The organism is Streptomyces sp. NPDC048383 (assembly GCF_040651775.1).
In the GTDB taxonomy this organism is placed as follows: domain Bacteria; phylum Actinomycetota; class Actinomycetes; order Streptomycetales; family Streptomycetaceae; genus Streptomyces.
This window is the reverse complement of record NZ_JBEZKS010000001.1, coordinates 462,637-577,240: the sequence shown is the minus strand read 5'-3', so window position 1 is coordinate 577,240 and position 114,604 is coordinate 462,637. Positions and strand designations below refer to the sequence as shown.

The window sequence follows — 114,604 nt, the reverse complement described above, 5'->3', positions numbered from 1 at the left end:
GTTCCAGGCTTGCAGTGCCTTGTACTGGTCGAAGTAGAAGTAGAAGTCGGGGTAGCGGCCGAAGGTGCGCAGTTCCCGGTGGATGAGGTGGCCCAGGAGCGGGCCGAGCTGGGTGGCGAGGGCCTCGAACTCCCAGCGGGTGTGGTGCCAGGCTTCGGGGATCTCGCCGGGGGTGAAGAGCCTTGCGGCCACGAGGTGGCTGATGCGCTCGACGAGGTACGTGGCGGCGTGCTCGGGGTCGATGGCGGGATCGACACGGCGGAGGAGCGTAGCCAGCTCGTCGGGCCGGGGGCGGAACTTCGCGAGGTCGAACTTGCCGGACAGGGCCGGGAAGGAGGCGAACAGCAGCTCCTTGTAGAGCCAGTTGTTCAGCTCCCCGAGTTCCGCCAGGCGGCGGGTGTGGCGTGAGGTGGAGTGGAGCATCAGGTACTCCGACACTGCTTCGAAGTAGAGGTAGCCGAGGATCGGCAGGCGGGGGATCGTCTCGTCGAGCTGCCGGAGGAAGGCTTCCGGGGCGATGGCTGTGCCCTGGTAGGCCACGGCGGCCGCGGTGGCGAGGAAGGTGGCCGAGTTCTTGACCCGGGCCACGACGGTCTCGCGGAGCTGGTGCCGCTCGTTCTTGCTGAGCAGGTACTCGAGGTGGCTGTAGATCTGTAGATGGATGAGGCCCAGCCTGAGGTAGTCGATGCCAGCCAGCCCCCGGTACGACTCCGGAGGCGTGTCGATCTCGATGATCAGTGGGGTGGGCCTGCGGTCGGTGATGCCGAGCTTGGCCAGGAAGGCCGGTGCCTCCCTGGTCAGGACGTACGAGGCCAGGTTGTGCATGCGGAAGCCCTGCTCGGTGGGTGTGAGCGGCGCGCAGTAGATGCTTCCGACGAGGCAGCCGCCGGAGGGGTAGAGCATGCCCTCCTGGTTGATCTCCTCCAGTGCGTGGGTGACGTGGAGGAGGTGCAGCTTGCCCTCGCCGCTCAGGGTGTCGAACAGGGCGTTGCGGCGCAGCAGGTGGCCGTTCGGGGTGCCCTCCGCGAGGCGCTGGTCCCATGCGGCGGACTGGGCTGCGAGCGGGTCGACGGGGTCGGCAGGGCTGGGGACGAGGCCGCTGCCGTAGAAGGCGTGGGCATCGGCCCATAGGTGGTAGGCGTCGAGGAAGTCCACGGTCACACCAGCCCTGCCTGGGCCAGCGCGAAGCGGACGGCCTCCGGGCTGCTGGCCCCTGCCAGGTGGGCCTTCTCGGAGGTGAGGACCAGGTCGAAGGCCAGGCCGCGGTACCGGTCGAAGGCCGGCTCGCGGACTTGCCGGGCGTCCGGCCACCAGGGTGCCTTCGGTAGCCGGTATCGGTCGAGGGCGTCGGCGGCCTTCAGGATGTCCGCCGCCGACTCGGCCTTCGCGTGGTCGTGCCAGTCATCGGCGGTGAAGGCGTCGTACGGGACGTCGTGCAGGCGGACGGCGGTCGCCGCCTGCACGATCCGGCGGGGGCTGGCCGTGAGGCCGAAGTGCCCCCAGACGGTGTCCGCGTTGGCGGCGAGCCAGATGGCCGCTCGGGCGCCGTGCCCCTGATCGTCCTTGTCGTGACGGCGCTGGCAGTCGTGGACGGCCGCGGCCACGACCGCCGTGGCCGTGTCGGCGTCGTCGAGCCCATGGGCCTCGGCGAGTACGGCGGCCAGCGCTGCCGTGCGCATGCTGTGGCGAACACCGTGGATCGAGGTGTACAGGCGTGGTGTCGCCATCCAAGCGGCCGGCGACGCGGACTGTTCGATCAGGGTCCGCGCGGCCGGCGCCAAGGCCGGCGGCGCCGACGGGGTGAAGTCGGGCCGGTTCTCCTCGATCCACTCGACGGTGGCCCGGTCCATGTACTGGTGGAGCGGCAGCTGCCGACGGGCAGCCTGGTCGATCAGGGTTGCGGTTGCTGGGGTCGTGCTCATCTGTGCCCACCCCCTTGGTGGTCTCCGCGGTGACGTGCTCCTACCTGAGGGGCGCGGCCTGCTGCTCGCGCTCCTTGCGCTCCTGCTCGGCGGCCTCGAACGCGGCGGTGAAGTTGGCCAGCTCCTGCTCGGACATCAGAGTGACGCCCAGGCTCGCGGCCACATCCGTGATCTTGGCCTGTGCCTCGTCTCGTGCTGCGTCCGAGGCGCCGTCGTCGAGCAGCAGCTCGAACTCGGCGTGGTAGCCCCACGCCTCGCTCCACTTGACCGCGATCTCGATACCGTCGAGGCGGAAGTTGTGACGGAAGTTGAATGCCTGGTGCATGGCCGTCTCGAAGCCGAGGGCGTTGAACATGTGGACCGCAGCGGGCACATCGGCGGGGGAGATCTCGAACTCGGTCTCCGCGAAGGCGGCGCCCTGCCCGATCTTGCTGCCCTTGAGGGTGATCTTGGCGGTGCCGGCAGCCGTGTTGTCGGTGACCTTCAGCAGTTGGTCGGGCAGTACGTAGAAGTAGATGTGCTTGTCGTCGTTGCCCAGGTCCTCGCCGTCTGCCTTCAGGCGGACGACCAGCTGGTCGTGGGCTTCCTTGGTGAAGCGGGCTCGCATCTCGATCTCGACGGGCACGGGGTGCTGCCTCCTCGTTTCAGGCATGGCGAAGCCGTTCGGAGCGGGCCGCAGGGGGCCTGTCCGTTGGGTCGCGTGTCGTGGAGTTGATGGTCAGGAGCGGGGGGATGCGGCCGGGCCGGCCGCATCCCCCGTCGTGCAACTGAGCTGTTAGCCCAGGTCGCCGAAGCGGTCCCGGACGACGCCCGAGTGCAGGTAGGTCGGCAGCTGGACGCCACCCACAGACGTGCGGCTGGTGGCGACCTGCTCCTCCGTCTCGCTGGGGAAGCCCTCCAGAAGGCGCAGGCACTGCTCGACCCATTCACGTGACTTGGGCCAGTCGCCCAGGTCGCGGTATCGCACCGCCAAGGCGTACGAGGTCTCGGTGGCTGCCCACCGGTCGGTCACCAGCTCGCGCTGGAAGATCGACTCCAGTTCGTCGGCGGACGCCAGGCGGGTCTGGTTGGTCATGGTGCCCTCTCAGATCAGACGGTCGTGCCCCAGTGGTGAACAACGCACCGGCGTCGCCGCAGTGACGCCGTAACCCGCTGCTAATAGGTGTAGATCTCGGCGAGCGTCTTGTAGTCCTGCAGTTCGTCCTTGTCGAACCACAGCTCCACTTCCTGCTTGGCCTCCTCCGCGTTGCCGGAGGCGTGCACGAGGTTCGCGACCGCCTTGCCTGTGGCGGTGCTGGCCGCCGAGCTGTAGTGCGAGAAGTCGCCGCGTACGGTGCCGGCCGGGGCCTGGTTCGGGTACGTGCTGCCGACGATCTTGCGAACGGTGGCGACGGCGTCATAGCCCTCCAGCACCAGTGCGATGACCGGTCCCTGCTGCATGAACGTGGCGAGGACGTTGTAGACCTCGGACCCCAGCCTCTCTTCAAGGTCGAAGTAGTGGCGGCGGGTGAATTCCTCGTCCATCCACTTCATCTTGGTTCCGATGATCTTCAGTGCGGCATCCTCGAACCGCGTGATGATCCTCCCTGCCAGGCCACGCGCCAGCGCATCGGGCTTGAGCAGGACGAGCGTGCGCTCGACGGTGTGTGCCTGATCCTCGGGCATTGGCTCCCTTTCGCCTTGCTAGCAACCGGAGATGACGGACAATCAGCCGTCACTTGCCGAGATTACCGGCGGTGGCGGAGTGGCCAGGACGAGTGGGAGCGGCACCCAGCTGAAAGGCGCGCAAACGGTGTTGCCAGCGTGCCGGCTGAGGGTCCGTATCGAGCCAACTTCCTCGTCCCTGTTACCCGCAGTGGGTGCGCATCTAGAATCTCCTCGTGTTCGTCCGGCGTGAGTGCGCCTCTCAAATGGCCTTGGTGCTAAGAGGATCACCGCAGGATCCCTGACTGGTGACTCCGATTCTTCCGGGACCTGACCGGCGAGACCATGAAGCGCCAGTGCAGTGGGAGTGCATCTTCGGCGCGCAGCTTCCTGCACCGACAGCAGCGACGACGAAGGGGCGGCTCGTGGACGTAATCGAGCGCTGGAGCGGGCGGTACGCGTGCCTGCTGCAGGCCGCACTACGCCTTACCAACGAGCAGTTCGCCGCCCAGCTCGGCATCGCCGTCAGGACCGTCGCTACCTGGCACTCCGACGCAGCCGTCGTGCCGCGCAAGGAGATGCAGCAGCTCCTCGACTCCGCCCACGAGCAGGCTGCGTCGACGGCACGGCAGCGGTTCGCTCTCCTGGTCGCGGGCGAGCGAGCCCCGGCGGCCTCCTCGCCGGCAGGGGCCCAGGCCCTTCGGGTCGCCATCGCCGTGGTGATCCGGGACAACCAGGTCCTGCTTGTCTGCCGACGGGCCGACGACGCCTCTGGCATCACCTGGCAGTTCCCGGCCGGTGTGATCAAGCCCGGCGGTAAGGCGGAGACCACCACGGTGCGGGAAACCCTGGACGAGACCGGGGTCCATTGCGCTGTCCGCCAGCACCTGGGGAGCCGCCTCCACCCGGTGACCGGAGTGCTGTGCGACTACTTCCTGTGCGAGTACCTGGCTGGCGAGGCCACGAACACCGACGCTGTCGAGAACGTGGACGTCATGTGGGTTCCGAAAAACTCGCTGACCCGGTTCATCCCCGTCGATACGATCTTCCCACCCATCTTGGCCGTCCTGGAGGAGCAGACGTGACGCAGCAGAACGCTGAGGAGCGACCGGGCATCGCCGCAGCCATCGTGGTGCACGAAGGCCGCGTGCTCATGGTCCGGCGTCGGGTCAGCGAGGGTCAGCTCTCCTGGCAGTTCCCTGCTGGTGAGGTCGAGTCCGGCGAATCCCGCGAGGACGCCGCCGTACGCGAAACCCAGGAGGAGACCGGCCTGACCGTGAAGGCGATGAAGCTGCTCGGCGAGCGGATCCACCCCGCCACCGGCCGGTTGATGTCCTACACCGCCTGCGAGGTGATCGGCGGCCACGCACACGTCGCGGACACCGACGAGCTGGCCGAACTCGCTTGGGTTGCCCACGCCGAGATTCCTCACTATGTCCCGTACGGCCTGTTCGAGCCGGTGCAGGAACACTTGGACGCCTCCCTTCATCGCTGACGCCGACCATCCGGTGCCGAGATCCGTACCGCAGGAGCGGACGCGCCGACGGAGCAACATGCTCGGGCTGCACTGAGCAGAGCGGACGGCGGCGGGGAGAGCCTCCCACCCGCTGTCCAAGGTCCCTGCATGGGCCTTGCCCCTGTGCTCAGTCGTGCGAGAGGAACCTGTCGGCTCCCGCAGCGACGATGACGCCCAAACGGTCGTACTCCATGAGGTCTTCGTCGGTCATGAGGGCGGCGAGGGTTCCGTGGTGCTTGACGGCGTACTTGAGTAGGAGCTCTGCCAATGTGGTCGCAGCTTCCTCTGCCTCGGCTTGGGCTTCGGGGTTGTCGACGTGGACGCCTGCGGCCTGGAGTTCTTCGACCGTGGCGTTACGAACGATTGCCTGTTCCTCCTCGGTGAAGAAGCGCCCGTCGAGGCGGCGGAACACGAGGGAATCCGCTGGACGCTTGAAATCTGTGTCGAACAGCAGGGCCATGACGTGAGGGCGAGGGGTTGCTGCGGGCATGGAGGCGCTCCCTAAGGAAGGGGGTGGGTAGGTGTATCCATGGTCTGGAGAATCCCCGGTTTGGCTGACCGGGGATCGTCGGCTATATCTGTCGGCCCTGTCGGGCGCGCACGAGCGGCTTTGCATGTGCGCTTCGTCCCGGCTATCGCCGCTGGTAGCGGTGCCCCACGCCGGCTGATCGGCTGTCCTGCAAGGAGAGCCCCGGCTGGCGGAGGGTGGAGAACGGGGCTCCGAGTGGGGAGCTTGGAGCTCAGCGTCGGGGACGGTTCGGCGGGGTCGCGGGCAGGGTGGGCGGCTGCGTGCCGTGTCCCGGGTGGTCGGTCCACGATGCCGTCGTGCGTCGGCGGGCGGCTTCGGCGCGGGGGTTGGGGCTGGGGTTGCGGCTGGTGTGCTGAAGGCGGGTGATCAGGACGCGGGCGGGTTGGCGGGCTGTGCCCAGTTCGCGCTGGGCTGCGGCCTCCTTCAGGAGGTGGTGGGGTTGGTGGCCGCAGGCCTCCGCGTCGGCCAGGAGGGCGGCGAGGGCGGGCCAGCTGGGGTCGGTGAGGATGCGGTCGGCCTGGTCGGGGACGGCGGCGCGTACGTCTCGGGCGAGGGTCCGGCGGGCCTCCTCCCTCGGCTGACGCTGTTCGAGTACGACGAGCGTCGGTGTGAGGGCTTGCTCGGCGGCTGCCTGCAGGTGGTGGAGGGCTTGGCGGGCGGCGTCGGCCTGGTGGGCGTGACCCTTGGCCTCATGCCAGCGGCCGGCGATGATCCCGGCCCACAGGAGGGCTGCGATGAGTGCGGCGAGGGCGCTGCCGTCGGGGCCGGTGGCGGTGTGGACGATGTCGCGGGCCGCGTTGCGGATGGCGTGGGCGGCGCGGCCTTCCGCCCGGATCTGTGAGCGCTGGGCGCGTGCGAACGCCTTCGATGCGGCCTGGAGTTCGGCGCGGAGGTGGGTGGGGGCCTTCTGGGAGGTGGCTTCGAGGAGTTCGCCGAGGGCGGTGATGTGTGCCTGAGCGTGGGTGTCGTCGGCGAGGTCGGTGCGGAAGGTGTCGAGGGCTTCGGTGGCCTGGTGCCAGGGGGTGGCGGGCTGGTTGCGGCGGGCGGTGGGGTGTTCCTCGGGCTGGGCGGCTTCGAGGCGGTCCCGGAGTTTGGGGAGGGTGAGGTCGGGGGCGATCTTCCCGCCGGGGTGGAAGGTCTGTTCGCCGTCCTTGTTGAGGTCGCCGGGGCGGCCTGCGGCGTAGCCGAGGAGGTCTCCAGATGGGCCGCGCCGGGCCTTGACCGCGATGCCGTCGGCTTCGAGGTAGGCGAGGAGTTCCTCGGCAGTGCGGGCGTGAGGGATGGCGGAGCGGATGCGGTCCTGGAGCCATTCGCGGCTGGTCTGTTCCCAGCCGAGGCGCTGGGCCTTGTGCATCTCGGCCTGAGTGGGGGCGCGGGTCCCGGTGCGGTCGCCCTTCTTCAGGCGGCGCAGGCCGTAGTCCTTCTCGATCTGTCGGCATGCGTCGCCGACGCGTATGCCGCTGTCGTGGAGCTTGGGTCGGCGGCCGTCCTCGCGGACGGTGGTGGCGAGGATGTGGATGTGGTCGTCGGCGTGGCGTACGGCGATCCAGCGGCAGCCCAGGTCGTCGCCCTCGGGGGCGATACCGGCCGCGGCGACGATGCGCTGGGCGATCTCGCCCCACTCGGCGTCGGAGAGGTGGCGGTCCTCGGGGGCTGCGCGGACGGGGCAGTGCCAGACGTGGTCGGTGATCTTCTTGCCGAACTCGCTGTTTCGGAGGCTTACGGGTTCGTCGAGGTAGCGGGCGAGCTGGGTGAGGGTGGCGTTCTCGTCGCGGCCGGGGTCGGGCATGGCGAGCATGGCGAAGCCGGCCACGATGTGCGGGTCGGTGTGCTCGTCGTGGCGGCCGGGGCCGTAGAGGTAGGCGAGCAGTCCGCGGGTGTTGGCGCCGGAGGGCTTGATGGCGGCGATCACGGCTGTCGGACCTCCTGCGGGTTGGCGGGCTCGCGCAGGGCCTCGGCGATCAGGACGAGCAGGTCGTGGAGCTCGTCGAGGCACTGGCGTATGTCGGGCGGGGTGAGATCGCTGTTCAGGGCGCGGGCGATCTGGTTGACGTTGACGCCGATGCGGTTGCACTGGCGCAGGACCTGAGCGCGGAAGACGTGCGTGCGGCGCCGATCCTCGGACAGGGGCAGGTTGGTGGTGAACCGCCCGTTAATGAAGGCGAGGACGATGTCGGCGGCGAAGCCGGATTCGCCCTTGTAGCCGTGCTCGGCGGCGGCCTCCTGGAGGCGGGGGCGTTCGTCGTCTGTGAAGCGCAGCGGGCCGACGCGGTCACCGCGCTTGTTGCCGGTGAAGCGGCGGATCGTGGGCTGGACGCTCTTCACCGTTGGCTCGCCGGCGGCGGGCTCGGCGCTGCGTTCGGCGTGGAGGATGTCGCGCTGGACGGCGTGGAGCGTGTCCTGGTCGGGGCCGCCCTCGGTCCCGACCTCACGGTCCGGCGCCCCCTGGCGCTGGGCCGTCTCCGCCACCCCCGGGGCGGAGACCCCCGAAGACCGGCCTTGAGTCGGACTCGGGGTACTACTGGCTCCGCCAGGAGCCGTCATCCCGAACGCACGCCGCCAACGGTCGGTCGGCCTAGGAGACTTCGAGGGTGCCGAGGGTGTGGAGTCGGGGTCGTTCGGGTCGAGCGTCACAGGGTGCTTCTCCGATGCGGGGGTGGGGTGGCGGTGTGGCAACGGGCGTTGGCGTTGAGACGAGTTGTGGCGCGCGGTCAACGAAGAGATGACCGGAAGGCCCGCCGTCGCCGGAATGCCGCAGATGGCTGGCACGGTGCAGGGGACCGCGGAGCGCGGCTTGCGGACTGGGGACCGGGCCAACGGTTAGGGGACCGGCGGTCTGCGGTGATCGATGGGGACCGTAGCCATCAGGCAGCCACGGTCCCCATCGGGCCTTACCGGCGTTGGCCTGCGGTGAATACCGGTCAGTGTCCGGTCGGGGTTTCGGTGAGGGCTTGCCTGCGGCGCTTCACATCCGCCTGCTTCACCTTCCCCAGGCGCTCGTTGCTGATGGAGTGCCCTTCGCCCTCGATGGCCTTGCGCATCTCTTTCAGCGTCGGTTCTCCTTCCAGCTTCTCCACGATCGCGAGGAAGTCGTCCAGGTCACCGGTTGTCGGTCGACCGACCTTCCGGGAGGGGGCCGCCGGCGCGGCGGCTTTGCGGGGACCGTCGTCCAGTTCCGGCTCCGATGCGGTCTCGGTGCCGTTGTCACCTGGATCCTCTGGCTCGTCGCATGTGGGTTCGGGCTGGCGGCTGGAGGCAAGCCCGTCATCGTGCCTGAACTGGGCGGACGCCGCCGTGGGGTGGTGGCGGTCCTCCGAGCGGCGTGGGGTGGCGGGTTCGGCTACGTGCTGGTGGATCTGCCGCATCAGGGCGCCGAAAGCCAGGAGGGCTGCGGCAGGGGGCACGGCGGCGATCACGTAGTCCAGGAGCGGGACCTGGGTGGTGCCGCGTGTGCCGTGGACGCCGGCCACGTTGAGGGCGATGGATCCGAGGGAGCCGATGGCGGTCAGGGCGATGGCCCACCAGTCGGTCGCTCGGCGCAGGCTGGCGCGGAGCATCAGGAGCTCCCCGGAGACGATGAACGCGTCGAGGGTGGCGGGCCATGCCCACTGGCGTTGGGGGGCATGGCCCAGGCCATGACGTCCGGCGACCTCGGCCAGGTGGGCGTAGGAGAGCCAGAACGCTGCTGCGGTCAGCGCGACGATCACGCATCCGGCGGCGGCCAGGACGTACCGCTCGGCGGCCGGGCTCGTCATGGGGGTGGATGTGGTCAAGCGGTGTGCTCCAAGGCTGAGGTGTGGCCACCGGGCTGGGGGATGGCTGGGGAGGGTGTGCACTCGTCCCACTCGTCCTGCCGCAGGTCAGGGCAGGTACGAGTGGGCTGCTGATGTCGAGTCGACTCGTTGCACCTGCCCGACACGGCACGCGGGGCGGCTGGTGAGACGAGTGGGGTACGAGTCGGGACGGGTGCCTACTCGCGGCTCCCGGAGGAGTCCCTTTGCGGGCGGCTTCGCGCCTGGGGCGGCGTGTTTGGCCAGGTCAGCAGCCTGGTGATGTCGAGTCGACTCGTTGCGGGTCCTTCACTGGTCCCCGCGCTGACCTGCGCGGGGACGAGTGGGACGAGACGGGGAGGGTCAGGCGCCGGGCTCAGCCGGGGCCTGGGCGGCTGCCGGTTCGGGCGGGCAGTACCGGGTCCAGGCGTCGGTGAACTGGACGCGGGTAAAGCCCTTGGCCTGGTTGCCGTCAGGGAAGCGGCGGTTGCCTGAGCTGATGCCGTAGTCCCGGAGCAGGATCTGCAGGCCTCGCGGGGTGAGTCCGCTGGGGCTGTGCTCGGCCCAGGGCGCCTCCGGGTCCTTGTTGAGGATGTCCAGCAGGCGGCTGGTCCGCAGCACCGGCGGGTCACCTTCGCCGGTGAAGGCCTGGCGGATGTCGGTGAGGATGCGGACCTTCAGGCCGCCGTCCTCGTCGCGCCCGGACTCGTAGTCCGTCATGGCCGTGCACGCGGTGCGGGCCATCAGGGGCCAGCGTCCGCCCGCGAGGTCGGCGACGCTGATCAGGGGCTCCCAGGTGTCAGCGGCGCGGTCCTCGACCGGCAGCTTCGGCTCCAGGGCGATGGCCTCCTCCCGGACACTGTCCATCCAGGCCGCCAGGCGTTCACGGAGCTCCTGCACGCGGAGGTCATCGCGTCCGTAGCGCCAGAAACTGATCCTCTCGCCGCTGTTACGGCGGCGCATGCGGATGACGACCGACCGGTCCATGATCGTGTCGGGCAGGTCGCCGATGCCTGCGAGTGCGGCCATGGCGAAGGTGGGGAACTTGACCACCTCGTGGTTGGGCCCGGACACGCGCAGGGTCGGCCGGTTGCGCTGGTGGCCCGCGTTGAGGAGGCCGCGCATCTCCTCGTTCTTCTCGGCGACCTTGGCCGAGCCGAAGATGGTGTCGACCTCGTCCACCAGGAGGGTCGGCGGGTTGGCCTCGCCGATCGACCGGAAGATCGCCGCCGCGCTGGCGCTGATGGTGATCAGCGGCTCGTGGACGGACTCGTGCAGGACCTCCAGGAGCCGAGACTTCCCGCACCGCTTGCCGGGTCCGGTGACGGCCAGACGCGGGGCGTGCTGCCATATCGTCTGCAGATGCGTTGCCGCCGCCCACAGCGTCGTGGCGGTCAGCGCCTCCTCGCTGGGCATCACGACATAGCGGCGGATCGTGGCCCGTAGCTCGTCCAGGATCTTCTCCCCTTCCGAGGCCGGAGCCTGCGTCGGGGCGGAAGGCGGCTCCTCGGCGTGGGTTCGGGTGGCCGCGCCGGGGTCCTGGCCTTCCGCGTCGCGCAGGTGGGCGCCCGGCTGGCCGGGGATCGCGGTCACCGGCCAGTCCGTCTTGGCAGGTGCGGCGGGGGGCGTGGGTGACGTAGGTTTCAAGAGGCAGCTCCTTCTCTTGTGGCCGCGTGCGTGCAGGCCACTCGGGTCGACCGTGTGATCGCGTGTGTGGGTATTGCTGGGGCCTCCGACGTTGGCGCGTCGGGGGCTCACCCATTTCCCAGGGGCACTTGGCCGCGCCGGGGGAACACGAACAGTACGTACGACCCCCGGCACAGTCCAGCGCTTCTGTGTCAGTTCAGCGCAGAACGCTCTGATACCTCCCCTCGCCCTCAAGCGGCCAGACCCAGCAGGTTCAGCAGGTCCGCCGTCACCACGCGGTACCCGTTGCCCAACCGGAGCACCTTGCACGGGTACTGGTCGCGCTTCGCCAGCTCATAGCCCTTGCTCCGCCCGATCCCCAGAGCACGGTTGCCCGTCTCCAGGTCAATGGATACCGGAAGGGCCAACAACTGATCCCGGCTCATCGCTTTCGACCCGGTTCCAGTCGGGTTATCGCGCACGCGGCGCTCCTCTCGTCACAGCCCACGGCGAACACGTCATCGCATCCGGCTCCAGGCGTATGACTTCAATGATGAAAAAGCTAATGTGTCTTCATGACACAACGCCGTTTCGATGATGAAGACGAGGACGCCTTCCCGGAATGGGTCGACCGGGTCAAGCAAAACGTCGCCGGCGAGGTCCGGCGACGAAGGAAGGAGATGCGCTGGAGCGCACAGCGACTGGCCGACCGCTGCGAAGAGCTCGGTCACCCCATCCCGCGCAACGTGATCGCCAACCTGGAATCAGGCCGCAGGGCCAACCTGCCCTTGGTCGACGTCATGATCCTGGCCGCCGCCCTGTACACATCCCCGATCTGCCTGATCTTCCCGGTCGGCTACGTCGAGGAGACCCAGGAACTTCCCTTCCACGAGCTCATCCCGACTTGGGAGGCCATGCGGAAGTTCACCGCCGAGGAGCCCGGCCGCGACGCCCTCGACTCCGGACTGATCCCCGACTTCAACCGGCACGCCAGCCTGGTCCGCACCGTCGAGGCCGCCCTGAACGAGGTGGAGCGGGCTGAGTTCGCGGTGAAGACGGCGACCACACCCACCCAGCGCGAGGAAGCCGAACGCCGGAAGGACGACTACGCCAAGCGTGCCGACCAAGCCAAGTGGAGCCTCCTTGGTCTCCGCGAGGACATCCGCGAAGAGGGCGCCACCCCGCCAGGGCTGCCACCAACACTCACCGACATCGACCCACCCGACACCGACGACGAGGACGAGGACGACATTTGAAGGGCTCCACCTACCGCCGCTGTTCCTGCCGCGACCCCAAGACCGGCAAGGAACTCGGCACTTCCTGCCCCAAGCGCAACAGCAGGAACCACTGCACCTACTCCATACGCCAGGAGCTGCCGCCCCACGATGACGACAGCCGAAGGTCCTTCGCCCGTGGCGGGTACAGCAGCCTCAAGGCAGCCCAGGCCGACCTCGACCACGTACGAGCCCTCCTGGGGCTTGTAGACGCCGACGACCCCGAAGGCATACAGCTGGTCGCCGAGATGCTCGCCGAAGTCAGCGGCGAGAAGCTGCCTCTGCCGGACATCGAGGAGACCCGGCGGCGACTCAAGGCCGGCCAAGACCTCGTCGGCAGCCTGACCGTCGCTGAGTGGCTGGACCGGTGGCTGGCGGGCAAGCGGATCCGGAAGTCGGGCATCAGCCGCTACGAGACCGACATCCGCGTGCACCTCAAGCCGCACATCGGGCACCGGCGCCTTGACCGACTGCGGGTCAGCCACCTGAGCGAGATGTTCACGGCCATCGCCGACGGCAACGCCGAGGTCCTGGAGCAGAACGCCCAGCGGCGGGCTGCCGTGGATGAGTTGGCGACCATCCCATGGAAGGGGGCCGAGAACCGTGCTCGCCGGAAGGCGCTGAAGGCGGCTCTCGACGCGATGCCGGCCTTCCGACGGGTGACCGGCCCTGCCACGCGCCAGCACGTGAAGGCCACGCTCCGCGCGTCCCTGAACGACGCGATCGGGCAGCAGATCATCACGTTCAACCCGGCGGCCCACGTCGAGATCGATCCGGTGCGCAAGCCGAAGGCGCTGGTGTGGACGGACGAGCGGGTCGCCAAGTGGGAGCAGACCGGCGAGAAGCCCTTTCCGGTGATGGTCTGGACGCCGGAACAGACCGGCGCCTTCCTCGACTTCGTCGCCGGCGACCGGCTGTACGCCATGTGGCACCTGATCGCGTTCCGCGGCCTGCGGCGGGGTGAGGCGTGCGGACAGCCGTGGTCGGAGACCAATCTCGACCGGCACTCCCTCACCGTGACTGGGCAGCTCGTCCAGGACGGCTGGGAGGTCGAGGCGTCCGAGCCGAAGACGGATAGCGGCTTCCGCGTCGTCGCGCTCGACGATGACACCGTCGGGGTCCTGGAGTGGCACCGCAAGCAGCAGGAAGCCGACCGTGCGGAGTGGGGGTCGGCCTGGGTGAACACCGGGCTCGTCTTCACCCAGGAGGACGGCTCCTGGCTGCACCCAGGGAAGGTGACCGATCTCTTCGAGCGGCTGGTGGCCGCCTCCGGGCTGCCGCCGATCCGGTTGCACGATCTTCGACACGGGGCGGCAACGCTCATGCTGGCGGCCGACATCGACATCAAGATCGTGTCGGACACCCTCGGGCACAGTGACACCCGGATCACGCGCGACATCTACCAGAGCGTGCTTCCCCATGTCGGCAAGAGCGCCGCCGAGGCCACAGCCAAGCTGGTCCCCCTCCAGCGCAAGGCCGAGCAGGAAGAGCAGGCCCGCAAGGCCGCCAAGAAGGCCAAGCAAGCCGCGAAGTCGAAGGGCAAGGGGAAGAAGAAGGGCAAGGCCGAGAAGACCGCTAAGAAGGGCTGACGGCCCCTCCGCTCACGCATCGCTCACGCACGGGGTTTCGGGCCCCAGGCGAAGCACGCGCCAGCTGACCTCGGAAAAAGCAAAACCCCCAGGTCACGGCGAGTGAGTCCTGGGGGTTCTACAGAGCCGCCTTCGGGATTCGAACCCGAGACCTACGCATTACGAGTGCGTTGCTCTGGCCAGCTGAGCTAAGGCGGCACCGCTGGGAAGACAAGAATTTCCCTGGCGGGAGGCTCTCATCAGCAGCGGCGCCAAGTCTACAGGGTTAAACGGGGTGCCCCGAACCGGGTCCGTCGGGGCGCGGATTCGGTGGGGTCGGGCCCGGTCAGCAGCGCTTTCCGTCCTTCGGCGCGACGCCCTGGAGGAGGTACTGGTTGATGGCGGTGTCGATGCAGTCGCTGCCGCGTCCGTACGCCGTGTGGCCGTCGCCGTCGTACGTCAGGAGGGTGCCGGAGTCGAGCTGGCCGGCCAGGGCCTGGGCCCACTTGTACGGGGTCGCCGGGTCCCGCGTGGTGCCGACCACCACGATCGGCGCCGCGCCCTTCGCGGGCAGCGCCTTCGCCTCGCCCGTGGCCTTCACCGGCCAGTACCCACAGTTCAGCGAGGCCCAGGCCAACCCCGCGCCGAACACCGGTGAGGCCTTCGCGAAGGACGGCAGCGCGGCGTCGACGGCGTCCGGGCCGGTGAAGGCGGGCGGCTGGTCGAGGCAGTTCACGGCGGCGTTCGCGAACATCAGGTTCGCGTACTTCCCGTCCGCCCCGCGCTCGTAGTAGCTGTCGGCCAGGGCCAGCAGCCCCGCGCCGTCGCCGTCCATGGCGTTGGTGAGGGCTTCGCGCAGCTGCGGCCAGGCGCTCTCGTCGTACAGCGCCGCGATCACGCCCGTCGTCGCGAGCGACTCGCCCAGCGGGCGGGAGGCATCACCGGACGGGACCGGCTGCGCGTCGAGCTTGCGGAAGAACTCCTTCAGGCGCTGCGCGACGGCGTCCGGATCGCCCTGACCCAGCGGGCAGTCGGACTGCTTCGCGCAGTCCGTGGCGAAGGACCGGAAGGCGGTCTCGAAGCCCGCCGTCTGGTCCCGGTTGAGGTCGATCGCCGGCCGGGAGGGGTCCATCGCGCCGTCCAGCACCAGCCGCCCGACGCGGTCCGGGAAGAGGTCGGCGTACGTCGCGCCGAGGAAGGTGCCGTACGAGGCCCCGACGTAGTTGAGCTTCTCGTCGCCCAGCACCTCGCGGAGCATGTCCATGTCCCGGGCGGCGTCGACGGTGGAGACGTGCGGCAGGATCCGCTGCGAGCGGGTCTGGCAGCCCGCGGCGAACTCCTTGAACGCGGCCACCAGCCGGGCCCGCTCCGCCTTGTCGTCCGGCGTCTGGTCCACCTGGGTGAACTTGTCCATCTGCGGTCCGGTCAGGCACTCGACGGGGTTGCTGCGATCCACCCCGCGCGGGTCGAAGGACACCATGTCGTACTGGGCGCGCACGGCCGCCGGGTAGCCGATGCCCGCGTACGCCTGGAGGTAGCCGATGCCGGAGCCGCCCGGCCCGCCCGGGTTGACCAGGAGCGAGCCGAGCTTCTTGCCGGGGCCGGTGGCGGTGCGGCGGGCGACCGCGAGGTCGATGTCCTGGCCGGCGCCCGGGTTCCCGTAGTCCAGCGGCGCCTTCATCGTGGAGCACTGGAAGCCGGGGACACCGCACGCGCGCCAGCTCAGCTTCTGCTCGTAGTACGGACGCAGCCCGGCCGGGACCGCGGACGAACCCGCCGAGGCGGCCACCCCCGAACCGCCGGACGTGCACCCGGAGAGCAGCAGCCCGGCGGCCGCGATCACGGTCCCGGTGGTACGCAGCAGGCGACTGGTGTCCATGCCAGGAGCCTACGGCTCGGGCCCGCCCGCCGTCGGGTGGAAGCGGTCCGGGCAGCGGACGGCCGAGCCGGAAAAGCCCGTCGCCCGCCCGAAAAGCCCGTCGCCCGCCCGGCAGAGCCCGTCACCCGCCCGGAGCGGCCCGTCCCGCGCGGCCCGCACCGGACCGCTCGTACGGGTGAACCACCGAGGCGGGCCCGGGCCCGGACCGGTGCCACCCGTAGGCCTCGTCAGCCCGCGCGCAGCGCCATCGTCATGGCCTCGACGGCGAGCAGCGGCGCCACGTTCCGGTCGAGGGCGGTCCGGCAGGCGATGATCGCCTCGATCCGCCGCAACGTGCGCTCGGGACCCGAGGCGCGGGCGATCCGGTCGAGGTCCGGCCGTATCTCCTCGTTCGCGATGGCGAGGCCGGATCCGAGTTGGAGGGCCAGCACGTCCCGGTAGAAGCCGGTCAGGTCGGTCAGCGCCAGGTCGAGGCTGTCGCGCTGGGTACGGGTGCGGCGGCGCTTCTGGCGGTCCTCGAGTTCCTTCATCACGCCCGCGGTGCCGCGCGGCATCCGGCTGCCCGCTCCGGCGCCGGCGCCGAGCGCCGCCCTCAGTTCCTCGGTCTCCTTGCCGTCGACCTCCTCCGCGACCTGCTTGGCGTCCTCCGCGGCCGCGTCGACGAGTTCCTGCGCGGCCTTGAGGCAGCCGCCCACGTCGTCCACGCGCAGCGGGAGCCGCAGGACGGCGGTGCGCCGGCTCCGGGCCGCCTCGTCGGTGGCGAGCCGCCGGGCCCGCCCGATGTGCCCCTGGGTGGCTCGGGAGGCCGCCGCAGCGGCCGCGGGCTCGACCCCGTCGCGCCGCACCAGGAGATCGGCGACCGCCTCCACGGACGGGGTACGCAGGGTCAGGTGCCGGCAGCGGGACCGGATGGTGGGCAGCACGTCCTCCAGGGAAGGCGCGCACAGCAGCCACACCGTCCGCGGAGCGGGTTCCTCCACGGCCTTCAGGAGCACGTTCCCGGCGCCTTCGGTGAGCCGGTCGGCGTCTTCGAGGACGATGACCTGCCAACGCCCGACGGCCGGGGAGAGCTGGGCCCGACGGACGAGGCTGCGGGTCTCCTTGACGCCGATGGACAGCAGGTCGGTACGGACGATCTCCACGTCGGCGTGCGTACCGATCACGGTGGTGTGGCAGCCGTCGCAGAACCCGCAGCCGGGTTCACCGCCGAGGGCGCGGTCGGGGCTGACGCACTGGAGTGCGGCCGCGAAGGCGCGGGCCGCCGTGGCCCGCCCGGAGCCGGGCGGTCCGGTGAACAGCCAGGCGTGCGTCATCTTGGACGTGGCGGGTACGGGGGTGCCGGCCGCGGTGGCGGTGACCAGGGTGTCGGCGTCCCGGGCGGCGGCGGCCAGCTGCGCCTGCACGCGGTCCTGTCCCACGAGGTCGTCCCATACGGGCATCCCGCCCACCACCCTTCCCACTCCGTGTCGATCCGGGGTCGTGCGACCCCGTTGGCCGTGCGGCCCGCCCGCTGTGCGAACCGGCCGCCGCCCGAAGTCCGGGCGGCCGTCGGCGGCCACGCGCGTGCCGTTCCCATTGTGGCGCCCGCCACCGACAATCCCGGCCGCTCCGCGATCCGCTCGCCGCCGTCAGCGTCCGTGGCGCCGCACCGCGTCAGCGCCTGCGCCGACGCACCGCGTCAGCGCCTGCGCCGCGGGCGGCGCCCCTCGTCCTCGTCGTCATCGTCGCGGCGCGAGCCCAGCAGTTCGTCCGCCAGGGTCGGCAGGTCGTCCATCGGGGTCGCCTCCGCCCAGTCGGAGGGCTCGCGGCGCGGCCGGCCGTCCTCCCCGAGGACGGGGAGCTCGCGGGTCACGTCGTTCCCGGCGTCACGGAAGATGCCGGGCGGAACCCGCTCCGTCGGGTTCTCCTCCGACCGGCGGGCCGTCGGCCGCGACGCGGAGCCGCTCCGACCGCCGGACCCGGTGGCCGGCGCGGCCGGCGCGGTCCGCCGACCAGCGGCCCCGGACGGACCCGTGGCCCCGGAATCACCCGGACCCGCCGCCCCGTCGGGTCGTACGGCGGGCAGCACCGCCGTCTCGTCCGACGCTCCGGCCGCGCCCCGCGGCGGATCGACCTTCGGCACCGGGACGGTCTGGGTCACGTCGTCCGGCTGGACGACCCGCCTGACCACCGGCGTCTCGACGGTGACCGCGTCGTCCGGCAGCGGACCCTTCCGCATGCCGACCTTGGGAGCGGACGCCGAACCCGCGGGCCCGGATGCAGCAGGCCTCGAAGCCGCAGGCCCCGCAGCCGCAGGCCCCGGCGCCGAAGCAGCCGGCGGCGCCGAAGCAGCCGCCGCCGCAGCGGACGCGGCCGCCGCGGCAGCCGCCGAAGCCTCCGCCTGCCGGCGTGCCTCCTCGGCCCTCAGCAGGGCCTCCTCGGCGCGACGCTGCTTCTCCAGCCTCCGCGCCTCGGCCTCGGCACGCAGCCGGGCCTCCTCCGCCTCCTGGAGCCGGAGCCGTTCCTGCTCGGCGGCGCGGGCCTTCGCCTCCGCCTCGACGCGCAGCCGTTCGGCCTCGGCCCGGGCCCGGGCCTCCTCCTCGACGCGCAGCCGCTCTTCCTCCGCCTTGCGGGCGGCCTCCGCCTCGGCCCTGATCCGGGCCTCCTCGGCCTCCCGGGCCAACCGGGCCTCTTCCTCTGCCTTCAGCCGGGCCTCCTCCGCCTTGCGGGCGGCCTCCGCCTCGGCCTTGCGCCGGGCCTCCTCCTCCGCGAGTCGGCGGGCCTCGATCTGCGCCGCCACCTCTGCTTCGGACAGCGGCAGCATCCGGTCCAGGCGGTGCCGTACGACGGTGGTCACCGAACCCGGCTCCTGGCCCGCGTCGACGACCAGGTAGCGGCCGGGGTCGGCCGCCGCGAGCGTCAGGAATCCGGCGCGCACCCGCTGGTGGAACTCCGCCGGCTCCGACTCCAGTCGGTCGGGCGCCTCGGTGAAACGTTCCCGGGCGGTCTCCGGGGACACGTCGAGCAGGACGGTCAGGTTCGGTACGAGTCCGCCGGTGGCCCAGCGGGAGATCCGGGCGATCTCGGTCGGGGCGAGGTCGCGGCCGGCGCCCTGATAGGCCACGGAGGAGTCGATGTAGCGGTCGGAGATGACCACGGCGCCGCGCTCCAGCGCGGGCCGGACGACCGTGTCCACGTGCTCCGCGCGGTCGGCGGCGTACATCAGCGCCTCGGCGCGGTTCGACAGCCCGGCGGAGGACACGTCGAGCAGGATCGAGCGGAGCCGCTTGCCGACCGGCGTGGCTCCCGGTTCGCGGGTCACGACGACCTCGTGCCCCTTGCCCCGTATCCAGTCGGCGAGGGCCTCCGCCTGGGTGGACTTGCCGGCCCCGTCACCGCCTTCGAGGGCGAGGAAGAACCCGGTCGTGGAGGGGGCCTGGACCGGGTCGCCGCCGCGCAGCGCCTCGCGCAGGTCGCGGCGCAGCGGTACTCCGCCGCGGTCGTCGGCCTTGGTGAGGACCACCACGGCGACGGGCAGCAGCAGCGCGCCGACGAGCATCAGCGTGAAGGCCGCGCCACCGTACGCGACCACGACCTCGCCCCCGCCCACCCGGTGCGGGCCGATCGCGGCGGCGAGCAGCGGCGCCACGACGGCGCCCAGCGCCACCGCGACCCGGACCGCGGCCTGGAGGTGCTCGGTGACCCGGGCCCGCCGGAACTCCTCGGTCTCCTGGTCCAGCAGGGTGTGCCCGGTGTTGGCGGCGACGCCCGCGGCGGTACCGGCGAGCAGGGCCAGGAACACCACGGTGGCCGTGTCCGGGACGAGCCCGATCAGCAGCAGTGCGAGGCCGGTCACGCCCGTGGCCAGGGCCAGCAGGCGGCGCCGCGACAGCGTGGGCAGCACCTTGCCGGCCTGGGTGGCACGAATGCCGAGGGCGGTGCCGCCGACGAGGGCGAGCACCAGCAGGGCGTACGCGGCGGGACCGGCGCCCAGGTCGAAGGCCAGCAGCACGGCGACGGAAGCGGCGGAAGCCACCGCTCCGGCGACGGCCGCGCCGGCCAGGACGAACAGTCGCAGGGTTCCCGTACGCCCCTTCTCGCGCTGGTCGCCCGCCTTGGGGGCCCGCAGGCCCTCCAGCGGGGACCGCGGCCGCGGGGTCTTCGTCGCGGGCAGCACCAGCGGCAGCAGCAGCGAGACGGACGCGGCGAACAGGCCGGCCGCCACGTACGAACCGAGCGCCGCCTGGTTCGCGGCGAACCAGTCCACACCCAGACCCAGGGCCCGCCCCACGAGGGTCGCGGCGAGCAGCGCGCCGGCGGCGACGGGCATCGCCGCGAAGGCCGTACGCAGCGTCAGGCGCCGCAGGGCGTCGAGGTGGTCCGGGAGCGGCCGTACGGTCGCCCCCTCGGGCGGCGGCTCCGGCAGCAGCGCGGGCGCGGCGCTCTCCTTGGCCAGCGTCCACACCCGCTCGGCGGCGCCGGCGACGAAGACGGTGGCGAGCAGCGCGGTCGTGGCCTGCCCGGGGATCCAGTCGAGCCAGAGCGGGGCGACGACGAACAGGCAGATCCGCAGCCCGTCGGCCCCGACCATCGTCCAGCGGCGGTCCAGCCTGCCCCCGGGGGCGGTGAGCTTGGCCAGCGGGCCGAGCAGTACCGCTCCGAACAGCACGGTGGCGAGGATCCGCACGCCGAAGACGGCGGCGACGGCGAAGGCCGCTCCCCGGTAACCGTCGCCGAAGACGCCTCCCGGGGCCGCGCCGACGGCCGCCTGGAGCGTCAGCAACACCAGGACGAGCAGGGCGAGGGCGTCGCCGATGCCGCTCACCAGCTGTGCGCTCCACAGCCGGCGGAGTCTGGGGGTGCGCAGCAGTGCGCGCACCGCTCGCTCGCGGGAGTCCGCGGCCAGGGCTTCGTCGTAGGCGGTGTTCTCGGCGTCGGTCACGACCGTCGGCTGCTCGGCTCGCGTCATCCGCCCAGCCTATCCGCTGTCCCTGGCGGTTGCGTTGGCCTGTGGACAGGGCCTCGTGTGACCCCGCACCCACTCGTCCCGCACCCCGGTCCGGCATGCCCGAGGGCCCCGCGCGGATCGCGCGGGGCCCTCGGAAAAACGAACCGAAACCCGGACGGAAGGACCGGGAACGGACGGAAGCACGAGCCTCCCGATCGAGCCGCCCGGACCGAGCCCGGCGACCCGCCCGACCCGCCCGCTACGCCCGACCCGCCCGCTCCCCCGACCCGGCCGCTACGCCTCCGACGCCGGAACGGCCGCCGTCTTCTTGGCCGTCGTCGCCTTCTTCGCCGCCGCCGTCTTCGTGGCGGCGGTCGTCTTCTTGGCCGCCGTCGTCTTCTTCGCGGCGGTCTTGGTGGCCGTCGCCTTCTTCGCCGGGGCCTTCTTGGCCGGCGCCTTCTTCGCGGGCGCCTTCTTCGCGGTCTTCTTCGCCGGGCCCTTGGCCCGCTTCTCCGCGAGCAGCTCGTAGCCCCGCTCGGGCGTGATCGTCTCGACGTCGTCGTCCCGGCGCAGCGTCGCGTTGGTCTCGCCGTCCGTCACGTACGGCCCGAAGCGGCCGTCCTTGACCACGACCGGCTTCTCGCTCACCGGGTCCGTGCCCAGCTCCTTCAGCGGGGGCTTGGCCGCGGCCCGCCCGCGCTGCTTGGGCTGCGCGTAGATGGCGAGGGCCTCGTCCAGGGTGATCGCGAAGAGCTGGTCCTCGGTCTCCAGGGACCGCGAGTCCGTGCCCTTCTTCAGGTACGGGCCGTAGCGGCCGTTCTGGGCCGTGATCTCGACGCCCTCCGCGTCCACGCCGACCACGCGCGGCAGCGACATCAGCTTGAGCGCGTCGTCGAGGGTGACGGTGTCCAGGGACATCGACTGGAAGAGGGAGGCCGTCCGCGGCTTGACCGCGTTCTTGCCCGTCTTCGGGGTGCCCTCGGGAAGGATCTCGGTGACGTACGGCCCGTAACGACCGTCCTTCGCGACGATCTGGTTCCCGCTCACCGGGTCGGCGCCCAGTTCGAATTCACCGCTCGGCTTCGCGAACATTTCCTCCGCGTACTCGACCGTCAGCTCGTCCGGAGCCATGTCGTCCGGTACGTCGGCGCGCTGGTGGCCCTCGGTGTCCTTCTCGCCGCGCTCCACGTACGGCCCGTAGCGGCCGACGCGCAGCACGATGCCGTCGCCGACGGGGAAGGAGGAGATCTCCCGGGCGTCGATCGCGCCCAGGTCCGTGACCAGCTCCTTCAGGCCGCCGAGGTGGTCGCCGTTGGCCGGGACGACCTCGGAGGCCTCCTCGGAACCGAAGTAGAAGCGCTTGAGCCACGGCACGGACTGGGCCTCGCCCCGCGCGATGCGGTCGAGGTCGTCCTCCATCTTCGCCGTGAAGTCGTAGTCGACGAGCCGCCCGAAGTGCGTCTCCAGGAGGTTCACCACGGCGAACGACAGGAAGGACGGCACGAGGGCCGTGCCCTTCTTGAAGACGTAGCCGCGGTCGAGGATCGTGCCGATGATCGACGCGTACGTCGACGGGCGGCCGATCTCCCGCTCTTCGAGCTCCTTGACCAGCGAGGCCTCGGTGTAGCGGGCCGGCGGCTTCGTCGCGTGGCCGTCGACGGTGATCTCGTCGGCCGACAGCGCGTCGCCCTCGGCGACCTGCGGCAGCCGCTTCTCACGGTCGTCGAGCTCGGCGTTCGGGTCGTCGGCGCCTTCGACGTAGGCCTTCATGAAGCCGTGGAAGGTGATCGTCTTGCCGGAGGCGCTGAACTCGGCGTCCCGGCCGTCCGACGCGGCGCCGCCGATCTTCACGGTCACCGAGTTGCCGGTCGCGTCCTTCATCTGGGAGGCGACGGTCCGCTTCCAGATGAGCTCGTACAGGCGGAACTGGTCGCCGGTCAGACCGGTCTCGGCCGGGGTGCGGAAACGATCACCCGAAGGCCGGATCGCCTCGTGCGCCTCCTGCGCGTTCTTGACCTTGCCGGCGTATACGCGCGGCTTCTCCGGCAGGTAGTCGGCCCCGTACAGCTGGGTGACCTGCGCGCGGGCCGCGTTCACCGCGGTGTCGGAGAGCGTCGTGGAGTCCGTACGCATGTAGGTGATGAAGCCGTTCTCGTACAGCTTCTGGGCCACCTGCATGGTCGCCTTCGCGCCGAAGCCCAGCTTGCGCGAGGCCTCCTGCTGGAGCGTCGTCGTGCGGAAGGGGGCGTACGGGGAGCGGCGGTAGGGCTTGGAGTCGACCGACCGGACCGCGAACGACGTCTGCTCCAGCGCGGCGGCGAGCGCCCGGGCGTTCGCCTCGTCGAGGTGCAGCACCTCGCTCTTGAGCTGCCCGGTCGAGCCGAAGTCGCGGCCCTGGGCGACGCGCTTGCCGTCGACCGTGTTCAGCCGGGCGACCAGCGTGGAGGGGTCGGAGGCGTCACCGGCGCGGCCGGTGGCGAAGGTGCCGGTCAGGTCCCAGTACTCGGCGGAGCGGAAGGCGATGCGCTCGCGTTCCTTCTCCACGACCATGCGCGTGGCCACCGACTGGACGCGGCCCGCCGACAGCTTCGGCATGACCTTCTTCCACAGGACCGGCGAGACCTCGTAGCCGTAGAGGCGGTCGAGGATGCGGCGGGTCTCCTGGGCGTCGACCATGCGCTGGTTGAGCTCGCGCGGGTTGGCGACGGCGTCGCGGATCGCGTCCTTGGTGATCTCGTGGAAGACCATGCGGTGGACGGGGACCTTGGGCTTGAGGACCTCTTGCAGGTGCCACGCGATGGCTTCGCCCTCGCGGTCCTCATCGGTGGCGAGGAAGAGTTCGTCGGACTCGGCCAGCAGGTCCTTGAGCTTGCGGACCTGCGCCTTCTTGTCCGCGTTGACGACGTAGATCGGCTGGAAGTCGTGCTCGACGTCCACGCCGAGACGGCGCACCTCGCCGGTGTACTTGTCGGGAACCTCGGCCGCGCCGCTGGGGAGGTCGCGGATGTGCCCGACGCTCGCCTCGACGACGTATCCCGGGCCGAGGTAGCCCTTGATCGTCTTCGCCTTGGCAGGGGACTCGACGATGACGAGTCGGCGGCCGCCCTTTGCGGTCTCGCTAGTCGGGGACAACTTGGCTCTTCTCTCCGGTCGGCACTCGGTCGCAGTACGGCGACGCTGCGGAGTGTGACGGTACAACCCGCCCCCGTGTCAAACGGCACAAGCCCGCAACGGCCACTCGAACGGTAACCCGACAAGTGCCGTTTCTGCCGCCCGGATGCCGCGCCGGACCCCTTCCGGTCACCGACCGGGGTGGCCCGAGGGCCGTCTGGCCCCGCCCCCGCACCCGTCTCGACGTCGGGTTTCACCCCGTACGGAGATCATCGGCGAGTCCGCCTCAGAAGCGCTGGAGGCACCAGACGCCGAGGGCCAACGCCCCGGCGCCGGCCAGTAGGGCCAGCGGTACGGCCACGACGGGGCGCACGCCCTCAGCCACCGGAGCGCGGTGCAGGGCGCGCGCCCCCGTCCAGACCAGCAGAGCGGCCCCGAACAGCAGGAACACGGCCGCCGCGAAGATCGCCGGACCGCGTTCCATGCCGTTCCCCTTTACCCCTGGACCGCTCGGGGATCCCCCCGGATCCCGCTGCCCCGGAGCCTGCCGGCCGTGGGGATACGGCGGGCGAACCCCGGGTTACATCACGGGTACGCGGAGAAGTCCCGAAGCCCCCGGGGAGGCCCGGAGAGGCCTCAGGAAGCGCCTTCGCCCGCCAGCGGCTCCAGGAAGCCCTGCTCCACCAGCAGCCGGATCGCCTCCGGGGTGCGGTCGCGCAGGACGACCGGATCCTCCTCCATCAGCTGGGCGATCGCGTCGAGGATCCGGCCCGCGCTGAGTGAGCCGTCACACACTCCGGCGAAGCCCGCCCCGACCGTGTCGACCTTGGTGGCCCGCCGCATGCCGCGGTTCTGCCGCAGCACCACGTGCTCCGGGTCCTCCGCCCCGGGCGCGCCGACCTGCTCCTGGACGACCTCGGCGGTCAGCCGGAAGTAGCCGGCCAAGAGGGCCGCGTCGTCGTGTTCGCGCAGGTAGTCCTGGCGCGCGAAGTGCGCCAGGACGGAATCGCCCAGCGGCTGCTCCACCGAGTGGGGCCACTCCTCGACCACGATCGAGGGCTCCGCCGCGTCGGTGCGGCGCAGGGTGATCCAGCCGAAGCCGACGGCCTTGGTGCCGCGGGCCTCGAACTCGTCCAGCCATTCCTCGTACCGGCGGGTGTACTCGGCCGGGTCGGCGCGGTGGTCGCCCGCGTCACGGAGCCACAGCTCCGCGTACTGCGTCACGTCCTGCACGTCACGCTGCACGATCCAGGCGTCGCAGCCGCGCGGCACCCAGGAGCGGAGCCGGTCGTGCCAGTCCTCGCCCTCCACGTGCTGCCAGTTGCCGAGGAACTGGGCGTACCCGCCGGGGTTGAGGTGCGCGCCCGCCTGCTGGACCAGCGTCCGGCACAGGTCGTCGCCGCCCATGCCGCCGTCGCGGTAGGTCAGTCGGGCGCCGGGGGAGATCACGAACGGCGGGTTCGAGACGATCAGGTCGTACGTGGCGTCCCCGACGGGCTCGAAGAGCGAGCCGGCCAGCAATTCGGCCTCCGGCGCACCCGAGAGAGCCAGCGTCAAACGGGTGAACTCCAGGGCGCGCGGGTTGACATCGGTGGCGGTGACCCGGGTCGCGTGCTGGGCGGCGTGCAGCGCCTGGATACCGGATCCGGCGCCGAGGTCGAGGGCGGACCCGACGGGGATCCGCACGGTGATGCCGGCCAGCGTGGTGGACGCCCCGCCCACCCCGAGGACCACGCCCTCCTCCCGGCTGCCGATCCCGCCGGCCCCGCCGACGGCGCAGCCGAGGTCCGAGACGATGAACCAGTCCTCGCCCTCGGGGCCGCCGTACGGGCGTACGTCGACGGTGGCGTGCACCTCGTCGCCCTCGCCCCGCAACCAGCCGCCGGCGAGGGCGGCCTCGACGGGCAGCGCGGCCGCGGCGTGCACGTACGGCACGGGCTGCTGGAGGAGGAAGAGCCGGACCAGGCTCGCGAGCGGGGTGTCGCCGGCGGTGCGCGTGGCCCGCAGGGCGGGCACCGTCTCGCTGCGGGCCAACGCCGCGTAGGCGGGGGCGCCGAGCAGGTCGAGCAGCCCGTCGGCGGTGAAACCGGCGGCGAGCAGCGCGGCGCGGAGTTCGGCGGCGCGGTCGGACGAGGGAAGACTGGTGGTACTCACGCGTCCATTGTGGCCGCTGGGACCGGCAAACCGAACGACCCCCGACACACGGCAGGGCGGCCGGCTCCCCGAGGGAACTCCGGCCGCCCGGAGCGGCGATCGACCCGCGCCGCGAGCAACCCCTGGAGGGGATCGCCTGCGCGCGATGCTCCCGTACGGCGGCCAACCAGTACGACGGTCAGCCAGTACGGCGGTCAACCGTCGGGCGATCGCGCCGCGCGGCGGTGGGCCCGTACGTCCGCCCGCCCGCGCGGCGGCCCGCCCGTACGGCGACCGGCCCGTACGGCGATCAGCCCGTACGGCGATCAGCCCGTCGCGGGCGTGGTGACCTGGCAGCCCTTCTGGCCGTAGATCACCTTGAGCCCCGTGGACTCCAGCTTCTGCTTGCTCGCCGTCTCGTTGGCCGCGACCTCGGTCAGCCCGCCGGCCACCTGCTGGAGCCCTTCCGCGAACTTGCTCTGGTCCTTCGCGTCGAGCGCGTCGATCTTCGTCTTCAGTTCGGTGTAGCTCTTGGCGATCTGGTCGTAGCTCTTCACCACGGCGTCCTGCGCGCTCTTGCCGTCCTTGACCGGCGCCTCGCCGGCCGCGGTCAGCGCCCCGCCCATGGACTTGTAGGCGTCGGACAGCGACTGGAACGCGGCCGAGTCGGTCTGCTGGACCTCTTCGGGCTTGTTGCTCTGGGTGGCCACCCGCTTCAACTCGTCATTGGTGGTCTTGATCTTGGTGAGCTCGGGCTCCCACTTGTCACAGACCTTCTTGGCCCAGGCGTCGGCCTTCTGCTTGCTGTCGTCTTCCCCGTCGCCGCCGCAGCCGGACAGGACGAGCATCAGTACCGCACCGCCGGACACCGCGGCCGCAAACTTCTTGTTCACCGGATTGGTCCCTTCGAAGGCTCTCGGCCCGGAAGATACACGCCCGCCCTCCGCAGACGCACAAAGGCGGACAGACGACGCGTCGCTACGCGTCGCCCGTCCGCCGTTCGGGCGCATCTTCGAGCCGATCGCCCGAGGAGTTCAGCGCCCGGGAGCGCGCGACACCGGGGGCCGGAGCCCCGAAGGCCGCGGCTCCGGAGCGGGAGCCGGTGGTCGGGGCGTCAGGACACCACCGCCGGGCCCGGGGACTGGGCGGCCCGCTCGGCCTTCGCTTCCTCGTCCTCCCCCTCGTCGCCGACGGCGATGCCCCGGCGCTTGGAGACGTACACCGCGCCGATGATCACACCGATGGCGAGGATCGCCACGATGGCCCGTACCGTCGGGCTGGTGTCGTCCCCGTAGCTGAACTGGACCACCGCCGGGGCGATCAGCAGCGCCACCAGGTTCATCACCTTGAGCAGCGGGTTGATGGCCGGGCCGGCGGTGTCCTTGAACGGGTCGCCGACCGTGTCGCCGATGACGACGGCGGCGTGCGACTCGCTGCCCTTGCCCCCGTGGTGCCCGTCCTCGACGAGCTTCTTCGCGTTGTCCCACGCGCCACCGGAGTTGGCGAGGAACACGGCCATCAGCGTGCCGGTGCCGATGGCACCCGCGAGGAAGGAACCGAGCGCGCCGACGCCCAGCGAGAAGCCCACCGCGATCGGGGTGAGGACGGCGAGCAGCCCCGGCGTGGCGAGTTCGCGCAGGGCGTCCTTGGTGCAGATGTCCACGACGCGGCCGTACTCGGGCTTCTCGGTGTAGTCCATGATCCCGGGGTGCTCGCGGAACTGCCGGCGCACCTCGTGGACGACGGCGCCGGCCGAGCGGGACACGGCGTTGATGGCCAGGCCCGAGAACAGGAACACGACGGCCGCGCCCAGGATCAGGCCGACCAGGTTGTTCGGCTGGGCGATGTCGAGGCTGAGGTTCATCTCGCCCGCCTTGGCCCCGACCTCCTTGACGGCTCCGGCGATCGCGTCGTTGTACGAGCCGAACAGCGCGGCCGCGGCCAGGACGGCGGTGGCGATGGCGATGCCCTTGGTGATGGCCTTGGTGGTGTTGCCGACGGCGTCCAGGTCGGTGAGCACCTGCGCGCCCGCTCCCTCGACGTCGCCGGACATCTCCGCGATGCCCTGCGCGTTGTCCGAGACCGGACCGAAGGTGTCCATCGCGACGATGACGCCGACGGTGGTCAGCAGTCCGGTGCCGGCCAGCGCCACGGCGAAGAGCGCCAGCATGATCGACGTACCGCCGAGCAGGAAGGCCCCGTACACACCGAGGCCGATCAGCAGCGCCGTGTAGACCGCCGACTCCAGGCCGACGGAGATGCCGGCCAGGATGACGGTGGCCGCGCCGGTCAGGGAGGACTTGCCGATGTCCCGGACGGGACGACGGTTGGTCTCGGTGAAGTAGCCGGTCAGCTGCTGGATCAGGGCGGCGAGCACGATGCCGATCGCGACGGCGACGATCGCCAGGACCCGCGGGTCACCCGGGTGGTTCGCGATGGCGGCGTCCTCGACCCCGACGAGCTCCTTGTACGTGCCCGGCAGGTACGCGTAGACGGCGATGCCGACGAGCACCAGGGAGATCGCCGCGGAGATGAAGAAGCCGCGGTTGATGGCGGTCATGCCGCTGCGGTCGGACCGGCGCGGGGAGACCGCGAAGATGCCGATCATGGCGGTGACGACGCCGATGGCGGGCACGATCAGCGGGAAGGCGAGCCCGAGGTCGCCGAAGGCCGCCTTGCCCAGGATGAGCGCGGCCACGAGGGTGACGGCGTACGACTCGAAGAGGTCGGCGGCCATCCCCGCGCAGTCGCCGACGTTGTCGCCCACGTTGTCGGCGATGGTCGCGGCATTGCGCGGATCGTCCTCCGGAATGCCCTGTTCGACCTTGCCGACCAGGTCGGCGCCGACGTCGGCGGCCTTGGTGAAGATGCCGCCGCCGACGCGCATGAACATGGCGATCAGCGCGGCGCCGAGGCCGAAGCCCTCCAGGACCTTGGGCGCGTCGGCCGCGTAGACCAGGACGACGCAGGACGCGCCGAGCAGGCCGAGGCCGACCGTGAACATGCCCACCACACCACCGGTGCGGAAGGCGATCTTCATCGCCTTGTGCGACACCTCGATCAGGTCCTTGGCCGGTTCGCCCTCGGCGGGGGTGGCCTCACGGGCCGCGGCCGCGACACGGACGTTGGCGCGCACCGCGAGGCGCATGCCGATGTAGCCGGTGGCGGCCGAGAACAGCGCGCCGACGAGGAAGAAGCCGGAGCGGCCCCCACGCTGCGACCAGTCGTCGGCGGGGAGCAGGAAGAGCAGGAAGAAGACGACCGTCGCGAAGACGGCGAGGGTGCGCAACTGCCGTCCCAGGTAGGCGTTGGCGCCTTCCTGGACGGCCGCGGCGATCTTCTTCATGCTGTCGGTGCCCTCGTCGGCTGCGAGGACCTGCCGGGTCAGGATCTGGGCGACGACGAGCGCCGCCAACGCGACGACGGCGATGACGATGACGATGAGCCGATTGTCATCGGTGAGTACTGCGGCAGCCAGATCGTTTGCGCGATCCGGCGCGATAGGGGTGAAGAGCCCCGTCATTCGTCCTCCTTGACGTGATGAGCTCAAGATGTGGACGGATTGTAGGGAGCGCGACCTGATCAAAACAGTGGGCGTGAAACGGAATTGGCCCGCACTTGCTCCTCAGCAATGGATCACGTCACTCCATTACCCTCGAAAGAAGTAATGGGACAAAGACATTGACGACTGATCAACGATCTAGGGAGTTTTTATGAGAAACACAAAAGGCCCTGCTCAGCAGGGCCTTGATAAAGATCGGACGATACGATCCGCGCCACCCCCGCGGTGCGCCGGACATGTGCGGGGACGTACGTCACCCCGGGCGCGGCGCACGGGCGGAACCCGGCGGCTTTCGGGTGCCGGTGACGCCGGTGGAGGGGTGGGGGCGACGCCGGGCGGCGAAAACGCCTACCTGACGCTACGAAACCTGCCCGGACCCCGAGACGGGCCAGCTCATCCGAATCGTTCCGCCAAACTCGTCCGCCGACACGGAGACGTCGTCGACGAGCCCGCTGATCACGGCGAGACCCATCTCGTCCTCACCGTCGATGTCCGGGTCCAGGACGGCCGCGATGCCCGGAACGCCGTCGATGGCGCCACCGGGCGGCCCGGGTACCTCGTCGCCGACCTCGATGGAGAACGACTTCTCCTCCTCGGTCAGCACCACCCGGACGGGCGCGGTCAGTCCGTTGCTCCGGTGCAGTCCGACGGCACGCGAACACGCCTCGCCCACAGCGAGGCGGACCTCGTCGAGCACGGCTTCCTCCACCCCGGCCCGGCGCGCCACGGCGGCCGCGACCAGGCGGGCCGTCCGGACGTGTTCGGGCTGGGCGCTGAAGCGCAGTTCAACGGTGGCCATGTGCGTCCCCCTCGGACTACGGGCGTGACTTGACAGGGGTCCGGACCGCCCATGGCCCGGTACCCCCGCTCCTCGTCGGCGCCTGCGCCGTTTCCGGCGGCAGCCGCCAGGAGCACGTCAGTCGGTGGCTGCGACTGCGTCTTCCACCGTGGTGTGAATCGGGAACACCTTGGTCAGACCGGTGATACGGAAGATCTTCAGAATGCGCTCCTGGTTGCAGACCAGACGCAGCGAGCCCTCGTGCGCGCGGACGCGCTTGAGGCCTCCCACGAGCACACCCAGGCCCGTGGAGTCGAGGAAGTCCACTCGCTCCATGTCGACAACCAAGTGGTAGCTGCCGTCGTTCACCAACTCCACCAACTGCTCGCGCAGCTTGGGCGCGGTATACACATCAATCTCGCCACCGACCTCTACGACCATGCGGTCGCCGACAGTGCGAGTCGACAGGGACAGGTCCACGGATCCTCCAGCACCTTGCTATCGAGCGGCGCCCCCCAGGGGCCTCCCCACCCGAAGGTAGGGGAGGGATCGGCTGCCGCGATGGCATTCAATCACTTACCGGCAGGCGCGCACGACGCCTTGGGACCATTGTCCCGCACGCCAGTGACACACTCGGTTCCAATGGCCAACACTCACCGCCCCGGTCGGCCCACGGCGCCCGCGGACGCACGACCCACTCCCGACACGGTCCTGGACCGGTTGTCACGGGGGCCTTCCCGAGCTGCGCGCATCACTCATACGGAGCACTTGCCCCCTCGGGCGGGTCGTCATGCGGTCTGGCCCGATCGCATCCGAACGGATGTCGTGGCGGCGATTTCGGCTGCCGGCATCGAACATCCGTGGGAACACCAGGCGGCCGCCGCCGAGCTCGCCCTCGACGGCGAGTCGGTGGTCGTCGCCACCGGGACAGCCTCGGGCAAGTCGCTGGCCTACCTCGCCCCCGTGTTCTCCGCCCTCGCGGACGGCTCCGAGGCCCCGAACGGCCGGGGTGCGACCGCGCTCTACCTGGCCCCCACCAAGGCCTTGGCCGCCGACCAGCGGCGGGCCGTACGGGAGCTGGCGGCGCCGCTGGGCAACGCCGTCCGGCCGGCCGTGTACGACGGCGACACCCCGTTCGAGGAACGGGAGTGGGTGCGCCAGTACGCGAATTACGTCCTGACCAACCCGGACATGCTGCACCGGGGGATCCTGCCCGCCCACCCCCGCTGGGCCTCGTTCCTGAAGGCCCTGCGCTACGTCGTCATCGACGAGTGCCACACCTACCGGGGGGTCTTCGGCTCCCACGTCGCCCAGGTCCTGCGCCGGCTGCGGCGGCTGTGTGCCCGCTACGGCTCCGATCCGGTCTTCCTGCTGGCCTCCGCCACCGCGAGCGACCCGGCGGCGGCCGCGTCCCGGCTGACCGGCGTACCGGTCACCGAGGTCTCCGACGACGCCTCCCCGCGCGGCGAGGTCGTCTTCGCCCTGTGGGAGCCGCCGCTGACCGACCTCAAGGGCGAGAAGGGCGCCCCCGTACGCCGCACCGCCACCGCCGAGACCGCCGACCTGCTGACCGACCTGGTCGTCCAGGGGGTCCGCACGGTGGCCTTCGTCCGCTCCCGGCGCGGGGCGGAGCTGATCGCCGTGATCGCCCAGGAACGGCTCGCGGAGGTCGACCGCTCGCTGCCCCGGCGTGTCGCGGCGTACCGGGGCGGCTACCTGCCCGAGGAACGCCGCGCCCTGGAGCGGGCCCTGCACTCCGGCGAGCTGTTGGGTCTGGCCGCGACCACCGCCCTGGAACTGGGCGTGGACGTCTCGGGCCTGGACGCCGTCCTGATCACCGGCTACCCCGGCACCCGGGCCTCCCTGTGGCAGCAGGCGGGCCGGGCCGGACGGTCCGGACAGGGCGCGCTGGCCGTCCTGATCGCCCGCGACGACCCGCTGGACACCTACCTGGTCCACCACCCCGAGGCGCTGTTCCGGCAGCCCGTGGAGGCCACCGTCCTCGACCCGGACAACCCGTACGTCCTGGCCCCGCACCTGTGCGCGGCGGCCGCCGAGCTGCCGCTGACCGAAGCGGACCTGGACCTCTTCGGCCCGGCCGCGCACGGCCTGCTGCCCCAGCTGGAGGCCGCGAAGCTGCTGCGGCGCCGGGCGACGGCCTGGCACTGGACCCGCCGCGAGCGCGCCTCGGACCTGACCGACATCCGGGGCGGCGGCGGCCGCCCGGTGCAGATCGTCGAAGCCGCCACCGGGCGGTTGCTGGGCACGGTCGACGAGGCCGCCTCCCACACCGCCGTCCACGACGGGGCCGTCCACCTCCACCAGGGCCGCACCTACCTGGTCAAGCACCTGGACCTGGAGGATTCGGTGGCCCTCGTCGAGGAGGCGAACCCGCCGTTCTCGACCACGGCCCGCGACACCACCGCGATCTCGATCCTGGAGACCGAGACCGAGATCCCGTGGGGCGCGGCCCGGCTCTGCTTCGGTTCCGTGGAGGTCACCAACCAGGTGGTCTCCTACCTGCGCCGCAAGCTGATCACCGGCGAGGTGCTCGGCGAGGCCAAGCTGGACCTGCCGCCGCGCACCCTGCGGACCCGGGCCGTGTGGTGGACGGTCACCGAGGACCAGCTCGACGAGGCCCGGATCAACCCGGAGATCCTCGGCGGCGCCCTGCACGCCGCCGAGCACGCCTCCATCGGCCTGCTGCCGCTGTTCGCCACCTGCGACCGCTGGGACATCGGCGGTGTCTCCGTACCGCTGCATCCCGACACCCTGCTGCCCACGGTGTTCGTGTACGACGGCCACCCGGGCGGCGCCGGCTTCGCCGAGCGGGCCTTCCACACGGCACGGGCCTGGCTGACGGCCACCCGGGACGCCATCGCCGCCTGCGAGTGCGAGGCGGGCTGCCCCTCCTGCATCCAGTCCCCCAAGTGCGGCAACGGCAACGACCCCCTCCACAAACGCGGCGCCATCCGCCTCCTCACCCGCCTCCTCACTCCCACGAACGCCCCTCCACCCCCGCCCTGACCCACCGACCGACACCCAGGTCCCTACAGGCCCCACTTCGCCGCGCCACCGCCAGCGGCAGCACTGCCGACCGCCCCCCGGACGACGCCCCTGCATGGTCCGGCAGCCCGGGCATCAGGCCTTGCCGGCGCCCCACAGGAGGCAGCGGGCCCTGCCGGGCCGGGGACAGGGTCCGAGGCATGCCGGGCCGGGGACAGGGTCCGAGGCCCCACAAACCGCCCTCAGGGCGGCTGTAGGCCGTACCCCGCGCGACTGCGCGAACCATCCGGGACCAACCCAAAAGACTCCTCTGAAGTCGACTGCAAGACGCCCCCACCCCATCACCGAGATGGCCGAAAATCGCCCCTCCGTCCTCCCCAGAAGCCCCACCCGCCCACGAAGACCACTTCTGGACGGCTGACCCGCCCGGGTGACCCACCTCCAGCCACTCCCCGAGCACGCGCCCCGAATCCCCCCTTTCGGTCACCACATGCAGGGCCCGTCCGTAGCGGCATCCCAGCCTCCCAACCTGCCCTGCCGGACCTCCGTGCCCCGCCGCCCCCGCCATACCGGGCCCGGCCCTGCCGCTCCGGGCCCCGCACCGACCCCCGGCCCCGCCCCACGGCCCATTACCCGCCCGGACCACCCGGACCCGGACCCGGACCCGGCGCACCCGCCGCAGCGGGCCGGGCCGGGAAGCGGCTCGGGGTCCCGCACCGACCCCCGGCCCCGCCCTACGGCCCGCCACCCGCCCCGACCTGCCCACCCTGACCCGGCGCATCCGCGCGGCCCATGCCACTCGGGGTCCCGCACAGACTCCCGGGCCGCCCCAAGGCCCACCATCCGACCCTGACCAGCCGGACCCGGACCCGGCACACCCGCCTGGCCCATGCCCCTCCGGGTGCCGTTCCGACTCCCGGGCCGCCCCAAGGCCCACCATCCGACCCTGAGCCGCCGGACCCGGACCCGACCCGGCGCACCCGCCGCAGCGGGCCAGGCCGGGAGGGGACTCGGGGTCCCGTACCGACCCCCCGCCCGGCCCCCGAGCGGCCTCCCGGCCCGCCCCGTTCGCGCGGCCGGAGGCCAGCGCCCCTCACCCCCTCCCCGCCGGAGGCAGAGGCGCCGCCAGCGGCGGGCCGGCGCGGGAGGGGAGGGCCGGGGCGAAGGGGCCCGCTCGGACGCGGGCCGTGACTTCGGCGACCTCGCCCTCGACCCGGCACTCCGTCACCCGCGCGCCCTGCGCTCCGGCCACCCTCGCCGCCGCGGCGCAGGCCGCGGCGGGGCCGTGGGACCAGGTCGCGGCCGCCGCCAGGGCGGCGAGGTCGGCTGCCGCTCCCGCCCGGTGGCGGGCCGCGACCGCCTGACCGAGGAGCAGCACGCCCCCGAACACGGCGCCCAGGACCGTGACGGCCACCGTGGCCCACACCGTCGCCGACCCCCGGTCCCGGCTCACGGCGGCGGCCCCACGCTGTCCTCGGCCAGGGCCACCGCCCGGGCCCCGATTCGTACCGGCAGCCGGTCGGGGCCCGGCGCGGGCGCCGCGACCGTGACCCGCCACAGGTCGCCCGCCCGCTCCACCTCGACCTCCGCCCCCGGCGGCGCGGCCGACCGGGCCGCCGCCACCGCCACCTCCACCGGCTCGGAGCGGGCCGCCGCCCGTGCTCCCGCCCGGGCGGCGTCCACGCACCGGATCTGCGCGGCGGCCGCCATTAGCGCCCACACCAGCAACGCCGCGAACAGCACCAGGGCCGGGATCACCATGGCCGCCTCGGCCGTCACATAGCCCCGGTCCGCGTTTCCCACCGGCTTTCGCTCAGAACGGCACATCGAGCGCCTTTCCGATGGTCGACTGGAGCGCCGTCGAGACCACGTCACTCGTCACCACCTTGTACAGAACGGCGGCGAACGCACACGCCGCGATCGTGCCCATGGCGTATTCCGATGTCGACATTCCGGTGTCGCCGCCACGACCGCTCAGAGCCTTACGCAGTCGGAACCAGATGATCCTCATGACAAACCTCCTGTGGGATTACGTTCTTGATGTCATCTCAGGTCGTGATTTTTGTTTTCAGCCCCCGGAGAGCAGCCCCGACGCCATTCCGATCACCACGGGAGCCACTCCGACCGCAAGGAACGCGGGGAGAAAACAGAGCCCCACCGGCGCCGTGATGAGTACCGCCGCCCGCTGGGCCCCCGCGCCCGCCTGCCGCATGCGTTCCGCCCGTAGGCCGGCCGCCAGGCGGGAGACCGGCTCGGCCGCGGGAGCCCCGGTCCGTGCGGCCCGCTCCAGGCACTCCGCGAGTGCGCGGGCCCCCGGTATCCCGGCCAACCTCCCCCACGCGGAACCTGGTTCGCCGCCGAGCCGCAACTCCGCGCCGGCCAGCGCGAGCCGCTCACCCACCGGACCGCCCACCGACTCCCCCACCACTTCGGCGGCCTCGACCGGGCCGGCGCCCGCCGCCAGACACGCGGCCAACAGATCGGCGGCGAACGGCAACTGTCGTTCTGCCTCCCGGGAGTCGCCCCCGGTCGGCTGCCGCGCGGCCCTGAGCAGCAGGCGCCGCGCCGCGAAGGCCGCCGCACACCCCACCAGGAATCCCCCCGGACCGCCGATCACCCACCAGCTCGCCACCAGGACGCCGCCCGGACCGGCCCACGCCGTGACCGCCGCCCCGCTCCCGGGTTTCCACCGCGGCCGGCGGCGACCCTGTTCCCAGCGGAAGAGGCTCGCGATCCGGCGTCGCGCCGCCCGGCTCCGCAGTCCCGCCCACAGCTCGGAGGTCGCCCACCACACCAGCGCCGCCAGACAGCACGCCGTCCCCAGCCTGTGGACATCCGGCCCGTCCATCACCGCTCCCCCGCCCGTACGATCCGTCGGCACCACAGCAGCCCCGCCGCCTCCAACACCCCGCCCGCCGCCAGGCAGCCCCACCCCATCGGCGAGTGCAGCAGCACCCGCAGCGGGTCGGCTCCCAGTCCGGTCCCGATCAGCAGGCCGACGAGCGGCAGCAGCGCGAGCACGACCGTCGTGGACCTGGCGCCCGCCAACTGGGCCCGCAGCGACTCCTCCCGGTCCCGTTCGGCCCGCAACGCTCCTTCCAGTCGGTCCAGTCCGGCCGCGAGGCCGGCTCCGCCGTCCACCGAGACCCGCCAGCAGGCGGCCATCCCGGCCAGCCCCTCCGCGCCCGGCTCCCGCGCCGCCTGGCGCAGCGCCTCGGGCACGTCCCCGCCGAACGCCGCCGCGGCCAGTACGCCCGTCTCCGCCGCCCCCGGACCGCCGGGGCCCGCGACCGTACGGCGCATCGCCACGGTGAGCGCCTGCCCGGGCTGCGCCCCTGCCCGCAGTTCGCCCACGACGGCCCCGCACAGCGCCATCACCCCGGCTGCCCTGGCCGTACGGGCACGCTCGCGCTCCGCGGCTCGCAGCCAGCGCCGCAGCAGCGGCACGGACACCGCCCCCAGCAGCAGCGGGATCACCGACCCGCCCCACAGGGCGACCAGCAGGGCGCCCGCCGGACCGGCCCACTCCCGCCATCGCTCGGCGCACACCCGAGCCGCGGCCACCAACCGCCGCACACGCACCGGCCCACCGGGCGGGGCCGCACCTCCTCCGGCGAGCACCAGCCGGGCCCGCCGTTGCCCCTGATCGCCCCCGCTCACCACCCAGGCGGCCGCCCCGGCACACAGCAGCCCGGCGAACACGGGCACGGAGCCGATCGGCACGGCGCTCACCGGGCACCTCCCAGCAGCGGACCCAGCCGCGCCCAGCCCTGCTCCCGCACGAAGCCGCGGATCCCCCAGCGCAGGGCGGGTACGGTCACCACCAGCCCGGCCGGGTCCCGTTCCAGTACGTGCACCTCCGCGACCCGGCGGCGCCCGTTGCGATCGCGGGTCAGGTGCACCACCAGGGTCAGCGCCGCCGCCAGCTGGCTGTGCAGTGCGGTCCGGTCCAACCCGGCGGCCGTTCCCAGCGCCTCCAACCGGGCCGGGACGTGCGCGGCGGCATTGGCGTGCACCGTGCCGCACCCGCCCTCGTGCCCGGTGTTCAGCGCGGCCAGCAGGTCGGCGACCTCGGCACCGCGCACCTCGCCCACCACGAGTCGGTCGGGCCGCATCCGCAGGGCCTGGCGGACCAGGTCCGCCAAGGTCACCAGGCCGGCCCCCTCCTGATTCGCGGGCCGGGTCTCCAGCCTCACCACATGGGGGTGGTCGGGTCGCAGTTCGGCGGAGTCCTCGGCCAGCACGATCCGCTCGGCCGGCCCCACGAGCCCGAGGAGGGCGCTGAGCAGGGTGGTCTTGCCCGTTCCGGTGCCGCCGGAGACGAGGAAGGAGAGCCGGGCCTCGACCATCGCCCGCAGGAGGCGTTGCCCGCCGGGCGGCAGGGTCCCCGCGGCGACCAACTCGTCCAGGGTGAAGGCCTTCGGCCTGACCACCCGCAGGGACAGGCACGCCGAACCGACCGCCACCGGAGGAAGTACGGCGTGCAGCCGGGTCCCGTCGGGCAGCCGGGCGTCCACCCAGGGGCGGGCGTCGTCGAGGCGCCGCCCGGCGACGGCGGCCAGCCGCTGCGCCAGCCTGCGTACGGCTTCGGCGTCGGCGAAGGTCACCCCGGTCAGTTCGAGCCCGCCGCCCCGGTCCACCCACACCCGGTCCGGGGCGGCGACGAGCACATCGGTGACCTCCGGGTTGGCGAGCAGCCGCTCCAGCGGCCCGGCGCCGACGAGTTCGGACCGCAACTCCGCCGCCACGCCGAGCACTTCCGCGTCGCCGAGCAGGCGACCCTGCGCCCGTAGGGCTGCGGCCACCCGGGCCGGGGTGGGCTCGCCGCCGCTTTCGGCGAGGTGCTGGCGCACCGCGTCCAGCAGGACCGCGCTCACGCCGACACCCCCTGGGCAGAACCCAGGGCGCGCTGCCAGAAGCCGTCGCAGAAGCGGGCCAACGTGCCCCGCGAGCCCGGCGGTTCCCCTTCGGCCACCCGCCCCGGCAACCCCACCTCGACCGGTACTTCCCCGGCCAGGGGTACGTCCAGCAGCCGCGCCACAGCCTCGGCGTCGAGCCCGTGGGCGCAGCGGCCCCGCACGACCACGCGGACGTCCCGGGCCACCATGCGCACCCCGGCGGCCACCCGCCCCGCCGCGGCCACCGACCGCAGCTCGCCGGGCACCACCATCAGCACCAGGTCGAGTTGGGCCAGCATCTCGGCCACGGCCTCGTCGACCCGGCGGGGCAGGTCGACGACCACCACTCCGCCCCGGCGCCGGGCGGCGGCCACCACCGACCGCATCGCGGCGGGCGGCACCACCACCCGCTCCCCGCGGTCCCAGCTCAGCACGCGCAACGCGTGCAGTTCCGGCAGGGACTCCTCCAGTGCCCCCGCGCCGACCCGGCCGCGGGAGGCGGCGAAGTCGGGCCAGCGCAGCCCTTCGGCGCTCTCCCCGCCGAGCAGCACGTCCATGCCTCCGCCGAGCGGGTCCCCGTCGATGAGGATGGTGCGCTCCCCGGCCCGGGCGGCCCGAAGGGCGAGGGCGCAGGCGAGGGTGGAGGCCCCGGCGCCGCCGCTGCCGCCGATCACCCCGACGGCGAGGGCGGGCCGGCCGGCGCCCTCCACCACATCGGCGATGCGGTCGACGATCAGGCCTTCGGCGTCGGGCAGCCGCAGTACCTCTTCGGCTCCGATCTCGACGGCCCGCTGCCACACCTGGGGGTCGTCGAGGTCCCGCCCGACGAGGAACACCCCGTCCCTGCGCGGCGCCCCGCGCACCCGGCGGGCGGCGTCGTCCCCGACGAGGACGAGCGGGGCGCTCTCCCAACCGGCGCCCCCGACCGGTCCGGCCGGGTCCCGACCGCCGTCCGCCCCGGCGGCCCCGCCCCGATCGGCGCCGGAGCCGGCGGGCTCGGGCACCGCATGGTGCACATGGGGCTCGGCGCCCGCGGCGGCGCACAGCCGCAGCAGGTCGTCGAGCAACAGCGGATCCTCGGTGATGATCAACGGCCGGCCCCCGACGGGGCCGGGCCCACCGGTACGGACGGGCAGGCCGCCCTCACGGGCCACCGAGGCTTCGGGTGCCGCACACGACTTCGATCCAGCCACGATCTCCGCCCCCTTCTCACTGCAAATCCAGGAACCGCGGACTTCGCGGCTGGAATCACCGTGCAGGGATCCGGAAATCGAAGTGGATCTTGCGTGAAAACTGTGGATGAGAAGGCGGTTGTGAATAACTTCGCCACACCATCAGGTGAGATCCGGAGCGCTGCGGAACAACTACGCAGCGTCACGAGTCTAAGAGGGTGAGGGCCTTCGCCACGAGGGCCGGCCATCGAGGGAGGGCCCAGGAAATGGTCACTGAAGGTCGTGAACACGGGATGCAAACCGCGTCCGGACATGCGACGACCCCCGCCGGGGGGGAGAGCGGGGGTCGTCCCCACGGTCCGACTCGGGGGGGGAGGAGCCAGACCGGGTTAGCACGGTCGCGAACGATCCGTGACTTCCATGGTGTACCCGAGAGCCTTCTCAAGCAAACCCACGCGCCGCACCTTACGCCGAATGGTGGGCGCATATGCTCGGGGCGTGGAAAATCAGCCCTTGCCGCACTCCTCGCCTCGGACCGCTGCCTTCTTCGACCTGGACAAGACGGTCATTGCGAAGTCCAGCGCCCTGACGTTCAGCAAGTCCTTCTACCAGGGCGGCCTGATCAACAGGCGGGCCGTGCTGCGCACCGCCTACACGCAGTTCATCTTCCTGGCCGGTGGCGCCGACCACGACCAGATGGAGCGGATGCGGGAGTACCTCTCCGCCCTCTGCAAGGGGTGGAACGTCCAGCAGGTGCGGGAGATCGTCGCCGAAGCCCTGCACGACCTGATCGATCCGATCATCTACGACGAGGCCGCGTCCCTGATCGAGGCCCACCACACCGCCGGCCGTGACGTCGTGATCGTCTCGTCCTCGGGAGCCGAAGTCGTCGAGCCCATCGGCGAGATGCTCGGGGCGGACCGGGTCGTGGCGACCCGGATGGTGGTCGGCGAGGACGGCTGCTTCACCGGAGAGATCGACTACTACGCCTACGGCCCGACGAAGGCGGAGGCCGTGCGCGAGCTCGCGGAGTCCGAGGGCTACGACCTCGCGCGGTGCTACGCGTACAGCGATTCGGTCACCGACGTGCCGATGCTGGAGGCCGTCGGACACCCGCACACCGTGAACCCCGACCGGGCGTTGCGCCGTGAGGCCGTCGCCCGCGAGTGGCCGGTACTGGTGTTCAACAAGCCGGTCCGCCTGAAGCAGCGGATGCCCGGACTGTCGATGCCGGCGCGACCCGCCCTGGTCGCCGCGGCGGCCGTCGGCGCGGCAGCGGCCACCGCCGGCCTGGTCTGGTACGCGAGCCGCCGGCGGGCGACCGCGAGCGGTGTGTCGGCCTGACGCACCTCCCCGTCCCGCGCGGCGCGGTCGGCTCCACCAGCGGTGATAACGGAACGTCCGGATCGCCCTGAATCGTCCGGGAAAGTAAAGAACTGTGGCCAGGGGTTTCGTTCCGCCGGGAAGCGGAGTACAAAGGAAGCACGGCCCGCGAGACCAAAGAACATCCGAGAGGATCATCTTTAAAACGCAGTAAGGCCCACGGACCGAAGCACGAACGCCGAGCACCCACGCGACGTCGACCCGTCGATTACGGGCCAGCCGCACCAGGGAACGGGCAAAGTTCCCGACCTGATGGGCAATCATCGAGGACGCTTGGTAACTGGGCGCAAGTGCCAGCGGCGACACCAAAGCAAGACGGTGTCGCCGCAACCCATGTCGGGGGCCGGCGGGCCGGCCGACCCTCCCCCGCCCCTCAGGCGGCGCCGCGCTGGAGGGCTTCGCAGACGGCCGTCGACTCGCGCACCCCGAGTTCGATCGCCCGTCCGCAGTGCGCGATCCAGGCCGCCATACCTTCCGGAGTACCGGAGACGTAGCCCTCGAAGGCCGCCAGGTACTCCTCGCGACCCTGTTCGGCGTGACCGGCCTCCGCCGGGCAGATCGCCTTCGGGTCGAGACCGCTGTTGATCAGCACGATGCGCTCGGCGGCACGCGCCACCAGGCCGTTGTAGGAGCCGAAGGGGCGCAGCGCCAGCAGTTCCCCGTGCACGACCGCGCCCGTGATCAGAGCCGGGGCGGAGCCGCCCGCGATGATCAGCCGGGACAGCCCGTCGAGGCGTCCGGCCACTTCCTCGGCGCTGGGCAGCGGAAGCCGCACCACGGGCTCGTCCACCGGTTCACCGGCCAGCCGGGGCCGACCCACGATGTCCCCGGCCTCCGTGGACCCGGAGGCGACGAGGTGCAGGCGGGCCAGGACCCGGAGGGGTGACTGGCGCCAGATGCTGAGCAGTTGACCGGCCTCGGCGGTCAGGCGCAGAGCCGCACCCACCGTCCGCGCCTGCGCCTCAGCGCCGAAATCGGTACGTCGACGGACCTCCTCCAACGCCCAGTCGGCGCCGGACAGCGCCGCGCTGCCCCGGGCGCCGCGCAGCGCGGCCTCCGAGGTGATCTCCGCGCTGCGGCGGCGCATCACCCGGTGCCCGTAGACCCGGTCCACTGCCTTGCGTACGGAATCCACGGACTCTGCGACACCGGGGAGCGAGCCCAGGGGCGCCAGCGGGTCAGAAGCACTACTCATAAGTAGGGAGCCTACGCACTGCTCACCCTTGGCACCGACCCCTCCTTGGAGTGGTCTTCTTCACTCACCTCGACCACTGAACGCGATCGACCCACTACCCTTGGTGAACATGAAGATCGCTTTCGTGGGAAAGGGCGGCAGCGGGAAGACCACGCTGTCCTCCCTCTTCATCCGCCACCTCGCAGCCAATGAAGCCCCCGTCGTCGCGGTGGACGCCGACATCAACCAGCACCTCGGCGCGGCCCTCGGGCTCGGCGAGGACGAGGCCGCCGCGCTGCCCGCCCTGGGCGCGCACCTGCCCCTCATCAAGGAGTACCTGCGCGGGTCCAACCCGCGCATCGCGTCCGCCGACAGCATGATCAAGACCACCCCGCCCGGCACCGGCTCGCGGTTGCTGCGGATCACCGAGGACAACCCGGTCTACGAGGCCTGCGCGCACACGCTGCTGCTCGACGGCGATCCCGTCAGGCTGATGGCGACCGGACCGTTCACCGAGGCCGATCTCGGGGTGGCCTGCTACCACTCGAAGGTCGGCGCGGTCGAGCTCTGCCTCAACCACCTGGTGGACGGCCCCGACGAGTACGTCGTCGTCGACATGACGGCGGGCTCGGACTCCTTCGCCTCGGGCATGTTCACCCGCTTCGACGTGACCTTCCTCGTCGCCGAGCCGACCCGCAAGGGCGTCTCCGTCTACCGCCAGTACAAGGAGTACGCGCGGGACTTCGGGGTCGCGCTCAAGGTGGTCGGCAACAAGGTGCAGGGGCCGGAGGACATCGAGTTCCTCCAGGACGAGGTGGGCGAGGACCTGTTGGTCACCTTCGGGCACTCCGACTGGGTGCGGGCGATGGAGAAGGGCCGGCCGGCCGCCTTCGAGCTGCTGGAGGCGACCAACCGGCTCGCCCTGCAGGCCCTCCAGAACGCGGCCGAGGACTCCTACGCCGCCCGGGACTGGGCCAAGTACACCGAGCAGATGGTGCACTTCCACCTGCGGAACGCGGAGAGCTGGGGGAACGCCAAGACCGGGGTCGACCTGGCGGACCAGGTCGACCCCGGCTTCGTCCTGAACGAGGCCGTCGGAATCCGCGACGGGGTGTTGGTCAGCCCTCGCCCGACTCCGCAGCCCGCTCCTCAGCCGGCTTGACCCCGGCAGCACCCGGCGGGGCGGCCGGCGCGGCCGGCGGCCCCGCGGTCAGGAACTTGTTCCAGCCCTCCTTGGGCGTCTCCCCGACGTCGAGGGTGCGCATCCACTCCAGGACCTTGGGGTCCTGGGCGTCGAGCCAGTCGGCGAGCTCGCGGAACGGGACGCAGCGGACCTCGGGCTTGGTGCACATGCTCTTGATCGACTCCTCGACGGCACGCATGTAGGTGCCGCCGTTCCACGACTCGAAGTGGTTGCCGATGATCAGCGGAGCGCGGTTGCCCTGGTAGACGCGGTCGAAGGCCTGGCGCAGCCCGTCGCGCATCTGGTCACCCCAGTACCGGTGCTGCGAGGGGTCGCCCTGGGACGTGGTCCCCGACTGGTTGACCATGTAGTTGTAGTCCATGCTCAGCGTGTCGAAGGCGCGGCCCGGCATCGGGACCAACTGGAGCGGGATGTCCCAGAGACCGTCCGTCTTCTTGGGCCAGATCTGCTTGCTGATGCCGCTGGAGTCGTAGCGGAAGCCCATGTCCTTCGCGGCCAGCATGAAGTTCTTCTGCCCTTCGAGGCAGGGGGTGCGGGCTCCGATGAGCTCCTTGTCGTAGTCGAAGGGCAGGGCTTCCATGTCCTTGAGTCCCGCGTTCGTCTTCCAGTTCTTGACGAAGGACTTGGCCTGGTTGATCTCGCTCTTCCACTCCTCCACGGACCAGGTGCCGACGCCCCCCTCGGGTCCGCAGAAGTGGCCGTTGAAGTGGGTGCCGATCTCGTTGCCCTCGAGCCAGGCGGCCCGAACCTGGGAGGCGGTGTCCTTGATGCCCTGCAAGTCGCCGAAGCCGATGTCGGAGCGGCCGGAGTCGTGCTGCGGGGCGGTGTAAAGGGAACGTTTCTCCTCAGGCAGCAGGTACACCCCGCTGAGGAAGTAGGTCATCCGCGCGTTGTACTTCTTCCCCACCTCGCGGAAGTGCGAGAAGAGCTTCTGGCTGTCCTCGCCGGCCCCGTCCCACGAGAAGACCACGAACTGCGGCGGCTTCTCGCCCGCCTTCAGCTTCTGCGGCTTCACCACGTTCGGCTGGGGACCGGTGTAGGCGGTGGAGCCGTCCCCGATCGGCCGCATGACGCTGCCGGGGGCCTCCGGGACGGCGGCCTTCTTGGCGTTCGGGCCACCGGTGGGCTTGACGGATTCGGACGTGCTGCACCCGGCGGCGCCGAGCACCAGGGCCGTGGCGACCAGGCCTCCGGCGATCTTCTTCGTGGCGGCGATCATCCGCACACCTCTCCCTCGCAGTTCCCAACGCAGGACTTCCGCGCCGCAACGTCCCACGAGGGGCGATTTCAGGACGGTATGACAAGCCGGACAAAATGCTTATTCACCTCTGGGGGCTAATTCATAGACCATTTGCCCCAATTAACCCCACCTCCCCTTTACCCTCCATTACCATCCATTTACCGAGTGTTGAGACTCCCGCCGCTTCATCCCTCCTCAGAGGAGACGGGAACCCATGACAACCCCCATCCCGGCCGTGCCCAGCGCGGCCACCCCCAGCACGATCCACGCACCGACGACAGCCCCACCCGACGCCAAGAGCCGCCGGGGCACCAGAGGCGCCAACGGCGCCCCCGGGCCGCACGGGAAGCTCTCCGCGGACCTGTCGGCGTCCATCGCCGTCTTCCTGATCGCCCTGCCGCTCTCCCTCGGTATCGCGCTCGCCACCGGAGCACCGCTGCAAGCGGGGCTGGTGGCCGCCGCGGTCGGTGGCATCGTGGCAGGCCGGTTCGGCGGTGCCCCACTCCAGGTGAGCGGGCCCGCGGCCGGACTCACGGTCGTCACCGCCGAGTTGATCCAGCGCTACGGATGGCGCACCACCTGTGCCATCACCGTGCTGGCCGGCTGCTGCCAGCTCGGGCTGGCCTTCCTGCGGACCGCCCGGTCGGCGCTCATGGTGAGTCCCGCGATCGTGCACGGCATGCTCGCCGGCATCGGCGTGACCATCGCCCTGGCCCAGCTGCACATCGTGCTCGGCGGCACCCCGCAGAGCTCCGCCGTGGCCAACGTCCAGGGACTGCCCGGCCAGTTGGCCGACCTCCATCCGGCGGCGCTCGGCGTGAGCGCGCTGACCGTGGGCGTGCTGCTCGGCTGGCCCCGGTTGCCCGGGCGGCTCGGCGCGGCCCTTCGGAAGGTGCCGGCGACCCTGGCCGCGGTCGCCGCGGCCACCGCGTTCGCCGCCCTCGCGGGGCTCACCCTGCCCCGCGTCGACCTCCCCTCGTGGCGCAGCCACGCCCTGCCGGAGCTGCCCGAGGGGCCCGTGCTCGGCCTGATCGCCGCCGTACTGACGATCACGCTGGTCGGCAGTGTGGAGTCCCTGCTGTCCTCCGTGGCCACCGACAAGCTGATCGCCTCCGAGCGCGGTACGGAGAACCGTCCGCCCCGCGCCGACCTCGACCGCGAGCTGCGCGGTCAGGGCGCCGCGAACATCGTGTCCGGGGCGCTGGGCGGCCTGCCGGTGACGGGGGTCGCGGTCCGCAGCGTGGCCAACGTCAAGGCCGGCGCCGTCAGCCGCAGATCGTCCATGTTCCACGGCCTGTGGGTGCTGGTCGCGGCCGGCCTGCTCGTCCCGGTCCTCGATCTGATCCCGCTGGCCGCGCTGGCCGCGCTGGTGATGGCCGTCGGAATCCAGATGGTGTCCATCACGCACCTGCGTACGGTCACCCGGCACCGCGAGGTCCTTGTCTACGCGACGACCATCGTGGCCGTCGTGCTGGGCGGGGTCCTGGAAGGGGTGGCGATCGGCATCGCCGTGGCCGTCGCGGTGGCCCTGCACCGGCTCGCCCGGACCCGGATCACCCTGGAGGAGCTGGACGGCGTCCACCACGTACAGGCGCGCGGGCAGTTGACCTTCCTCGCGGTGCCCCGGCTGAGCCGGGTGCTCAACCAGATCCCGCACAAGAGCCACGCGGTGATCGAGTTCGACGGCTCCTTCATGGACCACGCCGCCTACGAGGCCCTGCACGACTGGCAGGAATCCCACCGGGCACACGGCGGTTCGCTCGAACTCACCGGCCGCGCCGGCGCCGCGATCTCCGGGGACCACCCGGCCTCGGGAACGGGCCGGACCGGCCGCACGACCGACAGCCGGGACCGCGCCCAACCGGCCGCGCGCGGGACGCACCAGTGCTGCCGCCCCTGGACGCCCTGGCAGAACCACTGCGATCACCGCGCCGTCAGCGCGGCCACCGCCGGCGGCGCGAACGCCGACCGTCCGGCGGACTCCGACGCGGCGAAGTCCCGTACGCTCCCCGGGTCGACCGTGATGCCGGCCGCCGCCCGGCGGCGCGGCGCGGGCCAACTGGCCAGCGGCATCAGCGCCTTCCAGCGGGACACCGCGCCCCACGTCCGCGACGAACTGGCTCGGCTGGCGCGCGAGGGCCAGCAGCCGTCGCAGCTCTTCCTGACCTGCGCGGACTCCCGTCTGGTGACCAGCATGATCACCGCGAGCGGCCCCGGGGACCTGTTCACCGTCCGCAACGTGGGCAACCTGGTCCCGCTGCCCGGCGCCGAGTCGACCGACGACTCCGTCGCCGCCGCCATCGAGTACGCGGTGGACGTGCTCAAGGTCGACAGCATCACCGTCTGCGGGCACTCGGGCTGCGGCGCCATGCAGGCCCTGCTGAACTCCCACCCCGAGGCCCCCATGACCCCGCTGCGCCGCTGGCTGCGGCACGGCCTGCCCAGCCTGGAGCGGATGGGCAGCCGGCACCACGCCTGGGCCCGGATCTCGGGACGGCTCCCGGCCGACGCCGTGGAGCAGTTGTGCCTGACCAACGTGGTGCAGCAACTGGAGCACCTGCGGGCCCACGAGTCGGTGGCCCGGCGGCTCGCCGAGGGCACGCTGGAACTGCACGGCATGTACTTCCACGTGGGCGAGGCACAGGCTTACCTGCTGTCCGACGGTGAGGACTTCTTCGACTGTCGGGTTTTCGACAGCGTCGGTCAGGGCGTCTGAGACGCGGCGCACCTGAACCGATACGCTCCCGAAACCGTGTAAGCGGATGGCCCTTTCCCGCGCCCTGCGGCGGGAAGGGGCCATTCGTGCGTCGTCCTCAGCACGGGCCCAGCCGTGGTATAGGTCTAAACCAATTTCCGGCTACCCCTTGTCACCTGGGCGTCTGAACTGATGAGCTATGCCCGGGGACACAACGGACACCCTGGGAAAGGGAGATGTCGTGAGCAATGACAGCCTGGCCAATCTGCTCAAAGAGGAGCGTCGGTTCGCACCGCCCGCCGCTCTGGCCGCCGCCGCCAACGTGACCGAGGCGGCGTACGCGCAGGCCGACGCGGACCGGCTGGGCTTCTGGGCCGAGCAGGCCCGGCGGCTGACCTGGGACACGGAGCCGACCGAGACGCTCGACTGGAGCAACCCGCCCTTCGCGAAGTGGTTCGCGGACGGCAAGCTCAACGTCGCGTACAACTGCGTGGACCGACACGTCGAAGCCGGCAACGGCGAGCGCGTCGCGATCCACTTCGAGGGCGAGCCCGGCGACAGCCGCTCGATCACCTACGCCCAGCTCAAGGACGAGGTCTCGCAGGCCGCCAACGCCCTCACCGAGCTCGGTGTGCGGGCCGGCGACCGGGTCGCCGTCTACCTGCCGATGATCCCCGAGGCCGTCGTCGCGATGCTGGCGTGCGCCCGCGTCGGCGCCGCCCACTCGGTGGTCTTCGGCGGCTTCTCCGCCGACGCCGTCGCCTCCCGCATCCAGGACGCCGACGCCAAGCTGGTGATCACCGCCGACGGTGGCTACCGCCGCGGCAAGCCCAGCGCGCTCAAGCCCGCCATCGACGAGGCCGTCGGCAAGTGCCCGCAGGTCGAGCACGTGCTCGTGGTGCGCCGCACCGGCCAGGACACCGACTTCACCGAGGGCCGGGACGTGTGGTGGCACGACGTGGTCGGCCGCCAGTCGACCGAGCACACCCCGCAGGCCTTCGACGCCGAGCACCCGCTGTTCATCCTGTACACCTCGGGGACCACGGGAAAGCCGAAGGGCATCCTGCACACCTCGGGCGGCTACCTGACGCAGGCCGCGTACACCCACCACGCCGTCTTCGACCTGAAGCCGGACACCGACGTCTACTGGTGCACCGCCGACATCGGCTGGGTGACCGGCCACTCCTACATCGTCTACGGGCCGCTCGCCAACGGCGCCACCCAGGTGATGTACGAGGGCACCCCGGACACCCCGCACCAGGGCCGGTTCTGGGAGGTCGTCCAGAAGTACGGCGTCACCATCCTCTACACCGCGCCCACGGCGATCCGCACGTTCATGAAGTGGGGCGACGACATCCCCGCGAAGTTCGACCTGTCGAGCCTGCGCGTGCTGGGCTCGGTCGGCGAGCCGATCAACCCCGAAGCCTGGATCTGGTACCGCAAGCACATCGGCGGCGACCGCTGTCCGATCGTGGACACCTGGTGGCAGACCGAGACCGGCGCGATGATGATCTCCCCGCTGCCGGGCGTCACCGAGACCAAGCCGGGCTCCGCCCAGCGCGCCCTGCCGGGCATCTCGGCCACCGTCGTGGACGACGAGGCGCACGAGGTCGACAACGGCGGGGGCGGCTACCTGGTCCTCACCGAGCCGTGGCCGTCGATGCTCCGCACCATCTGGGGCGACGACCAGCGCTTCATCGACACCTACTGGTCCCGCTTCGAGGGCAAGTACTTCGCGGGCGACGGCGCCAAGAAGGACGACGACGGCGACATCTGGCTGCTCGGCCGCGTCGACGACGTGATGCTGGTGTCCGGCCACAACATCTCGACGACCGAGGTCGAATCCGCCCTCGTCTCGCACCCCGCCGTCGCCGAGGCGGCCGTGGTCGGTGCGGCCGACGAGACCACCGGGCAGGCCATCGTCGCCTTCGTCATCCTGCGCGGCAGCGCGACGGAGACGGACACCCTGGTCGGCGAGCTGCGCAACCACGTCGGTGCCACGCTCGGCCCGATCGCGAAGCCGAAGCGGATCCTGCCGGTGCAGGAGCTCCCGAAGACCCGTTCGGGCAAGATCATGCGCCGTCTGCTGCGCGACGTGGCGGAGAACCGCGCGGTCGGCGACGTCACCACCTTGGCCGACTCCTCCGTCATGGACCTGATCCAGAACAAGCTGCCCAGCGCCTCCGACGAGGACTGACGGCAGCGGGCGGGAAACGCCCGGGAGACCGACGCACCGCGGGTGAGGAACACCGGGGGCGTCCGGCGCACAACGCGCCGGGCGCCCCCCTCCCGTTTAAGGTGAAGATCACCTGATACGACCGCGCACACCCTGTAAAGTAAGAGAAGCGTCAATTCTTGACGTCCGAAAGTCTCAGGGTGCGCCGGGAAGTCTGGTCGGCAACAGCATTTGCCATGCCGTCGACCACCCGGAGGTTTCCCACCGTGGCCACCCCCACGCCCACCCGCAAGTTCCTCGGTCGCCTCTCGCTCCCCGAGGCGCGCTTCGTCGCGAACGCGCTGCGCACCGAAACCGTCGGCGGCGTCCTGCTCCTCGTGGCCGCGATCGCCGCCCTCATGTGGGCGAACATCCCCGGTATCTCGGACAGCTACGACAGTGTCCGTTCCTTCCACATCGGGCCCGCCTCCCTCGGCCTCGACCTCTCGCTCCAACACTGGGCGGCCGACGCCCTGCTCGCGATCTTCTTCTTCGTCGCGGGCGTCGAGCTCAAGCGCGAACTCGTCGCGGGCGACCTCAGCGACGCCAAGGCCGCGGCCCTCCCGGTGATCGCCGCGCTCTGCGGCATGGCCGTACCCGCGCTGGTCTACGTACTCGTCAACACGTTCGGCAACGGTTCCATGGACGGCTGGGCCGTCCCCACCGCCACCGACATCGCCTTCGCGCTCGCCGTCCTCGCGGTCATCGGCACCTCCCTGCCGTCCGCGCTGCGTGCCTTCCTGCTGACCCTCGCCGTCGTCGACGACCTCTTCGCCATCCTGATCATCGCGGTGTTCTTCACGAGCCGGATCGACTTCCTGGCACTGGGCGGAGCCGTCGTCGGCCTGGTCCTGTTCTGGTTCCTGCTCCGCACCGGCGTCCGCGGCTGGTACGTCTACGTCCCGCTCGCCCTGGTCATCTGGGCACTGATGTACAACAGCGGCGTCCACGCCACCATCGCCGGCGTCGCCATGGGCCTGATGCTCCGCTGCACCCGCCGGGACGGCGAGGAGCACTCCCCCGGCGAGCACATCGAGCACCTGGTCCGGCCGCTGTCCGCCGGACTGGCCGTCCCCCTCTTCGCCCTGTTCTCCGCCGGGGTCTCGCTCTCCGACGACTCGATCGCGCAGGTCTTCACCCGCCCCGAGACCCTCGGCGTGGTCCTCGGCCTGGTCGTCGGCAAGACGGTCGGCATCTTCGGCGGCACCTGGCTCGCCGCCCGCTTCACCAAGGCCGAGCTGAACGACGACCTGGCCTGGCCCGACGTGTTCGCGGTGGCCTCGCTGGCCGGCATCGGCTTCACCGTGTCCCTGCTGATCGGCGAACTCGCCTTTCCCCAGGACGCCGTCCTGATGGACGAGGTCAAGGCCGCGGTCCTCATCGGCTCCCTCATCGCGGCGATCATCGCGAGCGTCCTGTTGAAGATGCGCGACCGCAAGTACCGGGCCCTGACCGAGGCGGAGGAGCGCGACGAGGACCTCGACGGCATCCCGGACATCTACGAACAGGACAAGCCGGACTACCACCTGCGGATGGCGAGGATCTACGAGGAGAAGGCCGCGGAGCACCGCCGCAGGGCCGCCGCCGCCGCTCCCGCGGACTCCGAAGCGCCGGGCGGGTCCAGCGCCGGCGCCAACCGTCCGGCATGATCTGTCTGACGACGCAGGACAGCCGCCGGCAGCAGACGACAGAGGGAGATCAGAGATGAGCGCAGTGGAGGACCAGGGGACCCCGGGAGCCGAGCGCACGCTCGGCCAGCTGGTCGCCTCGGCCACCGCCGAGATGTCGGCCCTGGTGCATGACGAGATCGCCCTCGCGAAGGTGGAGATCAAGCAGGACGTCAAGCGCGCGGGCATCGGCGGCGGCGCGGCGATCGTCGCGGGAGTGCTGCTGCTCTTCTCCCTCCCGGTGGGGAGTTTCGCCGCGGCGTACGGCATCCACAATCTCGGGCTGGGTCTCGCCTGGTCCTTCCTGATCGTCTTCGGCGCGTTCGTGCTGCTCGCGGCACTGGTCGGGCTGGTGGCCATGAGGATGCTCAAGAAGATCAAGCCGCCGGTGAAGACCATCGACTCCGTCAAGCAGACCGCGGCCCTCGTCGGCACCGTCAAGCCGCACCCGCGCCCGGTCAGTGACAACGTCGTGGGTGTGGCACGCTCGACCTCATGACAGCCCCCTCGCCCGACGCCGGTACCCCGCCCACCGCCGCCACGGCGGTCCGGCTCGACCTGCCCGACGGGCGGCCGGTGACGCACCGGGACGTCGCGGCGAACGGCGCGAGGTTCCACGTCGCGGAGGTCGGGGAAGGCCCGCTGGTCCTCCTGCTGCACGGGTTCCCGCAGTTCTGGTGGACCTGGCGGCACCAGCTGACCGCCCTCGCCGACGCCGGGTACCGCGCGGTCGCCATGGACCTGCGCGGCGTCGGCGGCAGCGACCGCACCCCGCGCGGCTACGACCCGGCGAACCTCGCGCTCGACATCACCGGCGTCGTACGGTCCCTCGGCGAGCCGGACGCCGCCCTCGTCGGACACGACCTGGGTGGCTACCTCGCGTGGACGGCGGCCGTGATGCGGCCCAAGCTGGTGCGCCGGCTGGTCGTCTCCTCGATGCCGCACCCGCGCCGCTGGCGCTCGGCGATGCTGGCCGACTTCGGTCAGACCCGGGCGAGTTCGCACATCTGGGGCTTCCAGCGGCCGTTCGTCCCGGAGCGGCAACTCGTCGCCGACGACGGGGCCTTGGTCGGACGGCTGATCCGCGACTGGTCCGGGCCGCGCTTCCAGGAGGACGGCGCGGACGAGGAGGCCCTCGCCGTGTACCGGCGGGCGATGTGCATCCCCTCCACGGCCCACTGCTCGATCGAGCCGTACCGGTGGATGATGCGGTCGATGGCCCGCCCGGACGGACTCCAGTTCAACCGGCGCATGAAGCGGCCCGTGCGGGTACCGACCCTGCACCTGCACGGCTCCCTCGACCCCGTGATGCGTACGCGCAGCGCCGCCGGATCCGGCGAGTACGTCGAAGCTCCCTACCGCTGGCGGCTGTTCGACGGGCTGGGGCACTTCCCGCACGAGGAGGACCCGGCGGCCTTCTCGACCGAGCTCGTGAACTGGCTGGGAGACCCCGAGCCCGACCGCTGACCGGCCCCGCCGCACACCGGGGCCCGGTCGGACGGTTCTTGACGGACCGTCCGGCGGCGGCGACGGGACGGCGCGGATGATTCGTATGCCTGTCTTACGAGCATTCAATTGCCCCGCGCATAGGCCAATTGGCCGCCCCGCACGGGATTACCGACCTTGGGCCCCGGGCACAGCTCGTTGTATGGGCTGGACGCACGACTACGGTGACACCGCACGCGAACGCCGCTCGGCCACAGCGCCGGGCGATCACGACAGGACCGGCCGGGACCTTCACGACCCCCGGCTCGGTATCCCGCGCATCCTGCGCCGTCGGGCCCGCTGGGTCTCGGCCAGGTTGCGCCACCCGCGCATGTAGAGACGCGCAGGGAGACCGCGAAACCAGCAGGGGCACCGCGCGGAACGCGGTGCCCCCTCACACGTCAGTCGACGACCGTCACAGGGCGCAGCCCTGGCTGTCGGCCCGTCGGTCGGCGGTCCGGCCGATGCGGATGTCGTCGCGGATCTCGTCCGCCGTCAGGGCGTACCCGGTGTTCGGGTCGTCGAGCGACTTCGCGAAGACGACCCCGTAGACCTTGCCGTCGGGTGTGAGCAGCGGGCCGCCGGAGTTGCCCTGGCGCACGGTCGCGTAGAGCGAGTAGACGTCGCGCTGGACGGTGCCCCGGTGGTAGATGTCCGGCCCGTTGGCGTTGATCCGGCCTCGGACGCGGGCCGCGCGGACGTCGTAGGCGCCGTTCTCCGGGAAGCCGGCGACGATGGCGTCGCTGCCGCTCGCCGCGTCCTTCTCGGCGAACTCCAGGACCGGGGCCTTCAGCTTGGGCACGTCCAGGACGGCGATGTCACGCTCCCAGTCGTAGAGCACGACCTTGCCGTCGTAGAGCTTGCCCTCGCCGCCGACCTGGACGGTCGGCTCGCCGACGCCGCCGACGACGTGCGCGTTGGTCATGACCTTGCCGGGGGCGAAGACGAAGCCGGTGCCCTCCAGGACCTTGCTGCAACTGGGCGCGGTTCCGACGACCTTCACGATCGAGAGCTTCGCCTGTTCGGCCACGCCGCTGCTGGCCAGGTCCGGGTCGGGCGCCTTGACCTCGGTGATCGGCTCGTTGGAGAACGGGCTGAAGACCTGCGGGAAGCCGTTGCGGGCGAGGGTGGTGCTGAAGTCGGAGAACCAGGTGTTCGCCTGGGCCGGCAGCACCTCCGACACGCCGAGGAGGATCTTGGAGTTGCGGACCTCCTTGCCCAGCGTGGGCAGCGAGGTCCCCGCGAGCAGCAGCCCGATCAACCAGGCCACCAGCAGCATCGCGACGACGTTGACCAGCGCCCCGCCGGTCGCGTCGACGGCGCGCGCCGGTGACCAGGTGATGTGGCGTCTGAGCTTGTTGCCCAGATGGGTGGTCAGGGCCTGACCGATCGAGGCACAGATGATGATCACGACGACGGCGATGACGACGACGGTCGTGGTGACCTGGGTGCCGTTGTCCGTCACCCGGTCCCAGATCAGGGGCAGCAGGGACACGGCGACGAGACCACCGCCGAGGAAGCCGATCACCGACAGGATGCCGACGACGAACCCCTGGCGGTAGCCGACGATCGCGAACCACACGGCGGCGACCAGCAACAGGATGTCCAGCACGTTCACGTGGGCCACCGTCTCATGCACGCCAGTCGAGCGGGACGTGACGTGAGCGGTCCCACGGCAGCTCCCACCCCGCGAAGTGCAGGATCCGGTCGATCACCCCGGCGGTGAAGCCCCAGACCAGGGCCGATTCCACCAGGAACGCGGGGCCCTGGTACCCGCCCGGGTGGACCACCGTGACCCGGTTCTCCGGGTCCGTGAGATCCGACACGGGCACCGTGAAGACCCGGGCCGTCTCCGCCGGGTCCACCGCGCCGACCGGGGAGGGCTCGCGCCACCAGCCCAGCACCGGGCTCACCACGAACTCGCTGACCGGGATGTAGAGCCGGGGCAGCACCCCGAAGAGCTGGACCCCCGACGGATCGAGCCCCGTCTCCTCCACGGCCTCCCGCAGCGCGGCACGCAGCGGGCCGGTGGTGTGGGGGTCGCCGTCCTCCGGGTCGAGGGCGCCACCCGGGAAGGAGGGCTGGCCCGCGTGCGAGCGCAGGGTGCCGGCGCGTTCCTGGAGCAGCAGCTCCGGACCGCGCGGGCCCTCGCCGAAGAGGATCAGTACGGCGGACTGCCGGCCCCGGCCGTCTTCGGGGGGCAGGAAGCGGCTGAGCTGGTGCGGTCGCACGGTCCGGGCCGCCGCCACCACGGGGTCCAGCCAGGCGGGCAGGCCGGTGGTCGTCAGGGGCGGGACCTCGGGGGCGGCCGGGGCCACCGTGGTCTCGTCCCGTGTCCCGCGCGTCATAGGCACCCCTGTCCGTGTTCTCCCACACCGCTGAACGCGGTCCGGGTACCGATTCGTTCCGCGACGCCCCGTACGGAGGTACGAGGGGCCACCGGCTCCTCGTACCTCCGTACCCGGCGCACCGGCGCTCAGGCCTCCGTACGGGCCCCCAGCGGCGGAGCCGGCAGGCCCGGGTAGTCCGGGGGCGGGGTCAGGCGCTGGCCGGGTTGGCCGCCCTTCTCGTACTTCAGCAGCTTCTCGGCCTTCTCCGGGTCCGTTTCGCCCTCTCCGTACGACGGGCAGAGCGGGGCGATGGGGCAGGCGCCGCAGGCGGGTCTGCGGGAGTGGCAGATGCGGCGGCCGTGGAAGACGACGCGGTGCGAGAGCATCGTCCACTCGCTCTTGGGGAAGATCGCGCAGATCTCCGCCTCGACCTTCTCCGGGTCCTGCTGCTCGGTCCACTTGAAGCGGCGAACCAGCCGCCCGAAGTGGGTGTCGACGGTGATCCCGGGGACTCCGAAGGGGGTGTGCACATTAGCACCATGGTCAGGATCGCCCGCCCGGCTTGCCTCGCAGGCGCACGCGTTGCCGGTCACAACGAACGCAGTCTTCCGCCCGACGCCGGGAAGTTTCACCAGCTCAGCGAGGGTGCGCGGCACCATGCCGTCATGGTCCGCCATCACAGCAGCCGCAATCCCGGTGATGCTCCGAGTCTTGGCGCGGAAGAACCCCGTGGGCCTGATCAGCTCCTCAACGCTTGCTGGGTCGGCCCCGGCCAGATCAGCCGGACGCGGGTACTTGGCGAACAGGGCCGGGGTCACCTGGTTCACGCGTAGGTCTGTCGTCTGCGCACTGAGCACCGTTGCGACCAACAGTTGCCACGCGTTTACGTGGTCCAGCTCGCAGTGCGCGTAGGGGTACACATCGGCAAGCGCACGGTTGATCTTCCGTGCCCGCCGGACGAGTGCTAGCCGGGTCTCTTCAGCCATGCTGGCCAGCCTACGGGGACCGCAGACAGCCCCGCCGGAACTCCCCGGGGGAAGAGTCAGACGGGGCTAGGAAGGGCTCTCAGGCGCCCCTTCTCGCACCCAATCAGACCCGATCAGCGGCGAGGGGTGCGAGTAGAACAGCTTGGCAGCCGTTCACGCGGCCGTTACTGGTGTTCCAGCGGATGCCGATTTCCCCGCCCCCATCCTCAGGACGGTTCGGACGCATTCCGGCTTCATGCCATCCATCATGACCAAACTGCCGACCGCACGTTGCCGAATTGTTGACCCATCCTTCATAGCGTGGTGTTCCTGGTAATCCGCGCCGCACTGCCCACACCTGGTGGGTATACAGCTCTGCCCAAGCCTCGCACTTCGCGGGGCGTTCGGTCCTGACAGTTACAAGCCGGGTGGGCACGTGCGCTCCTTTCGGGCAAGACGATTTCCAGCATGCGGCGTAGCACGCCTTCGCTGATACCAAGCTGCGCGGAAAGCTCGACGTAGCTCTCTCCGCCGTCAAGCCTTTCCCGCAGTTTGTCTTCATGGGCGGCTATGTAGTCGCGGTTCTCTTTCATCTCCCGGGCACTTAGCCGGGTCATGTCGGAATACTCCTTGGAGGTTCGCACCCGCCCACGTGGCCCACGTGCAACAGGCAGGGCTGACAGGAGCCGCTTAGGCCGCCCCCGTCGCACCCGCCGCCGCATAAGGCGTGTCGGCACTTCAGGACCCTGCGGAGTCGGGGCAGCCTGCCGTCTTCCCACACGAGCCATAAAGAGGCCCGCTCTTCGACGTCATCAGCAGACTCACCCACGTCCGCGTAATGCGGCATGGGGTGACCCTCGTTGAGAAAGCACACTCCCGATTCTTCGACGCGTGCATTGCGTTGCATGTAGTCGGGTACATGCCCTTTTAGGTCGCACCATCTTGGGGGTGGACTGACCGGGGCAGCCGGAATGGGCGCCCCTTCCGGGTACACGTAATCGTGATCCCCCATGAGAGCGAACACGCCTTCCGCATACTCCCCGAGAAAGGGAAGTGCGGCTACGAGGTTCGGAAGGCCGACCAGAATCGAGTCTGCTGTGTGCTGCTCCGGGTCTTCGTAGTCGTCCGCCTCAAGCCTTTTCTTGGCTTGCATGACTCGCCATCCGGTGAGCACCAGGCGCCTGAATTCCGGCAACTCCTCTTCGGTGAGTTCCGGAACTTCCTCGGTCACGCTTTCCCTCTCACTTCCCATGCCGCTGTCACCTCCTCCGGCTTGGCCGGGCGCAGGGCTTCCGGCTGTGCGTACCACTTCTCACCGTGGCCAATCGGCCGAAGCCTGTAGCCCTGGCCGCTCACGTAGCCCAGGGAGCGCCCCACACGGTCCGTGGCGGTGTCCATGACCGCGTCTCCGTCTTCGGGGCCGTACGGGTGCTCACGGGCCGCCTCAGGGGCGTTCACAGCTTCCGCCTGAGTCCGGCCCGGACGGCGACCAGGAGAGCCCGGGTCGGCGCGGTGTAGCCCTTGCGCGGCACCCAGTCAGGGACGTCCGCCCACGCGGGGAAGGGGTCCCGCTCGCCGTCGGGTCGGAGTCGGTAGAACTCACCTCGCGCTATCGCGCCGTCCAGCTTCCTCGCGCTGTCGCACGCCGTGGCTCGCACAGTCCTGTCCGCCATCAGCCTCACCGTCCCTCGGGTGTCGGTCCGTGGATATTCCCGCCACAAAGCGGACCGACGTAGGGGCATTCCTAGGGGCAAGTGCCGGTCGATCAACCGTTCTTGCCCTGTCTAGTGGCAGCAGTAGGGGCAAGATGGGCCCATGGCTATCGGGGCGCTGATCAAGGATCTACGCAAGGCTCGCGGCTGGAGTCAGGGGCGGCTAGCGTCAGCGATCAATGACGCCTTCGGGACGAACCTTGACCGGGAGTACGTGAGCCGCTGGGAGCGTTCCAAGGTGACCCCGGGGACTTACTACCTCCGGTGCCTGTCGGCCGTCCTGGACGTGCCCCTAGCCGCTCTAGAGGGTGAAGTGAAGCGCCGTACGTTCCTGACCGATGCGGCCGGAGCCGCGATAGCGCCCGTGGTGGCCTCAGACCTGCTGAGTGTGGGATTCGCCGCCCGACTCCACGGGGGGCCGTCTGTGGAGTCCTGGGAAGCCAAGCTAGCCACCTACGGCACGGAGTACATGAGCCTCGGTGCTGCCGACATTCAGCGGCGCGTGTCCAGGGAACTCGTCGTCGTGCAACAGCAGTTGGACGAGCCCCGGTTGTGGTCGGTGGCCGCTCGGCTCATGACCCTCTACGCCAAAACGTTTCCCGGCTCGGACGGCTCGAAGGCTGTGCAGTGGTACCGCATGGCAGCGGAGGCAGCCGACCAGTCCGGCGATGAGGATGCGCGTGTGTGGGTCCGGGGTCGAGCGGCTATTGCCCTTGGCTACGAGGGGGCGTCACTCGGAGTCGCTGACGTGCTGGCCGACCAGGCAATGGCGATCACTGACCGGCCATCGCTGGGGCTCCTGAACGCGATCTACGGGAAAGCACACGCAGCAGCGATCCGAGGCGACGTGGCCACGGCGCGGAAGCTCATGGAAGAGGGACGGCGCGTATTCGACAAAGCCGGATCGTACGAGCAAACCAGCGATTACGCCGTGCCCTGGTGGAGGCTCAACGTCTTCATCTCGCTTCTCGCTGCCCGTCTTGGGGACGAAGCCACAGCGGTAGCCGCCCAGGACGCCGCACGGCGTGAACTGCCCGCGTCGCTACCTCGGTTCGCCACCCATCTTGATATGCACCGTGGCCTCATGCTGGCTCGCTCTGGCGACGTGTCCGGCGGGGTGGCCTATGCACGTGCTGCCCTGGATGCGCTGCCCCCGGAAAAGCACTCCCTAACCCTCCGGCTACTCATGGCCGAGGTAAAAGACTCCTGAACGCACGACAGCCCCCGCAGACAGCCCCAGCACGGGAGCGGCCACGGGGACGGTCGTTGAATCGAAGGTGGCTGGGACCCTTGGGACTGCTGGGCAAGCCGCGCCAGAGCCCCGCAGCCGGCCCAGGGCGGTGCCTGGCAATCAAAGGTGCCCCCAGCTCCAAACTGCGACGGTCCCTCAGATCGGTACCCACGGGCCCACGGCGAATCACCGGGCGAGATCGCTCCGCGCAAACGTCTCAAGTTGCGGCGCTAGGTTTTCCCCTCCCTGCCGGTCGATCTCGGGGCCGGGAGGGGGGCACCCCCCAGGGGCAGCGAGGAGAGGCAGCGGGTATCAGAACGGCGGAACGTCATTCGGCTTTGGCTTGGCCTTCTCGGCAGCCCACCCGCCCGGCTGATGCTTAGCCGTTTCCTTGTTGTGGCAAGCAGTACACAACGGCCTAAGGTGCTTTGGCGCATCAGGCATTGCCTCACCTCTTGCCAGCAATTGCTTACGGCTCAATGGCCAATGGTCCGCGACGTTCGCATGTCGACTGCACATGACACACCATGGATTCGAGTATAGATAAGCCTTTCGCTTTCGCTGCCAGCCAACGTCATACCCGCGCTTGCTTGCTGATCCTCGCTGCTGTTCTCTCTGCCTCTTGTGTTCAGCGCACGGGCCACCATCCGTGAGTTCGCTGCAACCTGGCTGAGTACATGGCTTCCTGGGCTTTCGGGGCATGGCTGCTCCAAGGGTCTGAGTGCCGACACGGGCCGGGGGCATAGCATCAGCGAAGGGGGCGGCAGGCGTAGGGCAGGGGCATCGGCGCTGGTGAGAGGGCGAGGGGCCTCACGCCGGCATTCTGGGCTGATTCTCAGAAGGGAAGGCTGTTTGCCCAGCGAGGAGAGAACCACCGGCCCACCATGCGGCCGTCACCCAATCGCTGTCTGTAGGTGGCCACGCCAGCACACGGCCCGCAGGCCAACCGCTCAAATTCCGGGGCCTTAGCGACGTAGGCCGGTGACTGCTGGCACTCGGCGCACAATGCGTCCGTCCCTTGCTCGCTGAATAGCCGCTGCGTGGCTTCCCACTGTTCCGTCACGCTGTCTTCCTTTCGGAAAAGAGAAAAGCCCCGGTCCCCGCACAGGTAGGGACCGGGGCTAGATCGGGTGCGCGTTAGCGCTTAGGAGGCAGCATTGGTGATACGCACGTGAGCCGCAGGAACCGGCATAGCGAATGCCACACGCATGGTGCCGCGAACGCCAACACGGTCAGACGAGAAGTAGGCCGAGTGGTCGACGTCAAGGCGCGTGTCCTCGCGGGTCACAACAAGGAAATCATCCTTACTGATTCCGTAGACCACATCTGCCGGAACGTACGGGGAGATGACTACCGGGCGGCCAAGAATCGTACGTCGACCCTCAACAGCTAGATCCGGGTTTAGTAGGCCACGGTTAGACCCGCTGGTGTCCTTGAGCTTCGCGATTTCAAGGGCAGTAGCGGCGCCGGTAACCCAGTGAGTAATCCGACCCCCGGCAGCCTCGGACTTGGAAACGGCCTCTTCGAAGGGGTCAAGGTTGACGTAAGCCGCCGGAGCGGAAACGGTGGAAATTCCGGTCAGATCAGCGAAGCCATCTGGGTTCACGCCACCCAGGGAGTTGAAGAGCGCGTTATCTACCCGGTTAGCAATCTGCCGAGCAATGCTCTTGCCGATCTGATCAGCCGCAGACGGATTGGAGTCATCGGCCAGCTCACGAGAAACGATAGTGAGGGCCGCGAACTTTGCCGGAATGATTTCCAGTTCATCGAAGTCAGCGTCAGAAGGGGTGATCTCTGCACCCTCAGCAACAGCGCCAGCAGTCACGTCAGACGCGAGAATCGGAACGATGTACTTATTTGCGCTAGTCGTGACCTTATCGCCGGTCAGGTAGGCGACGGATAGTGCCTCGACTGGCTTAGTAACTAGCTCGCCGTACTCGGGCGGTAGAATCGATCGAGTACCGGCATCAGTGGTGAACATAGACATACGTAAAGGCCTTTGCGTGTGAGCGAAAGCGCGAGTGCCGCGCGATTAGTTGCCCGCTGTGCCTGACAGCGAATGGAACGGGCACCAGGCCCAAACGTGAGAAATCCGCCGCCCACCTGGGGCGTCAGCGGATTCTCAATAGGCACCTACGAAAGTCGGTAGGTGGTATGTAGTTGTAGGAAGATGAGCGCCAGCGCTGGCGCTCATCCATTCCTTGTCTCTAACGGCGCGTGAACTTGAGCGCTTCTAGCATCGTTGGCGAAGGGTCAGGCATAGAGCCCCGACGACCTCCGCCAACATCACCCCAGGGGGCGGGCCCATTTCGCAGGCCGGGGCGCTTTGCTAGTAGCGCTTTCACAGCAGCGTCTACGGCGTCCGGCATGACATTCCCTTCCGGGTCGGTCAGGTCATCAATGCTGGCTCCGCCAATGTCGAAAAGGTCCGAAGCGACACTCAGTTCCTTACCGGCCAGCGATTCAACCTGAGCACGCAGCAGGGAATGCACGCGCTTCTCAGTGGCTTCTAGCTTCGCCTCGGCCTCACGCAGCTTCGTGCGGTACTTCGCTGCTTCCCGATTTCCGCTAGTCGGCTCGGTGACTTCACCCTGCCCGTCCGAGGCCGGCTGAGGTAGCGCGGGATTCTGATCTGCCACAGGTTCAGCCACGGTCGTTACCCCCGTTCAGGATGGTTAGCAGAATGTGATTCGGGTTTGCATGGCGCACATGAGCAACAGCATCACTTGCAGTCATGGCGTCGCCGTAGAGCCGTGATAGCTCGTCAGCGCTCAGCCAAAGGGCTTCGGCGAAAATGCCGGGCGGGAACTGTGTGCGGACGTTGTCGCGGTGAAGGTGAGCGACCATCTGAGCTGACGCAAATACTTGGTCTGAAAGACCCTCAAGGAACTTCATGTCGGATGCCCTAACGTGTGATCCCCGCCGCTCAACCGGTCCGGGGCATCGGACAGCCCGGGAACGGCGGGGAAGTGTTTTGAGGAAACGGCCCCGGTCACCCTGTTGAGGAATGACCGGGGCTCCTTTTCCGAAAGGCCGGGGGCCATGCCAAGCCCCCGTTACCGCTGACGTGTAATCAGCGGAGTCAGATAACACTTACGCCACGCATCAGCGCACAGATAGCGAAGACGAGGAATGCGGCTAGGAGGAGGTCGGCGAAACTCACTCAGGCCCCCTTGCGTAGGCGCGGCATATAAGCTCATGGGTAGCGCGCACAGCACTGGCGGGCGGACGGCCCAACCGGCTTCTTCGCGGCTTCGCGGCCTGCGCGTCTAGAAAGGCGTGTGCGGCCTTTGCGCTGGCTTCCCGGCTCCCTGCCTCAACCGCACGGCGTTCGGGCCTCACAGCGGCGTATGCGGCCTTGATGAGCGGGGCAATGGCGTCCGCCAGTCCTTCCCGGCCAACCCGTCGATGCGCGTTGTCCATAAGCTTGTGACAGCTTCGGCACATCGCAACGTAATTCCGGCTGTCCTCAGACCAAACTCGGTAGGCACGTCCGGCCCCGTGGCGTTCGTTCGGGTCATTCCACAGATACGCCCACTGGTCAGCAGTCAAGAGGCACCAGGCGCACGGGTGATATTTCGCGGGCAGCCTCATTGCGTCTAGTCGACGGTGCATGGTGTGGTAATCGTTTTCGGCAGACATGGTGAAGTCCTTCACGTGGCAGAAAAGAGAAAAGGCCCCAACTCGACAGGGAGTCACACTTACCGATCTGCCACGTTCGGTAAGGGCGCTCAACCCATCAGGTTGGGGCCTGCGTACGGATTAACCCCCGCACGGGCGTTTTTGGGGCGGGCGGTTGTCAGTGGCAGACCCGCGAGAGACGCTAAAGGTGGTCTCGAATATATCTAGTGAGTCGATTGCCCTTGGTGTGCCCTCGGAGTCCCAAAATCGCCGAGAACAGCCGGCGTGTGATGCGGATCACGCGAAATGGCTTGCGCGGGGCAGCGAGAAGGGGGCGAACTCGGGGCGGGTGTAGCAATGTAGATTTGGAGTCGAGTTGGGTAATGGACTAGGGAAACCTTATCTATTGTGAGTTTGGGGTCTGTTTCTACACTTCTACATTAGAGAGCTGTTTAAGCAGGTCAGGAAGGTGTGGCTGATGGCTTGTCAGGTGGAGGGGTGTAGTTTCGCTCTGCCTGCTGACCCGATCGCACCCAAAAGCTCTATGTGCCCGCCTGAGCACCTCCGAGCGGTCCGCCGGTCCCGGGTGCCAGCGAGGATGCTGCAAGCTCTCAGAGGCCCGCTCAGGGCACGAGAAAGCCCCGCCAGACCACTAGGGCCAACGGGGCTGTCCTCAAGGGTTACGCGGGGTCCGGTTCGCTCTCGTGCTTCCGCTGGACGAATTCCAGCTCTATCCGCGTCGTCACGTCGTAGCCGCCCCGTACACGGCCACTGTGGGCATTCCTCGTGGGCCTGACCACAATCTTCCGCACGAACAGCTCAACGAACTTTCGCTTATCGGCAAGGTCCGCCGTGTCCCACCATGAGCCCTTTCCGATAGGGTCACCGTCTTCCCCTGGCATCAGCCATTCGTCAAACGGCAGTTCCACGGTTTCCGGGTCGGACAGCGTTTCTAGGCGTGTTTCCGCCGCACTGATACGGGCCTCAATGCGCTTCTTCTTCTCGATGAAGCGCTCACGCCCGATCTCCCCGGAGTAGAGACCGGCGTCAAGGTCGTCGTACAGGTCCCTGAGTGCGTTCTGAGCGTCCGCGCGTTCTGTGACTACTTCAGTCCTTTCTGCGGCTGTCTCAGGGAGTTCTAGAGAGTGGGAGAAGACCCGCGCTGCCTCAATCACGATGTCCATCGTTTCCGGGCTAGCGTCGCTGCGTGTCGCATCCTGAATTACAGCGATGATGCACCGGGCCACGTAATCATCTAGGTGGCTTTGCATGACGCTATTCTTGGCTTCGTGCTCGCCCGGCTTTGTCGGGACATTCGTTGACCGGGTGCAGAGGTAAACCGGCTTCGCTCCGCTGTTCTGCGCCTTGCCCGGGCGTCCGCACTCGCACGTGAGAACGGCCTTACGGTCTGCGTTCCGAAGGCCGCTAAGAAGCGACGTTCCACGGGCCACGCCTTCGCCTTGCCCACGGCCCGTAAGCCATGCCTGCAACTCATACCACTGAGCCGCAGGGATAATTGGGTCACAGATCACGGCCGGGCGCCCGTCATCGTCCCGGTTAATCCGGTAGCCAACGAGGGTGCTGGTCTTTGCTCCGTTCTCCTTGACCTTGTAAATCGGGTCAGCACGCATTCCCGCAATGGCGGGATTGAGAAGCATCCATTTCAGGGTCTTGACACCCCACACGGACGAAGCCCGCTCTTTCCCCTTGTTCTGCCCGCGCGTGGGAATTCGCCTCTTCGTCATGTCGTCACAGATTGCGGACAGAGTACCGGGGTTGCGCTCGCCCTTTTTCTTGCTGATCGGCTGATCCTTGTGCTTGAGGATCAGAGCCACGATGCGCCGTAGGTTTGCTGCCTCTGCCTTGTTGTGCACGAGACGCATTAGCGGCAACTTGCCGTCAATGTACTGCTCGGCGTCGAGACCATACGGGGTCTGTCCCCCGAGCCATGAGCCTTTGGCGCGCTGCGTTGCCTTTACGTCGCGGACCTTCTTTGACTTAAGGTCTGATTCCTTGTTCACGGCGTCGGCGCGCATGATCAGTTGCATTAGTTGCCATGTATCGCCGTTGGGCGGAAACACGCCGTCCTCAACGCTGACAATGGTGATTCCGTAGCCCTGGAGTTCCAGGACCAGTTGGATTGCCTCACGCACTTCGCGGCGAGAAAAGCGGCTCATGTCGTAGACGATGAGCATGTTGAAGGCGCCAGCACGGGCAGCCTTGAGCATTTCCTCAAAGCCTTCACGGTAGGCGTCCGTGTCCCAGCCGGATACGCCGATGTCCTCGTAGTGCCGGACGAACCGCGCGCTGAGCTCACCGGCTCGGGCCTCGTTGGCTGCGCGCTGAGTGATGGGGGATGCCTCGGTCTTGTTTGCCTTGGCCGAGGACTGCCGTACGTAGCTGACGGCGACAGCCTCAAGGGACCGAGCTGACAGCAGGCTGAGGGGGATCTCAGCGGGCGACGTGGTGACCACGCGTTGGCTCCTAGGGGTCGTAGTGGACCCCTACGGATCCGCCTCTAGGAGGGGGTGAGCGTGTGGATTGCCACCGTGGTACCTAAGTGGCGAACCCGAAGGCGTTGCCGAGGACCACGTTCGCCGTCTTGCGGCCGACTCCCGGGAGGGTGACGAGGTCGTCGAGGCGCCCCGGCACCTCGCCGCCGAAGGTGTCCCGCAGGGCCTGGGAGAGGCCGAGCAGGGACTTCGCCTTCGCCCGGAAGAACCCGGTCGGCCGGATGATCTCCTCCAGGTCCTCGGGAGCGGCCGCCGCCATGTCCTCGGGCGTGGGGTAGGCGGCGAAGAGGGCCGGAGTCGTCTGGTTCACCCGGAGGTCGGTGGTCTGCGCGGACAGCACGGTGGCGACCAGCAGCTCGAAGGGATTGCGGAAGTCGAGCTCCGGATGGGCGTACGGGTACACCTCGGACAGTTCCCGGTTGATCCGGCGGGCCCGGCGGACCATCGCCAGGTGCGATTCCGGCTTCGCGGAAGCCACCGACCTCGGTTTCTTGGCCGAAACTTTGCCCTGGGGGGCGGGCGGGGCCTTCCTCGGCGCCGCCACGGGGGCTTGTTCGCCCACGGCTGAATTTCGGGTCGCCGTCACTCCTGCGGACCCCTTGGCCTGTGCTCTCACCGGCTTATTGGACACCCGGCCAGCCTAAGGCCGGCCGCTGACACCCGCCCGGACCTCAGGTAACACCACTCCGATTGGTCCCGCGCCGCACAGCACGCCCCTCCGTCCGGCATCCTTGTGATTGATCGCACTGTTTGAGCCGTCCGGCAAAATGGGGAGCGGTCCCCTGGCTGGTCGACATAGGAGAGAGACTCGTGGACGACGTTCTGCGGCGCGCCCCGCTCTTCGCGGCGCTCGATGACGAGCAGGCCGCGGAGCTCCGCGCCTCCATGGGCGAGGTGACCCTCGCACGCGGTGACGCCCTGTTCCACGAGGGCGACCCCGGCGACCGGCTGTACGTGGTGACCGAGGGCAAGGTGAAGCTGCACCGCACCTCCCCCGACGGCCGCGAGAACATGCTGGCCGTCCTCGGCCCCGGCGAGCTGATCGGCGAGCTGTCGCTCTTCGACCCGGGCCCGCGCACCGCCACCGCCACCGCGCTGACCGAGGTCAAGCTCCTCGGCCTCGGCCACGGCGACCTCCAGCCCTGGCTCAACGCCCGGCCCGAGGTCGCGACCGCGCTGCTGCGCGCAGTCGCCCGGCGCCTGCGCAAGACCAACGACCAGATGTCCGACCTGGTCTTCTCCGACGTTCCCGGCCGCGTGGCCCGGGCGCTCCTGGACCTGTCGCGCCGCTTCGGCGTGCAGTCCGAGGAGGGCATCCACGTCGTCCACGACCTGACGCAGGAGGAGCTCGCGCAGCTCGTCGGCGCCTCCCGCGAGACCGTGAACAAGGCCCTGGCCGACTTCGCGGGCCGCGGCTGGCTCCGCCTGGAGGCCCGCGCCGTGATCCTGCTGGACGTGGAGCGCCTCGCGAAGCGCTCGCGCTGACGCACCGCGCCGCGCACCGCGGCAGTCGTCGTGAAGGGGTCCTGCCCGGTCGGGCGGGGCCCCTTCACGCATCCGGACGTACGAGAGCCGACGGCTCCAAAAAAACGCGTGGGACCCCGGCCGAAGGAAGGGCAGAGTGGGCGCCATGGAACACAGAGGGCTGGACGCTGACGGGTACTTCGAGCGGGAGGGCTCGCTGGGCCGGGTGCAGCCCGGGTTCGCCGCCCTAGTCGCGACCGCCAGGGCCCGGATCGCCGAGGCGTACGGGCAACGGCTGCACAGCGCCTACCTGTACGGGTCGGTGCCGCGCGGGACCGCCCGCCCGGGACGCTCCGACCTCGACCTGTTGATCGCCCTGCACCGGGAGCCGACCGACGAGGACCGGGACACGACCGAGGCGCTGGGGCGCGGGCTCGACGAGGAGTTCGCCGAGATCGACGGCGTCGGCATCCTGCTGTTCGGCAAGGACCGGCTGCTGAGCGAGCGGGAACGTCACGACCTGGGGTGGTTCCTCGCCTGCCTGTGCACGCCGCTGCTCGGGGACGACCTCGCCGAGCACCTGCCCCGGTACCGTCCGGACGCCCTGCTGGCCCGTGAGCTGAACGGCGACCTGGCCGCCCTGCTGCCCCGATGGCGCGAGCGGGCCGGGGCCGCCTCCACGCCCGCCGAGTACCGCAGGATGAACCGTTTCTTCTCGCGGCACCTGGTGCGCACCGCGTTCACCCTGGTGATGCCCCGGTGGGGCGGCTGGAGCAGCGACCTGCGCGAGTCCGCCGAGGTGTTCGGCCGCTACTACCCGGAGCGCGCCGCACAGCTGCGGGAGGCCGCCGAGGTGGCCCTGGAGCCCGTCGCGGACCCGGAGGTGACGCGCCGCTGGCTGGCGGACCTGGGCCCGTGGCTCGCGGACGAGTACACGGCCCGGCTGGGCACGAAGTCGCCCCGGTAGTGAGCGGGGGCCCGTCAGGCCCGCCGAGTGACGTCCAGGGCCTCCACGGCCCTCTTCGCCTCGACCAGGCTCGCGCCGGTGATGCCGCGGTAGGCCTTGATGGCCGAAACCGTGCGGCCCTCGCGCACCAGGGCGCGCACCTCGTCCAGCCCGGCCGGCTCCGGCTCCTCGATGCCGAGGTGGCCCAGGACCGAGCCGAGCCGGCGCTCCAGCCGGTCGACCTTGTGCTCCAGCGCCTTGGCGCGCAGCGTCGCCGACGAGGCGACCCACCCGACGCCTGCCAGTACGACGAGCAGCACGAGGAACGTGCTCATTCCGGTCCTCCCGGGATCAGTCCGTGATCTTGCAGGTACTCCAGCTGCGCCCGTACGGACCACTCCGCCGCCGGCCACAGGGACCGGTCCACGTCCGCGTAGACCCGGGCGACGACCGCTTCGGGGGTGACGAAGCCGTCCTCCACGGCCGTCTCGACCTGGGCGAGCCGGTGGGCGCGGTGGGCGAGGTAGTACTCGACGGCGCCCTGGGCGTCCTCCAGGACCGGCCCGTGGCCCGGCAGCACCGTGTGCACGCCGTCGTCGACGGTGAGGGAGCGCAGCCGGCGCAGGGAGTCCAGGTAATCGCCGAGGCGCCCGTCGGGGTGGGCGACGACGGTGGTGCCGCGGCCCAGGATGGTGTCGCCGGTCAGGACGGCCCGGTCGGCGGGCAGGTGGAAGCAGAGCGAGTCGGAGGTGTGCCCGGGGGTGGCCACGACCCGCAGCTCCAGGCCGCCGGTGCGGATCACGTTCCCCGCGGCGAGTCCCTCGTCGCCGAGCCGCAGGGCCGGGTCGAGGGCGCGGACCTTGGTCCGGGTGAGTTCGGCGAAGCGGCCCGCGCCCTCGGCGTGGTCCGGGTGGCCGTGGGTGAGCAGGGTCAGCGCGATCCGCTTGCCGGCCTGCTCGGCGGCGGCGATGACGGCCTTGAGGTGGGCCTCGTCGAGCGGGCCGGGGTCGATAACGACGGCCAGCTCGGAGTCCGGCTCGCCGACCAGCCAGGTGTTGGTGCCGTCCAGGGTCATGGCGGAGGCGTTGGGGGCCAGGACGTTGACCGCGCGGGCGGTCGCGGGCCCGGAGGAGACCACTCCGCGGGGCTGGCCCGGCAGGGCTGCGGCGTCGGTCATGAGGGGGCCCCCGGCCGGTCGGAACGGACGCGCTTGGTGAACTCGTCGTGGCCCGGCCAGCTGAGCACCAGCTCGCCGTCCACCAGGGCGGCCCGGGCCACGACGGCGGTCAGGTCCTGCGCGGCGGCGCCCGCGAGCGCCGCGGCGGCGCTCCCGTACGGCTCCAGCGAACGCAGCGTCGCGATGGTGGGCGGCATCATCAGCAGCTCGCCCTTGTCGTAACCGTCGGCCGCGACGGCGGGGCCGATCCAGACGGTGCGGTCGGCCTCGGTGGAGGCGTTGCGGGTGCGCTGCCCCTCCGGGAGGGCCGCGACGAAGAACCACGTGTCGTAGCGGCGGGGCTCGAACTCCGGGGTGATCCAGCGGGCCCACGCGCCGAGCAGGTCGGAGCGCAGCAGCAGGCCGCGCCGGTCCAGGAACTCGGCGAAGGACAGCTCGCGGCCCACGAGGGCCTGCCGGTCGGCCTCCCAGTCGTCCCCGGTGGTGTCGCCGACGACGGTGTCCGCGGTCGGCCCCGCGAGCAGCACCCCGGCCTCCTCGAAGGTCTCCCGTACGGCTCCGCACACGATGGCCTGCGCGGAGGCGGCATCGGTGCCGAGGCGTGCGGCCCAGGCGTCCTGGTCCGGGCCGGCCCAGCCGATGCGGTGGTCCTCGTCGCGGGGGTCGACCCCGCCGCCCGGGTAGGCGTAGGCGCCGCCCGCGAAGGCCATTGAGGAGCGGCGGCGCAGCATGTGCACGGCGGGGCCGGCGGCGGTGTCGCGCAGCAGCATCACCGTGGCGGCGCGTCTGGGCGCGACCGGGGTGAGCGATCCGTCCGCGAGCGCGCGGATGCGGTCGGGCCACTCCGGGGGATACCACTGACCCCCGGCGGGGCTGGACGACGACTGACCGTGCTGACCGTTCGGCATGGCCGGATGCTACGACCATCCGGCCCGATGTTCGAGGGGCACCCGCGGTGACCTGCCCCGACGGCGAACCGGGCGACGTCCCCGCGGGCGGCGTGGCGGCCCCCCGGGGAAGCGGAAGGGGCCGCTGCGCGAGCAACGGCCCCTTGCCGCAGACCCGCGCGGTGCGGGGCCCGGGTCAGGCTCCGGGGACCAGCTCGACCTGGATCTCGACCTCGACGGGGGCGTCGAGCGGCAGGACCGCCACACCGACCGCGCTGCGGGCGTGGACGCCCTTCTCGCCGAGGACGGCGCCCAGCAGCTCGCTCGCGCCGTTCAGCACGCCCGGCTGGGCGGTGAAGTCCGGGGCGGAGGCGATGAAGCCGACGACCTTGACGACGCGGGCGATCTTGTCGAGGTCACCGACCACGGACTTCACGGCCGCCAGCGCGTTCAGCGCGCAGGTCGCGGCGAGTTCCTTGGCCTGCTCGGCGGACACCTCGGCGCCGACCTTGCCGGTCATCGGGAGGGTGCCCTTGACCATGGGCAGCTGGCCCGAGGTGAACACGTAGTCACCCGAGCGCACGGCCGGCTGGTAGGTGGCCAGCGGAGGAACGACGTCCGGCAGCGTCAGGCCGAGCTCGGCCAGTTTCGCGTCGACGACGCCGCTCATGCCTTCTCCCGCTTGAGGTAGGCCACGAGCTGCTCGGGGTTGTTCGGGCCGGGCACGACCTGGACGAGCTCCCAGCCGTCCTCGCCCCAGGTGTCCAGGATCTGCTTGGTGGCGTGGACCAGCAGGGGGACCGTCGCGTATTCGAACTTCTTGGTCATGGGGGCGAGCGTAACGCCTGTCGTGCGGGCCTCATGCGCGGCCCGTGGACCGAGTCGTTAGGCTCGGACGCTGTGAGCAGGCTCCAGGTGGTCAGCGGCAAGGGCGGCACCGGCAAGACCACGGTCGCCGCGGCACTCGCGCTCGCCCTCGCACGCGAGGGCAGGCGGACACTTCTGGTGGAGGTCGAGGGCAGGCAGGGCATCGCACAACTGTTCGGAGCGGAAGCGCTCCCCTACGAGGAGCGGAAGATCGCCGTCGCGCCCGGCGGGGGCGGCGGTGAGGTGTACGCGCTCGCCATCGACGCCGAACGGGCGCTGCTGGACTACCTCCAGATGTTCTACAAGCTCGGCTCGGCGGGCCGCGCGCTCAAGAAGCTCGGCGCGATCGACTTCGCGACGACCATCGCGCCCGGCCTGCGGGACGTCCTGCTGACCGGCAAGGCGTGCGAGGCCGCGCGGCGCAAGGACAAGGCCGGCAGGTTCGTCTACGACCACGTGATCATGGACGCCCCGCCCACCGGGCGGATCACCCGCTTCCTGAACGTCAACGACGAGGTCGCCGGGCTCGCCCGGTTCGGGCCGATCCACAACCAGGCCCAGGCCGTCATGAAGGTGCTCAAGTCCCCGGAGACCGAGGTGCACCTGGTCACGCTGCTGGAGGAGATGCCCGTCCAGGAGACCGCGGACGGCATCGCGGAACTGCGGGAAGCCGGCCTTCCGGTGGGCCGCGTCGTCGTGAACATGGTGCGCCCGCACCACTTGGACGAGGACACCCTGCGCTCCGCGGCCGGCGAGCACCGGGCCGAGATCGCGCAGGCCCTGTCCCGGGCCGGGTTGGGTGGCTCCCGCCGCGGCGGGCTGGCCGAGCGGCTGGTGGAGCCGCTGCTCGCGCAGGCCGCGGAACACGCGGGCCGGGTCCGGCTGGAGCGCGAACAGCGCGCCACGCTCGCGGAGCTGGACGTGCCGACGTACGAACTCCCCCTGCTCGGGGCGGGGATGGAGCTGGCCGGGCTGTACGAGCTGGCCGCGGAGCTGCGCAAGCAGGCGGACGCCGAATGAGCGAGGGAGTGGACACCATGGGCCTGGACACGCCGCCGAGGCTGGCGGTCGACGCGCTGCTGGACGACCCGAGCATCCGGATCGTGGTGTGCTGCGGCTCGGGCGGCGTCGGCAAGACCACCACGGCCGCCGCGCTCGGCGTACGGGCCGCCGAACGCGGCCGCAAGGCCGTCGTGCTGACCATCGACCCGGCTCGGAGGCTGGCCCAGTCCATGGGCATCGACTCCCTGGACAACACCCCGCGCAGGGTCCCCCTGGAGGGGGGCGGCGGAACCGGCGAACTGCACGCCATGATGCTGGACATGAAGCGGACCTTCGACGAGATCGTCGAGGCGCACGCGGACGGCGAGCGGGCCCGGGCGATCCTGGCGAACCCCTTCTACCAGTCCCTGTCGGCCGGCTTCGCGGGCACGCAGGAGTACATGGCGATGGAGAAGCTGGGCCAACTGCGGGCCCGGGACGACTGGGACCTCATCATCGTCGACACCCCGCCGAGCCGGTCCGCGCTGGACTTCCTCGACGCGCCGAAGCGCCTCGGGTCCTTCCTGGACGGGAAGTTCATCCGGGTGCTGATGGCCCCGGCGAAGGTCGGCGGCCGGGCCGGGATGAAGTTCCTCAATGTCGGCATGTCGATGATGACGGGCACGCTGAGCAAGCTGATGGGGGCCTCGCTGCTGAAGGACGTGCAGACCTTCGTGGCCGCGATGGACACGATGTTCGGTGGGTTCCGCACCCGCGCGGACGCGACGTTCCGGCTGCTCCAGGCCCCCGGTACGGCCTTCCTCGTGGTCGCGGCGCCCGAACCGGACGCCCTGCGCGAGGCGGCGTACTTCGTGGAACGGCTCGCGGCGGAACGGATGCCGCTGGCCGGCCTGGTGTTGAACCGGGTCCACGGGAGCGGCGCCAGCCAACTCTCGGCGGAACGGGCCCTGGCCGCCGCAGAGAATCTTGAAGAGGGCGGCATTGTCGATCAGGAGTCCGGGAAAGCTGGACTTCGTGACGCCGCCGACGACGGCTCCCCCGACGTGGACGAGGTCACGGCAGGACTGCTGCGTCTGCATGCGGAACGGATGCAGGTGATCGCGCGTGAACGGCGCACACGCGATCGCTTCACCTCTCTGCACCCGGAAGTGGCGGTGACGGAAGTGACCGCCCTGCCCGGCGACGTGCACGACCTCGCCGGGCTGCGGGCCATCGGAGAGTGCCTCGCGGCCGGGGTACCGGCCGGAGCGTAGGCGTTCGCAGGGTTCTCGTACGACGTGGTGCCCGGGTGATCTACCCGGCCGCCGCGTACGTCTCGTACGGAACGTCGATCTCCGCGTCGACATCCATGGTGAGGATGCCCGTACTGCGTTCGTACTCCGTGCGGGCGGTTTCGAGCAGCCGTCGCCACGAGGTGACGGTGGGACGTCGGCGCAGCAACGCGCGTCGTTCCCGCTCGGTCATTCCGCCCCATACTCCGAACTCGACACGATTGTCGAGCGCGTCGGCCAGGCACTCGGTCCGCACCGGACATCCGGTGCACACCGCCTTGGCCCTGTTCTGTGCCGCTCCTTGAACGAACAGTTCATCCGGATCGGTAGTGCGGCAGGCTGCCTGCGCACTCCAGTCGGTAACCCAGCCCATCCCGGCGCCGTCCTCTCCCGAATCGAGGCTCCCCCACGGCGGTAGCGGCATATTCACCGCTGCCAGTTGAGGACGTTACGGAAGGTGGGCACAGTGCAACACCCCCGACGGGCCCAATCTTGAATGGTCCGAACGGACTATGGGTAAGCGGCAGATCACCCGACGGAGTGATCCGGCGACATGCCCGACCATTCCGGCGATTGGGGTGAAATCGGGGGCTGCCGGTAAGCGGCCGACAGAGCGAAGGGCGAGATTCGGACACGTGTCCACCCCATTCGGGAAGGGTGAAAAACAAGCCGAGGGGTTGATGTCGCACCGCACTGCTGTGACAGTTGGGGCCAGCTTAGGCCAAGGCATTCGCGTGTGTCCGGTGAATGAGAACGTAGGCTGCCCTCCATGGGTAAGAAGCGCTCGGGCGGCGGGCTCACGGGACCACAGCAGGCCGCCAAGTTCCTCGGGGTGTCCGTTCTCTCCGGAGTCGTACTGGCCGGCATCGCGATCCCGGGCGCCGGCGCGCTGGGACTCGCGGCCAAGGGCACGGTGGAGGGATTCGACGAGATCCCGGCCAATCTCAAAACGCCTCCGTTGAGTCAGCGCACCACGATTCTGGACGCGGAGGGTGGCCTGATCGCCACCGTCTATTCACGTGACCGACAGGTCGTCCCGCTGACGGCGATCTCCCCGTACATGCAGAAGGCGATCGTCGCCATCGAGGACTCGCGTTTCTACGAGCACGGCGCGGTCGACCTCAAGGGCATCCTGCGCGCGGTGAACCGCAACGCGCAGGAGGGCGGCGCCGCTCAGGGCGCGTCCACGCTGACGCAGCAGTACGTGAAGAACGTCTTCGTCGAGGAAGCGGGCGACGACGAGACGAAGGTGCGCGAGGCGCAGGAGAAGAGCCTCGGACGCAAGATCCGCGAGCTCAAGTACTCGATCCAGGTCGAGGAGGAGCTCGGGAAGAAGAAGATCCTCGAGAACTACCTCAACATCACCTACTTCGGCCAGCAGGCCTACGGGATCGAATCGGCGGCGCAGCGCTACTTCAGCAAGCCCGCCAAGGACCTCACCATGGACGAGTCGGCGCTACTGGCCGGCCTGGTCCAGTCGCCGAGCCGGTACGACCCCGTCAACGACGCGCAGGAGGCGATGAAGCGCCGCAACACCGTCCTGCAACGGATGGCCGACATGAAGGACATCTCGCAGGCGGAGGCGGAGGAGGCGAAGAAGAAGCCGGTCCAGCTGAAGGTGACCCGGCCGAAGAACGGCTGCATCACCGCGGTCAAGGGCGCGGGCTTCTTCTGCGACTACGTGCGCAACACCTTCCTGTCGGACCCGGTGTTCGGCAAGACGCGCGAGGACCGGGCGAAGATCTGGAACCAGGGCGGCCTGACCGTCCGTACGACCCTGGACCCGCAGTCCCAGGAGTCGGCGAACGCCTCGATCAAGGACCACGTCAACGAGGACGACTCGATCGCCACGGCCGTGACCATGATCCAGCCGGGCACCGGCCGGGTCCTGGCCATGGGGCAGTCGAAGCCGTACGGCTTCGGGAAGAACGAGACGCAGATCAACTACTCCGTGGACAAGCGGATGGGCGGCTCCAACTTCGGCTTCCAGGTGGGTTCCACGTTCAAGCCCTTCATCGCGGCCGCGGCCCTCGAGCAGGGCATGGCGCCGACCAAGGTCTACTCGGCGCCCAACAAGATCGACTACCCGAGCCCGATCCCCAAGTGCGACGGCAGCCAGTGGGTCAACCTGCCGGACGGCAAGAAGAAGCTCGCGACGGCCGAGAACGAGACCGAGGACGAGATCGGTCCCTACGCGCTGCGGACGGCGATGGAGAAGTCCATCAACACGTACTTCGTGCAGATGATCGGCGAGATCGGGCTCTGCCCGGTGAACGAGATGACGCAGAAGCTCGGCGTGATCCCGGCCGACGGCTCGAAGCTGCCCGAGGCCCCCTCCATCGCGCTCGGCTCCGCCGAACTGTCGCCGCTGACGATGGCCAACGCGTACGCGACCTTCGCCAACCGGGGCACGTACTGCACCCCGATCGCCCTGGAGTCGATCACCGACGCCCACGGCAAGGCCCTCGCGGTGCCGAAGACCAAGTGCGATCGGGCGATGTCCCAGGACACCGCCGACACCATCAACACCCTGCTGCGCGGCGTGGTCGACTCCGGTACCGGTGAGAAGGCCGGCCTGAGCAACCGCGACAACGCGGGCAAGACCGGTACGACGGACTCCCGTTACAACGCCTGGTTCGTCGGCTACACCCCGAACATGTCGGGCGCGGTGTGGGTCGGCTCGGGCGGCGCGAAGAAGATCTCGATGGAGGACATCACCATCGGCGGGCAGTACTACCCGAAGGTCTTCGGCGGTGGCCTGCCCGGCCCGATCTGGCGCGACGCGGTCTCCGGCGCCCTGTCCGGGCGCGAGGCACCCGACTTCGCCACGGTCAGCATCGCGGAACCCCAGCTCCCGAGCACCGGCAACGGCAACAACGGCGGCCGGGGCAACGGGAACGGGGCCGGTAACTCCAACCCGCCGACCCCGAACCGGCCCGGCAAGCCGAACAAGCCCGGCGGCGACGGCAAGCCCGGCGACAGCCGGCCCGGCGGTGCGACGGCTGCCGGAGCCACCGGCGGCGCGGCCGCCGCGGGCGGCGGGGGCGACTCCCAGAAGCCGCCGTTCGGCGGGATCACCGGGGAGCCCGGCCTGATCGGCGGCCGGGAGGAACAGTAGGACCCGCGGTGGAGAAGGGGAGGGCCCCGGCCGGATGATCCGGCCGGGGCCCTCCCTCGTTCCCGCTGCTGTACCTGTACCTGTACCTGTACCTGTACCTGTTTCCGTACCCGTACCCGTACCCGTTTCCGCGCGGGATCGGGTGCTGCTCCTACCGATCCCGCCCGGTTCAGGAAAGCCGGCGCTTGACGACGGCGGCGACCCGGCCGCCCTCCGCCAGACCCGCGACCTTGGGATTCACGATCTTCATGACGGCGCCCATGGCCCGCGGCCCCTCGGCGCCCGCCGCCTTGGCCTCCTCGACCGCCTGCGCCACGATCGCGTCGAGCTCGTCGTCGGACAGCTGCTTGGGCAGGTACGCGTCGAGGAACTCGCCCTCCAGCGTCTCCCGCGCGGCCTGCTCGGCGCGGCCGCCCTGGGCGAAGGCCTCCGCGGCCTCGCGGCGCTTCTTCGCCTCCTTCGCGATCACCTTGAGGACTTCGTCATCGGAGAGCACGCGTGCTTCCTTGCCCGCGACCTCCTGGTTGGTGATGGCGGACAGGGTCAGGCGCAGCGTCGACGAGGCGAGCTCGTCGCGGGCCCTGATGGCGTTGGTGAGGTCTTCCTGGAGCTTGGCCTTGAGCGTGGTCATGTCCATGAGTCTGCCAGGTGAGGGGGCGGTGGCGCCCGCCGGTTTTCCGCGTCTGCGACGATAGGGGGCATGCGCGCGCGTTACGGAGTCCCCCTCAAAGTCACTGCCTCGATCGCGGCGGTGGGTGCCGCCGGAGTGGCCTATGCCGCCGGATTCGAGGCCCGTTCCTTCCGCCTGCGCCGGGTCACCGTGCCCGTGCTCCCGCAAGGGATGCGCCCGCTGCGCGTGCTCCAGGTGTCCGACATCCACATGGTCGGCGGGCAGCACAAGAAGCGCGCCTGGCTGCAGTCCCTGGCCGGGCTGCGCCCCGACCTCGTCGTGAACACCGGCGACAACCTCTCCGACACGGAGGGCGTGCCGGAGGTGCTCGACGCACTGGGTCCGCTGATGGAGTTCCCGGGCGTCTACGTCTTCGGGTCCAACGACTACTACGGGCCGCGGCTGCGCAACCCGGGGCGGTACCTGATCGAGAAGACCCAGGGCCGGCACGGACTGAACGGCAACAAGCCGGTCGTCGGCGCCGTCCACAACCCGTGGGAGGGCATGCGCGACGCCTTCGACGCGGCGGGCTGGCTCAACCTCACCAACACCCGGGCCCGGCTGAAGCTGGAAGGGCTGGAGCTCGCCTTCACCGGCCTCGACGACCCCCACATCAAGCGGGACCGCTACGAGCAGGTCGCGGGCGGTCCGGAGGCGGACGCCGACTTCTCGATGGCCGTCGTGCACGCCCCGTACCTGCGCGTGCTCGAATCCTTCACCGCCGACCGGTACCCGCTGATCCTCGCTGGGCACACGCACGGCGGGCAGCTGTGCATCCCCTTCTACGGGGCCCTGGTCACCAACTGCGACCTGGACACCAAGCGGGTGAAGGGCCTGTCGACGTACGAAACCGACGGCCACCGCTCGTACCTCCACGTCTCGGCGGGCTGCGGCACCAACCGCTACACCCCGGTCCGCTTCGCCTGCCCGCCGGAAGCGACCCTCCTGACCTTGACCCCGAAGGCCTGACACCCGGGCCGGGACACCTCGGCGACACCCTGCCGGGGCCTCGTCGGTGCCCCGTCGGGGCCCCGTCGGCGCTTCGTCGGCGCTTCGTGAAAACCGGATTTCGTCTCCGGGCGAGGGTCCGCTAAAGTAATCGATGTCGCCACGGAAGCAAGACGCCAAAGCGACGATCGGGGTGTAGCGCAGCTTGGCAGCGCGCTTCGTTCGGGACGAAGAGGTCGTGGGTTCAAATCCCGCCACCCCGACGCTGTGGTACCAGGTCAGGCACCTACCAATTTTGGTAGGTGCCTGACCTGTTTTGTGTTCCCGCTCCGCCGCGGCGGGGTGGTGGTGCTGGGCCGGGGTGGGGTCAGTGGTCCAGGGGGTTCGCGGCGATGCGGGTCGCGGCTCCGGACGCGACGTAGGTGGCGGCCGCGCAGGTCGGTTTGCGTACGGCCTGGTTCTCGACGAGCGCGAGGAAGGCCGCGCCGAAGCCCCGTCGCGGGTACGCGGCCAGCAGGCCGGCCGTGAAGGACGGGGCGAACCCCTCCACGCGCAGACCCGAGACGTCCGCGCTCGTACCGACCTGGAGGAGGTGGCTCTCCGCGTCCTCGGCGGCGTCGACGTCGTCCCGCATGTGGAGGACGATCACCTCCTGCGCCCGCGCCCGGCGGGCGGGCGCCCAGCCCAGGCCCGCCGTGAACACCCGGGCCACGTGCCCGCCGGCCTCCTCGAAGGGCAGGGTGTGGCTGTCGAACGGCGCGGTCAGGCCCAGGTCGTGCAGGAGGGCGCTGACGTAGAGGAGTTCCGCGTCGTACGCGATCCCCCGCTCGCGCGCGTACTCGGCGGCGAAGGCGTAGGAGCGGACGGAGTGGTTGAGCAGCGCCGCGTCCGCGTACTCCGCGGCGGTCTCGAAGGCGGAGCGGGCCGCGGCGGAGTCGAGGTCGTAGGGGGTCCGTGTCCGTGTCCGTGTCATGAACGCACCCTAGTGCGGACGCGCCTCAGGTCCGCGTCTCAGGTTTCCCGGGTGAAATCCACCGTCGACGGGGTCCTGCCGGGCCAGTTCAGCAGGGTCGGCTGCGGGAGCGTCTCCGCGAGGACGCTGCCGCGGGAGACCACGTAGCGGGGGCGGACCTGACGGCGGATCGCCTCCTGCGGGGTGGGGGCGGGCAGCAGGACGAAGGACGCTGGGGCGCCCTCGTGGATCCCGTACTCGGAGGCGTCGAGGCCCAGCACCCGGGCCGCACGGTCCGTCACCATCGAGAAGGCGAGCGGGATCTCGTCCGCTCCGGTGAGCTGGGCGGCGTAGACGCCGACGAGGGCGGTCTGGAGCGGGTTGGCCGTGCCCAGCGCGTTCCAGGGGTCCATCACGTCGTCGTGGCCGAAGGCCACGTTGACGCCGGCGGCCAACATCTCCTTGACCTGGGTGAGGCCGCGCCGTTTGGGATAGGCGTCGAACCGGCCCTGGAGGTTGAGGTTCGCGAAGGGGTTGGAGACGAGGTTGATGCCCGAACGGGACAGCAGCCGTTGGAGTTTGAACGCGTAGGCGCCGTTGTATGAGCCCATGGCCGTGGTGTGCGAGGCGGTCGCGCGCTCGCGCAGGCCCGAGCGCAGGGCCAGGGTGGCGAGCGTTTCCACGAAGCGGGACTGCTCGTCGTCGATCTCGTCGCAGTGGGCGTCGACGCGCAGCCCGTGCTCCTCGGCCAGCGCGAAGGCCGTTCCCAGTGAGGCGATCCCGTCCTCGCGGGTGTCCTCGAAGTGCGGGATCGCCCCTACGACGTCCGCCCCGCGGGCCACGGCCTCGCGCAGCAGCGCGGCGCCGTCGGGGAAGGAGACGATGCCCTCCTGCGGGAAGGCGACGATCTGCAGGGTCATGACGTCCCGCACCCGGTCACGGACCTCCAGCAGCGCGTCGAGTGCGGTGAGGGCGGGGTCGGTGATGTCGCAATGGGTGCGGACGTGCAGCACCCCGTTGGCCGCCTGCCAGCGCAGCACCTCGGTCGCCCGGTCGATGACGTCCTCACGGGTCAAGGTCCGCTTGCGTTCGCTCCAGCAGGCGATGCCCTCCCAGAGCGTGCCGGAGACGTTGGGGCGGGGCTGCCCGGCCGTCAAGGCCGTGTCCAGGTGAATGTGGGGCTCGACGAAGGGTGCGGTGAGGAGACCTCCGTGGGCCTCGATCAGCACTCCGGTCGCGGGCGGTTCCTTCTGGTCGTCGTACGGGACCACGCGCGCGATCCGACCGTCCTCACCGACTTCCACGTCGGAGAGGGCGTGAGCCGATGTGTGGAGCAGCCGGGCACCCCGGACGATCATCCGCATGGGGCCAGCGTACGGACGGGGTCCTTCGTTTCACGTGAAACGCCCGCGTGCACGCGACCCGGTTTCACGTGAAACGCGCGCATGCCCCTGGTCTTCGCCGATACCGACACTCGTCAGCGATCGACGTCCGCCCGCCACCGTCCGCCCGTTCGGCCCCGTCGGCATCTCGACGCGTCACCGCCGCCGGTACGGCAAGAATGGAGGGCATGACCAGCGACAGCGATGTGACCCCCGGCGACACCCCCGAGACGCGAGAGATGCCCGACTGGGAGAAGCGCTTCCGGGCCCCGCGCGTAGGCCTTCCCGAATGGGCCGAGGACGCCCCGGACCGCTCGCTCTTCGTCTCCAACGCGACCGGCACCTACGAGCTCTACGCCTGGGACCGCGCCACCGGCACCCAGCGCCAGGCCACCGACCGACCGAACGGCACCACCGACGGCACCCTCTCCCCCGACGGCGAGTGGATCTGGTGGTTCTCCGACACCGACGGCGACGAGTTCGGCACCTGGGTCCGCCAGCCCTTCGCGGGCGGCCCCGACGCACCCGCCACCCCCGGCCTGGAGCCCTCCTACCCGGCGGGGCTCGCCATCGGTCGGGACGGCACGGCGGTCGTGGGTCGGTCCACGGACGAGGACGGCTCGACGATCCACGTCGTCCGGCCGGACGGCAGCGCCCCCACCGTCGTCTACCGGCACCGCGAGTCGGCCGGCGTCGGAGACCTCTCCCGCGACGGCACCCTCCTCGCCGTGGAGCACACCGAGCACGGCGACGCCATGCACTCGGCGCTGCGCGTCCTCACCCTCGACGGGACCACCGTCGCCGAGCTCGACGACTCCAAGGGCGGTACCGAGGAGCTCGGTCTGGACGTGCTCGGCTTCGCCCCCGTCGCCGGGGACACCCGTCTCCTCGTCGGCCACCAGCGGCGCGGCCGGTGGGAGCCGATGGTCTGGGACGTGTCCACCGGCGCCGAGGAGGACCTGGCGATCGAGCTGCCCGGCGACGTCAGCGCCGAGTGGTACCCGGACGGGTCCGCCCTGCTCATCGCGCACAGCTTCGAGGCGCGCAGCGAGCTGTGGCGCTACGACCTGGCCGCGCGGGAACTCGTACGGGTCGACACGCCCCCGGGGTCGGTGTCCGGCGCGACGGCCCGCCCGGACGGGACCGTCGAGTACCAATGGTCCTCGGCTGCGGAACCGGCCTCCGTGCGCTCCACCTCCGGCGGTGTCGTACTCGATCCGCCCGGTTTCCGGCCGCCCGGCTCGGTGCCGGTGGAGGACGTGTGGGTGGACGGCCCCGGCGGCCGCGTCCACGCCCTGACCCAGCGTCCCACTGGACACGGCGACGGCCCCTTCCCGACCATCTTCGAGATCCACGGCGGGCCCACCTGGCACGACAGCGACTCCTTCCTCGCCACCCCGGCCGCCTGGCTGGACCACGGCTTCGCGGTGGTCCGGGTCAACTACCGCGGCTCCACCGGCTACGGCCGGGAGTGGACCGACGCCCTCAAGCACCGCGTCGGCCTGATCGAGCTTGAGGACATCGCGGCCGTCCGGGAGTGGGCCGTGGCCTCCGGACTCGCCGACCCGGACCGCCTCGTCCTGTCCGGGGGATCCTGGGGCGGATACCTGACCCTGCTCGGCCTCGGCACGCAGCCCGACGCCTGGGCCGTGGGCCTGGCCGGCGTACCCGTCGCGGACTACGTCACGGCCTACCACGACGAGATGGAGGCCCTGAAGTCCCTCGACCGCACGCTCTTCGGCGGCACCCCGGAGGAGGTCCCCGAGCGCTTCGAGGCCTCCTCCCCGCTGACGTACGTCGACGCCGTCACCGCTCCCGTGCACATCGCCGCCGGGGTCAACGACCCGCGCTGCCCGATCCGTCAGATCGACAACTACGTCGACCGCCTCGCCGCCCGCGGCGCGGTCCACGAGGTGTACCGCTACGACGCCGGGCACGGCTCGCTGGTCGTCGAGGAACGCATCAAGCAGGTCCGCATGGACCTCGAATTCGCCCTCAAGCACCTGAAGCCCTGATCCGGGAGCCCTCCGGGCCACGCGGTACCCGTCCCGCCCGGCCGTCTCCGGGCGGGACGGGCGGTTGCGGGCCGTGCCCCGGAGGCGGGCCGGCCCCGCGCCCCCCGTACGGTGGTGGGGTGCACCGGTTTCTCCTGACCCCGCGCTGGTGGGGGATCAACGTCTTCGTCGCGCTCGCCATCCCCGTCTGCCTGTTCATGGGGTCCTGGCAGCTCGGCCGCTTCGAGGATCGCGTCGGCAGCCACCGGGAGGCGACCGCGCAGCGGCCCGCCGACCTGACGGCCGCCCCGCTGGACTCCCTGCTGCCGGTGACCACGGAGACCTCCGGACGGCTCGCCTCCACCGCCGGGGAGTACGGGCGCCAGCTGCTCGTCCCCGAACGGCAGCTCGACGGCCGGGAGGGCTTCTACGTCCTGACCCTGCTGCGTACCGACTCGGGCCGGACCCTCCCCGTCGTACGGGGCTGGCTGCCGGGGCCGGCCGACGCGGCGAAGGCCCCGACCCCGCCGACCGGACGGGTCGAGGTCAGCGGCGCCCTGCAGTCCTCGGAGAACTCCGGGACCAAGGGCGTCCACTCGCAGGGCGGCCTCCCGGAGGGGCAGCTCGGGGTGATCGGATCGGCCACACTGGTCAACCTCGTGCCCGATCCGCTGTACGACGCCTGGCTGACGGTGCAGACGCCCGTCGAGGGGATGACGCCGGTCCCCGCAAAGGCCCCGAACAACACCGGTCTCGACCTGAAGGCCTTCCAGAACCTCGGCTACACCGGCGAGTGGTTCGTCTTCGTCGCCTTCGTCATCTTCATGTGGTTCCGGCTGTACCGCCGCGAGGTGGAGACCCTGCGCGACGCCGAGGCCGGGCTGCTGCCGGCCACCCCGGACGCGACCACCGGACCCGATGCCGGGGCCGATGCCGCTGCCACCCCGGACGCGGCCGCCGGGTCCGACGCCGACGCGCCGGACCCAGCCTCCGCTACGGCGCGGCAGGGGCGATGATGCCCGTCCGGTAGACCGTTCCGCCGCAGGCCGCCGGGATCGTGGTCTGCGTGACCGGAGCCCCCGACAGCGGTGTGCCCGGCGTGTGGGACACCGCCACGCCGGCCGGGTCCGGAGCCGTGGAACCGCTCAGCGGGTCCGCCGCCGCGGCCGGGCTCACGGCCGAACCGTCCGCCGCCGCGGGCTCCGCCGAACCGGCCGGGTGCTGCGCCGGGTCGCTCTGCTCGGCGGGCTTGGCCGAGGGGCCCGGGGTCGCCGCGGGACAGGACTCGGCGGACGGGACCCAGGCGAAGCGCACCTCGTAGGCACTGTCGGGGGCGAGGACCAGCTGGGCCATCTCCGTCGACGGGGCGGGGAGCAGCCCGCTCGCCGGGTCACCCTCCCGGTGGCCCGTGACCGTCACCGCGGGGCCCTTCGCGGGCGGCGTCGTCGCCAGCGAGGCTGCCGTCACCCGGTCCGGGCCGGTGACCGTGCAGCCGTGCGCCGACACGTTGGTGACCTTGAAGCTGCCGTAGACCTTCCCGTCGCGCTCGGGGGCGCGGGCGCTGCCCCACACGCCCAACTGTTCGGAGGTGCAGGAGGGGACGACCCCGGGGGCGGACACCGGGGGCGTTCGCTCGATCACCGGTCCGCTGCCGGTCGCGTCGCCCGCCGTGGCGCCGGGACCGGACGGGCCGGCCGTGTCGCCGCCGGAGGGGCTGCCGCTCGCCTGCGGGGACGGTCGTTCGCCGGTGCCGCTCTCCAGGATCGGGCCGGGGGACCGCGTCGGCCGGGGCTGGTTGCCGGCTCCGGCGCCGTTGTGGCGGGGCTCCGCGGGGTCCTCGGCGTTGCCGCCCTGCGCTTGGCCGTGCCCGGCCATCGTCGAGTGGTCGGTGGTGGTGCCCTGTTCGCCTCCGAGGTGCAGGGCCGCCGGCACCGCGGTCGCGGCCAGCAGTACCGCCGCTGCCGCCCCGACGACGGCCTGGCGTTTGCGGGCCCGGCGGGCGGGCACCGCGTGGCGCAGCCGCTCCAGCGCGCCGTCGGAGGGCTCCAGGCCCTGGACGGCGCCGGCCAGCAGGTTCCGTAGCGCCTGTTCGTCACCGTCGCGGCCGGCGGTTCCCGTCGGGTCCGCCGGATTCTTCTGGTCGTCCGTCATGACTGCGCAGCCTCCATCGCCACCCTCAGCGCGGCAATGCCCCGCGAACCGTACGCCTTGACCGAGCCGAGCGATATGCCGAGCGTCTCGGCGACCTGGACCTCCGTCATGTCCGCGAAGTAGCGCAGCACCAGCACCTCGCGCTGGCGGCGCTGGAGTCCGCGCATCGACTTGATCAGGTCGTCGCGCTCCAGCTGGTCGTACGCGCCCTCCTCCGCGCTCGCCATGTCCGGCATCGGCTTCGAGAGGAGCTTCAGCCCGAGGATGCGTCGACGCAGCGCGGACCGCGAGAGGTTCACGACGGTCTGACGCAGGTAGGCCAGCGTCTTGTCCCGGTCCCGGACCCTGTTGCGCGCCGAGTGGACGCGGATGAAGGCCTCCTGGACGACGTCCTCGCAGGAGGCGGTGTCGTCGAGGAGGAGCGCGGCCAGTCCGAGGAGGGACCGGTAGTGGGCCTGGTAGGTCTCGGTGAGGTGATCGACCGTGGTCCCCGCGACGACGACCTTCTCGGCGGCGGCCTCCGCACCGGCGCCGGTTGCCCCGGCCGCGGGCGCACCGGCCGCCGTCGTGTCCGCGGGCGGGCCGACCGTACCCGCGCCGTCGCGGGGCGATGGCAGGCGGCCGCCCGGGGTCGGCAGGGGCAGGGCGGCGGGCGGGGCGCCGGCCGGCGGAACGGGAACGATCACGGGGAAGCCACCGGGTGTGCCGGTGCGTCGCCGCGACGGGACGATTCCGGTGCGTGCGGGTACGACGGCGAAGTCGAGCAATGCCTCTGCCACGCCCTTTGGACACGTATCCCCGCGTCAGGGTTGTACGCGCGGGGCGGAGTCCTTCGCGTTCTTCCCGTTGCCCTCATGCGTACACCCTTCCCGGTTGCCCCGTTTGTCCAGGCGGCAGTCGGGCCATCACCTTGATCAAGGGATCGTCACCGATCCTACAAAGCGAATTACGCGAATTCACCCGCGATGAGTTCCGAGATCTGAACGGCATTCAGGGCCGCGCCCTTGCGCAGGTTGTCGGCGCACACGAAGAACTCCAGGGCGCGGGTGTCGTCGAGCGAGCGCCGCACCCGTCCCACCCAGGCGGGATCCGTTCCGGCGGCGTCGGCCGGCGTCGGGAACTCCCCAGCGGCCGGGTCGTCGACGAGGACCACGCCGGGCGCGGCCTCCAGGATCTCCCGGGCGCGCACCGCGTCGACCTCCCGCTCGAAGCGGGCCCGCACGGTCAGGGAATGGCCGGTGACCACGGGGACCTGTACGCAGGTCACGGCGACCGGCAGCGCGTCCAGTCCGAGGATCCGCCGGGTCTCCGCCCGCACGGCCAGCTCGTGCGAGGACCAGCCGTCGTCGCACAACTCACCGGACCAGGGGACGACGTTCAGCGCTAGCGGGGCCGCGAACGGCCCGGTGTCCTCGCCGACGGCCCGTCGGACGTCACCGGGCTGCTCGCCCAGGGAGGTGCCGGCGACCAGGGACAGCTGGCGGCGCAGGGTCTCGGAGCCGGCCCGACCGGCCGCGCCGGCGGCCTGGTACGAGGAGACGGCCAGGTCGGCCAGCGCGTACTCGGCGTGCAGCGCGCCCAGCGCGGCGATCATCGCGGCGGTCACGCAGTCGGGGCCGGCGACGATGCCGCGCGGCCGGATCCGTACGGCGTGGCCGTTCACCTCGGGCACCACCAGGGGCACCTCGGGGTCGTCCCGGAACGCGGCGGAGCGGTCCACCACGACGGCTCCGCGCGCGGTGACCACGGGGGCCCAGCGCGCCGAGACCTCGCCCGGGGTCAGGAAGAGCACGACGTCGCCCACGCCGAGGCCGTCGAAGGCGTCCTCGGTGAGGGCGATCACCTCGATCTCCTCGCCGCGCACGGCCAGCACGCGGCCGGCCGAGCGCGCGGAGGCGATCAGGCGCATCTCGCCCCAGATGTCGGCCCGTTGGGACAGGATCCGGAGCAGGACCGAACCGACCGCACCGGTCGCCCCGACCACGGCGAGCGCCGGGCCGGAGGACCGGGGCGGGTTCATCGTCCGGTGCCTCCGTAGACGACGGCCTCGTCGCTGTCGGAGTCGAGTCCGAAGGCCGTGTGCACGGCGCGGACGGCTTCGTTGACGTCGTCCTGGCGGGTCACGACGGAGATGCGGATCTCGGAGGTCGAGATCAGCTCGATGTTGACGCCCGCGTCGGACAGCGCCTGGAAGAACGAGGCGGTGACGCCCGGGTTGGTCTTCATGCCCGCGCCGACCAGCGAGATCTTGCCGATCTGGTCGTCGTAGCGCAGCGAGTCGAAGCCGATCTGGCCCTTCGCCTTCTCCAGGGCTTCGATGGCCTTGTGGCCCTCGGTCTTGGGGAGGGTGAAGGAGATGTCCGTGAGGCCCGTGGAGGCCGCGGAGACGTTCTGGACGATCATGTCGATGTTGATCTCGGCGTCCGCGATGGCGCGGAAGATCGCCGCGGCCTCGCCCGGCTTGTCCGGGACCCCGACGACAGTGATCTTGGCTTCGGAGACGTCGTGCGCGACTCCGGAGATGATGGCGTGCTCCACCTGCGCGTCCCCTTGCGGATTCTCGTTGCTGACCCAGGTGCCCGGCAGTCCGGAGAAGGACGAGCGGACGTGGATCGGGATGTTGTAGCGGCGCGCGTACTCGACGCATCGGTGCAGCAGCACCTTGGAGCCGGAGGCCGCGAGCTCCAGCATGTCCTCGGAGGAGATCCAGTCGAGCTTCTTGGCCTTCTTCACGACGCGGGGGTCCGCGGTGAAGACGCCGTCGACGTCGGTGTAGATCTCGCAGACCTCGGCGTCCAGCGCCGCGGCCAGCGCCACGGCGGTGGTGTCCGACCCGCCGCGGCCGAGGGTGGTGATGTCCTTCGAGTCCGCGGACACGCCCTGGAAGCCGGCGACGATGGCGATGTTGCCCTCGTCCAGCGCGGTGCGGATACGGCCCGGCGTCACATCGATGATGCGCGCTTTGTTGTGCACCGAGTCGGTGATCACGCCCGCCTGGCTACCGGTGAACGACTGGGCCTCGTGGCCCAGGTTCTTGATCGCCATGGCCAGCAGGGCCATGGAGATCCGCTCTCCGGCGGTCAGCAGCATGTCGAACTCACGCCCGGCAGGCATCGGAGATACCTGCTCGGCGAGATCGATCAGCTCGTCCGTAGTGTCGCCCATCGCGGAAACCACGACGACCACCTGGTGGCCGTTCTTCTTGGCATCCACGATCCGCTTGGCGACGCGCTTGATGCCCTCGGCATCGGCTACGGAGGAGCCTCCGTACTTCTGCACGACAAGGCCCACGTGCGCTCCTCGCTCGGTTCGTCTCATTTTCCGGATGCAGTCTAACGAGCGGCCGCGATACGACCGCTTCGTGCCACATCATGAGACGAAAAGATCAGCGGACCGGTTGCCCGGGCGGGCCCCGACGGGGCAGGTGCGCGGCCCCTCACTTACGACCCAGCCCGCCCAGTTCCTCGGCCATGACCCGGCCGGCCTGCTCCGCCAGATCGTCCTCGGTGATGTCCTCGTCCGTGTCCAGGCCGTCCAGGGCGGCCAGCGGCTGGTCGAGCCGGACGTGCGCGATCAGCGACTGGAGGGCGCGCAGCGTGGCCGAGGCCGTCGGACCCCAGTTGGTGAAGTACGAGAACTGCCACCACCACAGGGCCTCGGTGATCCGACCGGCCTGGTGGTGGATGAGCCCGTGCCGCAGGTCCGCGACCACGTCGGCCAGGTCGTCGGAGATCCGGTGCGGGACCGGCGCCTTGCGCGGCTCGTACGGGTCGAAGACCTCGGAGTAGACGTCGACCGGTTCCAGCATGAGCGCGAACCGCTCGCGCAGGTCGTCCACGTCCGGCTCCGGGCCCAGGTCGGGCTCGTAGCGCTCTTCGGGCAGGACGTCCTGGTACGCGCCCAGCCGGCCGCCCGCCAGCAGCAGCTGGGACACCTCCAGCAGGAGGAAGGGCACGGCACTGTCCGGGTCCTCGCCCTTGGCCACCATGGTGACCGCGACGATGAACGACTCGATCTGGTCCGCGATCGAGGCGGCGAAGTCGTCCGGGTCCTGGCCGAGGGCGTGCAGCGTTGCGTCAGACATCGAGAAGTCGCCTTCCTTCAAAGGCCCGCCCGAGCGTGACCTCGTCCGCGTACTCCAGATCTCCCCCTACGGGGAGCCCGCTGGCCAGACGGGTGACCTTGAGGCCCATGGGCTTGATCATGCGGGCGAGGTAGGTGGCGGTCGCCTCGCCCTCCAGGTTCGGGTCGGTCGCCAGGATCAGCTCGGTGACCGTACCGTCCGCCAGGCGCGTCAGCAGTTCGCGGATCCGCAGGTCGTCCGGGCCGACGCCCTCGATCGGGCTGATCGCGCCGCCGAGGACGTGGTACTTGCCCCGGAATTCGCGGGTCCGCTCGATCGCGACGACGTCCTTCGACTCCTCCACCACACAGATGACCGTGGTGTCGCGGCGCGGGTCGCGGCAGATGCCGCACCGTTCCTCCTGCGCCACGTTCCCGCAGACCGCGCAGAAGCGGACCTTGTCCTTGGCCTCCAGCAGCGCGTGCGCGAGGCGGCGGATGTCGGTGGGCTCGGCCTGCAGGACGTGGAAGGCGATCCGCTGCGCGCTCTTGGGCCCGACGCCGGGCAGCCTGCCCAGTTCGTCGATCAGGTCCTGGACCACGCCTTCGTACAACGGACTGCCTTCTCTCGTTCGGTAGGGGTTCGGTCGATGTCACACGGGACGATCCGGCGCAGACGCTAGAACGGCAGGCCGGGGATGCCTCCGCCGCCGCCCAGCATCTGGGCGAGCGGACCCATCCGCTGCTCCTGGAGCGCCTGGGCGTTCTCGTTGGCCGCCTGAACCGCGGCGACCACCAGGTCGGCGAGGGTCTCGGTGTCCTCCGGGTCCACGGCCTTCGGGTCGATCACCAGCGCGAGCAGTTCACCGGAACCGGTGACGGTCGCCTTGACCAACCCACCGCCGGACTGACCCTCGACCTCGGCCGCGGCCAGTTCTTCCTGGGCCGCTGCGAGATCCTGCTGCATCTTCTGGGCCTGCTGAAGCAGCTGCTGCATGTCGGGCTGGCCACCACCGGGAATCACAGGGCACTCACTCCTTCGGGAACGCTTGGTCAATCCGAGCCTACGTGGTCCCCGCGCGGCGCGCCCTACGCCGGGAGGACCAACTCTTTCGAGTGAGAGATACGGCGTGCGCGTACCTGCTGAGGCCCTCCCTGCGGGCGGAAAACCGGGGATTCGTCGTCCATGCCCCGGCATTCGAAGGTAGGAAGAGCATGCGCACCATTACGCACACGCGCACCACCACACGTCAGCGCAGGCAGAGGGAGTGCCGGGTGAGTCAGCCGGAGATGCAGCCCGAGGGGCCACCCCGGGATCCCGCAGAGGACGGCGACGGCGACCTGACCGGCCGGCCGTTCCCCCTCGGGGACTGGGGCGAACCCGCCGAGCGGCTCGACGAGCTCTACCGGCGCGTCGAGGCCGACGCGCTGCGCACCGCCGAGTGGTACCTGTCCGACCGGGCGTGGAAGCGCCGCGGCGCACGGGCGCTGCGGGTGGGCGCGGCCGCCGGCGCCGTCTCCGGCGCCGCGATGCCCCTGCTGGAGCTGACGGGCTCGGCGCCGGGCGCGTCCGAGTACGGGTACCTGTGCCTGCTGTTCGCCGCCGCCTGCCTGGCCTGCGACCGGTTCTTCGGGCTCACCTCCGGGTGGATGCGGGACGTGGCGACCGCGCAGGCCGTGCAGCGCCGCCTCCAGACGCTCCAGTTCGACTGGGCCTCCGAGAACGTCCGCGAGGTACTGGGCCCGACCGAGGGCACCGCGAGCGAGGCCGCCGAGCGCTGCCTGACGGTGCTGCGGCGCTTCTCGGAGGACGTGACGGAGCTGGTGCGCTCGGAGACGGCGGACTGGATGGTCGAGTTCCGCGCGGGCCCCGCCCCGCTGGTGATGCAGTCCCTGGCCGGCTCCACCGCACGCTCCGACCCGGGCGTCCCCCCGGCCCGCTTCCCCCTCCCCCCGGGCACCCGGCCGAACATGCCGCGCCAGCGCCCGCCGGAACAGCCGCGCTGAGGTGCGTGGTTGCGGGGCGCGGGCGCGGGGCGGTGCGCCCCGCACCCGCCGCGCGGTCGGGTCCGACGGGATCGGGCCGGTGGGGCGGGGCCGGTGGAACCGCTCCGCCCGGTTCGTCCGGGTCAGCTGAAGATGATCATCGATCCCTGGCCGAGGCTGCGTGTCGCCGCCGCGTGCAGCCCGAGCCACACGTGGCGCTCCCGGGCGAAGGGGCTCTCGTCGTACGGGATCGGCCCGGCCGATTCCTCCAGCGACGTCGGCCGGCCCGGCGGAGCCGGTGCGGCGGGCGGGTTCCCCGGGTCTATTCCGATCGCCGGGGCGACGACGGCCAGCTCCCGCAGCAGCCCCTGCGCGGACCCCAGCGGTCCGCCCCCGGCCAGCAGTTCCTCGTTGGCCAGCGGAGCCGCGAAGTCCACCGGCACGTAGGCCCCGGCGTGGTCGTAGTGCCACACCAGGTGCGACTGCTGGGCCGTCGGTTCGAACATCTCCAACAGCTGCTCGTAGTCCCCGCCCAGCTCGTCCACCGGCGTCACCGGCAATCCGCAGATCTGCAGCAGGTACGCGCGCCGCAGGAAGTGCAGCGCGTCGTAGTCGAATCCGGCCACGGGGGCCACGTCCCCGTTCAGGCCCGGCATGTACGCGAACACGGGGACGGACGGCATGCCCGCCTCGCCCAGCGCCTTGTCGTAGGAGGCGATCTCCTCCGCGAAGGGGTTGTCGGGGCTGTGGCACAGCACATCGACGAGGGGGACCAGCCACAGGTCACAGGCCACGCGGGCTCCGATCGGTCGGATCAGTCGTGTCGACTGCCACTGATGCCGCCAGCGTAGTGCGCCGGACACGCTCCGCGAAGGGGTGCGCAAGGACCCGGGGCCCCCGGCGCCGCTCACGGGGCCGGGGGCGGGCGCCGCGTCGCGGGGCTCAGAGTCCGGCGGCCCAGTCCAGCCCGTGCTGGTTGTACGCGCGCACGATGCGCCGCACCTCGTCGGCGTCCGCCAGCGTCACGGCCTCGACCAGCTCGTTGTGCCCGTCCCAGAGCGCCGTCCGCAGTTCCGGCGCACCCTGGAGGTACGGCACGGAGAAGACCCAGCACTGCACCCGTATGCGGTGCAGGAACTCGGTGATGTAGGTGTTGCCGACCAGGCCGCTCAGCTCCCGCCAGAACCGCAGGTCATAGCCGATCAGCACTTCGAGCGAGCCGCCGTGCGCGGCCTTGCGCGCCTCCTCCGCCCGGCGGCGCACCGACACCAGCATCTCGCACGCACCGGGGGCGGTGCCGCGTTCGACGAGCCGTCGGAACATGCCGTCCACGATCAGCGTCCGCGCTTCGATCATGCCGACGAAGTCGGCGACGGAGTAGACGCGGACCCGGAACCCCCGGTGCGTGGCGGACTCCAGCAGGCCCTGCGCGGCGAGGTCCACGAGGGCCTCGCGCACCGGCGTCGCGGATACCTCGTACTGCTCGGCGATCTGCTTGACCGTGAACTCGGTGCCCGGCGGCAGCCGTCCCGCGAGCACCTCGTCACGCAGCGCGTCCGCGATCTGCTGCCGAAGGGTGTTGCGGGTGACACCTCCGCTGCCTGGCATAGGGGTCCGTCTCCTCCATAGATCTTCGGACACCTTAGGCCAGGCAGCGCGGCTGAAACCGAACGGTTTACGCACCAGTACGCGACGGGAAACGGCCGGCACGCGGCGGCCGTCCGGCCGGTATGCGGACATAACGCCCGTTATCCGGACGCTATCCGGATGGTCAGGCTCCGGTCGTGTGGCGGTCGGCGACCGTCAGCGCGTCGTCGAGCAGCGCCAGACCCTCCTTGGCCTCGGTCTCCGTGATCGTGCAGGGCGGGACGACGTGCGTCCGGTTCATGTTGACGAACGGCCACAGCCCGGACGCCTTGCAGGCAGCCGCGAATTCGGCCATCGGCGCGTTGGCCGAGCCCGCCGCGTTGTACGGCACGAGCGGCTCGCGCGTCGCCTTGTCCCGTACGAGTTCCAGGGCCCAGAAGGTGCCGAGACCCCGGACCTCGCCGACCGACGGGTGTCGCTCGGCGATCTCGGCGAGCGCCGGGCGGATCACGTTCTCCCCGAGGTGCGCGGCGTGCTCGACGATGCCCTCCTCCTCCATCGTGTTGATCGTCGCGACGGCCGCCGCGCAGGCCAGGGGGTGACCGGAGTACGTCAGTCCGCCCGGGTACGGGCGTGTGGCGAACGTCTCGGCGATGGCTCCGGAGATGGCGACGCCACCGAGCGGGACGTATCCGCTGTTGACCCCCTTGGCGAAGGTGATCAGGTCCGGGGTGACGTCCCAGTGCTCGGCGGCGAACCACTTGCCGGTGCGGCCGAAGCCCGACATCACCTCGTCCAGGATGAAGACGATGCCGTGGCGGTCGCAGAGTTCGCGCACGCCGGCGAGGTAGCCCGCGGGCGGGGTCATGATCCCGGCGGTGCCGGGCACCGACTCCAGGATGATCGCGGCGACGGTCTGCGGGCCCTCGAAGGCGAGGGTGTCGGCGAGGTGGGTGAGGGCGCGCTCGCACTCCTCGGCCTCGGTGCTCGCGTGAAACGGCGAGCGGTAGAGGAACGGGCCCCAGAAGTGCACGACACCGGCCGAGGCGGTGTCCGAGGGCCAGCGGCGCGGGTCGCCGGTCAGGTTGATCGCGGCGGAGGTGGCTCCGTGGTACGAGCGGTAAGTGGAGAGCACCTTCTGGCGACCGGTGTGCAGCCGGGCCATCCGTACGGCGTTCTCCACGGCCTCGGCGCCGCCATTGGTGAAGAAGATCTTGTCGAGGTCCCCGGGGGTGCGCTCGGCGATGAGGCGTGCGGCCTCGGAGCGGACGTCCACGGCGAATCCGGGCGCGAGGGTGCAGAGCCGGCCGGCCTGTTCCTGCACCGCCGCGACGACCTTGGGGTGCTGGTGGCCGATGTTGGTGTTGACCAGTTGGGAGGCGAAGTCGAGGAAGCGGTTCCCGTCGTAGTCCCAGAAGTACGACCCCTCGGCACCGGCGACGGCGAGCGGGTCGATCAGGGCCTGGGCGGACCACGAGTGGAAGACGTGAGCGCGGTCGGCGGCCTTCACGGTCGCGCCGGTGACATGAGGGGTCATGCGGTCACGCTAGAAGTGCGCAGGTGGGGAGGGATATCGGCGGACTGTATGGGGGTGGGGGGCCATCCTCGGCAGTCTGTCCGCCGCGGTCGGGCGCCGGCGGTTCGCCTGCGTGGGACATTGACAGCATGCTGACGAGATGACAGTCTCTTGTCATCTTCCTCGTCGATGCCGTTGGAGGCCACACCATGAGCGAGACCCCGCGCAAGCCCGTCCACCTCGCCGTCTACGACACCTACGCGGACTGGGAGACCGGCCACACCACCGCGCACCTCGCCCAGCGCGGCCACGAGATCCGTACGGTCGGACCCGCCGCCGGACTTCCGGTCACCACGATGGGCGGCCTCCGCGTCCAGCCCGATCTGGCGCTCGCGGAACTGCGCCCCGAGGACTCGTCGCTGCTGATCCTCACCGGCGCATCCCTGTGGGACACCGGCGACGACCTGGCCCCGTTCGCGGCGAAGGCCCGCGAGTTCCTGGCCGCCGGAGTACCCGTCGCCGCGATCTGCGGCGCCACCGCGGGGCTCGCCCGCGAAGGCCTGCTGGACGGCAGGCGCCACACCAGCGCCATCTCCTTCTACCTCGCGGGGCAGCCGGGCTACGGCGGCGCCGAGCGTTACGTCGACGCTGACGCCGTCACCGACGGCGACCTGATCACGGCCGGCCCGACGGAGCCGGTGGCCTTCGCCCGCGAGGTCTTCGCCCGCCTCGACGTGTACAAGCCGGACGTCCTGGACGCCTGGTACCGGCTGTTCCACCACTCCGACGAGAGCGCGTACCCGGTCCTGATGGCGGCCGAGGAGGCCGGCGATGCCTGATCCGCTCCCGCGGGGGGAGGGTCCGGCGGCCGAGGCCGGGGGCCTTGACCGGGCCGACGGCCTGTCGCTCCGGGGGCGGCAGGACCTGCTGAGCCGTACCGCGCTCGGGGTCTTCCAGCTCAACGGCCAGTTCCTCGCCGTCTCGGAGGAACTGGCCCGCCCGGCCGGGCTCACGGCCGCGTGGTGGCAGGTGCTGGGCGCCGTGCTCCGGGAGCCGCTGCCCGTCGCGGGTGTCGCCCGGTCCATGGGCATCACCCGGCAGAGCGTGCAGCGCATCGCGGACCTGCTCGCGGCGAAGGGGCTCGCCGAGTACGTGCCGAACCCCGCCCACCGGCGCGCGAAGCTGCTGCGCCCGACCGAGGAGGGCCGCGCCGCGATCGCCCGCATCCACCCCGGTCACGCCGCCCTCGCCGACCGCCTCGCCGAGGAACTGGGCGAAGCCGCCTTCGCGGAAACGGCCCGCGCCCTGGAACGCCTCTCCACGGCCCTCGCCGCCATCACCGCGACGCCCGACGCGTAAGGAGCTGCGGGGGGTGAGGGGGGCGCGGGCGCGGGCGGGCCCGGGCGTTGGATGCGCGCGTGGGGCCGGGGCCGTACGGGCCGCTTCGGCGGCCGGACACGTACGGGCCGCTCGGCCCCGACGGCGCAACCGGCCGAGCGGCCGGAACCGTCCCTCCCCTTGCGGAGCCCACCGCATTACGCTCGGCCCGTCCGGCCAGTGTCAGGGGGAAGGACCCCGGCGATGGAACAGTTGCGCCCCGCCGATCCGCATCACATCGGCCCCTACCGGCTCCTGTGCCGTCTCGGCGCCGGCGGCATGGGCCAGGTGTACCTCGCCCGGGCGGATCGGGGGCGTACCGTCGCCGTGAAGCTCGTACACCCCGCCCTGGCCCGGCACGAGCCGTTCCGCAGCAGGTTCCGGCACGAGGTCGCCGCCGCCCGGCGCGTCGGCGGGGCGTGGACGGCGCCCGTGCTCGACGCCGACACGGAGGCCGACGTCCCCTGGTTCGCGACCGGCTACATCGCCGGCCCCAGCCTGCGTCAGGCCGTGAGCCACGACTTCGGGCCCCTGCCCCCGCGCACCGTGCGGACCCTGGCCTCCGGCCTCGCCGCCGCCCTCCAGGACATCCACCGCGCGGGGCTCGTCCACCGGGACCTGAAGCCGTCCAACGTCCTGCTGACCGTCGACGGACCCCGCGTCATCGACTTCGGGATCGCCCGGCCCCCGCAACGGCCCCCGGACGACCCCGACGAAGGCCTCACCCGGACCGGCGAACTCCTCGGCTCCCCCGGGTTCACGGCCCCGGAGCAGGTGCTCGGCGGGCCGGTCACCCCCGCGTGCGACGTGTTCTGCCTCGGCGCCGTCCTGGCGTACGCGGCCACCGGCCGGCTGCCCTTCGGCGACGCGCGGCAGCCCGGCGGCGGCTCCGGGTTGCTGCTGCGCGTCATCGAAGCGGAACCGGACCTGGACGGCGTACCGGCGGAGTTGCGCCCGGTCGTGGCGGCCTGCCTGCACAAGGACCCCACCGCGCGGCCGGATCCGGCGGAGGTGTGGGCGCGTGTCGGGGCGGGGGACGCCGCAGCCGGCGACGGGCGGGCTCCGGAGCCGTGGCTTCCGGCGCCGCTGGTGGCGCAGCTCGGGCGGCACGCCGCCCAACTCCTCGACCGCGAGCAGGGTGGGCCGGACCGGGCGCCGCAGGAGGGGGAGGGAGCGGGGGCGCCGTGGGTTCCGCGTGCACCGAGTGCACACGTACCTCGGACGTCGGGGGCGCCGGGGACCGCTCGGACCCCTGAGGGGCGTGCTCGGATACCGCAGGCCGCGCCCATGCCCGCGCCGCCTACCCCGCTGATGCCCCCGCTGCCGGTCGCACCCGCGCCGGTGCCTCTGGCGGTGCCGGTGGCGGTTGCGGCGCCTGTGCCGGTGGCGGTGGCGGTGGTGGCGCCGGTGGCGCAGCCCGCCGGCCGGGACTACGAACCGCCGACCGCCGCGGCCGGGGCCGAACCCCCGTCCCGCCCGCATGGCGCGTCGACGGTGTTCCTGTTGGCGATCGCCGCCGTCGCCGCCGTGGCGGCCGGCGGCTCGGTGTACGCCGTCATGAGCGCGGAACCGGAACCGCCCTCCCCCGCCCCGGCCCCCACCGCGTCCGCCGTCGGCCCGGGCCGGGATTCCGCTCCTCCCGCAGGAAGTCGTGGCGCAGACCCGGGCGAGGGTCCCGGCACCCTACCCAAGAGCTACGTCGGAACCTGGCGTGCCGACCACGGCTCCTCGACGTGGCACCTGACCCTGACCCCCGGCACGGTGGGCGACACCGTCATGGCCCTCCGCGTCGAGAACCCCGGCTACGTCTGCTCCTGGCGGGCGCCCCTGCGAAAGGGCCCGGACCCGGTCGAGCTCGACGCCTCCACCGTCGCCCCGGATAGCCCTCCCACCTGCACTTCCGGCAGTCCGAGCCGACTGCGCCTGCTGCCCGACGGGACCCTTCGGCGCGAGCTGGAGGAGGCATCGATTCCCCCTCTCACGTATCACCGGGAGTAGGCCGCAGCCGATTGTGTCGAAGTCAATAAGCCTGCAAGCAAAGCTTGTTGCGCGAGAGGGCCCCGTCGCACACTGCGGCACATGGAGCCGTTGAAGGTAGTGGCACAACTGTGGGAGCGGATCGAGGCACGCGACTGGGACGGCGTGACCGGGCTCATCGCCGAGGACGCCGTCATCGAGTGGCCGGTCAGCGGCGAACGCATCGTGGGCCGGGCCAACTTCATCGCCGTCCTCCGTGACGAGGGGGACGCGGGCGACGCGGCGGGCGAGGGAGGTGGGGACGAGCGGACCACCGGACAGGTCGAGGTCCTGCGCATCCTCGCGGACGGGGACCTCGTGGTCACCGAGGTGGAGATACCCGAGGACCACGTCCTCTACCGGGCGGTATCCCTGTGGACCGTACGGGAGGGGGAGATCGTCGGGGCCCGCGAGTACTGGACTAGCCCCGGCCAGGACCCCGCCCCCCGCTGGCGAGCGGGGTACGTCGAACCTCTGGTCGCAGACTGAGCCCGCCTGCTCACCCAACTCGCCGCCGCGACCGGGGTACTGGCCCTGTCGACCGTCGTACCCGGCCCGGACATGGCGATCGCGACCGGGCGGGCCGTCTCGCGCGGGCGGGCCGCCGGGCTGCGCACCGTCGGCGGGATCGGCGTCGGGCTGCCGCTTCGGGGCGCCCTCACCGTGGCCTGACCGGCCGCGCTGCTCGCCGTGTCCGCCGAGGTGTACCTGATGGTCGGACTCGCGGGGGCGGCGTACCTGTGCTTCCTCGGCATCCAGTCTCCGCGCCGGCCGGCCGGTGCGTGCGGGGAGGCGCCGGGTCAGGGCGTGGGGGAGGCCGCCGGTGGCGGTACCGGCGGCCTGGGCGTCCGGGCGGCCGGGCGACCGGGGCGGCGACGGATCGGCCGGCGCGTGGCGCACCGGCCTGATCGCCAACGACGCCCTCAACCCGAAGATCGCCGTCCTCTACACCGGCCTGCTACCACCCGTCGCCCGGGGAGCCTGCCTGCGGTGGTCGGGATGGCGCTCCTGGTGCTGGTCCACGTGGTGCTGACGGTGGCCTGGTTGAGCACCTACGTCTACGTCCTGTCCCGCGCCCGGCGATTCTTCGCGCGTCCGCGCGTCCGCGCGTCCGCCGGACGATGGGCCGGGTGACGGGGATCGTCCTGATCGGCTTCGGCGTGCGGGTCGCGACGTCGGCCACGTAGCTCGCGGGTAGGGGGGTCGACTGCGCCTGGCGGTTTAGCCCAGCAGCCGGTCGAGTTCCTCGGAAACGGCTGCCCGCACGGCGTCGTGGCGGGGGGCCAGCGCATACCGGTCTCCGCGCCAGAACTCCTCGTCCTCGTACAGCCAGACCGGCAGCCGGACGATGTCGTCGGCCTCCCAGTCGTAACGGGGCCAGATGTGGGCGTGCAGGTACGGGTCGGTGTTGCCGAGGATCTCGATGTTCACGCGTCGGAAGGCCGGGTCGAGGCGCGCGCAGGCACGCTCGACGGCTTCCGCGAGCCGTTCCAGGTCGGTGAGGTACGCGATCCGGCGCGTCGGCGGCAGATCGGAGAGTCGGGTCACGGCGGGGTCGTCGGTCAGCAGCACGGAGTACCCGGGCAGGAACTGACGGTCGCCGATGGCCGCGAACCCGGAGTCGAGGCGGCGCAGGACGGTGGGGTTCTCCCCCCGGTGCGCGCTGCCGATGCGGTCCGTTCGCCAGTCGGTCTGGCTGTCGGTCTGCCGGGCGGCCTGACTGTCGGGCCGGTTGTCGGTGTCGTTCATCCCCGGACCCTAACGAAAGGTGCGGTAAGGACTCCGTACGGCCGTCACATGGCTCTGGGGTCGGGCCAGTCATACCTGAGAGCTACACGCAAAGGCGGCTCCGCAGCGTGACGACGACGAGGCCTCCTGATTCCTAACTTCGGTACCAGGTCGGGCGCTTGCCCGGTCGGAACCGCAGGAGAAGGAAGAGAACACGCCATGACCACGAGCAGCCGCATCCGCCGTACTCTGCTGGCCGGCCTCGTTGCCGCAGCCGTCGTGTTCCTCGTCTCCGCGGCGGCGTCGCCGCGGACACCCGCTCCGGCGCCCGCGATCATCGCCGAGTCGGCGACCGCGCGGGAACGGTACGCGGCGAACCTCGGCAACCCCGCGGAGGCGGCCCGCACCGCACACGGCGCGGGCCACGTGGCCCGGGCCGCGCGGCTCCGGGCCATGGCCGCCGCCCCGGACGGGATTCCCTCCGGAGTAGGGGAGCGAGCAGTTCTGGCTACCGGTGTTCGCGACGGCCCTGGCCGTCTGGTGGGCGGCGTTCCGCTCCCACGAAGACCCCCGCCCCACCCGCCGCCCTCCCTCACGACGCCCCTTCTCCCCCGGGCCGCCCCGGACCGCGCAGCCCACGCAGCCCACGCAGCCCACGCAGCCCACGCAGCCCACGCAGCCCACGCAGCCCACGCAGCCCACGCAGCCCACGCAGCCCACGCAGCCCACGCGCAGAACGCCCGCCCGCCGCGTCGGTCACGGCATGACGGCGCGCAGCACTTCCGACCGCCCGGCCCCCGCACCCACGCCCCTACACCCGCCTCTGCAATTCCCCCTGCTCCCGACCCCGTCGCAAGGTCGGTCCTTGATCCGGGGCCGCAGCGTGGCCGGGGTCGCCCGACTTCCGTTGAGGAGATCACCCATGCCTAGGCTGTCCCGCGTGAACAAGCAACCGGCGCCCTTGGGCGGGTCCTTGCCGGCCGACCCCGGCAACCGCGGCAACCCGGTCGGTGAGCTCTTCACCCTGCGCCCCGCCCCGCTGCCGCCCGTGGCCCGACCGTCATGGCAGGCCCGGCTGCCACACATCGTGGTCCTGCTCCTGGCGGCCTTCTTCGGGCTGGTCGTCAACCATGAACTCACCGAGTACCACCGGCTCACCGGTGGCTTCCCGGCGGTGGCAGCGGGCCTGACCGGCGCATCCGTCGCCCTCGCCCTGATCCGCCCGATACCCGCCTGGTGGCTCGCCCTGATCACGGCGGGGGTGGTCACCGGCGTGGCCCGGGACCCCGTACGGGAGGGCGAACCCTGGCCTTGGCCGCCCAGCGGGTACCCGGCCTCCGCCCTGATCGTCCTGTTGGTGGCACTGCGGGTGTCGCCCCGAGCCACCGTGTGCGTGGTGGCCGTCTCGGCTGGTTCCACCGGTCTGGCCGAGCTGCTCTTCCGGCCGGGGCAGGGCGCGAGCACGTTCGTCGCCTCCGGGCTCCTCTTCGGGATCGCCGGGCTCCTCGGGTGGGTACTGCGCGCCCTGCGACTGGCCCGCCGGCAGCTGGTCGTGCAGGAGAACGTGGCCGACGAGGAGCGGGCCCGGCGGACCCTGCTGGAGGAACGCAGTCGGATCGCGCGCGAGTTGCACGATGTCGTCGCCCACCACATGTCGGTGATCTCCATCCAGGCTCAGGTCGCCCCGCACCTGGTGGAAAGCCCGTCCGAGGAACTGAAGGAGAACCTGGCGGGCATCCGGCAGAACGCCCTGGAGGCCCTCACCGAACTGCGCCGGGTGTTGGGCGTACTGCGGTCCGAGCAGCCCGAGGATCCCGCCGACCCCCATCACCCGCAGCCGACCCTCGCCGAACTGAGCGGGCTCGTCGCCAACGTGCGGGGCGCCGGCATGGACGTCACCACCGAGACGGCGGGGGTCCGCCGGTCGTTGCCGGCGGGCGTCGAGCTGACCGCGTACCGGATCGTGCAGGAGGCCTTGAGCAACTGTCTGCGTCACGCTCCCGGTTCGCGGGTGGAGGTCGGTGTCGCGTACGGGCCGCGCGATCTGCACCTGTGTGTCGCCAACTCCGCTCCGACCCGGCCCGCTCCGCCCTCACCCGGAGCGGGGCACGGGCTGCTCGGGATGCGGGAGCGGGCGGGCATGCTGGGCGGCGAACTGGCGGCGGGCCCACGACCCGGCGGCGGTTACGAGGTGAGTGCCGTCCTGCCCCTGGATCCGTCGTTCGGGTCCTCCTCCGAGACGAAGAAGGACAGATGAGCACTCCGATCAGGGTGGTGATCGCCGACGACCAGATGATGGTGCGGCAGGGCTTCACCGTCCTCCTGAACGCGCAGCCGGACATCGAGGTGGTCGGTCAGGCCGTGGACGGGGCGGATGCGGTGGCCAAGGTCGCCGAGCTGGGTCCGGACGTGGTGCTGATGGACATCCGCATGCCGGGCATGGGTGGCATCGAGGCCACGTCGGTCATCACCCGCGCGCCCGGTTCGGCGGTGAGGGTGCTCGTGCTGACCACCTTCGACCTCGACGAGTACGTCTATGAGGCGCTGCGCGCGGGCGCCTCCGGGTTCCTCCTGAAGGACGCCTCGGCGGAGCAGCTCGCCGAGGCGGTGCGCGTGGTGGCCGCCGGGGAGGCCCTGCTGTCGCCGAACATCACCCGGCGGCTGATCACCGAGTTCTCCCGGTTGGGGGCGCCGCGGGCCCCGTCGAAGGCGCGCATCGAGGCGCTGACGGAGCGGGAGACCGAGGTGCTGTCGTTGATCGCCCAGGGGCTGTCCAACGCGGAGATCGCCGAGCACCTGGCGGTGGCGGAGCAGACCGTGAAGACGCACGTCAGCCGGGTCCTGGTGAAGCTGGGGCTGCGGGATCGGACCCAGGCGGCGGTGTTCGCGTACGAGACGGGTCTGGTCCGTCCGTCGGGCTACTGAGGGGCCCGCGTAGTACCTGAGAGGGACCCACAGAAATCCCCTTCCCTACCGACGCGGGCTACCGCGGCCCCCACCTACGGTTCAGGTATGACCGAGACGACCACCGGGGCCACCCCCCGACCGCCAGAGCTGCGGATGGCCACGGGCATCATGCAGAGCCTGCGTGATGACCTGATCACCCACGCGTTCGCCTACCGCCCGCTTCCGCCGATGCCCACGGACGGACCGTTGACCCGGCGGCTGTCCCCGAGGATGGCTGCGAGGGTGGCGTACCTGCCGCACGCGGCGATATGCGCGACGGCGTTCTTCGTGGTCCTGCTGGCAAGCGCGGGCAACATCGGTGGGGCGCCCCTCCAGTACCTGGTGATGGGACTGATCGCGGCGACCCCGCTGCTGATGACCCTGGTCCGGCCGGTGGGGGCCTTCTGGGCTGCGTTGGCGGCGACGGCGGCGCTGTCCGTCCTCCACGCCCAGAGTTTCACCTGGCCGTGGTCGCCGAGCACCTTCGTGGCCTACCTCGCGACGGTCACGGTCGTGGCGGCGCGGACCCGGCCCAGGGTGGCCGGTTGGATATGGGTCATCACGGTCGTGTTCGGCGAGCTCCTGCCGATCCTGGTCGGTTCCTCCAACGCGGGGGAGGCCGCCCCGATGGCCTTCGCGTCGGCGGTGGCGTTGTTGGTCGTCACGGTGCGCAACACGCGCAGGGAGGCACGGCAGGAGGTCTCCGCGCAGCAGAAGGTGACGGCCGTCGAGCGGGACCGGCGGACGCTGCTGGAGGAGCGGACGACGATCGCGCGGGAGCTGCACGACGTGGTCGCCCACCACATGTCGGTGGTGGCGATCCAGGCCGAGGCGGCCCCGTACCGGGTGAAGAACCCGCCGCCGGAGCTGGAGGCGGCGTTCGTCACCATCCGGGAGAACGCGGTGGCCGCGCTGACGGAGCTGCGCCGGGTGCTGGGTGTGGTCCGGTCCGCGGACTACGAGGCACCGGACGCCCCGCAGCCGACACTGGCTGCGTTGGAGGGGCTGCTGGCCAACGTGCGGGAGGCCGGTCTGAGGGTGGAGAAGACCGTAACCGGTGCCGTGCGGGAGCTGCCGCAGGGGGTGGAGCTGTCGGCGTACCGGATCATTCAGGAAGCCCTGAGCAACAGCCTGCGACACGCGCCGGGTGCGGTGGCCGAGGTGGAGGTGTCCTACGTGCTGGGTGGTCTGGGGGTACGGGTCGTCAACGGCCCGCCGGTCGGTGATGTCCGTCCTTCGCCCGGCGCGGGGCACGGCATCACCGGGATGCGGGAGCGGGTGGCCATGCTGGAGGGGGAGATGACCGCCGGGGAGAGCGCGGACGGCGGGTACGAGGTCGCGGTGTTCATACCCGTGCGCAGCCGCCCCGAGTCCGTGGAGGAGTCGACATGACGATCAGGGTGCTCATCGTCGACGACCAGATGATGGTGCGCGAGGGCTTCTCGGTCCTGCTGAACGCGATGGACGGCATCGAGGTCGTGGGCGAGGCCGTGGACGGCCGGCAGGCCATCGCCCAGGTGGCGGCCCTGCGGCCGGACGTGGTGCTGATGGACATCCGGATGCCGGAGATGAACGGCCTGGAGGCGACGCGGCAGATCGTGGCCTCCGACACGGACGCGAAGGTCTTGGTCCTGACCACCTTCGACCTCGACGAGTACGTGTACCAGGCGCTGCGGGCGGGTGCGTCGGGTTTCCTGCTGAAGGACGCCTCCGCCCGGCAGTTGGCGGACGGGGTGCGGGTGGTCGCCGCCGGGGAGGCCCTGCTGGCCCCTTCGGTGACGAAGCGTCTGATCGTGGAGTTCTCCAAGCTGGCGGAGGCTCCCCGGCTCGCCGATCCGGCCGGGGTGACGGAACTGACGGAACGGGAGACGGAGGTCCTCGTCCTCATCGCGCAGGGCCTGTCCAACGCCGAGATAGCGGACCGGCTCATGGTCGCGGAGTCCACGATCAAGACGCACGTGAGCCGGATCCTGGTGAAACTGGGCCTCCGTGACCGAACGCAGGCAGCGGTGTTCGCCTACGAGACCCGACTGGTGACGCCGGCGTAGCACTCGACAACGCCTGAATATGACGATCCATCAGATCGCCTGGCGGAGTCGTCCGGCCCGCCAGGGTTCGACATCGAACTCCTTCGCCCCCACGTCGCGACGGCGCCGACGCCGGCGACGGTCGGGCGCCTTCGGCGCCGCAGCTCGCACGGGGTGTCGCGCCCGGCGACCCGCCCGGACGGTCCCCAGCACGCGGCGGCGCACTCCGTGTGTGGAGCGGCAACCCGTTCCGACAGGTGGAGCGGTGACACCTTGCCGCGTCAGGGAAACGGCCTACGCTGCGTGGATGGGTTTTGATCCGTGGGACGCCGCGTTCGTAGCCGATCCGTACCCCGCCTACCGGGAGTTGCGGGAGCAGGGGCGGGCCCTGTGGTCCGAGGCGACCGGGCAGTGGCTGGTGCCGCACTACGCCGATGTGAACGGGCTGCTGCGGGACCGACGACTGGGCCGCACCTACCTGCACCGCTTCTCGCACGAGGAGTTCGGGCGCGTGGCCCCGCCGCCGGAGCACGAACCGTTCCACACGCTCAACGACCACGGCATGTTGGACCTGGAGGATCCCGCGCACGGGCGGGTGCGTCGGCTGGTGGCGAAGGCGTTCACCCCGCGCACCGTCGAACGGCTTGCGCCGGAGGTGGAACGGCTGGCCCGCGAACTGGTCGACGGGCTGCGCAAGGCCGGGGGCGGCGACCTGCTGACGGCCGTCGCCGAACCGCTGCCGGTCGCGGTCATCGGGGAGTTGCTCGGCGTTCCGGAGTCCGACCGGGGCCTGTTGCGCCCCTGGTCGGCGGACATCTGCGGCATGTACGAGCTGCGGCCGAGCGAGGACACCGCGCGCCGGGCGGTGACGGCGAGCCTGGAGTTCAGCGCGTACCTGCGGGAGTTGATCGCGGAACGCCGTAGGCGTCCCGGAGCGGATTTGATCTCCGGGTTGATCGCCGCCCACGATGACGAGGGGCGGCTCAGTGAGCAGGAGATGATCTCCACCTGCGTGCTCCTGCTGAACGCCGGACACGAGGCGACCGTCAACACGACGGTGAACGGTTGGTGGGCCCTCTTCCGCAATCCGGCTCAGCTCGCGGAGCTCCGTGCGGATTCCGGAACGGCGGATCCGAAAAAGTTATCCACAGCTGTGGATGAACTAATGCGCTACGACACACCCCTCCAGCTGTTCGAGCGCTGGGTTCTCGAAGACATCCAGGTCGGAGGCACTGTGATCCCCCGCGGGGCGGAGGTCGCCCTGCTCTTCGGGTCCGCGAACCGGGACCCCGCGCGGTTCACAAACCCGGACGAACTGGACCTCGCGCGGGCCGACAACCCGCATCTGACCTTCGGAGCGGGCATCCACTACTGCCTCGGAGCGCCACTGGCCCGGCTGGAGCTGGCGGCCTCGTTCGGGGCGCTGCTGGAGCCGGGACTCCCGCCGCTGAGGCTCGTACGGGAGCCCCAGTGGCAGGACGGCTACGTCATCCGCGGCCTGCGCGAACTGCTCGTGGAGTTCTGAGTCGACCGGCGCCCGGCGCCCCCGGCGCCGCTCGACGCCTCCACCGACCCGTCAGTCGGCGATGTCCACGTCCATGTTGAACCGCACCCCGTTGATCTTCACCAGCAGGTTCCCCCGCACCTTGCGCCGGGCGAGGGTCCCCCCCGACCGCCCCCTTGCCCAGCGCGGCCCTGTCCTGCGGGGCGTGGCTGACGAACTCCGTGAAGAGGCCGCCCCCGGCGACCCCGGCGGCCTGCCGCCACTCGTCGCGCAGTTCGCCCTACGCGTTCGCGTCCATCGCGGAGCCGCCGAGGCCCAGGTTGACGCGCTCGCCGCCCACGTACGCGTCGGCGCACTGCTTGAGGATGGTCGGGACCAGCGTGTCCTTGAGGCTGTAGTGCACCTTCACCGCGGCCGGCAGCCCGCTCGGGTCACCGGACAACTTGGCCTTGCGCGCGTCCTTCGCGCCCGACTTGAAGATGTCCTCCTTGTCGCTGTCGATGGTCTTGCGGGCCTGCTCGAAGCCGTGTTCGGGGTTCTGTGCGATCCCGACCGACAGGTCCCACTTGCCCGCGGGCACCCACTCGGGGTCGAACCCGATCTCGTCGCAGTAGTCCCTGAGGTTCTGGTCGGCTTCGGCCGCGGACTCGGCGTACTTCGGCATGCGTCCCCTCCGATGTCGTTCGTTCGTGCGGCGACGCGGTTCAACGTGCCGCGCGGGGGACGGCCCGTCAGGCGTTCCGGCGAGATGATGAAGGGGGCCTACCCATGGGGCGACTGAGGCGGCCAGGAGAGCCCGGCCGGGCGGGCGCCCAGCGGCGAACACCAGCAGGTCGAGTGGAACAACCCGCCGACCCGAGGGGTGACCGCCAGGGCGTTCCAGAGGGAGACGGCCCCGGGTGTCTTCGCGGGGAACCGGAACCACTGGGCATACCGGGCGCACCATGGCCTGTCCTGCGCTCCACGATCGCGGTGCGGTCCCGACCCCCACACCGGTCGACGCCCTCCCCCTCCCGGGGGACGATGGGTCAGGGGGCTTCGGCACGTCAAAGGACTGATCATGTTCGAGGAAACCAAGGCGTTCAGCGGGTTCGCGGTCAACGACATCCCCCGGGCCAAGGAGTTCTACGGCGGCACCCTCGGCCTGCGCGTCAGCGAGGAGAACGGCATGCTCGTGCTGCACCTCGCCGGCGACACCGACGTGCTCGTGTACCCCAAGGACGACCACGAGCCCGCCGGGTTCACCATCCTCAACTTCCCCGTGCCCGACGTCGAGCGCGCGGTCGACGAGCTCACCGCGGCCGGGGTCTCCTTCGAGCGCTACCCGGGCTTCGACACGGACGCCAAGGGCATCGTGCGCGGCAGCGAGGGCCCGCCCATCGCCTGGTTCAAGGACCCGGCGGGCAACGTCCTGTCGGTACTCGAACCGATGTGACGCCGGGCGGGGGAAGCGGCGGGACGAGGGCACACCGGGGCCGCGCTGCGGTGGCGGCGCGGCCGGCGCCCTGCCTGGCGTGGGCAGCGCATTCGGACACGCACGGACCACCCACGCTCCTTCCCTCTCACCCTCCTCACCCCCTCCCCCCGCGGGAAGGGCCCCGCCCCATGCCCGCCACGTCCGACAAGCCCTCCATCGTCCTGGTACCAGGACTCCACCGAGGACCGCATGATCCACCCGGACAACGAGCGCCGCATGGCGGAGCGGATGCACCCCCGCAAGACCATCGAGCTGAACGCCTCGCGCGCCTCCCTGGCCTTCCAGCCGGGCGCGGTGACGGACCTGATCGAGGCCGCCGCGACGGACCTGTCCGGCCGCTGACCCGCCCGCACCACCCGGCGCTCCGAGCCGGAGGCAGCTGACCCGCCCGCAACCCCGCCCCCGCCCCGCCCCGCCCCGCCCCGCCCCGCCGGCGCCCTACCCCCGGGGCAGGGTCAGGGACCACGCCGATCGGCGCAGGGTCCACGTACGCCGCCGGACCGGGCCCGTCAGGACCTGGTTGGCCCGGTAGCGGAAGTCCGCCCCGGACACCGTCACCGTCTCGGCCCGGCCCGTCAGCGGCAGGCCGCCCGACAGCTGGACCACCACCTCCGCGGGCCCGCCCGGCTCGGCCGTCCGTACGGCGACGTCCTCCACCGGCTGGTCCAGATCCGCCAGGACCACCCCGTCGACCTCGATCCGCAGCCGGTGCACCGGCCGCGCCTCGGGTGCGGCCGGGCTCGGCAGCAGCGTGCGCAGCAGGGAGCGGTACGTACCGCCCCACCGCGCGACCGTGAGCGTGCGCGGGGGCGGCGGGATCCGCAATCCGCCCAGCACCACCCCGTCGCTGTCGTCGACGAGGAGGTCCCGCGACCGCGCCACCCCGTCGAGGGCGGCCCGCGCCGCCGGCACCGCCGACAGCGGCACCCCGAGCGCCCCGGCCAGCGTCAGTGATCCCGGCGGGCCGACCGGGACCAGCGAGAGGACGCCCTCGCCCATTCCGCGCTCCCGTTCCCGGTGCAGCAGCCCCACCGCGCGGACCAGCGCGCGGTCGTCACCCACGATCACCGGCCGCCGATGACCCCGGCGGGCGAGGGCGCGCGCAAATTCCTCCTGCGAATCCGGGAGGCAGATTTTCGCCGTCGCTCCCGCTGACAACACATCCTTCGCGATTCGCACCGACTCGCCGTCAAGACGGCGGGCGACCGGGTCGACGAGCACGAGCAGGCCGCCTACCGGCGCGCCCGCATGGCTCATGGTGGGCTCTGGAGCCGACACCTCGGTCCTTCCTCGGGTAGCATCTTTGTGCAAGAGGCCCTTGCGCTATTGCGCCAGGGCCTTCGTCTATTCCGGGGCACCGGTCCGACGGCTCAGCCTGCGGTGTACATCGTCGTACGCCCCCTGACCTTGGACATGCCCCATCCGGAAGAGGTGTACGCCTGTGCCCGCTCTTGTGCTGCTCGGAGCTCAGTGGGGTGACGAGGGCAAGGGAAAGGCCACCGACCTGCTCGGTGGATCCGTTGACTATGTAGTGCGCTACCAGGGTGGTAACAACGCCGGCCACACGGTCGTCGTGGGTGACCAGAAGTACGCACTGCACCTTCTCCCCTCCGGCATCCTCTCACCCGGATGCACCCCGGTCATCGGCAACGGTGTCGTCGTCGACCCGGCCGTCCTGCTCTCCGAGCTTCGCGGCCTGAACGAGCGCGGCATCGACACCTCCAAGCTGCTCATCAGCGGCAACGCGCACCTGATCACGCCGTACAACGTCACCCTCGACAAGGTCGGCGAGCGCTTCCTCGGCAAGCGCAAGATCGGTACGACCGGCCGCGGCATCGGCCCGACCTACGCGGACAAGATCAACCGCGTCGGCATCCGCGTGCAGGACCTGTACGACGAGTCGATCCTCATCCAGAAGGTCGAAGCGGCGCTGGAGGGCAAGAACCAGCTCCTCGCGAAGCTGTACAACCGCCGCGCGATCGAGGCGGAGGCGATCGTCGAGGAGATGCTCCAGTACGCGGAGCAGATCAAGGGCTACGTCGCCGACACCACCCTGATCCTCAACAACGCGCTCGACGAGGACAAGGTCGTGCTGTTCGAGGGCGGCCAGGGCACCCTGCTCGACGTCGACCACGGCACGTACCCCTTCGTCACCTCCTCGAACCCGACCGCCGGCGGCGCCTGCACCGGCACCGGCGTGGGCCCGACGAAGATCAGCCGCGTCATCGGCATCCTCAAGGCCTACACCACCCGCGTCGGCGCCGGCCCGTTCCCGACGGAGCTGTTCGACGAGGACGGCGAGGCCCTGCGCCGCATCGGTGGCGAGCGCGGTGTCACCACCGGCCGTGACCGTCGCTGCGGTTGGTTCGACGCCCCGATCGCCCGCTACGCGACCCGCGTGAACGGCCTGACGGACTTCTTCCTCACCAAGCTGGACGTGCTGACCGGCTGGGAGGAGATCCCCGTCTGCGTCGCGTACGAGATCGACGGCAAGCGCGTCGAGGAGCTCCCGTACTCGCAGTCGGACTTCCACCACGCGAAGCCGATCTACGAAACCCTCCCCGGCTGGTCCGAGGACATCACCAAGGCCAAGACCTTCGCGGACCTCCCGAAGAACGCCCAGGCGTACGTCAAGGCCCTGGAGGAGATGTCGGGCGCCCCGATCTCCGCGATCGGCGTCGGCCCCGGCCGCACCGAGACGATCGAGATCAACTCGTTCCTCTAGGACGTCCGCGGTACCCCGGACGGCAACGTCCGCGGTACCTGGGCGGTAGCCCCGTGGAGCTACCGCCCAGGTAGCCCCGTAGGGCTACCGCCGCACGACCGAGCGGGGCAGTCGGCAGGTACGCCGACCGCCCCGCTCCGTCGTTCCCCGGGACCGGGGAACGACGGACTCAGCAGAACGCCTCCTTCGCCACGGCGGCGCCCTTGGTCCAGCCCTGACTGAACTGCTCGTTCGCCGAGGCCGGCGCGGTCGCCGCGCAGTTGGCCCTGACGGCGTCCCAACCGGCGACGATGCCGGCCTTCGCGGTGGTGCCGGTGGCCGCACTCGTCGTACCGTCGCCGCTGCACCGGGTGACGGTCGAGCCCTGCCGGACCGAGTACGTGGCGTCCTTCTTCTGCTTGGCGATCGTGAAGGTGCCGTCCGGGCTCATGCTGAAGCCGGCGCCGACCCCCGTGGACGCTTCCAGGAACGCGGGTCCCGGCAGGAACCCGCCGCCGGAGACGTTCACCGTGCCGTCCGGCAGGACGCCCGACAGCGAACACGTGGCGGCGGGAACGGCCGCGGGAGCCGACGGGGCCTGGGCGAGAGCGGTGGATCCGAGGGCAAGGGAACCCACGATCACGGGGGCGAGCAGGGTCAGGCGCGTACGACGCTTCATGGTGTTTCCTCCCGTGCGGGAGAGGGGGCAGGAGGGCTGGACGCCGGAGCGCGCACGGAGCGACGCGCGACCCCCTGCGGGGTCCGCGGCACCGCACGTCGGCCGCAGGGCCGGACGGGTCCGCCGCTACCCATCGTCTCCCGCCCACCCGTACGTCGCGACCCAGGCGGACCGGTCACGCGGCCCCCGCGCCCGCAGCCGTGTACGTGCGCAGGGTCACGCCGTGCCGACTGTGCAGCCGGAAGACCTCGAGGGCCGCGATTCTCGGGGCGGGTCCAGCGCCCGGTCCGGCCCACACCCGGGCGCGGCCCACACCCGGGCGCGGCCCACCACCCGGTCGGGGCCTACCAACCCAGCTGCGCGATCTCCTCCGAGACCACCGCGCAGGCGTCCGCCGCCGGGTCGATCAGCGGGAAGTGGCCGACCCCGTCCAGCAGGGTCAGGCCGACCGTCTCGCCCGCCTTCGCCGCCGCGGCGACGTACGACTCCGCCACCTCGGGCGGGACCACGATGTCGTCCCGCCCGTGCACGACGGCGGTGGCGATGCCCGTCGGGAGCAGCGCCGCCGGGTCCGCGAAGGGCAGCCGCCGCGCCCAGTGTTCGGCGCCGCCCAGCAGCTGCGCCGACGCGCCCCCGCACACCTCCAGCTCCTCCGCGACGGCGAAGTCCGCGATCGGTGCCAGCGCCACCACCCCGCGCAGCGCGGGCGGGGCGGCGAGCCGCCACGGGGAGCCGAGCGGCAGCACGTGTCGGGCCGCGGCCCACAGGGCGAGGTGGCCGCCCGCGGAGTGCCCCGTCACGACGGTGCGCCGCGGGTCGGCCTCGGGGAGCGCGGTCGCGGCCAGCGCGGGGAGGGCGTCCATGGCGGCGGCGACGTCGTCGAAGGTCTCGGGCCAGCGTCCCGCGACGGGTCCGCCCGCCCCCTGGTGCGGAAGTGAACTACCGCGCCGGTACTCGACGTTGGCGACGGCGAAGCCCTGGCGGGCCAGGAAGCCGGCGAGCGGGGTGACGTGCTGCCGGTCGTACGGGGCGCGCCAGGCCCCGCCGTGCAGGACGACGACCAGGGGGGCGGAGCCGGGGCCGCCGCCGCCGTGCGGGGTGTAGAAGTCGATGACCTGGTCCGGGTGTTCCCCGTACGCGGCGCTCGCGTCGGGGAGGACCGGGGGGTGGGCGAAGGCCGAGGCGGCCTCGGCGGCATCCCGTTCGACTGCGGGGTCCGTCATCGGCTCGACCTCTCGGTAACGCGTGGGACAGCGGGGACTGGTGTTCCGGTGTTCCGGCAGAGCGGGACCGTATCAGGCGCCAACCCGCTCCCCGCCGGCCGGAGTCCCCTTCATCGCGACGGGCGGGGCCGAGGCCCCGCCCATCCGACTGCTGTGACGTTTCGCTACCGGGTCACCCGAAAACGTGACCCGTTGCCGGGCCGAGCGTCCGACCCAGCGTCCGCGCCGCCCGCTCGGCGTCGGCGAACCCGACGTAGAGCGGGGTGAAACCGAAGCGCAGGACGTCGGGGGCGCGGAAGTCCCCGACGACGCCCCGCGCGATGAGCTCCGTCATGACCGCGCGGGCGTTCTCGGTGCGCAGCGAGACCTGGCTGCCGCGCTCCGCGTGCCCGGCCGGGGTGACCGACTCGACGCGGCCCTCGGGGACGTACGCGGCGACGCATTCGAGGAAGAAGTCGCCCAGCGCCAGGGACTTGGCCCGGACGTCCTCGACGTCCACGCCCTCCCAGACGTCGAGGGCCGCTTCCAGCGCGAGCATGGACAGGATGTCCGGGGTGCCGACCCGCGCGCGGGCGGCGCCCGGGGCGGGCTCGTACGCCGGGGTCATCGCGAAGGGGTCCGCGTGCCCGTTCCAGCCCGGCAGCGGGGAGTCGAAGGACTCCTGGTGCCGTTCGGCCACGTACAGGTAGGCCGGGGAGCCGGGCCCACCGTTGAGGTACTTGTACGTGCAGCCGACCGCGAGGTCGACGGCGTGCGCGTCGAGGCCGACGGGCAGGGCGCCCGCCGAGTGGCACAGGTCCCAGACGACGAGCGCGCCCGCGGCGTGCGCGGCCGCGGTGAGGGCGGGCAGGTCGTGGAGCCGGCCGGTGCGGTAGTCGACGTGGTTGAGCAGCACCACCGCGGTGTCGGAGGTCATCTCCGGCACCACGTCGCCGGGGTCGACGGCGACGACGTCGAGGCCGGTCATCCGGGCGGCGGAGGCGGCGATGTAGCCGTCCGTCGGGAAGGTGGCGGCGTCGACGAGCATCCGGGTCCGGCCGGGCGCGGCCAGTCGGGCGGCGCCGACGAGGGCCTTGAAGAGGTTGACGCTGGTGGAGTCGCCGACGGTGACCTGCCCGGGGCCGGCGCCGATCAGCGGGGCGATGCGGTCGCCGATCCGCTCGGGGGCGGTCCACCAACCGCTCTCGTCCCAGGACCGGATGAGCAGCTCGCCCCACTGGCGGCGCACGACGTCGGACACGGCGTCGGGGACGCCGGCCGGGAGGGCGCCGAGGGAGTTGCCGTCGAGGTAGGTGACCCCGTCGGGCAGGGCGAACCGCTCGCGCAGCTTGCCCAGCCCGTCGGCGGCGTCGAGCGCGGCGGCGCGGGCCCGGAGCCCGGCCTCGGCCGGGTGCGGCGCGGCGGCGGAATCCGGGTCGACGCCGAAGCGGACGTCGGAGTGGACGTCGGAGTCGACGTCGGAGTCGACGCCGAAGCGGACGTCGGAGTCGCCCCCGCGGCCCGCGCCGGGTATCGGTCGCGTGTCAGACATGGCTGCGGGCCGTCCAGAGCTCGGGGAACACGTTCTTCGTCGCGCGCTTCTCCAGCCAGGCCACCCCGGCCGAGCCACCCGTGCCGGTCTTCGCGCCCATCGCGCGCCGGGTCGCCACCAGGTGGTCGTTGCGCCAGCGCCAGACCAGCTCGGCGACGTCCGTCAGCACCTCGCCTAGGCGGTGCAGGTCGGAGTGCTCACCGGCGGGCTCGGCGTACAGGGCCGTCCAGACGGCCTCGACCTCGGGCGACGGCTCGTAGCGCGCCGTCAGGTCCCGGTCCAGGACCCGCTGCGGGACCGGCAGGCCGCGGCGGGCGAGCAGTCGCAGGGTCTCGTCGTAGAGGCCGGGCTCGTGCAGGGCCTTCTCCAGCTCGCCGTGGACGCGCGGCGCGCCGCGGTGCGGGACCAGCATCGACGCGGACTTGTCGCCGAGCAGGAACTCCATCCGGCGGTACATCGCGGACTGGAATCCGGAGCCCTCGCCGAGGGCGGAGCGGTACGAGTTGAACTGGCCCGGGGTGAGCTGCGCGAGGGGGCGCCAGGAGGCGTTCAGGGCCTCCAGCTCGCGGAGGGATCGTTTCAGCGCGTCCATCGCGACGGGGATGTCGTCCTCGCGCAGGGCGCGGGCCGCGGTCTCCCACTCGTGGACGATGACCGTGAACCACAGCTCCATGACCTGGGTCGTGACCAGGAAGACCATCTCGCCGGGGTCGTCCGAGCGCAGGTGCTGGAGGTGGGTGAGAACGTCCGCCTGGACGTAGTCCTCGTACGGGGTCGTGCCGGCGAAGTCGAGGTTCGGGGTGTCCGAACCGGCTCCGGAGGCATCAAGGGCGTGCGACATTTCTGTCTCCTCGACACGTGCTTCCGGGTAGCGGTCCGCTCCTTCCGTGAGGTAAGTGGAGCCCCGGTCCCCTGCCTCGCATCATAAACAGGGGATCCGGAACCCCTCTAGGGCACTCGGCGCGCAGTTATGCGAGCGTGTCCGCCGCCGTCTCCGAGGAATCGCGCAGGAAGGTCGAGCAGCGCTCGTACTCCTCCTTCTCGCCGATCGCGCCGGCGGCCCGGGCCAGGGCGTTCAGGGCGCGCAGGAACCCGCGGTTCGGCTCGTGCTCCCACGGCACCGGGCCGTGGCCCTTCCAGCCCGCGCGGCGCAGCGAGTCCAGCCCGCGGTGGTAGCCCGTACGGGCGTACGCGTACGACTCGACCGTGTTGCCGGCGGCGAAGGCCCGGTCGGCGAGGGTGGCCCAGGCGAGGGAGGACGTGGGGTACGCGGCGGCCACCTCGGCCGGGTCGGTGCCGGCGGCGAGGGCTTCGCGCGGCGCGGGCTCGTCGGGCAGGTGGGTGGGGGCGGGGCCCCCGAGCAGGTTCTGGTGAATCGACATGGGATCAGTGTGGCCGATGGCCCGCCGCGGCGGGCGGCCGCTGCCCGGCCGGGACCGCCCGGGCCCCCGCCACCGCCCCCGCGCCGCCGGTGTCCGCGGGGAGCCGGGTCGGGGGCCGGGCCGCCGCCAGCTCCCGGCGCAGGACCGGGACGATCCGTTCCCCCAGCAGGTCGATCTGCTCCAACACCGTCTCCCGCGGCAGCCCGGCGTGGTCCACGAGGAAGAGCTGGCGCTGGTAGTCCCCGTACGCCTCCCCGAAGGTGAGGATCTTCTCGATGACCTCGTCGGGGCTCCCGACGGCCAGCGGGCCCCGCGCCGAGCACTCCTCCAGGGACTCCCGGCCGGTGCGCGCGGGCGAGCCGTCGAAGTACGGGCGGAACTCGCGCACCGCGTCCTGCGACCGGGCCCGTACGAAGACCTGCCCGCCGAGGCCGACGACGGCCTGTTCGGCGGCGCCGTGCCCGTGCTCGGCGTACCGGTCGCGGTACAGGGCGACCAGCCGCGCGGAGTGCCCGACGGGGGCGCGGAGGGTGTCGACGAAGAACCCGTCCCCGTAGGACGCGGCCTGCTCCGCGCCCTCCGGCGAGCGCACCGACGCGTGCCACACGAAGGGCGGTACGCCGTCCAGCGGGCGGGGCGTGGAGGTGAAGCCGTCGAGGCGGGCGCGGGAACGACCCCGCCAGTCGATGTCCTCCTCCCGCCACAGCCGGTGCAGCAGGGCGTAGTTCTCGCGGGCGAGCGCGACGGCCTGTCGGAGGTCCTGGCCGAACCACGGGTAGGCGTTCGGGACGTCGCCGCGCCCCAGCGTCAGGTCCACCCGGCCGTCCGCCAGGTGCTGGAGCAGCGCGAACTCCTCCGCGACGCGGACGGGGTCGTTGGTGGTGATGAGCGTGGTGGCGGTGGAGAGGATCAGCCGCTCGGTGCGGGCGGCGACGTACGCGAGCAGCGTCGGCGGGGAGGGGAGCACGTGGGGCGGGTTGTGGTGCTCACCGGTGGCGAAGACGTCGAGGCCGGCCTCCTCGGCCCGGACGGCGATGGCCGTCATCGCCCGGATCCGCTCGCGCTCGGTGGGCGTGCGGCCGGTGAGCGGGTCGGGCGCGACATCGCCGAGGGAGTACACACCGAACTGCACCACCCCGCAGCCCACCCCTCCCCCGACGCCGCAGCCCCTCGTACAGGACCGTGCCGGACGCTCCGGGGAGCGGCCACGTCCGTTCCGGCAGTCCGTCAAGTCGCGCGGCGGCGGGCGCAGGAGGTGGGTGGTGGGGACCCCACCACGT

At 71.1% G+C, this 114,604-nt stretch carries 101 protein-coding genes, 2 tRNA genes and 1 pseudogene (1 of these 104 cut by a window edge); 36 read left to right on the top strand and 68 right to left on the bottom strand.

What is annotated here, in order from left to right; translation table 11 throughout:
- From AB0D46_RS02760 to AB0D46_RS02740, 5 genes are all read right to left on the bottom strand, one after another.
- A protein-coding gene (locus AB0D46_RS02760; protein WP_362875475.1) for a hypothetical protein crosses the window boundary here: on the bottom strand, positions 1-1,155 show its 5' portion. It extends 240 nt beyond the left edge of the window; the window shows 1,155 of its 1,395 coding nt (coding positions 1-1,155); its start codon is at positions 1,153-1,155; the stop codon falls past the left edge of the window.
- A gap of 2 nt (positions 1,156-1,157) precedes the next feature.
- The gene (locus tag AB0D46_RS02755; RefSeq protein ID WP_362875423.1) at positions 1,158-1,922 is read right to left on the bottom strand and encodes a hypothetical protein; all 765 of its coding nucleotides are present in this window, start codon (positions 1,920-1,922) and stop codon (positions 1,158-1,160) included.
- 40 nt (positions 1,923-1,962) lie between these two features.
- A complete protein-coding gene (locus tag AB0D46_RS02750) occupies positions 1,963-2,547 on the bottom strand; it encodes a CYTH domain-containing protein (protein WP_362875422.1) in 585 nt (194 codons plus the stop codon).
- 150 nt (positions 2,548-2,697) lie between these two features.
- Positions 2,698-2,997, bottom strand: a complete 300-nt coding sequence (locus AB0D46_RS02745; protein WP_008743055.1) for a hypothetical protein — start codon at positions 2,995-2,997, stop codon at positions 2,698-2,700.
- Positions 2,998-3,077: 80 nt separating this feature from the next.
- On the bottom strand, positions 3,078-3,587 hold the full coding sequence (locus AB0D46_RS02740; RefSeq protein WP_267829344.1) for a nucleoside-diphosphate kinase: 510 nt from the start codon (positions 3,585-3,587) through the stop codon (positions 3,078-3,080).
- A 404-nt stretch (positions 3,588-3,991) separates the two neighbouring features.
- Between AB0D46_RS02740 and AB0D46_RS02735 the strand changes: the two genes are divergently transcribed.
- Positions 3,992-4,651 carry an NUDIX hydrolase gene (locus tag AB0D46_RS02735; RefSeq protein ID WP_362875421.1) on the top strand — a complete coding sequence of 220 codons (660 nt, stop codon included), beginning with the start codon at positions 3,992-3,994 and terminating at the stop codon, positions 4,649-4,651.
- Entirely contained in the window at positions 4,648-5,061 is a 414-nt protein-coding gene (locus AB0D46_RS02730; protein WP_362875420.1) for an NUDIX hydrolase, read from the top strand. The genes AB0D46_RS02735 and AB0D46_RS02730 overlap by 4 nt, the downstream gene beginning before the upstream one ends.
- Before the next feature lie 148 nt (positions 5,062-5,209).
- Here the strand turns inward: AB0D46_RS02730 and AB0D46_RS02725 are convergent, their stop codons facing one another.
- The 6 genes from AB0D46_RS02725 to AB0D46_RS02700 form a co-directional block, all read right to left on the bottom strand.
- A complete protein-coding gene (locus AB0D46_RS02725) occupies positions 5,210-5,542 on the bottom strand; it encodes a hypothetical protein (RefSeq protein WP_362875419.1) in 333 nt (110 codons plus the stop codon).
- 280 nt (positions 5,543-5,822) lie between these two features.
- On the bottom strand, positions 5,823-7,523 hold the full coding sequence (locus AB0D46_RS02720; RefSeq protein WP_362875418.1) for a mobilization protein: 1,701 nt from the start codon (positions 7,521-7,523) through the stop codon (positions 5,823-5,825).
- Entirely contained in the window at positions 7,520-8,080 is a 561-nt protein-coding gene (gene mobC, locus AB0D46_RS02715; protein ID WP_362875417.1) for a plasmid mobilization relaxosome protein MobC, read from the bottom strand. Before mobC ends, AB0D46_RS02720 begins: the two co-directional genes overlap by 4 nt.
- Before the next feature lie 452 nt (positions 8,081-8,532).
- Positions 8,533-9,366, bottom strand: coding sequence for a DUF2637 domain-containing protein (locus tag AB0D46_RS02710; RefSeq protein WP_362875474.1), 834 nt, complete (start codon positions 9,364-9,366; stop codon positions 8,533-8,535).
- A 378-nt stretch (positions 9,367-9,744) separates the two neighbouring features.
- Complete coding sequence (locus AB0D46_RS02705) at positions 9,745-10,797, bottom strand: DUF3631 domain-containing protein (RefSeq protein ID WP_362875473.1); 1,053 nt, start codon at positions 10,795-10,797, stop codon at positions 9,745-9,747.
- Positions 10,798-11,258: 461 nt separating this feature from the next.
- The gene (locus tag AB0D46_RS02700) at positions 11,259-11,489 is read right to left on the bottom strand and encodes a hypothetical protein (RefSeq protein ID WP_362875416.1); all 231 of its coding nucleotides are present in this window, start codon (positions 11,487-11,489) and stop codon (positions 11,259-11,261) included.
- A 93-nt stretch (positions 11,490-11,582) separates the two neighbouring features.
- Here AB0D46_RS02700 and AB0D46_RS02695 point away from each other — a divergent pair, with 93 nt between their 5' ends.
- Both AB0D46_RS02695 and AB0D46_RS02690 read left to right on the top strand, forming a co-directional pair.
- Positions 11,583-12,263 (top strand): helix-turn-helix transcriptional regulator, encoded by a 681-nt coding sequence (locus AB0D46_RS02695; protein WP_362875415.1) that lies wholly within the window; start codon positions 11,583-11,585, stop codon positions 12,261-12,263.
- On the top strand, positions 12,260-13,870 hold the full coding sequence (locus AB0D46_RS02690; protein WP_362875414.1) for a tyrosine-type recombinase/integrase: 1,611 nt from the start codon (positions 12,260-12,262) through the stop codon (positions 13,868-13,870). Before AB0D46_RS02695 ends, AB0D46_RS02690 begins: the two co-directional genes overlap by 4 nt.
- Positions 13,871-13,994: 124 nt before the next feature.
- On the opposite strand, the gene AB0D46_RS02685 is transcribed toward AB0D46_RS02690, so the two are convergent.
- The 11 genes from AB0D46_RS02685 to bldG all read right to left on the bottom strand — a co-directional run bounded on the left by AB0D46_RS02685 (position 13,995) and on the right by bldG (position 30,719).
- Positions 13,995-14,068, bottom strand: a tRNA-Thr gene (locus AB0D46_RS02685).
- A 127-nt stretch (positions 14,069-14,195) separates the two neighbouring features.
- Positions 14,196-15,728, bottom strand: coding sequence for an alpha/beta hydrolase (locus AB0D46_RS02680; RefSeq protein ID WP_362875413.1), 1,533 nt, complete (start codon positions 15,726-15,728; stop codon positions 14,196-14,198).
- Positions 15,729-15,955: 227 nt separating this feature from the next.
- Positions 15,956-17,167 (bottom strand): DNA polymerase III subunit delta', encoded by a 1,212-nt coding sequence (locus tag AB0D46_RS02675; RefSeq protein ID WP_362875412.1) that lies wholly within the window; start codon positions 17,165-17,167, stop codon positions 15,956-15,958.
- 239 nt (positions 17,168-17,406) lie between these two features.
- Complete coding sequence (gene tmk / locus AB0D46_RS02670) at positions 17,407-20,676, bottom strand: dTMP kinase (RefSeq protein ID WP_362875411.1); 3,270 nt, start codon at positions 20,674-20,676, stop codon at positions 17,407-17,409.
- A gap of 273 nt (positions 20,677-20,949) precedes the next feature.
- The gene (gene topA, locus AB0D46_RS02665) at positions 20,950-23,787 is read right to left on the bottom strand and encodes a type I DNA topoisomerase (protein ID WP_362875410.1); all 2,838 of its coding nucleotides are present in this window, start codon (positions 23,785-23,787) and stop codon (positions 20,950-20,952) included.
- A 265-nt stretch (positions 23,788-24,052) separates the two neighbouring features.
- Positions 24,053-24,250, bottom strand: a complete 198-nt coding sequence (locus tag AB0D46_RS02660; RefSeq protein WP_362875409.1) for a hypothetical protein — start codon at positions 24,248-24,250, stop codon at positions 24,053-24,055.
- Between the two features lie 152 nt (positions 24,251-24,402).
- Entirely contained in the window at positions 24,403-25,920 is a 1,518-nt protein-coding gene (locus tag AB0D46_RS02655; RefSeq protein WP_362875408.1) for a methyltransferase, read from the bottom strand.
- A gap of 305 nt (positions 25,921-26,225) precedes the next feature.
- On the bottom strand, positions 26,226-26,792 hold the full coding sequence (locus AB0D46_RS02650; RefSeq protein WP_362875407.1) for a small secreted protein: 567 nt from the start codon (positions 26,790-26,792) through the stop codon (positions 26,226-26,228).
- A 221-nt stretch (positions 26,793-27,013) separates the two neighbouring features.
- Positions 27,014-29,422: a sodium-translocating pyrophosphatase gene (locus AB0D46_RS02645; RefSeq protein ID WP_362875406.1), complete on the bottom strand. Its 2,409-nt coding sequence runs from the start codon at positions 29,420-29,422 to the stop codon at positions 27,014-27,016.
- A gap of 397 nt (positions 29,423-29,819) precedes the next feature.
- The gene (locus AB0D46_RS02640; protein WP_362875405.1) at positions 29,820-30,260 is read right to left on the bottom strand and encodes an ATP-binding protein; all 441 of its coding nucleotides are present in this window, start codon (positions 30,258-30,260) and stop codon (positions 29,820-29,822) included.
- A 117-nt stretch (positions 30,261-30,377) separates the two neighbouring features.
- Entirely contained in the window at positions 30,378-30,719 is a 342-nt protein-coding gene (gene bldG / locus AB0D46_RS02635; protein ID WP_362875404.1) for an anti-sigma factor antagonist BldG, read from the bottom strand.
- Positions 30,720-30,800: 81 nt separating this feature from the next.
- Here bldG and AB0D46_RS02630 point away from each other — a divergent pair, with 81 nt between their 5' ends.
- Positions 30,801-33,266, top strand: coding sequence for a DEAD/DEAH box helicase (locus AB0D46_RS02630; RefSeq protein ID WP_362875403.1), 2,466 nt, complete (start codon positions 30,801-30,803; stop codon positions 33,264-33,266).
- 1,072 nt (positions 33,267-34,338) lie between these two features.
- Here the strand turns inward: AB0D46_RS02630 and AB0D46_RS02625 are convergent.
- Genes AB0D46_RS02625 through ssd form a run of 7 tightly spaced genes read right to left on the bottom strand, consistent with a single transcriptional unit; the run spans position 34,339 to position 39,279 of the window.
- Positions 34,339-34,698 carry an Rv3654c family TadE-like protein gene (locus AB0D46_RS02625; RefSeq protein WP_362875402.1) on the bottom strand — a complete coding sequence of 120 codons (360 nt, stop codon included), beginning with the start codon at positions 34,696-34,698 and terminating at the stop codon, positions 34,339-34,341.
- Complete coding sequence (locus AB0D46_RS02620; RefSeq protein ID WP_362875401.1) at positions 34,695-35,072, bottom strand: TadE family type IV pilus minor pilin; 378 nt, start codon at positions 35,070-35,072, stop codon at positions 34,695-34,697. The genes AB0D46_RS02625 and AB0D46_RS02620 overlap by 4 nt, the downstream gene beginning before the upstream one ends.
- Positions 35,059-35,256, bottom strand: coding sequence for a DUF4244 domain-containing protein (locus tag AB0D46_RS02615; protein WP_362875400.1), 198 nt, complete (start codon positions 35,254-35,256; stop codon positions 35,059-35,061). The genes AB0D46_RS02620 and AB0D46_RS02615 overlap by 14 nt, the downstream gene beginning before the upstream one ends.
- Before the next feature lie 57 nt (positions 35,257-35,313).
- The gene (locus AB0D46_RS02610) at positions 35,314-36,093 is read right to left on the bottom strand and encodes a type II secretion system F family protein (protein ID WP_362875399.1); all 780 of its coding nucleotides are present in this window, start codon (positions 36,091-36,093) and stop codon (positions 35,314-35,316) included.
- Positions 36,093-36,968 (bottom strand): type II secretion system F family protein, encoded by an 876-nt coding sequence (locus AB0D46_RS02605; protein ID WP_362875472.1) that lies wholly within the window; start codon positions 36,966-36,968, stop codon positions 36,093-36,095. The genes AB0D46_RS02610 and AB0D46_RS02605 overlap by 1 nt, the downstream gene beginning before the upstream one ends.
- A 5-nt stretch (positions 36,969-36,973) precedes the next feature.
- Positions 36,974-38,122 (bottom strand): TadA family conjugal transfer-associated ATPase, encoded by a 1,149-nt coding sequence (locus tag AB0D46_RS02600; RefSeq protein WP_362875398.1) that lies wholly within the window; start codon positions 38,120-38,122, stop codon positions 36,974-36,976.
- Positions 38,119-39,279 carry a septum site-determining protein Ssd gene (gene ssd / locus AB0D46_RS02595; protein WP_362875471.1) on the bottom strand — a complete coding sequence of 387 codons (1,161 nt, stop codon included), beginning with the start codon at positions 39,277-39,279 and terminating at the stop codon, positions 38,119-38,121. Before ssd ends, AB0D46_RS02600 begins: the two co-directional genes overlap by 4 nt.
- A gap of 510 nt (positions 39,280-39,789) precedes the next feature.
- On the opposite strand from ssd, the gene AB0D46_RS02590 reads away from it, so the two are divergent.
- Positions 39,790-40,659 carry an HAD-IB family hydrolase gene (locus tag AB0D46_RS02590; RefSeq protein ID WP_362875397.1) on the top strand — a complete coding sequence of 290 codons (870 nt, stop codon included), beginning with the start codon at positions 39,790-39,792 and terminating at the stop codon, positions 40,657-40,659.
- 412 nt (positions 40,660-41,071) lie between these two features.
- Here AB0D46_RS02590 and AB0D46_RS02585 read toward each other — a convergent pair whose 3' ends face one another.
- On the bottom strand, positions 41,072-41,893 hold the full coding sequence (locus AB0D46_RS02585; protein ID WP_362875396.1) for an oxidoreductase: 822 nt from the start codon (positions 41,891-41,893) through the stop codon (positions 41,072-41,074).
- Between the two features lie 109 nt (positions 41,894-42,002).
- On the opposite strand from AB0D46_RS02585, the gene AB0D46_RS02580 reads away from it, so the two are divergent.
- A complete protein-coding gene (locus AB0D46_RS02580; RefSeq protein ID WP_362875395.1) occupies positions 42,003-43,034 on the top strand; it encodes an ATP-binding protein in 1,032 nt (343 codons plus the stop codon).
- Here the strand turns inward: AB0D46_RS02580 and AB0D46_RS02575 are convergent.
- On the bottom strand, positions 42,991-44,295 hold the full coding sequence (locus tag AB0D46_RS02575; RefSeq protein ID WP_362875394.1) for a hypothetical protein: 1,305 nt from the start codon (positions 44,293-44,295) through the stop codon (positions 42,991-42,993). The two genes, AB0D46_RS02580 and AB0D46_RS02575, sit on opposite strands and share 44 nt — an antisense overlap.
- A 235-nt stretch (positions 44,296-44,530) precedes the next feature.
- Here AB0D46_RS02575 and AB0D46_RS02570 point away from each other — a divergent pair, with 235 nt between their 5' ends.
- The 5 genes from AB0D46_RS02570 to AB0D46_RS02550 all read left to right on the top strand — a co-directional run bounded on the left by AB0D46_RS02570 (position 44,531) and on the right by AB0D46_RS02550 (position 52,360).
- A complete protein-coding gene (locus tag AB0D46_RS02570; RefSeq protein WP_362875393.1) occupies positions 44,531-47,032 on the top strand; it encodes a SulP family inorganic anion transporter in 2,502 nt (833 codons plus the stop codon).
- A 178-nt stretch (positions 47,033-47,210) separates the two neighbouring features.
- The gene (gene acs / locus AB0D46_RS02565) at positions 47,211-49,208 is read left to right on the top strand and encodes an acetate--CoA ligase (protein WP_362875392.1); all 1,998 of its coding nucleotides are present in this window, start codon (positions 47,211-47,213) and stop codon (positions 49,206-49,208) included.
- A gap of 245 nt (positions 49,209-49,453) precedes the next feature.
- Entirely contained in the window at positions 49,454-50,875 is a 1,422-nt protein-coding gene (gene nhaA / locus AB0D46_RS02560) for a Na+/H+ antiporter NhaA (RefSeq protein WP_362875391.1), read from the top strand.
- A 55-nt stretch (positions 50,876-50,930) separates the two neighbouring features.
- Entirely contained in the window at positions 50,931-51,392 is a 462-nt protein-coding gene (locus tag AB0D46_RS02555; protein WP_362875390.1) for a phage holin family protein, read from the top strand.
- Positions 51,389-52,360: an alpha/beta hydrolase gene (locus tag AB0D46_RS02550; protein ID WP_362875389.1), complete on the top strand. Its 972-nt coding sequence runs from the start codon at positions 51,389-51,391 to the stop codon at positions 52,358-52,360. The genes AB0D46_RS02555 and AB0D46_RS02550 overlap by 4 nt, the downstream gene beginning before the upstream one ends.
- A 433-nt stretch (positions 52,361-52,793) precedes the next feature.
- Here AB0D46_RS02550 and AB0D46_RS02545 read toward each other — a convergent pair whose 3' ends face one another.
- The 4 genes from AB0D46_RS02545 to AB0D46_RS02530 form a co-directional block, all read right to left on the bottom strand.
- Entirely contained in the window at positions 52,794-53,996 is a 1,203-nt protein-coding gene (locus AB0D46_RS02545) for a MarP family serine protease (RefSeq protein ID WP_362875388.1), read from the bottom strand.
- Positions 53,997-54,009: 13 nt separating this feature from the next.
- Complete coding sequence (locus AB0D46_RS02540) at positions 54,010-54,726, bottom strand: CoA pyrophosphatase (RefSeq protein ID WP_362875387.1); 717 nt, start codon at positions 54,724-54,726, stop codon at positions 54,010-54,012.
- Between the two features lie 128 nt (positions 54,727-54,854).
- Positions 54,855-55,694, bottom strand: a complete 840-nt coding sequence (gene nth / locus AB0D46_RS02535; RefSeq protein WP_362875386.1) for an endonuclease III — start codon at positions 55,692-55,694, stop codon at positions 54,855-54,857.
- A 1,433-nt stretch (positions 55,695-57,127) separates the two neighbouring features.
- Positions 57,128-57,346, bottom strand: a complete 219-nt coding sequence (locus AB0D46_RS02530) for a hypothetical protein (protein ID WP_362875385.1) — start codon at positions 57,344-57,346, stop codon at positions 57,128-57,130.
- A 142-nt stretch (positions 57,347-57,488) separates the two neighbouring features.
- Between AB0D46_RS02530 and AB0D46_RS02525 the strand changes: the two genes are divergently transcribed.
- Positions 57,489-58,595, top strand: a complete 1,107-nt coding sequence (locus AB0D46_RS02525) for a helix-turn-helix transcriptional regulator (RefSeq protein ID WP_362875384.1) — start codon at positions 57,489-57,491, stop codon at positions 58,593-58,595.
- Positions 58,596-59,760: 1,165 nt separating this feature from the next.
- Here AB0D46_RS02525 and AB0D46_RS02520 read toward each other — a convergent pair.
- The 5 genes and pseudogenes from AB0D46_RS02520 to nth (AB0D46_RS02500) form a co-directional block, all read right to left on the bottom strand.
- On the bottom strand, positions 59,761-60,597 hold the full coding sequence (locus tag AB0D46_RS02520; RefSeq protein ID WP_362875383.1) for a phage major capsid protein: 837 nt from the start codon (positions 60,595-60,597) through the stop codon (positions 59,761-59,763).
- Positions 60,598-60,823: 226 nt separating this feature from the next.
- The gene (locus tag AB0D46_RS02515) at positions 60,824-61,267 is read right to left on the bottom strand and encodes a hypothetical protein (protein ID WP_362875382.1); all 444 of its coding nucleotides are present in this window, start codon (positions 61,265-61,267) and stop codon (positions 60,824-60,826) included.
- Positions 61,260-61,511 (bottom strand): hypothetical protein, encoded by a 252-nt coding sequence (locus tag AB0D46_RS02510; RefSeq protein WP_362875381.1) that lies wholly within the window; start codon positions 61,509-61,511, stop codon positions 61,260-61,262. The genes AB0D46_RS02515 and AB0D46_RS02510 overlap by 8 nt, the downstream gene beginning before the upstream one ends.
- Before the next feature lie 1,406 nt (positions 61,512-62,917).
- Entirely contained in the window at positions 62,918-64,711 is a 1,794-nt protein-coding gene (locus AB0D46_RS02505; RefSeq protein WP_362875380.1) for a recombinase family protein, read from the bottom strand.
- 94 nt (positions 64,712-64,805) lie between these two features.
- Positions 64,806-65,228, bottom strand: a pseudogene (gene nth / locus AB0D46_RS02500) (endonuclease III); the annotation flags it as partial.
- A 332-nt stretch (positions 65,229-65,560) separates the two neighbouring features.
- On the opposite strand from nth (AB0D46_RS02500), the gene AB0D46_RS02495 reads away from it, so the two are divergent.
- Both AB0D46_RS02495 and AB0D46_RS02490 read left to right on the top strand, forming a co-directional pair.
- Positions 65,561-66,235, top strand: coding sequence for a Crp/Fnr family transcriptional regulator (locus AB0D46_RS02495; RefSeq protein ID WP_003981529.1), 675 nt, complete (start codon positions 65,561-65,563; stop codon positions 66,233-66,235).
- Between the two features lie 145 nt (positions 66,236-66,380).
- Positions 66,381-67,181: a nucleotidyltransferase domain-containing protein gene (locus AB0D46_RS02490; RefSeq protein WP_362875379.1), complete on the top strand. Its 801-nt coding sequence runs from the start codon at positions 66,381-66,383 to the stop codon at positions 67,179-67,181.
- A 14-nt stretch (positions 67,182-67,195) separates the two neighbouring features.
- Here AB0D46_RS02490 and AB0D46_RS02485 read toward each other — a convergent pair whose 3' ends face one another.
- The 5 genes from AB0D46_RS02485 to AB0D46_RS02465 all read right to left on the bottom strand — a co-directional run bounded on the left by AB0D46_RS02485 (position 67,196) and on the right by AB0D46_RS02465 (position 70,052).
- Positions 67,196-67,495 (bottom strand): hypothetical protein, encoded by a 300-nt coding sequence (locus AB0D46_RS02485; RefSeq protein ID WP_362875378.1) that lies wholly within the window; start codon positions 67,493-67,495, stop codon positions 67,196-67,198.
- Positions 67,492-68,337: an MBL fold metallo-hydrolase gene (locus AB0D46_RS02480; protein ID WP_362875377.1), complete on the bottom strand. Its 846-nt coding sequence runs from the start codon at positions 68,335-68,337 to the stop codon at positions 67,492-67,494. The genes AB0D46_RS02485 and AB0D46_RS02480 overlap by 4 nt, the downstream gene beginning before the upstream one ends.
- The gene (locus AB0D46_RS02475) at positions 68,334-69,245 is read right to left on the bottom strand and encodes an NUDIX hydrolase (protein ID WP_362875376.1); all 912 of its coding nucleotides are present in this window, start codon (positions 69,243-69,245) and stop codon (positions 68,334-68,336) included. Before AB0D46_RS02475 ends, AB0D46_RS02480 begins: the two co-directional genes overlap by 4 nt.
- A 175-nt stretch (positions 69,246-69,420) precedes the next feature.
- Positions 69,421-69,894: a RidA family protein gene (locus tag AB0D46_RS02470; RefSeq protein WP_362875375.1), complete on the bottom strand. Its 474-nt coding sequence runs from the start codon at positions 69,892-69,894 to the stop codon at positions 69,421-69,423.
- Positions 69,891-70,052: a DUF4177 domain-containing protein gene (locus AB0D46_RS02465; protein ID WP_007264966.1), complete on the bottom strand. Its 162-nt coding sequence runs from the start codon at positions 70,050-70,052 to the stop codon at positions 69,891-69,893. The genes AB0D46_RS02470 and AB0D46_RS02465 overlap by 4 nt, the downstream gene beginning before the upstream one ends.
- Positions 70,053-70,124: 72 nt before the next feature.
- Between AB0D46_RS02465 and AB0D46_RS02460 the strand changes: the two genes are divergently transcribed.
- Both AB0D46_RS02460 and AB0D46_RS02455 read left to right on the top strand, forming a co-directional pair.
- Entirely contained in the window at positions 70,125-71,111 is a 987-nt protein-coding gene (locus tag AB0D46_RS02460) for an ArsA-related P-loop ATPase (protein ID WP_362875374.1), read from the top strand.
- Positions 71,108-72,346, top strand: a complete 1,239-nt coding sequence (locus AB0D46_RS02455; RefSeq protein WP_362875373.1) for an ArsA family ATPase — start codon at positions 71,108-71,110, stop codon at positions 72,344-72,346. Before AB0D46_RS02460 ends, AB0D46_RS02455 begins: the two co-directional genes overlap by 4 nt.
- Positions 72,347-72,386: 40 nt before the next feature.
- Here AB0D46_RS02455 and AB0D46_RS02450 read toward each other — a convergent pair whose 3' ends face one another.
- Positions 72,387-72,737 carry a WhiB family transcriptional regulator gene (locus AB0D46_RS02450; protein ID WP_053676911.1) on the bottom strand — a complete coding sequence of 117 codons (351 nt, stop codon included), beginning with the start codon at positions 72,735-72,737 and terminating at the stop codon, positions 72,387-72,389.
- Between the two features lie 396 nt (positions 72,738-73,133).
- On the opposite strand from AB0D46_RS02450, the gene AB0D46_RS02445 reads away from it, so the two are divergent.
- Positions 73,134-75,482: a transglycosylase domain-containing protein gene (locus AB0D46_RS02445; RefSeq protein ID WP_362875372.1), complete on the top strand. Its 2,349-nt coding sequence runs from the start codon at positions 73,134-73,136 to the stop codon at positions 75,480-75,482.
- A gap of 169 nt (positions 75,483-75,651) precedes the next feature.
- On the opposite strand, the gene AB0D46_RS02440 is transcribed toward AB0D46_RS02445, so the two are convergent.
- The gene (locus tag AB0D46_RS02440) at positions 75,652-76,113 is read right to left on the bottom strand and encodes a GatB/YqeY domain-containing protein (protein WP_362875371.1); all 462 of its coding nucleotides are present in this window, start codon (positions 76,111-76,113) and stop codon (positions 75,652-75,654) included.
- 69 nt (positions 76,114-76,182) lie between these two features.
- Between AB0D46_RS02440 and AB0D46_RS02435 the strand changes: the two genes are divergently transcribed.
- Entirely contained in the window at positions 76,183-77,121 is a 939-nt protein-coding gene (locus AB0D46_RS02435; RefSeq protein ID WP_362875370.1) for a metallophosphoesterase, read from the top strand.
- A gap of 168 nt (positions 77,122-77,289) precedes the next feature.
- Positions 77,290-77,363, top strand: a tRNA-Pro gene (locus AB0D46_RS02430).
- 104 nt (positions 77,364-77,467) lie between these two features.
- Here AB0D46_RS02430 and AB0D46_RS02425 read toward each other — a convergent pair.
- Entirely contained in the window at positions 77,468-78,073 is a 606-nt protein-coding gene (locus AB0D46_RS02425) for an HD domain-containing protein (RefSeq protein ID WP_362875369.1), read from the bottom strand.
- A 38-nt stretch (positions 78,074-78,111) separates the two neighbouring features.
- Positions 78,112-79,416 (bottom strand): cytosine deaminase, encoded by a 1,305-nt coding sequence (gene codA, locus AB0D46_RS02420; protein ID WP_362875368.1) that lies wholly within the window; start codon positions 79,414-79,416, stop codon positions 78,112-78,114.
- Positions 79,417-79,622: 206 nt separating this feature from the next.
- On the opposite strand from codA, the gene AB0D46_RS02415 reads away from it, so the two are divergent.
- Both AB0D46_RS02415 and AB0D46_RS02410 read left to right on the top strand, forming a co-directional pair.
- Positions 79,623-81,449, top strand: a complete 1,827-nt coding sequence (locus AB0D46_RS02415) for a prolyl oligopeptidase family serine peptidase (RefSeq protein ID WP_362875367.1) — start codon at positions 79,623-79,625, stop codon at positions 81,447-81,449.
- 119 nt (positions 81,450-81,568) lie between these two features.
- On the top strand, positions 81,569-82,444 hold the full coding sequence (locus tag AB0D46_RS02410; protein WP_362875366.1) for an SURF1 family protein: 876 nt from the start codon (positions 81,569-81,571) through the stop codon (positions 82,442-82,444).
- Here AB0D46_RS02410 and AB0D46_RS02405 read toward each other — a convergent pair.
- From AB0D46_RS02405 to AB0D46_RS02375, 7 genes are all read right to left on the bottom strand, one after another.
- Positions 82,422-83,579: a hypothetical protein gene (locus tag AB0D46_RS02405; protein WP_362875365.1), complete on the bottom strand. Its 1,158-nt coding sequence runs from the start codon at positions 83,577-83,579 to the stop codon at positions 82,422-82,424. The two genes, AB0D46_RS02410 and AB0D46_RS02405, sit on opposite strands and share 23 nt — an antisense overlap.
- Complete coding sequence (locus AB0D46_RS02400) at positions 83,576-84,358, bottom strand: SigE family RNA polymerase sigma factor (RefSeq protein WP_362875364.1); 783 nt, start codon at positions 84,356-84,358, stop codon at positions 83,576-83,578. Before AB0D46_RS02400 ends, AB0D46_RS02405 begins: the two co-directional genes overlap by 4 nt.
- 167 nt (positions 84,359-84,525) lie before the next feature.
- Positions 84,526-85,599, bottom strand: a complete 1,074-nt coding sequence (locus tag AB0D46_RS02395; protein WP_362875363.1) for an aspartate-semialdehyde dehydrogenase — start codon at positions 85,597-85,599, stop codon at positions 84,526-84,528.
- Positions 85,596-86,870, bottom strand: a complete 1,275-nt coding sequence (locus AB0D46_RS02390) for an aspartate kinase (RefSeq protein WP_362875362.1) — start codon at positions 86,868-86,870, stop codon at positions 85,596-85,598. The genes AB0D46_RS02395 and AB0D46_RS02390 overlap by 4 nt, the downstream gene beginning before the upstream one ends.
- A 145-nt stretch (positions 86,871-87,015) precedes the next feature.
- The gene (locus AB0D46_RS02385) at positions 87,016-87,663 is read right to left on the bottom strand and encodes a DUF5063 domain-containing protein (RefSeq protein WP_362875361.1); all 648 of its coding nucleotides are present in this window, start codon (positions 87,661-87,663) and stop codon (positions 87,016-87,018) included.
- On the bottom strand, positions 87,656-88,255 hold the full coding sequence (gene recR / locus AB0D46_RS02380) for a recombination mediator RecR (protein WP_319192216.1): 600 nt from the start codon (positions 88,253-88,255) through the stop codon (positions 87,656-87,658). The genes AB0D46_RS02385 and recR overlap by 8 nt, the downstream gene beginning before the upstream one ends.
- 65 nt (positions 88,256-88,320) lie before the next feature.
- On the bottom strand, positions 88,321-88,665 hold the full coding sequence (locus tag AB0D46_RS02375; RefSeq protein WP_362875360.1) for a YbaB/EbfC family nucleoid-associated protein: 345 nt from the start codon (positions 88,663-88,665) through the stop codon (positions 88,321-88,323).
- 251 nt (positions 88,666-88,916) lie between these two features.
- Here AB0D46_RS02375 and AB0D46_RS02370 point away from each other — a divergent pair, with 251 nt between their 5' ends.
- The gene (locus AB0D46_RS02370) at positions 88,917-89,648 is read left to right on the top strand and encodes an SLATT domain-containing protein (protein WP_362875359.1); all 732 of its coding nucleotides are present in this window, start codon (positions 88,917-88,919) and stop codon (positions 89,646-89,648) included.
- Positions 89,649-89,770: 122 nt separating this feature from the next.
- On the opposite strand, the gene AB0D46_RS02365 is transcribed toward AB0D46_RS02370, so the two are convergent.
- The 3 genes from AB0D46_RS02365 to AB0D46_RS02355 all read right to left on the bottom strand — a co-directional run bounded on the left by AB0D46_RS02365 (position 89,771) and on the right by AB0D46_RS02355 (position 92,751).
- Entirely contained in the window at positions 89,771-90,421 is a 651-nt protein-coding gene (locus AB0D46_RS02365) for a hypothetical protein (RefSeq protein WP_362875358.1), read from the bottom strand.
- A 148-nt stretch (positions 90,422-90,569) separates the two neighbouring features.
- Entirely contained in the window at positions 90,570-91,235 is a 666-nt protein-coding gene (locus AB0D46_RS02360; protein ID WP_362875357.1) for a GntR family transcriptional regulator, read from the bottom strand.
- Positions 91,236-91,398: 163 nt separating this feature from the next.
- On the bottom strand, positions 91,399-92,751 hold the full coding sequence (locus tag AB0D46_RS02355) for an aspartate aminotransferase family protein (RefSeq protein ID WP_362875356.1): 1,353 nt from the start codon (positions 92,749-92,751) through the stop codon (positions 91,399-91,401).
- 188 nt (positions 92,752-92,939) lie between these two features.
- On the opposite strand from AB0D46_RS02355, the gene AB0D46_RS02350 reads away from it, so the two are divergent.
- From AB0D46_RS02350 to AB0D46_RS02330, 5 genes are all read left to right on the top strand, one after another.
- Positions 92,940-93,569: a type 1 glutamine amidotransferase family protein gene (locus AB0D46_RS02350; protein WP_362875355.1), complete on the top strand. Its 630-nt coding sequence runs from the start codon at positions 92,940-92,942 to the stop codon at positions 93,567-93,569.
- Positions 93,562-94,089: a MarR family transcriptional regulator gene (locus AB0D46_RS02345; protein ID WP_362875354.1), complete on the top strand. Its 528-nt coding sequence runs from the start codon at positions 93,562-93,564 to the stop codon at positions 94,087-94,089. The genes AB0D46_RS02350 and AB0D46_RS02345 overlap by 8 nt, the downstream gene beginning before the upstream one ends.
- A gap of 222 nt (positions 94,090-94,311) precedes the next feature.
- Positions 94,312-96,105, top strand: a complete 1,794-nt coding sequence (locus AB0D46_RS02340; RefSeq protein ID WP_362875353.1) for a serine/threonine-protein kinase — start codon at positions 94,312-94,314, stop codon at positions 96,103-96,105.
- Between the two features lie 81 nt (positions 96,106-96,186).
- Positions 96,187-96,612 carry a nuclear transport factor 2 family protein gene (locus AB0D46_RS02335; RefSeq protein ID WP_362875352.1) on the top strand — a complete coding sequence of 142 codons (426 nt, stop codon included), beginning with the start codon at positions 96,187-96,189 and terminating at the stop codon, positions 96,610-96,612.
- A 334-nt stretch (positions 96,613-96,946) separates the two neighbouring features.
- Positions 96,947-97,156 carry a hypothetical protein gene (locus AB0D46_RS02330; RefSeq protein ID WP_362875351.1) on the top strand — a complete coding sequence of 70 codons (210 nt, stop codon included), beginning with the start codon at positions 96,947-96,949 and terminating at the stop codon, positions 97,154-97,156.
- A gap of 188 nt (positions 97,157-97,344) precedes the next feature.
- On the opposite strand, the gene AB0D46_RS02325 is transcribed toward AB0D46_RS02330, so the two are convergent.
- On the bottom strand, positions 97,345-97,872 hold the full coding sequence (locus AB0D46_RS02325; RefSeq protein ID WP_362875350.1) for a diadenosine tetraphosphate hydrolase: 528 nt from the start codon (positions 97,870-97,872) through the stop codon (positions 97,345-97,347).
- A gap of 919 nt (positions 97,873-98,791) precedes the next feature.
- On the opposite strand from AB0D46_RS02325, the gene AB0D46_RS02320 reads away from it, so the two are divergent.
- The 5 genes from AB0D46_RS02320 (at position 98,792) to AB0D46_RS02300 (ending at position 104,349) form a co-directional block, all read left to right on the top strand.
- A complete protein-coding gene (locus tag AB0D46_RS02320; RefSeq protein WP_362875349.1) occupies positions 98,792-100,108 on the top strand; it encodes a sensor histidine kinase in 1,317 nt (438 codons plus the stop codon).
- Positions 100,105-100,776 (top strand): response regulator transcription factor, encoded by a 672-nt coding sequence (locus tag AB0D46_RS02315; RefSeq protein ID WP_362875348.1) that lies wholly within the window; start codon positions 100,105-100,107, stop codon positions 100,774-100,776. The genes AB0D46_RS02320 and AB0D46_RS02315 overlap by 4 nt, the downstream gene beginning before the upstream one ends.
- An 87-nt stretch (positions 100,777-100,863) precedes the next feature.
- Entirely contained in the window at positions 100,864-102,189 is a 1,326-nt protein-coding gene (locus AB0D46_RS02310) for a histidine kinase (RefSeq protein ID WP_362875347.1), read from the top strand.
- Positions 102,186-102,845, top strand: coding sequence for a response regulator transcription factor (locus tag AB0D46_RS02305; protein ID WP_362875346.1), 660 nt, complete (start codon positions 102,186-102,188; stop codon positions 102,843-102,845). Before AB0D46_RS02310 ends, AB0D46_RS02305 begins: the two co-directional genes overlap by 4 nt.
- A gap of 286 nt (positions 102,846-103,131) precedes the next feature.
- Positions 103,132-104,349, top strand: coding sequence for a cytochrome P450 (locus AB0D46_RS02300; protein WP_362875345.1), 1,218 nt, complete (start codon positions 103,132-103,134; stop codon positions 104,347-104,349).
- 259 nt (positions 104,350-104,608) lie between these two features.
- Here the strand turns inward: AB0D46_RS02300 and AB0D46_RS02295 are convergent, their stop codons facing one another.
- On the bottom strand, positions 104,609-104,992 hold the full coding sequence (locus tag AB0D46_RS02295) for a hypothetical protein (RefSeq protein ID WP_362875344.1): 384 nt from the start codon (positions 104,990-104,992) through the stop codon (positions 104,609-104,611).
- 396 nt (positions 104,993-105,388) lie between these two features.
- Between AB0D46_RS02295 and AB0D46_RS02290 the strand changes: the two genes are divergently transcribed.
- Entirely contained in the window at positions 105,389-105,763 is a 375-nt protein-coding gene (locus AB0D46_RS02290) for a VOC family protein (RefSeq protein WP_362875343.1), read from the top strand.
- A gap of 231 nt (positions 105,764-105,994) precedes the next feature.
- Positions 105,995-106,147 carry a hypothetical protein gene (locus AB0D46_RS02285; RefSeq protein WP_362875342.1) on the top strand — a complete coding sequence of 51 codons (153 nt, stop codon included), beginning with the start codon at positions 105,995-105,997 and terminating at the stop codon, positions 106,145-106,147.
- Positions 106,148-106,243: 96 nt separating this feature from the next.
- On the opposite strand, the gene AB0D46_RS02280 is transcribed toward AB0D46_RS02285, so the two are convergent.
- Positions 106,244-107,062 (bottom strand): diacylglycerol kinase, encoded by an 819-nt coding sequence (locus tag AB0D46_RS02280; protein ID WP_362875341.1) that lies wholly within the window; start codon positions 107,060-107,062, stop codon positions 106,244-106,246.
- Positions 107,063-107,246: 184 nt separating this feature from the next.
- Between AB0D46_RS02280 and AB0D46_RS02275 the strand changes: the two genes are divergently transcribed.
- Positions 107,247-108,530, top strand: a complete 1,284-nt coding sequence (locus tag AB0D46_RS02275; protein WP_362875340.1) for an adenylosuccinate synthase — start codon at positions 107,247-107,249, stop codon at positions 108,528-108,530.
- Between the two features lie 169 nt (positions 108,531-108,699).
- Here the strand turns inward: AB0D46_RS02275 and AB0D46_RS02270 are convergent, their stop codons facing one another.
- From AB0D46_RS02270 to AB0D46_RS02245, 6 genes are all read right to left on the bottom strand, one after another.
- Positions 108,700-109,188 (bottom strand): hypothetical protein, encoded by a 489-nt coding sequence (locus AB0D46_RS02270; RefSeq protein ID WP_362875339.1) that lies wholly within the window; start codon positions 109,186-109,188, stop codon positions 108,700-108,702.
- Positions 109,189-109,532: 344 nt separating this feature from the next.
- The gene (locus AB0D46_RS02265) at positions 109,533-110,411 is read right to left on the bottom strand and encodes an alpha/beta hydrolase (protein WP_362875338.1); all 879 of its coding nucleotides are present in this window, start codon (positions 110,409-110,411) and stop codon (positions 109,533-109,535) included.
- A 172-nt stretch (positions 110,412-110,583) separates the two neighbouring features.
- Positions 110,584-111,942 (bottom strand): kynureninase, encoded by a 1,359-nt coding sequence (gene kynU, locus AB0D46_RS02260; RefSeq protein WP_362875337.1) that lies wholly within the window; start codon positions 111,940-111,942, stop codon positions 110,584-110,586.
- Positions 111,935-112,783 carry a tryptophan 2,3-dioxygenase family protein gene (locus tag AB0D46_RS02255; RefSeq protein ID WP_362875336.1) on the bottom strand — a complete coding sequence of 283 codons (849 nt, stop codon included), beginning with the start codon at positions 112,781-112,783 and terminating at the stop codon, positions 111,935-111,937. Before AB0D46_RS02255 ends, kynU begins: the two co-directional genes overlap by 8 nt.
- 127 nt (positions 112,784-112,910) lie before the next feature.
- Positions 112,911-113,324, bottom strand: coding sequence for a DUF3151 domain-containing protein (locus AB0D46_RS02250; RefSeq protein WP_281208154.1), 414 nt, complete (start codon positions 113,322-113,324; stop codon positions 112,911-112,913).
- Between the two features lie 4 nt (positions 113,325-113,328).
- Entirely contained in the window at positions 113,329-114,456 is a 1,128-nt protein-coding gene (locus AB0D46_RS02245; protein WP_362875470.1) for a CE1758 family FMN-dependent luciferase-like monooxygenase, read from the bottom strand.
- Positions 114,457-114,604 lie beyond the last annotated feature (148 nt).

Coding starts and splice junctions, on each gene's coding strand:
- AB0D46_RS02755 (WP_362875423.1), bottom strand. CDS start 1,922: ATGAGCACGACCCCAGCAACCGCAACCCTGATCGACCAGGCTGCCCGT.
- AB0D46_RS02745 (WP_008743055.1), bottom strand. CDS start 2,997: ATGACCAACCAGACCCGCCTGGCGTCCGCCGACGAACTGGAGTCGATC.
- AB0D46_RS02740 (WP_267829344.1), bottom strand. CDS start 3,587: ATGCCCGAGGATCAGGCACACACCGTCGAGCGCACGCTCGTCCTGCTC.
- AB0D46_RS02725 (WP_362875419.1), bottom strand. CDS start 5,542: ATGGCCCTGCTGTTCGACACAGATTTCAAGCGTCCAGCGGATTCCCTC.
- AB0D46_RS02710 (WP_362875474.1), bottom strand. CDS start 9,366: ATGACGAGCCCGGCCGCCGAGCGGTACGTCCTGGCCGCCGCCGGATGC.
- AB0D46_RS02705 (WP_362875473.1), bottom strand. CDS start 10,797: ATGCCCAGCGAGGAGGCGCTGACCGCCACGACGCTGTGGGCGGCGGCA.
- AB0D46_RS02695 (WP_362875415.1), top strand. CDS start 11,583: ATGACACAACGCCGTTTCGATGATGAAGACGAGGACGCCTTCCCGGAA.
- AB0D46_RS02680 (WP_362875413.1), bottom strand. CDS start 15,728: ATGGACACCAGTCGCCTGCTGCGTACCACCGGGACCGTGATCGCGGCC.
- AB0D46_RS02675 (WP_362875412.1), bottom strand. CDS start 17,167: ATGCCCGTATGGGACGACCTCGTGGGACAGGACCGCGTGCAGGCGCAG.
- tmk (WP_362875411.1), bottom strand. CDS start 20,676: ATGACGCGAGCCGAGCAGCCGACGGTCGTGACCGACGCCGAGAACACC.
- AB0D46_RS02660 (WP_362875409.1), bottom strand. CDS start 24,250: ATGGAACGCGGTCCGGCGATCTTCGCGGCGGCCGTGTTCCTGCTGTTC.
- AB0D46_RS02645 (WP_362875406.1), bottom strand. CDS start 29,422: ATGACGGGGCTCTTCACCCCTATCGCGCCGGATCGCGCAAACGATCTG.
- AB0D46_RS02640 (WP_362875405.1), bottom strand. CDS start 30,260: ATGGCCACCGTTGAACTGCGCTTCAGCGCCCAGCCCGAACACGTCCGG.
- AB0D46_RS02630 (WP_362875403.1), top strand. CDS start 30,801: ATGGCATTCAATCACTTACCGGCAGGCGCGCACGACGCCTTGGGACCA.
- AB0D46_RS02620 (WP_362875401.1), bottom strand. CDS start 35,072: ATGTGCCGTTCTGAGCGAAAGCCGGTGGGAAACGCGGACCGGGGCTAT.
- AB0D46_RS02615 (WP_362875400.1), bottom strand. CDS start 35,256: ATGAGGATCATCTGGTTCCGACTGCGTAAGGCTCTGAGCGGTCGTGGC.
- AB0D46_RS02610 (WP_362875399.1), bottom strand. CDS start 36,093: ATGGACGGGCCGGATGTCCACAGGCTGGGGACGGCGTGCTGTCTGGCG.
- AB0D46_RS02590 (WP_362875397.1), top strand. CDS start 39,790: ATGGTGGGCGCATATGCTCGGGGCGTGGAAAATCAGCCCTTGCCGCAC.
- AB0D46_RS02585 (WP_362875396.1), bottom strand. CDS start 41,893: ATGAGTAGTGCTTCTGACCCGCTGGCGCCCCTGGGCTCGCTCCCCGGT.
- AB0D46_RS02580 (WP_362875395.1), top strand. CDS start 42,003: ATGAAGATCGCTTTCGTGGGAAAGGGCGGCAGCGGGAAGACCACGCTG.
- AB0D46_RS02575 (WP_362875394.1), bottom strand. CDS start 44,295: ATGATCGCCGCCACGAAGAAGATCGCCGGAGGCCTGGTCGCCACGGCC.
- AB0D46_RS02570 (WP_362875393.1), top strand. CDS start 44,531: ATGACAACCCCCATCCCGGCCGTGCCCAGCGCGGCCACCCCCAGCACG.
- acs (WP_362875392.1), top strand. CDS start 47,211: ATGCCCGGGGACACAACGGACACCCTGGGAAAGGGAGATGTCGTGAGC.
- AB0D46_RS02555 (WP_362875390.1), top strand. CDS start 50,931: ATGAGCGCAGTGGAGGACCAGGGGACCCCGGGAGCCGAGCGCACGCTC.
- AB0D46_RS02550 (WP_362875389.1), top strand. CDS start 51,389: ATGACAGCCCCCTCGCCCGACGCCGGTACCCCGCCCACCGCCGCCACG.
- AB0D46_RS02540 (WP_362875387.1), bottom strand. CDS start 54,726: ATGACGCGCGGGACACGGGACGAGACCACGGTGGCCCCGGCCGCCCCC.
- nth (WP_362875386.1), bottom strand. CDS start 55,694: ATGGCTGAAGAGACCCGGCTAGCACTCGTCCGGCGGGCACGGAAGATC.
- AB0D46_RS02530 (WP_362875385.1), bottom strand. CDS start 57,346: ATGGCGGACAGGACTGTGCGAGCCACGGCGTGCGACAGCGCGAGGAAG.
- AB0D46_RS02525 (WP_362875384.1), top strand. CDS start 57,489: ATGGCTATCGGGGCGCTGATCAAGGATCTACGCAAGGCTCGCGGCTGG.
- AB0D46_RS02520 (WP_362875383.1), bottom strand. CDS start 60,597: ATGTTCACCACTGATGCCGGTACTCGATCGATTCTACCGCCCGAGTAC.
- AB0D46_RS02510 (WP_362875381.1), bottom strand. CDS start 61,511: ATGAAGTTCCTTGAGGGTCTTTCAGACCAAGTATTTGCGTCAGCTCAG.
- AB0D46_RS02490 (WP_362875379.1), top strand. CDS start 66,381: ATGGAACACAGAGGGCTGGACGCTGACGGGTACTTCGAGCGGGAGGGC.
- AB0D46_RS02485 (WP_362875378.1), bottom strand. CDS start 67,495: ATGAGCACGTTCCTCGTGCTGCTCGTCGTACTGGCAGGCGTCGGGTGG.
- AB0D46_RS02480 (WP_362875377.1), bottom strand. CDS start 68,337: ATGACCGACGCCGCAGCCCTGCCGGGCCAGCCCCGCGGAGTGGTCTCC.
- AB0D46_RS02475 (WP_362875376.1), bottom strand. CDS start 69,245: ATGCCGAACGGTCAGCACGGTCAGTCGTCGTCCAGCCCCGCCGGGGGT.
- AB0D46_RS02470 (WP_362875375.1), bottom strand. CDS start 69,894: ATGAGCGGCGTCGTCGACGCGAAACTGGCCGAGCTCGGCCTGACGCTG.
- AB0D46_RS02465 (WP_007264966.1), bottom strand. CDS start 70,052: ATGACCAAGAAGTTCGAATACGCGACGGTCCCCCTGCTGGTCCACGCC.
- AB0D46_RS02455 (WP_362875373.1), top strand. CDS start 71,108: ATGAGCGAGGGAGTGGACACCATGGGCCTGGACACGCCGCCGAGGCTG.
- AB0D46_RS02450 (WP_053676911.1), bottom strand. CDS start 72,737: ATGGGCTGGGTTACCGACTGGAGTGCGCAGGCAGCCTGCCGCACTACC.
- AB0D46_RS02445 (WP_362875372.1), top strand. CDS start 73,134: ATGGGTAAGAAGCGCTCGGGCGGCGGGCTCACGGGACCACAGCAGGCC.
- AB0D46_RS02440 (WP_362875371.1), bottom strand. CDS start 76,113: ATGACCACGCTCAAGGCCAAGCTCCAGGAAGACCTCACCAACGCCATC.
- AB0D46_RS02435 (WP_362875370.1), top strand. CDS start 76,183: ATGCGCGCGCGTTACGGAGTCCCCCTCAAAGTCACTGCCTCGATCGCG.
- AB0D46_RS02425 (WP_362875369.1), bottom strand. CDS start 78,073: ATGACACGGACACGGACACGGACCCCCTACGACCTCGACTCCGCCGCG.
- codA (WP_362875368.1), bottom strand. CDS start 79,416: ATGCGGATGATCGTCCGGGGTGCCCGGCTGCTCCACACATCGGCTCAC.
- AB0D46_RS02415 (WP_362875367.1), top strand. CDS start 79,623: ATGACCAGCGACAGCGATGTGACCCCCGGCGACACCCCCGAGACGCGA.
- AB0D46_RS02405 (WP_362875365.1), bottom strand. CDS start 83,579: ATGACGGACGACCAGAAGAATCCGGCGGACCCGACGGGAACCGCCGGC.
- AB0D46_RS02395 (WP_362875363.1), bottom strand. CDS start 85,599: ATGAACCCGCCCCGGTCCTCCGGCCCGGCGCTCGCCGTGGTCGGGGCG.
- AB0D46_RS02385 (WP_362875361.1), bottom strand. CDS start 87,663: ATGTCTGACGCAACGCTGCACGCCCTCGGCCAGGACCCGGACGACTTC.
- AB0D46_RS02360 (WP_362875357.1), bottom strand. CDS start 91,235: ATGCCAGGCAGCGGAGGTGTCACCCGCAACACCCTTCGGCAGCAGATC.
- AB0D46_RS02355 (WP_362875356.1), bottom strand. CDS start 92,751: ATGACCCCTCATGTCACCGGCGCGACCGTGAAGGCCGCCGACCGCGCT.
- AB0D46_RS02350 (WP_362875355.1), top strand. CDS start 92,940: ATGAGCGAGACCCCGCGCAAGCCCGTCCACCTCGCCGTCTACGACACC.
- AB0D46_RS02345 (WP_362875354.1), top strand. CDS start 93,562: ATGCCTGATCCGCTCCCGCGGGGGGAGGGTCCGGCGGCCGAGGCCGGG.
- AB0D46_RS02340 (WP_362875353.1), top strand. CDS start 94,312: ATGGAACAGTTGCGCCCCGCCGATCCGCATCACATCGGCCCCTACCGG.
- AB0D46_RS02335 (WP_362875352.1), top strand. CDS start 96,187: ATGGAGCCGTTGAAGGTAGTGGCACAACTGTGGGAGCGGATCGAGGCA.
- AB0D46_RS02325 (WP_362875350.1), bottom strand. CDS start 97,872: ATGAACGACACCGACAACCGGCCCGACAGTCAGGCCGCCCGGCAGACC.
- AB0D46_RS02315 (WP_362875348.1), top strand. CDS start 100,105: ATGAGCACTCCGATCAGGGTGGTGATCGCCGACGACCAGATGATGGTG.
- AB0D46_RS02310 (WP_362875347.1), top strand. CDS start 100,864: ATGACCGAGACGACCACCGGGGCCACCCCCCGACCGCCAGAGCTGCGG.
- AB0D46_RS02305 (WP_362875346.1), top strand. CDS start 102,186: ATGACGATCAGGGTGCTCATCGTCGACGACCAGATGATGGTGCGCGAG.
- AB0D46_RS02300 (WP_362875345.1), top strand. CDS start 103,132: ATGGGTTTTGATCCGTGGGACGCCGCGTTCGTAGCCGATCCGTACCCC.
- AB0D46_RS02295 (WP_362875344.1), bottom strand. CDS start 104,992: ATGCCGAAGTACGCCGAGTCCGCGGCCGAAGCCGACCAGAACCTCAGG.
- AB0D46_RS02290 (WP_362875343.1), top strand. CDS start 105,389: ATGTTCGAGGAAACCAAGGCGTTCAGCGGGTTCGCGGTCAACGACATC.
- AB0D46_RS02285 (WP_362875342.1), top strand. CDS start 105,995: ATGATCCACCCGGACAACGAGCGCCGCATGGCGGAGCGGATGCACCCC.
- AB0D46_RS02280 (WP_362875341.1), bottom strand. CDS start 107,062: ATGAGCCATGCGGGCGCGCCGGTAGGCGGCCTGCTCGTGCTCGTCGAC.
- AB0D46_RS02270 (WP_362875339.1), bottom strand. CDS start 109,188: ATGAAGCGTCGTACGCGCCTGACCCTGCTCGCCCCCGTGATCGTGGGT.
- AB0D46_RS02265 (WP_362875338.1), bottom strand. CDS start 110,411: ATGACGGACCCCGCAGTCGAACGGGATGCCGCCGAGGCCGCCTCGGCC.
- kynU (WP_362875337.1), bottom strand. CDS start 111,942: ATGTCTGACACGCGACCGATACCCGGCGCGGGCCGCGGGGGCGACTCC.
- AB0D46_RS02255 (WP_362875336.1), bottom strand. CDS start 112,783: ATGTCGCACGCCCTTGATGCCTCCGGAGCCGGTTCGGACACCCCGAAC.
- AB0D46_RS02250 (WP_281208154.1), bottom strand. CDS start 113,324: ATGTCGATTCACCAGAACCTGCTCGGGGGCCCCGCCCCCACCCACCTG.